Origin of the sequence: Pseudomonas citri (assembly GCF_025336485.1) — a bacterium.
GTDB lineage: Bacteria > Pseudomonadota > Gammaproteobacteria > Pseudomonadales > Pseudomonadaceae > Aquipseudomonas > Aquipseudomonas citri.
The window spans coordinates 1-97614 of sequence record NZ_JAODAB010000023.1 but is presented as its reverse complement, the minus strand read 5'-3'; the positions used below and the strand labels follow the sequence as shown (position 1 = coordinate 97614).

The window sequence follows — 97614 nt, the reverse complement described above, 5'->3', positions numbered from 1 at the left end:
ATGGCCTCCGAAAACAAAACACCCTGCGAAAGCGTAGCCCTCGCAGGGTGTGGGGGTGACCATCTCATTAAACCGGCTTAGGCCGGTTTTTTCATGGGCGCAATTCTGTGTTCAGGCCAGTTTCGCCAGACACGATTCCAGAATGTCCAAGCCTTCCTCCATCACGGCCGGCTCGGTCGTCAACGGCGCCAGCAGCCGAACGATGTGCCGCGATTTACCGCTGGGCATCAGCAGCAGTCCTGCTTCCCGTGCCAGGGCCAGCAGTTGCGTCAGTTGTGCCGAGGCCGGGGTGCCGTCGGCGTGGGCCAGCTCGATGCCGCGCATCGCGCCGACGCCAGTCAGGCGGCCCAGGTAGGGCGTCAGCCCGCGATCGCGCCAGGCTTGGTAGCGGCTGACGATCGCCTCTTCCTGTTGCGTCCCCCAGGCGTGCAGGTTGGCGTCGGTCATTGCGTCCAGGGTCGCCAGCGCGGCGGCGCAGGCGATGGGATTGCCGGAATAGGTGCCGCCGAGCCCACCCTTGGGCAGGTTATCCAGCAATGCCTTGCGTCCCACCACCGCCCCCAGGGGCACGCCGCCCGCAATGCTTTTGCCCAGCAGGATCAGGTCCGGTTCGATGCCCAGTCGCGAGAACGCAAAACGCTGGCCGGTGCGGCCGAAGCCGGACTGGATTTCATCGACGATCAGCACGATGCCCTTGTCGTCGCAGAACCGCCGCAGGGCTTGGGCGAAGGGCGCATCCAACGACAGGAAGCCGGCTTCGCCCTGCACCGGTTCGACGATGAAACAGGCCACATCATTCACGTCGATCTCAACGCTGAACAGCCGCTCCATGGCTTTCAAGGCTTCGTCGCAGGTGATGCCGTTGTCCGGGCTGGGGTAGGGCAGGTGGTAGACCGGGCCGGGCAGCACGCCGATTTTTTGCTTGTACGGCGCGACCTTGCCGTTGAGGTTGAGCGTGGCCAGGGTGCGACCGTGGAAGGCGCCGTCAAATGCAATCACAGCGGTACGGCCCGTGGCGCCACGCACGATCTTCAAGGCATTCTCCGCCGCCTCGGCGCCGCTGTTGGTGAGCATGCCGCTGACCGGGTAATCCACCGGCACGAACGCTGCCAGGCGCTCCATCAATTCGAGGTAGGGTCGATGGGGCGCAGCGTTGAAGGCGTAGTGGGTCAAGCGGGTGGCTTGTTCGCGAATCGCCTCGACGATGCGCGGATGGCAATGGCCGAGGTTCAATACGCCGATGCCCCCGACGAAATCGATGTAGCGTTTGCCGTCGCTGTCCCAGACCTCGGCATTCTTGCCATGGCTGAGGCTGACGGGGTGCACGATGGAGATCGACTGGCTAATGCTTTCGTGGCTCATGAATGACCGCTCGCAAGGAAAGAAGGCGTGCGCTATTCAAGCGGCGAGCGAAGGGGCCCGGCAAACGAAATAAAGTTGCCGGGTCAATCTTAAAAGTCGGGATGTGGCTAATGCCTGTCAGATAGACCTGAACCTGTGGGAGCAAAGCTTGCTCGCGATTGGGCAATGCCAGTCGACGACAATATTGGCGGGTCTGCCATTATCGCGAGCAAGCTTTGCTCCCACAAAAGCGCGGACGATCAGCGCCGTTGCAACGGCTGCGCCTCGAACTTCACACCGGCCAACCCATGGGTCATCAGTGCGCGGATGTTGCCGTGGTCGCTGCCTTCGGGCGTCGCCAGCACCGAACGGTAATGCTCGCCAAAGGCCAGCAGGGTTTCTTCGTTGCTCAAGCCTTCGAGCAGGGCCAGGCCCAAGGTCTTGCACGAACCTTCGTTCTGCCCGGCGGCGTTCTGTACACCGCCATTGTTGAAGGCTTGGGGCTGGTAGTCATAGCCGGCGGCGATGAAGGCCAGGGTGTCGGCAAAGGCGTGCTCGCCGCTCTGGAGGCTGGCGCGCAAGGTATTCAAATCAGGCATCGGGTTTTCCTTTGGCGAACGCCGCCTGTTGTTCGGCGCTGGCTTCTTTCTGGTATTGGGCTTTCCACTCGGCATAGGGCATGCCATAGACCATTTCGCGGGCGTCATCGAGGCTCACCTCGATCTGGCGTTCATCGGCGGCGGCCTTGTACCACTTGGACAGGCAGTTGCGGCAGAAACCGGCCAGGTTCATCAGGTCGATGTTCTGCACATCCTTGCGGCTGTCCAGGTGGGCAACCAGCCGACGGAAAGCGGCGGCTTCGAGTTCGAGGCGTTGTTGGTCGTTCATGGTGATCTCTGCGAGCAGCTATCGGCGCAGGCTTCAAGCTGCAAGTTGGGTTGCGTTGGTCAGGCTTGAAGCTTACAGCGTGAGGCTTGTCGCGGCTACGAAGTCGCCCGGCTTGCCGCTAACGTAATCGACACCGATTCGGCAAATCGCAAGGCATGGGGCTTGTCGACTTCGACCTCGGCGTACAGCACCGACTCGTTGGCCATGATCAAGTCCAGCAATTCCTGGGTCAGGCGTTCGAGCAGGGCGAAGCGATTGCCTTCCACGTGGGCGATGACTGCCTTGGTGATGGTGCGGTAGTTCAGTGCGTGGTCGATATCGTTGTCGCGCACCGCATCCTGGGCGGCGTAGAGGATGGTCAGGTTGATCAACACATCCTGCTTGTTGAGGATTTCATCCTCGTTGATGCCGATGAAGGTGCGCAGGCGCAGGTCCTTGACCTTGATACGCGCCATGGCTGGCTGAAGTTGTGACATTTACTGGCTCCGTCGAATCGATTGCAGGAACGCCTGCGCGTGGTGCTGGAATCCCGAACTGGTCTCTTACCCGTCGGACGATTCTCCGCGGCCCCAGGACCTTGCCCGTAGGAATATAAGCCACCCGGGGGGCTTCGCCCAGGCCGACGAGGATTTCGCGGCAGGGGAGCGCGTCATGGTGCGTCCTTGAAACAAGGCTACTTGACGTGCCGCCCGCCGTTAATGGTCAGGGTCGTGCCGGTGACATAAGGATTGTCCAACAGATAGCGCAGGCTCTGATACATCACCTCGCCGCCCGGTTCGATACCCAGTGCGGACTTGGCCAGGGCCTTGGCGCGATAAGTGGCGTCGTCTTCGTCATTGAACAACAGCAGGGCCGGGGCGATGCCGTTGACCTTGATGGCCGGCGCGTACCTGGCCGCAAACGACAGGGTCAGGCTTTCGAGCCCCGCCTTGGTGGCGCAGTAGGCGATGTGCTTGCTGCTGCCTTTGCGCGTCACGTCATCGCTGATGTGCACGATATCCGCCGGGGTCGAGCGTTGCAGCAACTCGGCGCAATGCAGGTTGATCAGGTAAGGCGCCAGCATGTGCACCGCGAACATGGCGTTGAAGGCGGTGGCAGGGTCGTGTGTCTCTTCGGCCAGCCAGGCCGAGGCGTTGTGCACGATGGCCCGTAGCCGATCGGTGTGCTGCTTGAGGGTCTCGATAAAGGCCAGGATCCCGGCTTCGCTGGAGAAGTCGGCAAACAGCAGGGTGGCCCCCAGGTCCCGCAGCGCTTGTACGCCCGGGCGCTCGGTGCGAAAGGTGGCGATCACCGGTTGCCCGGCTTCGAGCAAGCGTCGGGCGCAATGCTGGCCAACGCGCTGGGCGGCGCCAGTGATCAGGATCGGAGCGATGGCGCTGGGCATGGGAGGGCTCGGTGGACGACAGGAGAGAAAACTATAACAGCGGTGAAAGCGGGCGACGACAGCGTCGATTGTGCATAAAACAACAAAACCGCGCATCGAACGCGTTTGCTCTTGTCATCATATGTCTGGGAGGGAGTACACTGGGATCCAATTTGCCAGCCGGACCTGTCTGCCAAAATGAGCGTGATCTCAGATGACAATTTTGTCTTTCGGACGTCAGGTGTCTTGAATCGGGAAGATCTGTTCCCCATTCGCGAAGTGTCGCGACTGACTGGTGTGAACCCTGTGACGCTGCGCGCATGGGAGCGTCGCTACGGCCTGATCCAACCTACTCGAACCGAAAGCGGCCATCGCCTGTACTCATTGCAGGATATCGACAAGGTCCGCAGCATCCTGGGCTGGATCGAGCGCGGTGTGGCGGTGAGCAAGGTGGGCAGGATCCTGGCCAAGGCCGAGTCGGTGCAGCCGGTCTCCCCCCTGATCTCCTCCGACCTGGTCAAAGCCGATTACGCTCGATGGCAGCAGCAGGTGATGGAGGCAGTGTCAGCCTTCGATGACGTGGAACTGGATCGGATCTATGGGCAGCTTTTCGCCAGCTACGAGGTGCCGATCGTCTTCCAGAACATCCTGTTGCCACTCTGGCGACAACTGCTGCAACGCCAGCAGCAATTCGGGCAAACCAGTGAATGGGTGTTTTTGGATGGCTTCCTGCGTTCGCGCATCATCCAGCGGCTGTTGTTCAAGCGCGAAGGTCAATCCCGGCGTGTCCTGGTCAGCGCCATCAGCGGCCAGTGTCGTGAGCTGGAATTGCTGGTCACGGCGCTGTTCCTGTCCAAGGCGGACGTGGGGGTCAGGGTGCTGACGATCGGCCTGCCGTTCGACGAGCTGACCCTGGTGTGCCAGAAGATCCAGCCGTTGGCCCTGGTATTGGTTTCCAATCATGCGCCTATATCCGAGTTACCGAGGCGCCTGTGCAAATTGGCGATGAGCCTGGATTGTCCGTTGATGTTGGCTGGTGATGCGTCCGACCTGCTCCAGGAGCAGATGGCGGGGTCGTCTATCGGTTGCCTGGGCAATGAAGGCGTCTTGATGCGCCAGCGCTTGCGTCAGTTATTGGCAGGCAACCTGGATACCTGAGTGGGCAGCCTCTAGAGATGCATCGCCGGATGGGTCAGGCGATGTTGCTGGAGGATGTACTGGCGCAGGCGTTCGGTCTCATCTTCGTCATTCTGGCTCAGATGGTAGGCATACAGGCCTTGGGCGGTTTCCCGTTCGAAGGTGCCTCGCAAGGAAATCCTCTCGTAGCCTGACGGGCTGAACCACAGGGCGAACTGTTTCGGTGGCTTGATACGGCTGCGGTTTTCCAGCAAGACGCCTTTGCACGAGACCTCGTGGACCCATAGCGGGCCCGGTTGGCCCTTGGCATTTTCCAGCGCCACCGGCTCTTCGAGTGCCAGGCGCCATGGGCGTATCCTCGGCCCGTCCTCGTAGATGCTCGGCACCCCCAGGCGCAAATGCATCGCATGGAATTCGTCTTCCACCAAATGCAACGGGAAGGTCATCTGTTGGTTTTCGAAATGGGCCTGCAGCGTGACCTGTTCATTGGCGGCCAGGCGCGTCAACAGGTCACGGATCTGCGATCCACCGTTTACAAGCAAGCTCGACGTGACATCCCGCTCGTTCAATTGCGGGTTGTGTTGCATGGTCCGGATGAAATCCAGTTCATCCTGGGTCAGGAGTGCGTCGCGCTGCATGATTGGCTCGAAGTGATAAATGACATCTTTACTGGTGATTGTAGTGACTGACCGCTAATTCGCCGGTTTGTTTGCGCCGTTCGTCGCTTCCAGCCGACGGACTGTTTCGCGCGCTTCAGCCAGGTCCTTTTCCAACTGGGCGATTCGCTGTTGAGCCTTCACCTGGATCGTGACGTCTTTTTGCAGGCCCACGAAATAAGTGTGCCCATCCACCTCGTTTTTTACCGTGGACAGCGAGAGCTCATTCCAGAACAGTGTGCCGTCCTTGCGATAGTTGCGAAGCACCTCACGGCAGACTCCGCCTTGTCTCAATGTCTGGCGAATGCGCTCCAGCGAAGGTTGGTCGCGGTCACCCGACTGAAGGAACCGGCAATCCTGATAAAGGATTTCGTCGCGGTCATAGCCGGTCAGGCGCTCGAAGGCGGGGTTCACGTAGATCAGGATATTGTCTTCGTCGCCTTCTTTTTCGGCGATGACGATCCCGTCGTTCGACGCGTTGATGATCAGTTGCATCAGTTGAGCGTTGATCATGGTTAAAACCCTGAAACGTCCTTGTGAGGCGCCATTCTAAAAGAAACTCCGGGGCTGTCTACTGGCCATTATGGGGCAATTGAGAGCCATTCGCAGCGTTGCCGGTGCAACTGGTACTATCCCGACTCTTTTATTCAGCTTCAGGATCAGATTGATGAAAGTCGCCATCCTTTCCGGCTCGGTCTATGGCACCGCCGAAGAAGTCGCCCGGCATGCGGCCAGACTGCTTTGTGACGCCGGCTTCGAAGCCTGGCACAACCCCCGTGCCAGCCTGGCGGATATCCAGGCGTTTGCGCCACAAGCCCTGCTGGCGGTGACCTCGACGACCGGCATGGGTGAATTGCCGGACAACCTGATGCCGCTGTACTCGACCGTTCGCGATCAGTTGCCTGCATTCTTTCGCGGTTTGCCCGGTGCGGTGATCGGCTTGGGCGACGCCAGCTATGGCGATACCTTCTGCGCGGGCGGCGAGCAGATGCGCGAACTGTTCGCCGAGCTGGGTGTGAACGAGGTGCTGCCGATGCTGCGCCTGGACGCCAGCGAAAGCGTCAACCCGGAAACGGACGCCGAGCCCTGGCTTGCCGAGCTGATTGACGCGTTGCGCGGTTGAAGCGCTCTATCGTGACTCGCTCGGTCAGTAAGCTGGCTGCCAATGCAACTAGCGCCTTTGGATGAGCTGGCTAGACTGATTTTCTTGCGTAGGAAATTTTCGTAACCAGAGCCGAATAATAAGAAACCAGAGGCCTGAACCGTGAGCGTAGCCCCCGTCCAACCGACACTCGGTGTCAAGGAGCAGGTCCGTGCGGCCGATTGGCAGGCCCGGGTGGACCGTGCAGGGTATGAAACCTGATGCCGATCGCCCAGATTCCCCTGCGTATCTGGCGCCAGCGTAGCCAGGTCTTCACGTTCCGAGGGCACGCCATCCGATACTGGGTGGCCGGCCAGGGCGAGCCTTTGCTGCTGATCCACGGTTTTCCCACCGCGAGTTGGGACTGGCATTACCTGTGGCAACCCCTGGCGCAGCGCTACCGGGTCATCGCCTGTGACATGCTCGGTTTCGGTGATTCCGCCAAACCGACGGATCATGTCTACAGCCTGCTGGAGCAAGCGGACCTGCAACAGGCCTTGTTGGCGCACCTGAAGGTGGTGGGGCGGGCGGTGCATGTGCTGGCCCACGATTACGGGGACAGCGTCGCCCAGGAACTGATTGCGCGGCACGGCGAAGCGCGCATTCAAGTCGCCAGTTGCGTCTTTCTCAATGGCGGTCTGTTCCCGGAAACCCACCGTCCGGTGTTGGCCCAGAAGTTACTGCTCAGCCCGCTGGGCTGGCTGTTGGGGCGAGCGTTTTCCCGGCAAAGCCTGGTCAAGAATTTTCGGCAGATTTTCGGCCCCCGTACCGGCCCCACCGAGAGTGTGCTGGATGATTTCTGGAGCCTGGTAAAGGCCAATGACGGGCCGCGGATCATGCACAAACTCATTGCCTACATTCCCGAGCGACGTGTACAACGCGATCGCTGGGTGCAAGCGATGCAGCGCGGCGAAGTGCCGATGCGGGTCATCGACGGGGCGTTCGATCCGATTTCCGGTGAGCACATGGTGGCACGCTACGAGGCCCAGATCCCAAACCCCGACACGGTGCTGTTGCCTGGTATCGGCCACTATCCGCACACCGAGGCGCCGGTGCAGGTGCTCAAGCATTACCTGGCGTTTCGCGACGCGCTGATGACCCCTTGCATGCAAATGGCTTGCTCATGACCGCATCGCGAGCCGGCTCGCGATAGCGCTAACCGAGTCACCGGATCATCCCCGCACCTTATTGGTCACCATTCACTTCCAATCGAGTTGATTGTGAGCGCCCGGCTTGTGTTCGACACTCGAACGCATTGTCCTGTCGGCCTGCTGGAGTTCTGCCATGAGTGAGTCTGTGCGCTTCGAAGATAAAGTCGTGATCGTCACCGGAGCCGGCGGTGGCCTGGGGCGCGCCCATGCGTTGCTGTTCGCCAGGCAAGGCGCGAAGGTGCTGGTCAATGACCTTGGCGGTTCGGCGCAGGGCGAAGGGGCCAATGCCTCGGCGGCAGACCGGGTGGTCGCCGAAATCCGCGAGGCGGGTGGCATCGCCGAGGCCAACCATGACTCGGTCACCGATGGCGACAAGCTTGTGCAACATGCGCTCGACGCGTTCGGTCGCGTCGACGTGGTGGTCAACAACGCCGGCATCCTGCGGGACAAGACGTTCCACAAAATGGACGACACCGACTGGGACCTGGTCTACCGCGTCCACGTCGAGGGGGCCTACAAAGTCACCCGCGCGGCCTGGCCGCATCTGCGCGAACAGAACTACGGGCGGGTGATCTTCACCGCGTCCACGTCCGGCATCTACGGCAACTTCGGCCAATCCAACTACGGTATGGCCAAGCTCGGCCTTTACGGCCTGACCCGCACGCTGGCAATCGAGGGCCGCAAGAACAATATCCTGGTCAACGCCATCGCCCCCACCGGTGGCACCCGCATGACCGAAGGCCTGATCCCGCCGCAGGTCTTCGAACAGCTCAAGCCCGAACTCGTCAGTCCGCTGGTGGTGTACCTGACCAGCGAAGCCTGCCAGGAAACCTCCGGCTTGTTCGAAGTGGGCGGCGGCTGGATGGGCAAGGTACGCTGGGAGCGCAGCCTGGGGGCCGGCTTTGACCCGCGCAAAGGATTTACGCCCGAAGACGTCGCCGCCCATTGGCAGCAGATCTGTGATTTCGAGGGGGCCGCGCACCCCAATGACAACCTGGAAGCGTTGAAGGAAATGATGGCGAATCTGCAACGCTACGCTGTTTGAGTTCGTTGCCTCGACCCGTTGCCGTTACCGTCAGACACGGCAACCGGGGTCAGGGGAAGTATTTCTTCACCAGCGCCGCGAGGTTCGCGGCGGTCTCGATATCCATGACCCCGTCATGGTTCGCCGGACGAAAGTGCAGTTGAAAGGCGCGCACCAGCCGCTGAAAACCTGCACCCGTCGCGGCGGCCGAAGTGTCGTAGCCATATTTCTTGAACAGCCCGAGCAATTGCTCGCGCGTTGGCAATCCATTGCATTGGTACGCCTGCGTGTAGGCCTTTTGCGTAGGCGCATCGAACCAGGCGCCGATGCCCTTGGCGTACAGCGCCTGCCAGGGAAACATCGGGCCCGGATCGCTCTTTCGCCCGGCGGCAATGTCCGAATGTGCGACCACATTGACCGGGCTGATGTCCGGATAACGCTTGAGAATGTCCAACGCCAAGTCTTCGATCGCCTCGATTTGCCGAGCCTCATAAGGCGGGAAAGTAAATTGCCCTTGGTGATCGCTGGCGAGATTGACGATCTCAACGCCAATCGAAGTGTCATTCAGATTACTTCGCCCACCCCAACTGCTCACCCCTGCATGCCAGGCGCGCTGGCTTTCGTCCACCAGGTTGAATATCTGTTGGTCTTTGAAGCCGGCGTTCAGATAACTGGGATCGGTGATGTCCGGAATCAGATAATGGGCACTGACCGAGGCGCCGGTCAGGGCGTTGACAGAGGATGAAAAGTTACCGGCTGTGTAATGGAAAACCAGGAAACGGATTCGGCTGTTGTAGCCTTTTCTGGATCGATAGCGGCTGTTGTCGATGGGCACCATGAAAAACCTCACTGAATTGAAGTCGAAGCTGGGTGCTGCGACTGACTTTCAGCCTATCAGTGGATTTTCAATGGGTTTGTAGTGGGTTTCCTGCTTTGTTGTAGGAGCAAGCGTTTGAACGTTTGAGAATTGACTGTTCGTATAAGTAAGGAAATGGACGCGTTTTTTGGATAACTGAATTTGCCTGGAAACTTGTCCGAAAAACAGTCGCCCATAAAAAAGGCCGCTGCACATGCAGCGGCCCAAGCATGACGTGGCCAGGAGCTAGAAACCAACGCCAGTGAACACGGGGATGATGAGTCCATGCAGCGATTCATCCGAAAGACGGTGCGCCAGGCATGAGGGATGCCGTGGCGACTCAGGCTTGCAGGCCCGTTGTCTTGCAAGCCCGGCCAGCATAGGCGGCGGGCCGCTGGGGAAACAGCCCGGATCCGGACATGCACCGTTGCAGGGCACGCAACAGTCGGGCTGGCGGGGTGATTATGCGTGGCACTGATAATCCATCATCCAGTGCGCTCATGCCCGTCGCAAAGGCCCGTCCGGACTGGGCTGTAATCCTTTCGGGCGACAGTGCGAATACCCCCTTGGTGCGCTTATCGCCCCCGGCGTGCGGCAGTAGGGTGAAGCCTCTGTCACTCACCGGGGAAGACGCATGACAACAATAACAATGCGCGCCATCTTCAAACCGCGGGCGCTGGCCATCGCGGTGGCGTTGGGTTGCTGCGCCCAGGCGCAGGCCGTTTCTTTCAACATTGGCGAGATCGAGGGGCAATTCGACTCCTCGTTGTCCGTGGGCGCGAGCTGGGGCATGAGCGATGCCGACAAGGACCTGATCGGCACCGTCAACGGCGGCAGGGGCCAATCGTCCACCGGTGATGACGGACGGTTGAATTTCAAGAAAGGTGAAACCTACTCCAAGATCTTCAAGGGCCTGCACGACCTCGAGCTCAAGTACGGCGACACCGGTGTGTTTGTGCGCGGCAAGTATTGGTATGACTTCGAGCTCAAGGACGAAAGCCGTCCGTTCAAGGACATCAGCGACAGCAATCGAAAAGAGGGCGCCAAGTCGTCCGGGGCAGAGATCCTCGATGCTTTCGTCTACCACAACTATTCCATCGCCGATCTACCGGGCACGGTGCGTGCCGGCAAACAGGTGGTCAGTTGGGGGGAAAGCACTTTCATCGGCAACTCCATCAACAGCATCAACCCGGTGGACGTCTCCGCGTTCCGCCGTCCGGGCGCCGAGATCAAGGAAGGCCTGATCCCGGTGAACATGTTGTTCGCCTCCCAGGGGCTGACCGACAAGCTCACCATCGAAGGCTTCTACCAACTGGAGTGGGACCAGACGGTCGTCGACAACTGTGGCACGTTCTTCGGCAATGATGTGGTGGCGGACGGTTGCACCACCGGCTACACGGTGGGGAGCCCGGCCGTTGCGCCTTTCGTGCCGTTGACCCAGGCGTTTGGCCAGGGCATCCAGGTCTCCAGCGAAGGGGTGATCATTCCCCGCAGCGGTGATCGTGACGCCCGTGACTCCGGCCAGTGGGGCACGGCGTTGCGCTGGCTTGGTGACGATACCGAGTACGGCCTGTATTTCATGAACTACCACAGCCGAACGCCTACCGTCGGCACCATCACCGCCGGTAGCTCGACGCTGGCGGCGCTGCCGGGGATTATCGCGACGGCCAACGGTATCTTTCCCGGTAGCGGTGCGGGCGTGGCGCAAAGCGTGATGCTGGGACGCGGCCAGTACTACCTTGAGTACCCCGAGGACATCCGTCTGTACGGCGCCAGTTTCTCCACCACGTTGCCCACCGGTACCGCGTGGACCGGGGAAATCAGCTACCGCCCCAACGCGCCGGTGCAGCTCAACACCAACGACCTGACGCTGGCCCTGCTCAATCCGATTGCCGGGGGCGCGGCATCGCCCATTGCCACTTCGGCGGGTGCCGACAACACCGGCTACCGTCGCAAGGAAATCACCCAGGTCCAGAGCACCATGACCCACTTCTTCGACCAGGTACTGGGCGCCGATCGCCTGACCCTGGTAGGCGAGGCGGCAGTGGTGCACGTCGGTGGGCTGGAGTCCAAGGACAAGCTGCGTTACGGCCGCGATTCGGTCTACGGCCAATACGGCTTCAATGGCGACACCGACGGCTTTGTCACCTCGACCTCATGGGGCTATCGCGCCCGGGCGATTCTCGATTACTCCAACGTGATCGCCGGTATCAACTTCAAGCCCAACCTGTCCTGGTCCCATGACGTGGCGGGCTATGGTCCCAACGGCTTGTTCAACGAAGGCGCCAAGGCCATCAGCGTCGGTGTCGATGCCGACTACCGCAACACCTACACCGCCAGCCTGAGCTACACCGACTTTTTCGGCGGCGATTACAACGTTCTCAAAGACCGCGACTTCCTCGCGTTGAGCTTTGGCGTGAACTTCTGATCCGGCTGACAAGGAAAACCCTATGCGCAAGATGATCCTGCAATGCGGTGCCCTGGCCTTGAGCCTGCTGGCCGCGAACGTGATGGCGGCGGTTTCGCCGGATGAAGCGAACAAACTGGGCAGCAGCCTCACGCCATTGGGCGCGGAAAAGGCCGGCAACGCCGATGGCTCGATCCCGGCCTGGACCGGTGGCATTCCCAAGAACGCCGGCGCCGTGGACAGCAAGGGGTTTCTGGCCGATCCGTTCGCCAATGAAAAACCGTTGTTCATCATCACCGCCGCGACCGTGGACAAGTACAAGGACAAACTTTCCGAAGGCCAGGTCGCGATGTTCAAGCGCTACCCCGAGACCTACAGGATTCCGGTCTACCCGACCCACCGCAGCGTTGGCCTGCCGCCGGAGATCTATGAGTCGGCCAAGCGCAGCGCGTTGAATGTCACCGCGATCAACGACGGTAACGGCCTGGCCAACTTCACCGGTAACCGCTACTACGCGTTTCCGATTCCCAAGAACGGTGTGGAAGTCATCTGGAACCACATCACCCGTTATCACGGTGGCAACCTGCGGCGCATCATCACCCAGGCTACACCGCAGACCAACGGCAGCTTCACGCCGATCCGTTTCGAAGAGGAAGCGGCCGTGCCGTTCCTGATCAAGGACGCCGATCCGGAAAAAGCCAGCAACGTGCTGACCTATTTCAAGCAGGAGGTTACCGCCCCTGCACGCCTGGCCGGCAACGTGCTGCTGGTGCATGAGACCCTCGACCAGGTGAAGGAGCCGCGCCTGGCCTGGATCTACAACGCCGGCCAGCGTCGTGTGCGTCGCGCCCCGCAAGTGGCCTATGACGGCCCGGGCACCGCCGCCGACGGGCTGCGTACTTCCGACAACTTCGACCTGTTCTCCGGCGCCCCGGATCGCTACGACTGGAAACTGGTCGGCAAGAAGGAAATGTACATCCCCTACAACAGCTACAAGCTCGATTCGCCAAACCTCAAGTACGACGATGTGATCAAGGCAGGCCACATCAACCAGGACCTGACCCGCTACGAGTTGCACCGGGTCTGGGAAGTGGTCGGTACGGTCAAGCCCAGCGAGCGACATATCTACGCCAAGCGCCACATGTACTTCGATGAAGACAGCTGGCAGGCGGCGCTGGTGGATCACTATGATGGTCGCGGCCAGCTATGGCGCGTGGCCGAAGGTCATGCGCAGTTCTATTACGATCACCAGAACCCCGCCTACACCCTCGAGACGCTCTACGACCTCATCGCCGGCCGCTACATCGCGCTGGGGATGAAGAACGAAGAGAAACACAGCTACGAATACGGGTTCGAAGCCAGGGCGGCCGACTACACGCCGGCGGCGTTGCGTTCGACGGGGGTTCGGTAACGGCCTGACGGTTGGAAGGAAAACGGTGGAATTTATCTGTGGGAGCAAGCCTTGCTCTCACAGATGAAATTCTCTTAGTCAGCGCAAGGTGTGTCTGGCTTGCGCAATCGTGATCGACCGGCAACCCTCCTGCCGGTCGTTTTTTTATGGGCCCCAATCAGCGCGCTGAATACTTCTCCAAAGGTCGGCGACACAGGACTAGGGTGATGGGAGAACAATAAAAAAGGGCCTTCGCACATGACCGCCATGACACCGTGTCCGGACCGTCCTGGATTGCTGCCTCGCCTATCCTCCATCCACGTGCCACGGCGGTCCTTGAGCGAGCCGTTGCTGACTTCCGAGGCGCGGGTAAAGCTGCTTTGCGCACCGGCAGGCAGTGGCAAGAGCGCGTTGTTCGCCGAATGTTTCCTGCAAGCGCCCGCCGATTGTCGGCTGCATTGGCTACCGTTGGGCGGCGTTGCACTGAGCGCCGGGCAACTGTGCGAGCAACTGGGGCAGGCCTTCGGCTTGCCGCCGCTGGATGAGGCGGGGTTGTTGGCGCACCTGGCGCGCTTGCAGGCGCCGACCTGGCTGTTCCTGGATGATTACTGCCGGGTAGCGAATCCCGAATTGGACCAGTTGCTCGACCGTCTGTTGAGCACCAGCAGTCCGGCGCTGCACCTGTGGCTGAACGGACGTCGCCGCCCCCATTGCAACTGGCCGCGGCTGTTGCTCGACGATGAATTGCACGAGTTCGATGCCCGGGCGTTGGCATTCACCGCCGACGATGTCCAGGCGTTGCTCGGTCATCTACCTGTTCCTGAGGCGGCCCGTACTGCCCGCGAAGTGATACAGCGCAGCGCAGGCTGGTGCGCCGGGGTGCGCCTGGCCTTGCTCGAGCGCTGCGAATGGGCGCGCCGCCACGCCTCGCCAGGACGTGCGGGCACCTTGCCCGACTATCTGGAATACGAGCTGTTCGGCTCGTTGACGCCAGATCTGGCGCAGGCCTGGCGGGTGCTGGCGCATCTGCCACGTTTCAACGCCCGGCTGTGCGAACATTTGTTCGGCGACACGGTGGGTGCCGAATGCCTGCCTGAATTATTGGACTTGGGGTGCTTCATCGAACCCTGGGAACAGTCTGCGGACTGGCTGCACATCTTCCCCGCCCTGGCCCGGCTGGTGCGCGAAGAGCCCTGGCCGCAAGGGCGCTCCTGGCATCGCCGGGCCTGCCAATGGTTCGCGGCCGAGCAGGACTGGCAGATGGCGTTCGAACAGGCCATGCACGCGGAGGAGTTCGAGGCCGCCGTCAGTTTTTTGCAGCACCTGAGTTTCGAGCACGTCTTGCAGCGCCAGAATATGGTGCTGTTGCTGAGTTTGCATGACCGCCAGGGCGAAGCGCTGGCACTGGGGACTCCACAATCGGTGGGGCTGGTGACTGCGGCCCTGTTATTCGCCGGACGCTTCGACCAGGCGTCGGTGTGCATCGAACAACTGGCCAGGTTCGCGCCGCAGCCGTCGGCCGCCTTGCAGCGACAGTTGATCGCCCGATGGCAGGTCCTGCGAGGCTGGTTGCTGCACCTCTCGGGGGATGGCGGACAGGCTCGCGAGCACTTCCTCCAGGCCCAGGCCAGCCTGGATCCGCAAGCCTGGGCCCTGCGGCTGCTGTGCCTGATGGGGTTGACGCAGCAAGCGCTGCTCAGCGGCGAACTGGCTTCTGCCCACTGGACCAATCGCCAGGCGTTATGCCTGGCGCGTGCACAAGGCTCGCTGGTGTTCGAGGGCTTGCTGGAGCTCGATCATGCCCAAGTGCTGGAGCAGCGTGGCGCTCCCCATCGGGCGGATCATCTGCTGGAGGCGGTCCAACTGTTGCTCGATAAACCAGGCCAGGATTTTTCTGCGCTGCTGGGGCGTATCGCTCTGCGGCGGGGACGTCTGGCGTTGCGCATGGGGCTTGAAGAGCAGGCCGCCGAGCAATTCCAAGCCGGCTTGGACGCAAGCTTGCACAATCAGGATAAGCAAGCGCTGTACGGTTTTTTGGGCAAGGCCAGCCTGGCTGCTAACCAGGGGGATTATGGCGAGGCGTTCAGGCAACTGCGCGATGCCGAGCGGATCATGCAGCAGCGGCATATTCCTGACACCGTGTACCGCGGCGTGTTATTGCAAACCAGCTGCCAGTTCTGGTTGCAGCAAGGGCGTGCGGAGCTGGCCCATGAAGCCCTGACCCGGGTCCTGCGGCATTTTCGGGGGCCGCAGGCCAGGCACGCGCCTCCCGCGACCCTGGAGCTGATTCCCCGACTCGAATACCTGCTGGTGCTGGCCGAGGTCTATCTGGGGCGGGCATCGGATCCGCAAGCCCGGCTCATGGTCATGATCGAGCAGGCGCAACGCTGTGAAATGCATGCCCTGGAAGCCGAACTGCACCTGGCGCTGGCGGAGGTCGCCTGGCTGTCCGCAGACCCTTGCCTGGCACGCTCACTGTTGCAAGAGGCGCGCGAACGAGTGGTCTGTTGGCGCGCCCAGCAAGCCTTGCGTGAGCTGGGTTTGCGCCAGCCCGGGTTATTGCAGCAGGCCGTGTCGCCAGGGGGCAGCGAGCCAGCGACGACGACCGAAGAGCCCTTGCTCAGTCACCGCGAGTTGCAAGTCCTGGAGTTGATTGCGCAAGGTCATTCCAATCAGCAGATCGCCGAACGGTTGTTCATCTCCTTGCACACGGTAAAAACCCATACCCGTCGAATCCACAGCAAGTTGGGAGTGCAACGGCGTACACAAGCGGTCGCGAAGGCCAAGGTCATGGGGATGATGGGGTAGCTGACGTTACCCTTGCCGCCCGCACCTCAGTGATCCACCTCGACCTGCTGCGCAACCTGCGGCCCAGCCTCATACCCCATTCGCCAACTGACTGCCCGGGTCGCCGCCAGCAGTCGTTGCGCCGCCGGGCCGTTTTCATCGGCGTGGAACAGCGAGGCCGGGCCGACGATGGTCATCACCGCCGCCACCTGGCCGACCGCATTGAATACCGGGGCGGACAAGGCATCGACCCCGGGCATCAGCAAGCCATGCACATGATGCAGGCCGCGACTGCGGATCTGTTCGCACAAGGCAGCGTAAGCGTGGGTGTCGGCCAGCGGCGAATGGCTACTGCTCGCCAGTTCGTGCTCGCGCAACTCGACCGTCTCGCGCTCCGGCAGGTAGGCGCTGAACACCAGTCCGGTGGAGGAGCTGAGCAGCGGCAGCACCGAGCCCAGTTGCGTCACCACGGTCACGGCCCGCACCGCCGGCTCAATGCGCACCACGGTCGCGCCGTGATTGCCCCACACCGCCAGGAAACAGGTTTCGTTCAAGTCATCGCGCAACTCGGCCAAGGGCAGGGCGGCGACTTGCAGCACGTCCATGCTGTTCAAGGCGGCCAGGCCCACGCGCAGGGCTTCGCGGCCCAACCCGTAGTGATTGGTGGCGGCGTTCTGTTCGGCGAAACCGCTGGCGATCAGGGCCTGCAAATAACGATGAACTTTGCTGGCCGGCATTTGCACATGTTCGGCCAGGCGCGACAGCGAAGTAGCGGGGGACAGTTCGGCCAAGGCCTTGAGGATGTCGGTGCCGACTTCGGCCGAGCGGACTTTCTGTTTACCGTTGTTGAGCGGGGTTTCCATGGAGGCGCGAGGTCCAGAGGCGAATGGGCGTCTTTATAGCTTGACGGTCGTCGTCGAGCAAATTACGTTATGCGTAATTGGATTACGATAAAAATAACCCGGTGCGTCTCGCGTTTTCCTGTAAAGCGAGAGGCCGCACCCGTCCTGTATTCAGGAGGCCCCATGCACCTCGACTCCACCGCGTCGGACCTGGCTTACCAGTCGGGCTTCGGCAACGAATTCTCCAGCGAAGCACTGCCCGGCGCTCTGCCTGTCGGGCAGAACTCCCCGCAAAAAGCCCCTTACGGTCTCTACGCCGAATTGTTCTCCGGCACGGCCTTTACCATGGCCCGTGGCGAAGCGCGGCGCACTTGGCTATATCGCATCCGGCCGTCTGCCAATCACTCGGCTTTCGTCAAGCTTGAACGGCAGATCGCCGGTGGCCCTTTGGGCGACGTCACGCCCAATCGGCTGCGCTGGAACCCGTTGCAGATTCCTGCCGAGCCGACCGATCTGCTCGATGGCCTGGTGCGCATGGTGGCCAATGCCAACCCGGACAAACCCGCCGGTATCAGCGTCTATCACTACTGCGCCAACCGTTCCATGCAGCGGGTGTTCTTCAACGCCGACGGTGAGTGGCTGATCGTGCCGCAACTGGGACGGTTGCGCATTGCCACGGAGTTGGGCGTGCTGGAGCTGGCGCCACTGGAGATCGCCGTGTTGCCGCGCGGTCTGAAATTCCGCGTTGAACTGCTCGACCCACAAGCCCGCGGCTATATCGCCGAGAACCATGGTGCGCCATTGCGCCTGCCGGACCTTGGGCCGATCGGCAGCAACGGGCTGGCCAATCCGCGGGACTTTCTTTCGCCGGTCGCCCGTTACGAAAACCTTGCGCAGCCAACCACCCTGGTACAGAAATTCCTCGGTGAGTTGTGGGGATGCGAGCTGGGGCATTCACCCCTGGACGTGGTGGCCTGGCACGGCAACAACGTGCCGTACAAATATGACCTGCGGCGCTTCAATACCCTCGGTACGGTGAGCTTCGATCACCCCGACCCGTCGATTTTCACCGTGCTGACCTCACCCACCAGCGTGCATGGCCTGGCCAATCTCGACTTCGTGATTTTCCCGCCGCGCTGGATGGTGGCGGAGAACACCTTCCGTCCGCCGTGGTTCCACCGCAACCTGATGAACGAATACATGGGCCTGATCCAGGGCGCCTACGATGCCAAGGCCGAAGGTTTCGTGCCTGGTGGCGCGTCCCTGCACAGTTGCATGAGCGCCCATGGTCCGGACGGCGAAACCTGCACCAAGGCCATCAATGCCGAGCTGCAACCGGCAAAGATCGATAACACCATGGCCTTCATGTTCGAAACCAGCCAGGTCTTGCGCCCGAGCCGTTTCGCGCTGGACTGCCCGCAACTGCAAACCGACTACGATGCTTGTTGGGCCTCGCTGCCTGTCACGTTCGACCCGACCCGGAGATAATCCATGACCTCACTTTCCACTGCCCGTAGCTGGGTGGCCTGCGCCAATGGCCATGTCGATTTCCCGCTGCAAAACCTGCCATTGGGCATCTTCAGCCGGGGCGGCGATGCCCCTCGTAGTGGCGTCGCCATTGGCGAGCGGATTTTCGACTTGCAGGCCGCGTTGCAACTGGGATTGTTCGACGGTGCGGCGCGCGAAGCCGTCGAGGCCATGGCGAGCGGTCAGTTGAATGCGTTCTTCGACCTGGGACGCAGTGCTCGAGTCGCCCTGCGTGAGCGGCTGCTGGAGCTACTGCGCGAAGACAGTCCCTTGCGCGATACACTTCAGGCCCAGGCGTCGAGCCTGCTGCCGCTGGCAAGCGACTGCCAGATGCACCTGCCCGCCAGAATCCACGACTACACCGATTTCTACGTCGGTATCGAGCACGCACAGAACGTTGGCAAGCTGTTTCGCCCCGACAATCCCTTGTTGCCCAACTACAAATACGTCCCCATCGGTTACCACGGTCGGGCCTCGACCGTCCGTCCGTCCGGCACGGCGGTACGCCGCCCCCTGGGCCAGACCTTGCCCGCCGGCCAGGCCGAGCCGACCTTCGGCCCGTGCGCACGGCTGGACTACGAGTTGGAATTGGGCATCTGGATCGGCCAGGGCAACGCCCTGGGCGAACCCATCGCCATTGGCGATGCGGCCGAGCACATCGGTGGGTTCTGCCTGCTCAACGACTGGTCGGCGCGGGACATCCAGGCGTGGGAATACCAGCCGTTGGGGCCGTTCCTGTCGAAGAATTTCCTGACCAGTGTTTCGCCCTGGGTGGTGACGGCCGAAGCCCTCGAACCGTTCCGCCGTCCGCAACCGGCGCGCCCGCAGGACGATCCGCAACCGTTGCCGTATCTGCTGGACAAGCGTGATCAGGCGGGCGGCGCCTTCGACATCGAGCTGGAAGTCTTGCTGCTGACCGAGGCAATGCGCGAGCAGGACCTGCCGGCCCAGCGCCTGACCCTGAGCAATACCCAATACATGTACTGGACCGTGGCGCAGATGGTTGCGCACCACAGCGTCAACGGTTGCCAACTGCAGGCCGGCGATCTGTTCGGTTCGGGCACCCTGTCGGGCCCCGAGAGCGGTCAGTTCGGTAGCCTGCTGGAGATCACCGAGGGCGGTAAAAAGCCAATCGAGCTGGCATCGGGTGAAGTGCGCAAGTTCCTGGAGGACGGCGACGAAATCATCCTGCGGGCGCGCTGCCGTCGCGAGGGGTTTGTGTCCATCGGGTTTGGCGAATGCCGCGGCAAGATCTTGCCAGCACGTTGAGGGACAAGGCATGCAACTCTATACCTACTATCGTTCCACTTCGTCCTACCGGGTGCGCATTGCCCTGGCACTCAAGGGCCTGGATTACCAGGCCCTGCCGGTCAACCTGATCGCACCGCCAGGAGGCGAGCACCGCCAGCCGACGTACCTGGCGATCAATCCTCAAGGGCGCGTGCCCGCGCTGCGTACCGACGAGGGCGCACTGCTGGTGCAGTCGCCCGCCATCATCGAATACCTGGAGGAGCGTTATCCACAGGTGCCACTGCTCAACGCGGACCTGGCGGTTCGCGCCCATGAGCGGGGCGTCGCGGCGCTGATCGGTTGCGACATCCATCCGCTGCACAACGTCAGCGTGCTCAACAAGCTGAGGGCGTGGGGGCACGATGAGACCCAGGTGACGGAGTGGATCGCGCATTGGATCGGCCAGGGGCTGGCGGTGGTGGAGCAACTGATTGGCGACGACGGCTATTGCTTCGGTGCGGTGCCGGGGCTGGCGGATGTGTACCTGATCCCGCAGCTCTATGCCGCCGAGCGCTTCAACGTACCCCTGCAAGATTTCCCACGGATCCGTCGCGTGGCGGCGTTGGCGGCAGGGCATCCGGCCTTCCGGCAGGCGCACCCGGCCAATCAGCCGGATACCCCCTGAAGGTTGCGGTCTGAAAGCCGGATGATTGCCACAGGGACTGTCTTCCCTCGTTCAAACAGTGTCCAGCGGCTCAATGCACAATTGAATTCGGCGGCAGTTGCCCCAGCCGTTCCGTCAGGCGGATTCGCTGGATCGGGTCGTCACTGAGCAGCAGGGCATGTTCCAGGTCGAAGCGCTCGGCATTGGGGCAGTCGAGCCGCTGGTACAGGCTGGCGCGGGCCAGGTAATCGGCGGCGTTGGCGTTGCCCAGTTCCAATACCCTTTCGGCATCGATCAGTGCGTCGAGGTATTCGTCGTTGGCCAGGTGCAGTTGCCGCAGGTTGCGCGACAGGCGCTGGAGCATCTGCGTCGGTTCGGCGTGGGCCAGGTACTCGGCCTTGAGCGGCATGTTCGGGCCGTACTGGCGCTGTAGCAGTTCCCGGCAGTCATTGGGGTACAACCGACGTCCACCGCAGGGGTCGAGCAGGTGGTCGGCACCGGGCACCTTGAGCAGGAAATGGCCGGGAAAATTGATACCGACCATCGGTATGTCCAGGCCTCTGGCCAGCTCCAGGGCAATCAGGCTGAGGGCCAGGGGTTGTCCGCGTTTGCTCGCCAGCACTTTGTCGAGTAGCGCCGCCCGTGGTCGCAGGGGCGTGAAGTCGTCCTGGGCGAACCCCAGGTCATTGAGTCGTCGCAACAAGGGCTGGCCCAGTTCGCTGGCGGGCAACAGGGGCAGGCCATGGCTGACTTGCTGTTGCAGCGCCTTGAAGTCCTTCAGCACGGCTGTTACGTCCACGTCACGATCATGTTCGGCAGCCATCCACAACGCCGCTTCGAACAATGCGGGCGGCGTGCGCTGCAAACATTCAAGAAAAGCTTGGCGCGGCTTCATCGAACTCTCCGGGCAATGTCCCCGTTTTAGCTGCGCCGTGGATTTTCGTCCAGTCCGGGCGGTCTCGGTGGCAGGTTTATGCCCAAAAGACTGAGGCCCGGGGCGCTTTATTCCGGCGTGCTCCAGCAAATTTCGGCCATGCGCCTATACTGGCGGAACAAACGAAGGTGATTCGGGAGCCCTTTGATGTTTGCTCTCATGCAAAGCTCCCGCCTTGAATCGCTGCACTTGAGCGTAGACCCGGCCACCGGGTTGAAGGCGGTCATAGCCATTCATTGCAGCCGTCCGGGGCCTGCCCTGGGTGGTTGTCGCTACCTGTCCTACCCCGACGATGAAAGTGCCGTGGTCGACGCCGTGCGCCTGGCCCAGGGCATGAGCTACAAGGCCGCCCTGGCGGGCTTGCCGGTGGGCGGCGGGGTGGCGGTGATCATGCGTCCGGCCCACGTGGACAACCGCGCCGCGTTGTTCGAAGCCTTCGGCCGTTGTATCGAACAACTGGATGGCCGCTACATCACCGCCATCGACAGCGGTACCTCGGTGGCGGACATGGATTGCATCGCCCAGCAGACCCGTCATGTCACCAGCACCACTGCCGCGGGAGACCCCGCACCGCATGCGGCAATGGGGGTGTTTGCCGGCATCCGGGCCACGGCCATGGCTCGCCTGGGCAGCGATAACCTCGAAAGCCTGCGGGTGGCGATCCAGGGCCTGGGCAATGTCGGTTTTGCCCTGGCGCAACAGCTGCATGCAGCGGGCGCCGAACTGCTGGTCAGCGACATCGATCCTGGCAAGGTGCAATTGGCGATGGAACAGTTGGGTGCGCATCCGATTGCCAACGACGCGTTGCTCAGCACCCCGTGCGACATCCTGGCTCCCTGCGGCCTGGGTGGTGTGCTCAACAGCCACAGCGTGGCGCAGCTGCGTTGCTCGGCCGTGGCCGGTTCGGCCCATAACCAACTGAGCAACCTGCAAGTGGCCGATCAGTTGGAACGGCGCGGGATCCTCTATGCCCCGGACTACGTGATCAATTCCGGTGGGCTGATCTACGTCGCCCTCAAGCATCGTGGCGAGGAACTGTCCACCATCACCGCGCACCTGTCGAAGATCGGTGCCCGGCTCACGGAAGTCTTCGCCCACGCCCAGGCGGAAAAACGCTCGCCGGCCCGGGTGGCCGACGAGTTGGCGGAGCGGCTGTTGTACCGCTGATGTACCGCTGAAAAGCGGCTGAGACGCCGGCGATGCCGCCGCCGACCACGATAAAGTCGTAATGGACGGTCATGGTCGGCTGCCCTCGGCGATAACGGCGGCTTTGCTTTCACGGGTGTAGGTCAGCGCGAAATGTGCCACGAGGCCGAAGATCAATCCCCAGAACGCGGCGGCCAGGCCCAGGAAGCTCATGCCCGAGGCTGTCACCAGGAAGGTGATCAGCGCCGCTTCCCGTTGTTTTTCGTCGGCCATGGCACCGGTCAGCCCGGCACTGATCGCGCCGAACAAGGCGAGGCCGGCCAGGGAGGCGATCAGTTCCTTGGGCAATGCGGAAAACACCGAGGCCAGGGTTGCGCCGAAGGTGCCCATCAGAATGTAGAACGCCCCGCAGGCGATCCCGGCGATGTAGCGCTTGTCGCGGTTCTCGTGGGATTCGCGACCGGTGCAGATCGCCGCGGTAATCGCCGCCAGGTTGAGGCCATGGGAGCCGAAGGGGGCCATCAGGACCGAACCGATCGCGGTGACCGAAATGATCGAGCGCGCTGGCGTGTCGTAGCCCGCCGTGCGCATGACGGCCATGCCCGGCACGTACTGACCGGTCAGGGTGACCAATGCCAGTGGCAAGCCGATGTTGATGATCGCGTGCCAGCTCCATTGCGGGGCGATGAACACCGGTTGGGCCACGGCGATGGTGATCGAGCCACTATTGAGTTCACCGAACGAGGCGGCCACGGCACAGCCGATGACCAGTACGGACAAAATGGCGTAGCGGGGCGACAGGCGCTTGAACGCCAGGTAGACCGCGAGCATCGACAGTACCAGCGCCGGTTGCAGCTTGATCGAGGTGAACAGCTCGGCACCGAAGCGGAACAGGATGCCGGCGAGCATCGCTGCGGCGATGGCTTTGGGCAGGCGGTTCATCAGTTTGTCGAACGCCCCGGACAAGCCGATCACGGCGATGATCAGCGATGCCACGACGTAGGCGCCGATAGCCTCGGGCAAGGTGACGGTAGGCAGTATCGACACCAGCAACGCCGCGCCTGGCGTCGACCATGCGGTGATCACCGGAACCCGCAAGCGCCAGCTCAGGAGCAGCCCGGTAATCCCGCTGCCAATGGAAATGGCCCAGATCCATGAAGACACCACATCATCAGGCAGGTGCGCTTCCTTGGCCGCCTGAAACACGATAATCAGCGGTCCGGCATAGGAAATGATCACGGCGATGAAGCCCGCTATGACCGCTGACAGGGATAGATCCTTTCTGAGTGTGTCCATGATGTCTCGACTTGGCGCGACGGAGCGCGCGGTGATCAGGATGATTGAGTCGATTGATTCGATTCGATGTCAGTGTATTTTAATAGATTGAATTGATTCAATAGTCGAGACGCTTGTTGCTAGATATTTTTTCGTTGTGAGTATCGACCTTTTTTGTTTTATGTTTTTATTTGATTGATAAATAAGGATTTTATTTATTCGTATGAATTCATTGTGATCTGATGCGTAGCGAATCAATCATCACTTCAATCGACTCAATTGTCTGATTGAGTCGAATTATTAGTTGCCTAACCTCCATGTGATATGCTCGGATATTGATCATTTCTACGATGGGTAGTGAACATTCATGTGGGTTCCCCAGCTAAGCGAGTTCAGCCAGCCGATGTATTTGTCGATTGCCGATGCGTTGGCACGCGATATCAGCAACGGCGTGCTGAACGAAGGTGATCGCCTGCCAACCCTGCGCGAGCTGGCCACCGCGTTGAATGTCACGCCGGGCACCATCAGCCGGGCCTATGGCGAAGCCCACCGGCGTCGACTGGTGCAGGGGGAGGTGGGGCGTGGCACGTATGTGCTCAACCAGAAGCAGCTGGAGCTGCCGGCGAGCAACAACGTCGCGCCCTTGAACCTGGGGCAGTCGGAGTGGCTCGATCTTTCAATCATCAAGCCCTCCAGCGAAACCCTGGAGTTCTGGTTGCGTGACGCGCTGGTGGGCATGGCCAAGAGCACCGATTTTGCCCGCACTCTGGATTATGCGCCGGACGGTGGGCATCCGGCCCATCGCGAGGCAGGGGCGCAGTGGTTACGCCATTCGTTGCCCGATGCGCAATGGCAGCAAGTGGTGCTCACCGCAGGCGCCCAGCATGGCTTGATGGTTGCGATGAGCGCCCTGACCAATGCCGGTGACCTGGTGCTCTGCGAAGCGCTTTGTTACCCCGGCATCATTTCCCTGGCCCATGGCCTTGAGCGCCGGCTGCGTGGCGTGCCGATGGATGACGAGGGCATTATCCCCGAGGCGTTGCGTGAGTTGTGCCTGCGCGAAAAACCGACGATGCTGGTCTGCGTGGCGACCTGCCAGAATCCGACGGCGGCGATCATGTCGCAAAAGCGTCGGGCCCAGATTGCGGCGCTGGCGGAAGAGTTCGACTTCATCATTCTGGACGATGACATCTACGGCTTCCTGGCCACCGACCCGTCGATCAAGCCATTGTCGGCATTTGCACCGGACCGTTCGGTGTATCTGACCAGCTTGTCGAAGTCGGTTATGCCGGCCCTTCGCATCGGCTATCTCTACAGCCCGCCGAAACTGCTGTCGCGGCTGACCTCAATGGTGCGCAGCAGCGTCTGGATGCCGTCGCCATTGACTGCGCAGTTGGCCAGCAATGTGATTACCGAAGGCCTGGATAAAAAACTGATTCGTATCCAGCGCAACGAAGCCGCTGGGCGGCAGGCGATTGCCCAGGAAATCTTTGCCAATTACGAACTCAAGACCCAGCCTTATTCCTATCACGTCTGGTTGACGTTGCCCGAACCATGGACCAGCGACGAGTTCGCCATGCTGGCCCGGGCCAACGGCGTGTTGGTGCTCAGCGGTACGCAATTCCAGGCTGAGCGCTCCGGAACCACCCGTTGCGTGCGTCTGGTGCTGATGTCGTCTACCAGTCAGGACGAATTGCGTTTTGCCCTGACCAAGCTGGCCAGCCTGATCGATTCCGATCCGCGCCGCTATTACTAAAAAAGATCGCAGCCTTCGCCAGCTCCTACATGGAATACACCGTGCAGGAGCTGGCGAAGGCTGCGATCTTTTTAGGTTATTCGTCCGACGGGTTGAGCAGTTCGGACAAGGCGTCCGGCTGGCTCTTGAATGCCTTGGCGAACACATCACGGTTCTTCGCCATGTAGATCCCGGCTTCCTCGACCTGTTGCTCGCTCAGCGATGGAACGGCTTTTTGCAACACCTCGGCCAGCAATTCTGCGAGCTCCAGCATTTTGTCATGACGGTCAGCTTCGGCTTTATCCATGAACAAGCGCTCCAAATCCCGGCTGCTGCGGTATACCACTTCGACGGCCATTCACCACCTCACATGCCTTCAATGGGTTATCTGTGTGAATACTGTGTTTATATACAGGCAAAAGGATAAGCGAATCCCTTGCCGTTGGGTAGTGGCTTTTTAATGTAGCCTACCCGCTGGCCTTTTTTCTGCATGCAGAAAAACCGTCACGTCCAACCCGCATCATCCGGTCGAGCCGACCTAAGGAAACTACACCGTGAAAATCAATTGGGCCGAGAACCTGCGCCAGAACGTCCACCAATTGGCCGAGTCCCTGGGCAACCTGTTCGTCGAAAGTTTCCACTACCTGGCGCTGTTCGCCATCGGGGCCGTGACCGCTTGGGCCTCGGTGATGGAGTTTTTGCAGATGATCGAGGCAGGGAATATCAAGATCGATGATATTTTGCTGCTGTTCATCTATCTCGAACTGGGTGCGATGGTCGGGATTTATTTCAAGACCAACCACATGCCGGTGCGGTTCCTGATCTACGTCGCCATCACGGCGCTGACACGCCTGCTGATTTCCAATGTTTCCCACCACAACCCGCCGGACATGGGGATCATCTACTTGTGTGGCGGTATTTTGCTGCTGGCTTTCGCGATCCTTGTAGTGCGCTACGCCTCGTCGCAGTTCCCCTCGGTGAAGATCGAGCACCCGCACCGCAAGGCCGGTGCGGGTTCCAGCGAGCCGGTCGAGGTGGAGAAGGGCGAGATCTGAAAACCAGCGGCGTCTAAAGCCCGGCAGTGCTGGAGGCGCAGCCTTGGACTTGGGGAGGTGGCAGCTTGATGTTGCCGCCGTCGGTCATGGCTTCAAGAATGGCCACGGCGCTGTGGCCCTGTTCGATAGCGATGCCGAACTGAATGCTTTGCACCAGGCGTTTGAGCCGCTCCGGGTCGTTGCGCTGCTGGGCGCTGATCATGCGCCTGGCGACAATGCGCCCGGCCTTGGACAGGGTCAGCATGATGCGGCCATCCAGGCCCTGGATGCTCAGATTGATCTGGTACTGCGGCGCAAAAGCGTCGGTAATGACCTGAAAAGGGTTGTCCATGATGCGTCACCGCCTGATTGAACGTGCAGTTGTTGACCGACCGTGGTCGTGATTAGTTCGCAACTCCGGACCATCGGCCATTCCATGATCGAGTTCATCGTAGGGTTCCAGGGCTGGCAGCCCGTGGGGAAGTAGCAAGGGCCATGCCGGAAAAAACCTCGGACAATGAACCCGGTCGAGGGGCGTGGGGGACATGGCAATGCGGGTGTCTGGGCAGCCCTTTTCGGGGCAGGAAGTGTTCGCAGGCGGTGCAACGGAGCGGCGAAGGAGGGGCGAGGCAATTCCCGACATTAACAGGGCTTTTGCTCGTTGTCCGGCATTATTTGCAAAGGAATATTTATCTTTTCAGGGGGCTTGAATTGTTCCTCCGCCAGCCCGACTCTGTACTCAAGGGGCCGTTGCGCTAACGTCGACAGGCCCCTGGCGAGCTAGCCGAAATAAGGGATGAACTATGCAAATCCAAGTCAACAGCGATAACCATATTCAAAGCAGCATCCGACTGGAGGAGTGGGTACGTACTACCATCGAGAGCACGCTCGAACGTTACGAAGAAGACCTGACACGGGTCGAAGTTCATCTACGCGATGAAAACGGCGACAAGCCGGGTCCCCATGACCTGCGTTGCCAGCTTGAAGCACGGCCGAAGGGCCATCAGCCAATCTCCGTCGCGCACAAGGCCGAGTCGTTGGAACTGGCGATCGAAGGCGCCGCCACCAAGCTCGAGAACGCACTGGAACACTTGTTCGGTAAGCTGCGCGGCAAGCGCTCAGCTACCGCGACGCCGTCCGAGTCCGTCGCCCTGGCCGATGCCATGCTGGAAGAGGAATTCCTGGAGAACGAACGGGCTGCGCTCCACGGCTGAAACCGCGTTCATTTCAATTCCCACTGAAAACGGGCCTGCCATCGCAGGCCCGTTTTGTTTATCGCAAGAACGCCTGCCGATACTCCCCGGGCGTTGCCCCCAGGGCCTGGCGAAAACGGTTGGTAAAGTGGCTGGCACTGGCAAATCCACAGGCCAGCGCCACCTCGCCCAGTGCCTGGGAGGTGTTGCGCAATAACTGCTGCGCGCGGGCAAGGCGTCTTGCCAGTACGTATTGATGCGGCGGCAGGCCGAAGCTTTCGCGAAACATCCGGGCAAAGTGGTATTCGGACAAGGTGCACAGCGCTGCGAGCTGCCCAAGGCTGATGGCGTCGTCCAGGTGGGTGTCGATGTAATCCACCAGCATCCGCCGCTGGTGTGGGGCCAGCCCGCCCTTGAGGCGAAGCCCCTGGCGCAGGCCAACCTGGCTGAGGAGCAAATGATCGAGCAACTCGTGGGCCAGGCTGGTGGTCAGCAGGCGTTCGCCGGGCTCGTCCCAGTTCAGTGCGATCAATTGCCGGAAGCGCCGCGCCTGTTGTGGATCATCGAGAAAGGTGGCCTCGCACAATTGCACTTGCCGGGGTTCGCGATCCAGCAGCGTGACGCAACCGAGGGCGAATTGTTCGGGGCTGAAGTACAGGTGCGCGAGGCGAATGTCGCCGTTGATGACCCAGGCCGATTCATGCCCTGCCGGCAGCACGCAGAGTTTGTCGGGCGCGCCGGTGGCGTCGGGTCGTTCGCGACGAAACGTACCGGTGCCGCCGGCGATGTAGCAGGACAACGTGTGATGGGTCGGCGCCTCGTAGTCCCGGGCGTCGTGATGGTTGCTCCACAAAGCGGCCGCCATGCCGTCGCCGAGCTCGGCACTGTGTTCCAGGCGGGCGTTGGGCGAACTGTTCAAGGCTTGGAAGACTTGCAGGGTTTGCAGTGTGGGCATGATCGTTTCTCTATCGACGCCTTGCATCCTACTCTGTCGACCGGCCCATGCCAGCCAGCGCGTCGACAAAACCGCAAGTTTACGCAAGCGCGAAGGGGCTGGGTGGCGTGACACTGATGCTCATTGTCAGGAGTCGCCGTCATGAACCTCTCGCTGTACTTGCTTACCGTGCTCATCTGGGGCACCACCTGGATTGCGTTGAAACTGCAACTGGGGGTGGTCGCCATCCCGGTGTCGATTGTCTATCGCTTCGCTCTCGCGGCCCTGATCCTGTTTGCGCTGCTCTTGCTCAGCCGGCGCTTGCAGGTGATGAATCGCCGTGGTCATTTGATTTGCGTGGCCCAGGGCCTGTGCCTGTTTTGCGTCAACTTCATGTGTTTCCTGACGGCCAGCCAATGGATTCCCAGTGGCTTGATCGCCGTGGTGTTTTCCACCGCCACACTCTGGAACGCCCTCAATGCCCGGTTGTTCTTCGGCCAGCGGATTGCCCGCAACGTGCTGCTGGGAGGCGCCTCGGGGTTGCTGGGGTTGGGGCTGCTGTTCTGGCCGGAACTGGCCGGTCACAGCGCGAGCCCGCAAACCTTGCTCGGGTTGGCGTTGGCGCTGTTGGGGACTTTGTGTTTCTCGGCGGGCAACATGCTCTCGAGCCTGCAACAGAAGGCCGGGCTCAAGCCATTGACCACCAATGCCTGGGGCATGGCCTACGGTGCGGCGATGCTGGCGCTGTGGTGCCTGTTCAACGGCATCCCCTTCGACATGGAATGGAACACGCGTTACATCGGCTCGCTGGCATACCTGGTGATTCCAGGCTCGGTGATTGGCTTTACCGCTTACCTGACGCTGGTGGGACGCATGGGGCCGGAACGGGCGGCGTATTGCACGGTGCTGTTTCCGGTGGTGGCGTTGAATGTCTCGGCGTATGCCGAGGGCTATCAGTGGACGGCACCGGCGCTGGTCGGGCTGGTGTTGGTGATGCTGGGTAACGTGCTGGTCTTTCGCAAACCCCGGCCGGCGGCGGTGAAAGTCGCCTTGGGCGCCCGCTGAGCCACAACGTCCGGTGATAGTCCCGTGGCGAGGGAGCAAGCGCCCTCGCCACGGTGTATTCCTATTTCCAGACCTGCGGGTTGACCAGGTTCTGCGGGCGTTCACCCATCAAGGCACTTCGCAGGTTATCCACAGCCAGATTGGCCATGGCTTCGCGCGTTTCGTGGGTCGCCGAGCCGATGTGGGGCAGGGTGACGGCGTTTTTCAGCTGGAACAGCGGTGATTCGGTCAGCGGCTCTTTCTCGTAGACGTCCAGCCCGGCAGCGCGGATGCGGTTGTTCTGCAAGGCTTCGATCAGGGCCGGTTCATCCACCACCGGGCCACGGGAAATGTTGATCAGGATCGCGCTCGATTTCATCAGGGCCAATTCGCGTTGGCCGATCAGGTGGCGGGTTTTCTCGCTCAATGGCACTACCAGGCAAACGAAATCCGCTTCGGCCAGCAACTGGTCCAGTTCGCGAAATTGCGCGCCCAACTGGTTTTCCAATTCGGGCTTGCGGCTGTTGCCGCTGTAGAGGATGGGCATGTTGAATCCCAACCGGCCGCGCCGGGCAATGGCTGCACCGATGTTGCCCAGGCCGACGATACCCAGGGTCTTGCCATGCACATCGCTGCCGAACAATTGCGGGCCGACCGTGGCCTGCCATTGCCCGGCCTTGGTCCAGGCATCCAGTTCGGCGACGCGGCGGGCGCTGCTCATCAGCAGGGCAAAGGCCAGGTCGGCGGTGCTTTCGGTGAGGACGTCAGGGGTGTTGGTGAGCATGATCCCGCGCTCGTTGAAATAGGCCAGGTCATAGTTGTCGTAGCCCACTGACACGCTGGAGACCACTTGCAGGTTGGCCGCATCCTTGAGCTGCTCGCGCCCGAGCTTGCGCCCGACACCGATCAGGCCGTGGGCATGGGGCAAGGCTTCGCTGAATTGGGCGTTGATGTCACCATTCGACGGGTTGGGCACGATGACGTCGAAGTCCTGTTGCAGGCGCTCGACCATTTGGGGCGTGATACGGCTGAAGGCAAGTACGGTTTTTTTCATCGTGCAGGGCTCGTCTGGGAGTGGATACCAAGCACGCTAACATTCTCGGCGCGGGTTAGGCGAGAGGGGCGTGCGACAGGACGAAGCCGTTTCTGGATGTCTACGCCGCCCGCAGGGAAATAAAGGCGTAGTGGGCAGGCGCTTCAGTCACGACCCGCGCGCCGCTGGCCTGCACCTGGTTGGCCACTTCATCGCAAGAGACGTGGAACTGCCACTCACCGGTCTGCTGTCCCGGCTGCCGAGGCGCCTGCTCGAGGGCGGCGGCGAACGCGGCCATGTCTGGCAGGTAGGCGGTGAACCCGTCTCCCTTCAACGCCGTGGTGCGGATGCCCAGCAAGGCGCAGATGCGCTCCTTGAGCGCGATGTCCTCACGGTCGGCCTGGCGCGAGCGCTCGATCAACCGGGCCAGTTCGCGGTCGACCAGTTCACCGCCGAGGATCAGTTGCGGCCCGGTTTCCCACGATTCAGGCGGGCAATCCTTGCGGGTGATGTCCAACGGGATGTGCGGGTTGATCTCCATGGGATAAATCCGGCACACCAAGGGACGACGCTCGTAGATGCGGCACAGGTTGTCTTCGTCAAGATTCCGGCAACGTCCGGCGTTATAGGCTGCGAAGGTGATCGCCACGAAGGCTTCGGTGGTGCCGCTGTGGACCACCGTCGAGCGACGTTCCGCGTGTTCGCGCTGCGCCGTCGGCAGGCCGAGGCCGTTGGGCAGGAAGGCCTCCACCAGGACGATCACCTGACCACCGTCATCCGACCACATCCGGGCTTCGTCGAGGGTCAGGGGGACGTGGTGATCGGTGCAGCATTTGCCGCACCCTACGCAGGAGAACGTTGTATTCATCGAGTGACCGGTCGCAGAAGGCTGGAAAACGGCGACAGGAAAGCGCCGCCATCCGCCGTGCGTAGCAAGTTATGCGCCAGTCATCGGGCCGGGGTCAGTGGCCTTGCTCGGCCACGGCCTTGGCGGCGGTGATCAGGCATTTGGTCAGTTCCGGCGAGGAAAACTTGGTGAGCACCCCGTTGGCACCAGCCAGCCGGGCCTTTTCACTGTTCATGGCGCTGTCCAGCGAGGTGTGCAGCAACACATAGAGGTGGGCGAAGTCCGGTGTTTCGCGCAGGGTCCGCGTCAGGGCATAGCCGTCCATCTCCGACATTTCGATGTCGGAGACGATCAGGTTGATCTGCTCGGCGGTGCCTTGCAGGTCCAACAGGCATTCGATGGCTTCCTTGGCACTGCGGGCGGTGTGGCACTGCAAGCCGAGGTTGCGCAGGGTGTGTACCGACTGTTGCAACGCCACCTGGCTGTCGTCGACCACCAGGATCCGGGCGTTGCCCAGCACCTCGGCGTCTTCCATGCTCAGTTCGGTCGGCGCGGTTTCGATTTGCGCCGGGGCAATGCCATGGATGACTTTCTCGATGTCCAGCACCTGCACCAGCGTGCCGTCCACCGAGGTCACGCCAGTGATGAACGCGCGCGAACCGCCGGAGCCGTAGGGTGGCGGCTTGATGTCGGTGGTCAGGCAATGCACGATTTTGCTCACCGCCTGCACGTGCAGGCCCTGTTTGGAGCGGCTGACGTCGGTGACGATCAGGCAGCCGCCGTCCGGGTCTTCCAGCGGCCGTTCGCCAATCGCCCGACTCAGGTCGATCACCGACAGCGATGTCCCGCGCAGGGTGGCGATGCCTTTGACGTGCGGATGCGACTCCGGCAGCTTGGTCAGCGGCGGGCAGGGGATGATTTCACTGACCTTGAGCAGGTTGATTGCCATCAGCTTGCCGCTGCGCAAGGTAAATAGCAGAAGCGAAAGTGAATCTGCGCGGGCTTTGTTGGAAGACATAAAAACCTTCTGTGGAAAAAGGTGAGGCGGACGCGACGGTCGCCAGAACAGCTTGTGATACCGGGTTATCGACTTGTTGGGGGCAGGCTTTAGGGTAAAAGCCTCTCAGTCATTACTTGAGCCCCAACCGTTTTGCCATCCGCCCCAGGTTCGCGCGGTCCAGGCCCAGTTCCCGGGCGGCGCTGGCCCAGTTGTGCTGGTGACGCTCCAGGCAAGCACCGATCGCCTGGCGCTGGAATTCATCCACCGCTTCACGCAAGTCGCCCGTTACGCCCGGTGTGGTCGGGGCCGGGCCAAGGGTCGGAGGAGTGGGGTTATTCCCAGGGGCCTGGGGCAAGTCCAGGTCCCGGGCGCTGAGGCTGAGGATTTTCGGTCGCACGGGGCTATTGCCCAAGGCCTTCAAGGCGCTACGGCCGATCAGGTGTTCGAGCTCTCGCACGTTGCCCGGCCAATCATAGGCCAGCAGCGCAGCCTGGGCGTCGCTGGTCAGGCGCAGGCTGCCCAGGCCCATGCGCGAGCGGTTCTGTTCCAGGAAAAAACCGCTGAGCAGCAGCACGTCGCGCCCGCGGTCGCGCAAGGCCGGAACCTTCAACGGATACACACTCAGGCGATGATAGAAGTCGGCCCGGTAACGACCGTTGCGCACTTCTTCGGCGAGGTCGCGATTGGTGGCTGCGATCAGGCGCACGTCGACCCGATGCTCCTTGTCCGAGCCCAAGCGTTGCAACTGGCCGCTTTGCAGCACCCGCAGCAACTTGGCCTGGACGGTGAGGGACAGTTCACCCACCTCATCGAGGAACAAGGTGCCGCCATCGGCCAGTTCGAATTTGCCGCGCCGGTCACTGGTGGCTCCGGTGAACGCGCCACGGACGTGACCGAAGAGCTCACTCTCCACCAAGGTGTCCGGCAGGGCGGCGCAGTTGAGGCTGATGAGCGGTTGTTCGGCGCGTTTCGACGCGGCATGGATGGCCTGGGCGACCAGCTCCTTGCCCACCCCGGTTTCGCCGGTGATCAGTACCGTCAGGTCGCTGCCGCCCACCAGTTTGATCTCTTCCACCAAATGCTTGTGGGCCTTGCTCTGGCCGACCATGTCACGCGGCTGCTGGCCGCTCGCCTGGCGATAGACCTCGGCGCGACGATGCTCGTCTTCGGCCTTCAGGGCCAGGCGTTCGATCCGTTCGGCGGCGCTGACCGTCGCGGCGGCGAGGCTGGCGAATGCTTGCAGCGCGCTCAGGTCGAGCGGTTCGAAGCGTTCCGGGTCCAGCGAGTCGAGGGTCAGCAGGCCCCAGGGGCGCTCGTCTACAAACAGCGGGCAGCCCATGCAGTCGTGGACTTCCAGGTGCTCATCGAGACCTTCGACCAGCCCGTCGTACGGGTCGGGCAGGCCGCTGTCGGCGGCGAAACGGGTGGGCTGCGGGTTGGCCAACAGCACTTCGAAGCGCGGATGTTCGCTGATGCGAAATCGTCGGCCCAGGGTATCGGTGCTTAAGCCATCCACGGCCAGCGGCACCAGGCAGTCGGCCTCCAGGCGCAGCAGTGCCGCCGCATCGCAGGGCAGCAGGGCGCGCAGGGCGCCGAGCAGGCGACGATAACGTTCGCCCTCGGGCAATTCACGGGACAGGTCAGCCACCAGCGGCAGCAGGGAGGTCAGCAAGGCGGTTGCGGTCATAATGACTCCATATAGTCGTTACGACTATAAAGCCGGTGGTGTCGATATGACTACTTTGTTTTTAACCTATTGATATTAAAGGTAAAAATTTATGGCATGGAAACTGATAAGACCTGCGCACTTATCAGTCACACGCCAGGAGTCACCCTAATGCTCAGTCGAGAAGAACGCGCCATCATTCGCTCCACCGTTCCGTTGCTTGAAAGCGGTGGGGAAGCGCTGATCACTCATTTCTATCGCATGATGCTGTCCGAATACCCGCAAGTTCGTCCACTGTTCAACCAGGCGCACCAAGCCAGTGGCGATCAGCCTCGTGCGCTGGCCAACGGCGTATTGATGTACGCACGACACATTGATCAACTCGACCAATTGGGCGACCTGGTGGCGAAGATCGTCAACAAACACGTTGCCTTGCAGATCCTGCCGGAACATTACCCGATCGTGGGGGCGTGCCTGCTGCGGGCGATTGCCGAAGTGCTGGGCGAAGAGATCGCCACGCCGGAAGTGATTGCAGCCTGGGGCGCGGCCTATAACCAGTTGGCCGATATCCTGATCGGCGCCGAAGCCGGCATGTACGACCAGAAAGCGGCCGCCCTGGGCGGCTGGCGTGGGGAGCGGGAGTTCATCCTGACGGCCAAGGTGCGTGAAAGCGCGGAGATCACTTCGTTTTATTTCGAACCGGCAGACAAGGGCCCGATCCTGCAGGCCGAGCCAGGCCAGTACATCGGCATGAAGTTGATGCTCGATGGTGAAGAAGTACGTCGTAACTATTCGCTCTCGGCCCTGGCGGACAATGGTCAGTACCGGATCAGCGTCAAGCGCGAAGCGGGTGGGCGGGTGTCCAACTTCTTGCATCATCATTTCGAAGTCGGCAGCCGCATCCAGTTGTTCCCGCCGTCCGGGGATTTCTACCTGACCGCCAGCGACAAGCCGTTGGTGCTGATCAGTGGCGGTGTTGGCATCACCCCGACCCTGCCTATGCTGCAGGCAGCATTGCAGACCGAACGGCCGGTGCATTTCATTCACTGCGCGCGTAATGGCCGTGTCCATGCCTTCCGTGACTGGATCGATGACTTGGCCGCGCGCCATCCGCAACTCAAGCGCTTCTATTGCTACGACGAGGACGATGGCCTGAGCCCGGCGGCTGACAACATCGGGTTCCTGAGCGAGGAGCAATTGGGGCAATGGTTGCCGGAGCAGCGTGACCTGGATGCCTATTTCCTCGGGCCGAAAGGCTTCATGGGCGCCATCAAGCGCCACCTCAAGGCGTTGGGCGTGCCCGAGCAGCAAAGCCGCTACGAGTTCTTCGGGCCGGCGGCAGCGCTGGAGTAAGATCGCGGTCTGCCTCGAAAAAAGGCCGTCTCCATCGCGATGGAGGCGGCCTATCCAACTGCCCCGGAATTAATCCGTACTTAACCCTCTTCCTGTCTATTCCCTTTCGATGTCGACGTCGTTGCTCGTTCCCTGCCATGGTCAACGTGTAGACTTCGGCTATCCGACTGCGCGCCTTTTTGTCGCCTGGCTGTGCGTCGATCCATGCAGACACCGATCCATGCAAAAAAGGGAAACGCAATGAGTGAGCAAATGACGCTGGGCCGTGAGCGGCGCTATCTGGTGTTGCTGGGGCTGATCTGCCTGGCGCTGATCGGTGGTGCGCTGTACATGCAGGTGGTCCTGGGCGAGGCACCGTGCCCGCTGTGCATCCTGCAACGCTACGCCCTGTTGCTGATCGCGATCTTTGCCTTCGTCGGTGCCGCCATGCGCACCCGCCGCAGCCTGACGATTTTCGAAGGCATTGTGGTGCTCTGCGCCTTGGCCGGGGTTGGGGTGGCGGGGCATCACGTGTACACCCAGTTCTTCCCCCAGGTCAGCTGCGGGGTGGATGTGTTGCAACCGATTGTCGACGACCTGCCGCTGGCGAAAATCTTCCCGTTGGGGTTCCAGGTCGACGGCTTCTGCTCCACCCCGTATCCACCGATCCTGGGCTTGTCCCTGGCGCAATGGGCCTTGGTGGCCTTCGTGCTGACTGCCGTGCTGGTGCCACTGCTGGTGGTGCGCAACCGTAAAACCCTGCGCTGAAACACTCCAACGAAACGCCCCGGTTTTCTCTCTCGCAGAACCGGGGCGTTTTGTGTTTCAGCCTCGTGGGATGACGTCCTTGATCCGAGGCAAGAATAAGGGGCGACAGTGTGCGACATGTTGTCACACATTTTCAGTCCTACCGCGTTTTGCAGCGTAAATAAACACCTTCTGCTGTAACAAAGAATTCCTCGGTCGGACCAAACCGGGCCTGGATTCAACAGGCATTTTTAACAGCGAAGCGGCATCGATCAAGGCCCCGTAAACAGGGGCTTTCCAGCGGATGCGGCGGGCCTGAGCCGTCCAGGGCTGTCTGAATCGGGCCGAGTAGGCTTATGTTTTTTGGGGTTCTTGTTGAGAATTAATTTCGATAACATGCGGGTTCGTTGCAATATCAGCCACAGATTATTGCCGGGACGGATAAAAATTATTTCGAGATAAGACATGGTCTACCGCGACCTAGCTCACTACAATCGCCCGCACCGATTTCCCGACCCGGCTCTGGCTTGAGCTCGAGCGTGGTCGAAGGGCGGCAGCGCCCCATGTGACCCTGGCGTCGGTACCTCCAACTTACCCGCACCAAATGGAATTGGGCTTGAACCAGGCCTTTGACCGACGAATAAGAATTCACTGCTGGCCCAGGATGAGTCGAACAGCGTCTGACCTGACGCTCGACGGGCAGCCCTTATTCAAATCCAGAAAATAGCCAACCCTTGGCAGGGTGAAGTGTTGGCGATCAAAACCCAACTGCATTGCGCAAGCTGCTTTAGAGGTCGTGAGATGAGTAAAAACAGGTACCCCCGATTACTAGGCTTGTTGCCGCTGCTCGGCACGTTGTTGCTGGGAGGCTGCAACATGACCCTGCTCGATCCCAAGGGCCAGGTCGGCCTGGATGAACGAAACCTGATCATCACCGCCACGCTGCTGATGTTGCTGGTCGTTGTGCCGGTCATCGTCATGACCTTCCTGTTCGCCTGGAAGTACCGCGCTTCCAACACCCAGGCCACCTACAAGCCGAAATGGTCCCATTCGACCAAGATCGAAGTGACCGTGTGGACCATCCCGGTACTGATCATCATTGCCCTGGGTTATGTCACCTACAAGTCGACCCACGCCCTGGACCCGTATCGTCCGCTGGATTCCGACGTCAAGCCGATCACCATCGAGGTGGTCTCGATGGACTGGAAGTGGCTGTTCATCTACCCGGAACAGGGCATCGCCACGGTTAACAAAATCGTGTTCCCGGCCCACACACCGGTCAACTTCAAGGTCACTTCCGACACCGTGATGAACTCGTTCTTCATTCCGGGCCTGGGCGGCCAGATCTACGCGATGGCGGGCATGCAGACCAAACTGCACCTGATCGCCAACCAGAACGCCGAACTCGAAGGGATCTCCGCCAACTACAGCGGCGCAGGTTTCACCGGCATGAAGTTCAAAGCAATCGCCACGACCCAGGAAGATTTCGACGCCTGGGTCAACGATGTGAAGAAGGCACCTAAACAGCTTGAAAAAGCTGAATACGAAGCCCTTTCCAAGCCGAGTCAGAACAACCCAGTCGAACTCTACTCGTCGGTTACGCCGAACCTGTTCCAGACCATCATCGACAAGTATGAAGGGATGAACCCAGGCAAGCCGATGCACCACGAGAAGAACGAGAAGGAAGTGGCTCACAACATGGAAGGGATGGACATGAGCTCGCATTCAGCTGCCGGGGCAGAGGAGTAAACGATGTTTGGTAAATTAAGTTGGGAAGCGATCCCGTTCCACGAGCCGATTGTCATGGTGACCCTCGCCATCATCGCACTCGGTGGCCTGGCGCTGTTCGCGGGGATCACCTACTTCAAGAAGTGGACCTACCTGTGGACTGAGTGGCTGACCTCGGTCGACCACAAGAAAATCGGCGTGATGTACATCGTCGTCGCCATGGTCATGCTGCTGCGTGGCTTTGCCGACGCCATCATGATGCGTACCCAGCTGGCCATGGCCACCGAGGGTTCGCCTGGCTACCTGCCGCCTGAACACTATGACCAGATCTTCACCGCCCACGGTGTGATCATGATCATCTTCATGGCGATGCCATTCTTCACCGGCCTGATGAACCTCGCCGTGCCGCTGCAAATCGGCGCTCGCGACGTGGCCTTCCCGTTCCTGAACTCCCTGAGTTTCTGGCTGCTGGTGTCCGGCGTGGTGTTGATCAACGTCTCCCTGGGCGTTGGTGAATTCGCCAAGACCGGTTGGGTCGCCTATCCGCCGCTGTCGGGCCTGCAATACAGTCCGGGCGTGGGTGTGGATTACTACATCTGGGCGCTACAGCTCTCCGGGTTGGGCACGACGCTGACGGGGGTCAACTTCCTGGCCACCGTGCTGAAGATGCGTACCCCTGGCATGAAGCTGATGGACATGCCGATCTTCACCTGGACCTGCACCTGGGCCAACGTCCTGATCGTCGCTTCGTTCCCGATCCTGACCGCCACCCTGGCGCTGCTGACGCTTGACCGCTACCTGGATTTCCACGTTTTCACCAATGAACTGGGTGGAAATCCGATGATGTACGTGAACCTGTTCTGGGCTTGGGGTCACCCCGAGGTGTACATCCTGATCCTGCCGGCGTTCGGTATTTTCTCCGAAGTCATCTCGACCTTCTCCGGCAAGAAACTGTTCGGCCATCACTCGATGATCTACGCTTCGGGCGCGATCTCGGTACTGGGCTTCATGGTTTGGCTGCACCACTTCTTCACCATGGGTTCGGGCGCCAGCGTCAACGCCTTCTTCGGCCTGGCGACGATGCTGATTTCGATCCCGACCGGGGTGAAGCTGTTCAACTGGTTGTTCACCATTTACCAAGGTCGCCTGCGTTTCACCAGTCACGTAATGTGGACCCTGGGCTTCATGGTGACCTTCGCCATCGGCGGCATGACCGGCGTACTGCTGGCCATCCCGGGTGCGGACTTCGTGCTGCACAACAGCCTGTTCGTGATTGCGCACTTCCATAACGTGATCATCGGCGGCGCCGTGTTCGGCTACATCGCCGGCTTCGCCTTCTACTTCCCGAAAGCGTTCGGCTTCAAGCTGCACGAAGGCTGGGGCAAGGGCGCGTTCTGGTTCTGGATCACCGGCTTCTTCGTTGCGTTCATGCCGCTCTATGTCCTGGGCTTCATGGGCATGACCCGTCGTCTGAACACCACCACCAACCCTGAGTGGGTACCGTACCTGTACGTGGCCATGTTCGGTGCGGTGTTGATCGCCGTCGGTATCGCCTGCCAACTGATCCAGCTGTACGTCAGCGTGCGCGACCGCAACAAGCCAGAGAACATGTGCGAACACGGTGACCCGTGGAATGCCCATACCCTGGAATGGTCGACCTCTTCGCCACCGCCGTTCTACAACTTCGCCGTGCTGCCAAAAGCGGACGGGATCGACCCGTTCACCGAAGCCAAGGAAAACGGTACTGCGTACCAGACTCCTGCCAAGTACGCGCCGATCCACATGCCGAACAACACCGCGACCGGTGTGGTCATGGGTGCGCTGCTGACGGTGTTCGGTTTCGCGATGATCTGGCACATCTGGTGGCTGGCCATCGCCAGCCTGGTTGGCACCGTGGTGTATTTCGCCATCCATGCCGCCCGTGACGATCAGGGCTACATGGTGCCGGTGGATGTGATCGAGCGCATCGAAGCCGAGCAGCACAAACGTCTGGTCGCGGCCGGGAAAGTCCCTGCCACCGCCACCCGTGTTGAAACCTCGTTGGAACAGGCTTAAACCATGTCGAACTTAGTGACCAATGTTGGACACGCCCATGGTCATGACCATGGGCACGATGACCATCACCACGACTCGGGCGAGATGACCGTATTCGGTTTCTGGCTCTACCTGATGACCGACTGCATTCTGTTTGCGTCGATCTTCGCGGCCTACGCGGTGCTGGTTAACAACGTCGCCGGTGGCCCGTCGGGCCACGACATCTTCGAACTGCCGTACGTGCTGGGCGAAACCGCTCTGCTGTTGTTCAGCTCGATCACCTACGGCTTCGCCATGCTGGCGTTGTTCAAAGGCAAGAAAAACCAGGTCCTGGGCTGGCTGGCCATGACCTTCCTGTTCGGTGCCGGCTTCATCGGCATGGAGGTCAACGAGTTCCACATGTTGATCTCCGAAGGCTTCGGTCCGAACCGCAGCGGCTTCCTGTCCGGGTTCTTCACCCTGGTCGGCACCCACGGCCTGCACGTGACCAGCGGCCTGATCTGGATGGCGATCATGATGTACCAGGTCCAGAAAAACGGCCTGACCGCCACCAACAAGACGCGCCTGAGCTGCCTGAGCCTGTTCTGGCACTTCCTGGACGTGGTGTGGATCTGCGTATTCACCGTTGTTTATCTGATGGGGACCCTGTAAATGGCTAACGCACATTCCCATGATGGCCACGACGCCGGCCACGGCAGCGTCAAGTCCTACGCCATCGGCTTCATCCTGTCGGTGATCCTGACCGTCATCCCGTTCGGCCTGGTGATGTACCCGTCGCTGCCCAAGAGCCTGACCCTGTGGATCATTCTGATCTTCGCCGTGGTCCAGGTACTGGTGCACCTGGTGTACTTCCTGCACCTGGACCGCTCCGCTGCCCAACGTAACAACGTGGTCGCGTTTGTCTTTGCCGCGATCGTGATTGTCCTGCTGGTCGGCCTGTCGTTGTGGATCATGTTCAGCATCCACACCAACATGATGGCGCACTGAGGAAAGTCCGGATGTCCCTGAAGCACTTTATCCAAATCACCAAGCCGGGGATCATTTTCGGTAACGTGCTTTCTGTGGCAGGCGGGTTTTTCCTGGCCTCGAAAGGGCATGTCGATCTGGCCATCTTCCTGGCGGCGATGATCGGCACTTCCCTGGTGGTGGCGTCCGGTTGCGTGTTCAACAACTGCATCGACCGTGACATCGACATCAAGATGGAGCGCACCAAGAACCGCGCGCTGGTCCAGGGACTGATCCCGGTCCAACTGGCCCTGGCATTCGCCACGGTGCTGGGTGTGGCCGGCGTGGCGTTGTTGTATCGCGTGGCCAACCCGTTGGCCGCGTTGTTCGCAGTGATCGGCTTCGTGATCTACGTCGGGCTCTACAGCCTGTACCTCAAGCGCAAGTCGGTGCACGGCACGCTGGTGGGCAGTCTGTCGGGCGCGATGCCACCGGTGATCGGCTACGTCGCGGTGAGTAACAGCTTCGACATGGCTGCGCTGACGCTGCTGGTAATGTTCAGCCTGTGGCAAATGCCGCATTCCTATGCCATCGCGATCTTCCGCTTCAACGACTACCTGGCGGCTTCGATTCCGGTACTGCCGGTCAAGCGCGGCATCCGGGTGGCGAAGAAGCACATCCTGTTCTACATCCTGGCGTTCCTGCTGGCGACCTTGATGCTGACCTTCAGCGGCTACGCCGGCATGAGCTACCTCGCCGTCGCCGCCGCTATGGGCATGTACTGGCTGTACATGGCCTGGACCGGCTACAAGGCGGTGGATGACACGGTCTGGGCACGCAAGCTGTTCGTGTTCTCGATCTTCACCATCACCGCCCTGAGCGTCATGATGTCCCTGGACTTCAAAGTGCCAAGTGAGCTGCTGCTGACCTACGCACCTTGACCCCAGACGCTACACAAAAAGCCCCGCCTTCGAGAGAAGAGCGGGGCTTTTTTTCGAGGTAAGGAATGGATTGGCTGTCATTCGTCGCAATACATTCTGCTTTGTTGAACTATACGCAATTTGCCTATAGTTTTTGCCATGCGTACCCTATTTTTTGAAACGACTACGTTCACCGCCACGGTTGGCCATTATCTGACTGACGATGAATATCGCCTGCTTCAATCCCATATGCTGCAGCATCCAGAGGTCGGCGACCTCATGCCACGTACCGGCGGTTTTCGTAAGCTGCGTTGGTTCGATGGGCGTCGTGGCAAAGGGAAGCGGGGTGGGCTGCGAGTCATTTACTATTGGCTCATGCAGGATCGTCAGTTCTGGATGTTCGCCATCTATGACAAGGATGAATTGGAAAACCTGACTTCCGATCAAGAGAAGATGCTTAAGCGCGCCATAGAAGCAGAGTTGAAAGCCCGAGGTACCTTATGAAAAAGCGCGATGTATTTGCAGAGCTGATGCAAGGCGTCGAGGAGATGGCCGCTCATAGAGAGGGCAAGATCACTCTTCGCCAGATATCGATCGAAGACAAACCGGCTCCAGAGGTGTCGGCCCAAGAAATCGTAGCGCTGCGCGACAAGCTCCACATGTCCCAAGCCGTTTTCGCCAAGAGCATCAGGACCAGTCCTGGCACGCTTAGAAATTGGGAGCAAGAGAAATCCAAGCCTAACGCCCAGGCGGCTTTGTTGATCAAACTGGTCGAAAAGTTTCCAGACATGGTCGAGCGACTCGGAGCTGTTTGAACCCCATGAAAAAGCCCCGCCTTCGAGAGAAGAGCGGGGCTTTTTCATGAGGGGTTATGTGGGGGTGAACACCGCTCCAGAGGTGGCTGGGGGCGGTTCTTACTGTTGGGCGATGCTGTAGCCGTCGAAGGCCTTCTGCTGTTGCAGGGCCGTGATGATGCTTTTGCGGGTGGCCTGCTGTTCGGTGCCGTCGTTGTCCAGGAAGGTTTCGCTTTCCAGCTCGGCGTCGTCGCCTTCACCCACGAAGTTGAAGCCCAGGAACTCGAAGGCTTCGCGGTCGACGTTCGGCTTGGAGCGGGGCGTGCGCAGGGGCAGGGTGACGCTGATGCCGTCCTTGCTGATGACGAACACTTCGGCGTCCTTCTTGGCCCGCGAGGCCTTGCCCTTGCTGCCGCTCGGGTTGCTGATGGCCTGGTGGGTCTGGTTCAGGACTTTCAGGGCCAGCCCATACACCAGCTCCTGAAACGCCGGGTCGTCCTTGTAGCTGGACAGAATTCGGCTGATGGGGAAGCGGCTGCTCAGGTCTTCCAGTGCGGCGAAGTCGGCGGCTTCGGCGTCTTTGAGCTGCTTGAGCTGGCCCATCAGTTCATAGGCCTTGTCATCGTCGAACGCATCGTGAGCCTGGCGGATGGCGCTGCGCAGTTCGCGGATCTGGTCGCTTTCGCGGTTCGACTGAAAGGCGTCGAGCACCATTTCACTGATGTTTTTGGCTTGGGGCAGATGCTGTGAAAGATTGATGGAGTTTTCGTATTCCGCTTTGGACGACAGGGCGACTACGGATTCAGCGGTATTGGAATCGGACATTGAAATTTCACTACTTCTGTTAGCGGGATGAGGCAAAAAGAGATACAGCTTTTTGGGGCCGCCTAATCTATTGGAGACGGGCGATGTTGTCACGGTTGAACCAGGAGCAGATTTCCCCACCTGATTGCCTCACCACTTTGCGTAATGAAGAAGCCCCACCACCCGGGCGAGAGGAATGCCAATGACACCTGATGCCGGATCGCGACCACCCCGCGCTCATTTGCCTCGAGGCGTTATCGCGCTGGGGTTTGTCAGCCTGTGCATGGATACCTCCTCGGAACTGGTGCACAGCCTGCTGCCAGTGTTTCTGGTCAGCGTGCTGGGCGTGAGCGCGATGTCCGTGGGCATTATCGAGGGCGTTGCCGAGGCGACCGCCGCGATCGTGAAGGTATTCTCGGGCACTCTCAGCGATTGGATAGGCAAGCGCAAGCCGCTGGTGTTGCTCGGTTACGGTCTGGCCGCGCTCACCAAGCCACTGTTCCCGCTGGCCCAGGGGCTGGGCCTGGTATTGACAGCCCGCTTCGTCGACCGCATTGGCAAGGGCATTCGCGGCGCGCCACGCGATGCTCTGGTGGCCGACATCACCCCTGCCGAGTCCCGCGGCGCCGCCTATGGCCTGCGCCAGTCGATGGACACAGTCGGTGCATTCGCCGGACCGGGACTGGCCTTGCTCCTGATGGCCGCCACGCACGACAACTTCCGCCTGGTGTTTTGGGCCGCCGTCCTGCCTGCCATCCTTGCCGTGCTGCTGATCGTGTTCGGCGTGCAGGAACCAGAGGTGCATGCGAATGCGCAACCGCGCCGCCGTTTCCCCATTCATCGGGATGAGCTGCGTCGGCTGCCTGCGGCGTACGGGTTAGTCGTCGCCTTCGCCACTGCGTTGACCCTCGCACGTTTCAGTGAGGCTTTTCTGCTGCTGCGCGCCAGTTCGGTGGGCTTGTCGGCGACGTATGTGCCCGTGGTGCTGATTGTAATGAACGTGGTCTATGCCGCTAGTGCCTGGCCATTTGGGGAGTGGTCTGACCGGGTCGATCGAAGGCGCCTGCTGGCACTGGGCATTGCTTTCCTGATCATCGCCGACGTGCTGCTGGCCGTGGCTTCGTCCACGGTGTGGGTATTGGCGGGCTCCGTGTTCTGGGGCCTGCACATGGGCGCGACGCAGGGACTGCTGACCACGCTGGTGGCCGACGCTGCGCCCGTCGATCTGCGTGGCACCGCGTTCGGATTGTTCAACCTGCTCACGGGGTTGGCCCTGCTGATCGCCAGCGTGCTGGCCGGGGCGCTTTGGACTGCGGTCGGACCGGCGATGACCTTCGTCGCCGGCGCCGGCTTCTCGCTCCTGGCGCTGATAGGGCTGCTGATCGTGACCCGTCGTCACGGAACGACTTGAGGCAGCGGATTGAGCGGTCTTAAACGCTATCAGCGATGAATCGGCGGCCTCTAAAGGCTATTTCGCGTCTTATCAGGTGATTTCGCCCATTTCTCCAACGCAAACTCGACAAAACTGCGCAGCTTTGGCAATCGGTAGCGATCTTGCGCATACAACAGGCTCATCGGTCGATGCGGCAGTTGATAGTCCTGCAGCAGCGCCACCAGGTTCCCATCCCTCAGGTCCTGGGCCACCAACGCATCGGGCAGCATGACCACGCCCATGCCCGCCAGGGCGGCGCGATGCAGGCCGGAGGAGCTGTTGATCAGCATCGGTCCGTTGACCGGCACCTTGATCTCGCCGTCCGGGCCGTTGATGGGCCAGTGATCCTGGGCGAAACGCCACTCGTCGCCTGCCGAATAGGCAAAGGAGAGGCAGTCGTGTCGCTGCAGGTCGACGGGGCGTTCCGGCGTGCCCCGGCGTTCGAGGTAAGCCTTGGACGCGCAAATGGTCAGGGTGTAGTCCACCAGCGGGCGGGCGATGAGTTTCGGGTCGGGGGGGCCGAGGCGAATGGCGACATCGAAACCGTGGTCGAGCAGGTCCAGGCGTTGGTTGGTCAACACCACGTCAAGCTTGATTTGCGTGAAGCGCTGGCTGAACTCGGCCAACGCGGGCGCGAGGCGTTCGGTGCCGAAGGTCAGCGGCGCGGTGATGCGCAGGGTGCCGGTGGGCTCGCCCTGGGTCTGCTCGGCGAGGCGCTCGGAATCGGCCACCAGCCCCAGGACTTCGAGGCAGCGTTGATAATAGGTCGAGCCGAATTCGGTCAGGCGCTGGCGCCGGGTCGTACGGTTGATCAGGCGTACGCCGAGACGTTGCTCCAGTGCGCGAAGATGATTGCCCACCATGGTCGTGGACATTTCACACGCCTGGGCCGCGGCCGTCAGGCTACCGGTTTCCACCACTTTCACGTAGACGCTCATTGCCTGGAACAGGTCCATTATCAAGCTCGGCTTTTAAATGATTGAAGTAAAGCGGCGTTTATCCAGCCTTGGTGGCTAACCATACTGGAAAAAACCACCCGATGGAGCTTGATGTCATGACCGCCGCCTGCCTGATGAGCACTTACCAACCGTTGGCACTGAACTTCACCCATGGCTTGGGGACGCGCCTGTGGGACCAGGACGGTCGTGAATACCTGGACGCCGTGGCGGGTGTGGCGGTGACCAATATCGGCCACTCGCACCCCAGGCTGGTGGCCGCCATCAGCGAGCAGGCCGGCCTGCTGTTGCATACCTCCAACCTGTACAGCATCGACTGGCAGCAGCGCCTGGCCGCCAAGCTCACGCAGCTCTCAGGACTGGAGCGGGTGTTCTTCAACAACTCGGGGGCCGAGGCCAACGAAACCGCATTGAAACTGGCGCGCCTCTACGGCTGGCACAAAGGCATCGAGCAGCCGTTGGTGGTGGTCATGGAGAATGCCTTCCATGGGCGCACCTTGGGCACTATGTCGGCCAGCGACGGCCCGTCGGTGCGGCTGGGCTACAGCCGGTTACCGGGGGATTTCATCAAAGTGCCGTTCGGTGATCTCGCTGCGCTGGAGCAGATCCAACAGGCCCATGCAGAACGTATCGTCGCGGTCCTGATGGAGCCGATCCAGGGCGAAAGTGGCGTGCAACTCGCGCCACCGGGTTACCTCAAGGCCCTGCGGCAGTTGTGCAGTCGGCGCGCCTGGCTGCTGATGCTCGACGAGATCCAGACCGGCATCGGCCGCACCGGCCAGTGGTTTGCGTTCCAGCACGAGGGCATCGTGCCGGATGTCATGACCCTCGCCAAAGGCCTGGGCAACGGCGTACCCATCGGTGCCTGCCTGGCGCGGGGCAAGGCGGCCGAACTGTTCACCCCAGGCAGCCACGGCAGCACCTTTGGCGGTAATCCTCTGGCCTGTCGGGTCGGTTGTACGGTGCTGGAGATCATCGAGGAACAAGCGCTGGTGGCCAACGCCCGGCAGCAGGGCGAACAGTTGCTGAGTCGGCTGCGGACCGAACTGGCGGACAACCCGAACGTTTTGGCGATTCGCGGCCAGGGCTTGATGATCGGCATCGAGCTCAAGCAACCGGTCCGCGACCTGACGCTCTGCGCGGCCCGGGACCACGGCCTGCTGATCAACGTCACCCGGGGTCAGACCATCCGCCTGCTGCCGCCGCTGACAATCGATGGGCGGGAGGTGGAGATGATTGTCAGGGGGGTGAGCCGCTGCCTGGCCCAGTGAAATCGATTCGAGCGAGGCGCAGCGTAACGGAATTTTTGGCGATTGCCGCGTTCCAACGCGAGCCAGAGAAGCTAGCCTATGCCCTGGCATAACACTGAAAAACCAGGAGCATCTCCATGTTCACCTCGCGTCGCTTGATCGTTGTCGCCACCGCTGTCGCCCTGTTGTCCGGTTGCGCCTCGCCCAACCCTTATGACAACCAGGGCCAGGCCTCCACGGACTCCTCCGGCATGAGCAAGACCGCCAAGTACGGTGGCCTCGGTGCCCTGGCCGGCGCCTTGGTCGGTGCCGCCATCAGCCACGATAACCGTGGCAAGGGTGCGTTGATCGGCGCTGCGGTGGTGGGGGCTTCCGCGGCCGGTTATGGCTACTACGCCGACCAGCAGGAAAAGAAACTGCGCGCGAGCATGGCCAATACCGGCGTCGAAGTGCAACGCCAGGGTGACCAGATCAAACTGATCATGCCGGGCAACATCACCTTCGCCACCGATTCGGCGAACATCGCCTCCAGCTTCTACCAGCCGCTGAACAACCTGGCCAACTCCTTGAAGGAGTTCAACCAGAACCAGATCGAGATCGTCGGTTACACCGACAGCACCGGCAGCCGCCAGCACAACATGGACCTGTCCCAGCGTCGCGCCCAGAGCGTGGCGACTTACCTGACGTCCCAGGGCGTGAGCGGCGCCAACCTGTCGGCCCGTGGCGCCGGCCCGGACAACCCGGTGGCGAGCAACGCCGACGTCAATGGCCGTGCGCAAAACCGTCGTGTCGAAGTCAACCTCAAGGCCATCCCGGGCCAGCAATACCAGGCGCCGGCGCAGCAGGGGCAGACTTACCAGCAATACCCATAACGTCCGGCAGGCAAATGAAATGGGGGCCATGGAAACATGGCCCCCATTTTTTTGGGAGCCAGCCACTTGGCACAACGGTGTTTGCCTTGGATGGAGATGCTGGATGTGCCGCCGTCATCGCGAGCAAGCTCAGCTCCCACAGGATCCGAGGGTGTTCACTGATTTTGCATGCACCCCAACCCTTTGTGAGAGCGAGCCTGCTCGCGATAGCGATCTCTCTGAGTCGGTGCTCTGCCGCAAGATTCTCGAACCCATGAAAAAGCCCGCCCGATCAGGTGATCGGGCGGGCTTTTGTGTCGCTGGAATTTACTTCTTCAGACCGTAGTGCTCATCGAGCATGCCGGGAGAATTCGGGGCCTTGGGGGCGTAGTCCCGAGGTGGTTCCTGATCCCTTGGCGGGGTCAGGCGTTCCCGGGTTGCCTGCGCCGAGTCGGCGTGCAGTGCAGCCAGCAGGCGTTGGCGAGTCTGTTCGTCCAGGGCCAGGCGGTTGGCGCCCTCGGACAAATGTTCCTGAACGTCCTGGTAGCTCTGGGTGAGTTTCTTCACCAGGGCTGCGGTGCTGTTGAAGTGGGTGACCACTTCATTCTGATAGCTGTCGAAACGTTCCTGAATGTCGTCCAGCTGACGTTGCGTGCTGTTAGGCACCGCGTTAGGCAGCAGTCGGGCAATCAGAAAACCAATGGCGACACCGGCAACCAGGGCAAGGGTCGGCAACAACCAAACTAAGAGCGAGTGTTCCACGAGTCCTTCCTCTATAAACGGCTTTGCTTTACGTTAACGGCTCGGACCTGCGCTGTATACCGCGAGAACATCGCAATCATGCCAGGCACAGACTTTTAGCTAGACGAGTCGACCCTATTCGGGGTCACGGAGTTCTTTCCCTTGCTTATGCGCGAAACCCCTGTAGTCATCGACGGCCCGGTGGGCCAATTGCAAGCCTTGTACCTGGACAGCGAGGCCCCCCGTGGCCTGGCACTGATCTGCCATCCCAACCCGGTGCAAGGCGGGACCATGCTCAACAAAGTGGTCTCGACCCTTCAGCGCACCGCCCGCGATGCCGGGCTGGTTACGTTGCGTTTCAATTATCGTGGTGTCGGCACCAGTGCCGGCAGCCATGACATGGGCACTGGCGAAGTGGACGATGCCCAGGCTGCGGCCGCATGGCTGCGCGAAAAATACCCGCACTTGCCCCTGACCCTCTTCGGTTTTTCCTTCGGCGGATTCGTGGCAGCGACCCTGGGTGGTCGGCTGGAGGCCCAGGGCCAGTCGCTCAAGCACCTGTTCATGGTGGCCCCAGCGGTGATGCGCCTGGACGCACAAGCGCCCTTGCCGATGCACGGCGAATTGACCGTGATCCAGCCGGAAACCGACGAAGTGATCGATCCGCAGTTGGTTTACCAATGGTCCGACACGCTCCAGCGCCCCCATGAGCTGCTGAAAGTGGCAGAATGCGGACACTTTTTCCATGGCAAGCTGACCGATCTCAAGGATCTGATCCTGCCGCGCCTCTCGAATTGACAGCAGTCTGACAAGCGATAACCCATGACGACTCGTACCCGCATCCTGACCGGCATCACCACCACCGGCACTCCGCACTTGGGCAACTATGCCGGCGCCATCCGTCCGGCGATCCTCGCCAGCCGCGACAGCAACGCCGACTCGTTCTATTTCCTCGCCGACTACCACGCCCTGATCAAGTGCGATGACCCGCTGCGCATCCAGCGTTCGCGCCTGGAAATTGCCGCGACCTGGCTGGCCGGTGGCCTGGATGTGGATCGAGTGACTTTTTATCGCCAGTCCGATATCCCCGAGATCCCGGAACTGACCTGGCTGTTGACCTGCGTCGCCGCCAAGGGTTTGCTCAACCGTGCCCACGCCTACAAGGCGTCAGTGGACAAGAATGTCGAAAATGGCGAAGACCCGGATGCCGGCATCACCATGGGCCTGTACAGCTACCCGGTGCTGATGGCTGCCGACATCCTGATGTTCAACGCCCACAAGGTGCCGGTCGGTCGCGACCAGATCCAGCACGTGGAAATGGCCCGCGACATCGGCCAGCGTTTCAACCACCTGTTCGGCCAGGGCAAGGAGTTCTTCACCATGCCCGAGGCGCTGATCGAGGAAAGCGTCGCCACGCTGCCGGGCCTCGATGGCCGCAAAATGTCCAAGAGCTACGACAACACCATCCCGTTGTTCAGTAGCGCCAAGGACATGAAGGACGCCATCTCGCGGATCGTCACCGACTCCCGCGCGCCAGGCGAAGCCAAGGACCCGGACAACTCGCACCTGTTTACCCTGTTCCAGGCCTTCGCCACTGCCGAACAGTCCGCTGAGTTCCGCAGTGAATTGCTGCAAGGCCTGGGTTGGGGCGAAGCCAAGAGCCGCCTGTTCCAACTGCTCGACAGCCAGCTGGGCGAATCCCGCGAGCGTTACCACCAGTTGATCGAGCGCCCGGCGGACCTGGAAGACATCCTGCAACACGGCGCGAAAAAGGCCCGTGCGGTGGCGACGCCGTTCCTCAACGAGCTGCGTGAAGCAGTGGGCTTGCGCTCTTTCGTGGCCCAGGCGCCAGTGACCGCGACCACCAAGAAGAAAGCTGCGAAAACCGCGCGTTTTGTCAGCTTCCGCGAAGACGATGGCAGTTTCCGCTTCCGGCTGTTGTCGGCCGACGGTGAACAACTGTTGCTGTCTCGCCACTTTGCCGATGGCAAGGCGGCAGGCCAGGTCACCAAGCAACTGCAATCCGGCCAGCCATTGGATGTGCGCAGCAGCGAGTCGGGTTTCAGCGTCTGGCTGGGCGAAGAGTGTGTAGCGGACAGCCCGGCGTTCGCCAACAGCGATGCCAGGGAGGCTGCCATCGACGCATTGCGTGTGGTCCTCACGCCTGCCCAGGACTGATCCAACCCTGTATTTCCGATCATCGGCCCGAATAAAGGCCGATTGCCATTCCCCAGGGCCGTCGCTAAAGTGACGGCCCGTTTTTGTTGCCTTGCTAACGAATATGACGCCCCTAGAACGATATCAAGCTGATCTGAAACGCCCGGAGTTCTTCCACGACGCCGCCCAGGAAACGGCGGTGCGCCATTTGCAGCGCCTGTACGACGACCTGGTCGCCGCGTCGAACAACAAGCCGGGCCTGTTGGGCAAACTGTTCGGTAAAAAAGACCAGGGGCCGGTCAAAGGTTTGTATTTCTGGGGCGGCGTAGGCCGTGGCAAGACCTACCTGGTGGACACGTTCTTCGAAGCGTTGCCGTTCAAGGAAAAGACCCGGACGCACTTCCACCGCTTCATGAAGCGTGTGCACGAAGAAATGAAGACCCTGGGTGGCGAGAAGAACCCGCTGACCATCATTGCCAAGCGTTTTGCCAGCGAAACGCGGGTGATCTGCTTCGATGAGTTCTTTGTCTCCGACATCACCGACGCCATGATCCTCGGCACCTTGATGGAAGAGTTGTTCAAGAACGGCGTGACCCTGGTCGCCACCTCGAACATCGTGCCGGACGGCCTGTACAAGGACGGCTTGCAACGGGCGCGTTTCCTGCCGGCCATTGCGCTGATCAAGGAGCACACCGAGATCGTCAACGTCGACAGTGGCGTCGACTACCGCCTGCGCCACCTCGAACAAGCGGAGCTGTTCCACTTTCCCCTGGATGCCGCCGCCGAAGAGAGCCTGCGCAAGAGCTTCCGCGCCCTGAGCCCGGAATGCGCCCTGGCTGTCGAAAGCGATGTGCTGATCATCGAAAACCGCGAGATTCGTGCCATCCGTACCTGTGACGACGTCGCCTGGTTCGACTTCCGCGACCTGTGCGACGGCCCGCGCAGCCAGAACGACTACATCGAACTGGGCAAGATTTTCCACGCCGTGTTGCTCAGCAACGTGGAACAGATGAGCGTTACCACCGACGACATCGCCCGCCGCTTCATCAACATGGTCGACGAGTTCTACGACCGCAACGTGAAGCTGATCATCTCGGCCGAAGTCGAACTCAAGGACCTCTACACCGGCGGTCGCCTGACGTTCGAATTCCAGCGGACCTTGAGTCGCTTGCTGGAAATGCAATCCCACGAATTCCTGGCACGGGCGCACAAGCCGTAGGGGATTCGGAGCAAAGGCCTGCGATTGCAGGCCTTTTTTACTGGGCTCAGTGAAGCCAGGCGTCTTCTTTAAGATAGCGAGCCAAATCTCCCTCGCGGTGGCAGCCAATCAGCAGCCACAAGAGCATCCGGGCTTTGCGTGGGCAGGTGAAGCCAGCCATCGACGCGCCTCGCCGTATCAGATCCATCTCTCCACCGATAAAGCCATAGGTTGAACTGGCCGTGGAGCCGGACCCGCAACGCGTTGCAATAATGACCGGGATCTTTTGAGCAATGGCATCGATCGCCTCAGCCCAGGTGGCACAAAGGTGTCCTGCGCCGAAGGCTTCGATGACCAGCCCGTCGTAGCCCAGCGCAAGAATGTTTTTCAGCAGCAGCGTGTCGGCCGACAGTGACGCTTGTAGCAGGGCCACGGCCTGTGTCGTTTGTTGCGGTACGGGCAGTACGGTGCGTTGTTGTGGGGGGCGCAGATAGTGAACGGTACCTTCCACCAGCAAACCGACCGGGCCCACGATTGGCGACGTAAACGCCTGCAACGCCATCGAATCGGTCTTGCGAACAGCGCGCGCCGGATGAATCTGGCCGTTCATCACCACTTGAGCGCCGCGTCCACGGCTGTTCCTGGCCAAGCCGACCCGGCAAGCGTCCAACAGGTTCGCCGGCCCGTCGGCCCCGGCCTCGGTTGCCGAACGCATGGCGCCGGTCAGCACCAACGGTTCGTCGTGGTTCCACAGAAGGTCAAGAAACGTGGCGGTTTCTTCCAGTGTGTCGGTGCCTTGGGTGATGACCACACCGACGGCACCTTGCTCGACTTGGCGATTCGCCCACCACAGAACGCTCAACAGAAACTCGAAGGTCAGTGAGGCGCTGGGCAGCATCCCGAGGGTGTCAGCGGCGACGTGGGCCAGCGTCTTCAATTCCGGTACCGAAGCCAGCAGGCCGTCGCTCCTGACGGTCGGGACGATGCCTTCGCCGTTGGCCTGGGACTGCATGCTCACGGTACCGCCGAGGGACGCGATGGCCAGTTTGGGCAAGTACATGGGATACCTCGTTATAGGAATGCGATAGCTGTACCGACCTCAAGGGTGCGGTACAGCCATCGGGTGGCAGGATCACTCGGCGATCAGAAGACCAATGGACGGAATGATGAGCAAGGTGCTGATGGCCATGGACAGGACGTTCGCGATGAAACCGTGCATGTCGGCCGGTAAGCGCTTGGCGATTGCGCAGGCCAGCGGTGGCGCTATCAATGCGCCCAGCAGGGCGCTTGAAGCAATCACCTGCCAACTGCCACCGTAGGTCAAGACCGCCGCCGGGACCACGGACACCAACGGAATGTAGGTGGGATACCATCCACGTAACATCCACTGGCGGCGCCAGATCACCACGCCCAGCGCCGAGGTCAACGCTTGTGCGCCGATCAGCTGGAGCAGCAGGCCCGAGCCGTACGCCGGGCTCAGCGGACTCAAGGCATAAGCCAGCAACGCACCCGCGATCAGGCCGAGGCTGGCCCATTCATTGCCGAAGAACGGCGCTTCTGAAAAGTCCGCCAGGACCCGGCGCAGGCTCCAGACGACGCCATAGTCAGGAGTCTTGGTGGCGGCGGGGGCCGGTGGCGGCTCGGAGGGTTTCGCGTCAGCCTGCGACTTTACGAGGAACGGCAGATAGCGGCAGAGCAGAAATGCAATGACGCTGGCCACCGCCATTCCCGAGACGTTGCCGATCACGACCGGCAATCCGAGTGGATTGCAGACGTAGTTGACGAACAACAAACACGCCGGGGTAACGAGCAGGGCGCCCATGATCGCGCCATTGATCGTGACCTTCCAGCCGCCACCGAACATCAGCACCATCGCCGCCGGCAATGAAACGAAGGCGGCAAAGGTGGGCTGCCAGGACGTGGCGGTCACGGTCCACCCCCAGATCAGGTTGCTCAGCAAGAGCCCAAGCAATGAGCTGGTGACGAGCCACGGCCATAAACCGCTGCCGTAGCAGATGGAAAAGCCTTGCCAGGCTTTTCCCGTCCGATTGGCCCGGTAAGCCAGATAAGCGCCGGCGAGCAGTCCAAGGGAGGCGAATTCATGTTTATAGAATGCAACCTCACTGATGTCGCCCAGTACCCAGCGTAACCAGGCACTGGGCCCGGGCAGGTTCGACACCATGTGGCTGTAGTCCGGCCAGTGGGCAGGCCAGGAAGAACGGTTGGTGAATGAAAGCCAGATCACCAGCAATATCGCGCCGAGCATCAGCACGATGATGGCGATATCCAGTGGCGATCGGGCGGCATGCAGGCGTTGTTGGGGCTTTTCGCTTGTGGTTTCCATTGAATAGCCCCCTTATCAGCGCGGCAGGCAAGGGTGCTGGGTGTAACCGAGCATCTGGTCGTAAAGATCGGCTCGGCGATCGCGGTGCAGGTCATTCAGGTTGTTCCAGATGGCCGCGCTACGGGAACTGGTCAGGTCTATATCGGCGAAAAGAATTTCCTGTTGGTCGGCGGAGGCCACGGGACCGATCGGCCAGCCGTTGGTACCGGCGATCAGCGAGCAGCCCAGGTAGCGGGCGTCACGCTCTTCTCCAATCCGGCTTGCCGCAGCGATGAATACGTTGTTTACATGCGCTGCTGTCATTGTCAGGTAGGAGGCCATGCATTTGCCGGCGTCATCGAACAGCGGTGCGGGCGTCCAGACCCAGTTGTTCAGGCTGCAGATAATGTCTGCGCCTTGTTGGCTGAGAATCCGTGGCACCTCCGGAAACCAGATGTCCCAGCAGATCAACAGACCTATGCGGCCTATCGGGGTGTCGAACACCGGAAAGCCCAGGTCCCCCGGTGTGAACCAGAGTTTTTCCAGGTTCCACAAATGCGCTTTTCGATACTTGCCGATAAAGCCGTCGGGCCCCACCAGCACGCCCGTGTTGAAGAGCCGCGCGCCGTCACGCTCGGTCAAGCCGGCCACCAGGTAAACCTTGTGCTGGCGGGCGAAATCCATCCAGGCCTGCACGCTCTGCCCGTCAGGGATTGATTCCGAGTGCTCGAACGCATCCTGGCGGTTGGTGAAGAAGTAACCGGTATTGGATAGCTCGGGCAAAACGATGAGGTTCGCCCCACCGCTCACCGCCTCAAAGGCCAGCGCGAGGCTGTGCTGCAAATTTTCCTCACGATTTTTTGTACCGACCTGAGGGTCGAATTGCACCACTGCGACACGAACAGGGCTGACTGGCTCGCTCATTTTTGAAACCTCTTTTTTATTGTTATTCACGCTGTTTAATGGCGTGTTCATAAGAGGCGAAGCGAGGGCGAGGCGTAAGTCAGCTGATTCCGTTAGAGTTGTAGGCCGTTTCCCAAGATGAATGAGCGGAACCCTTTGCAGGGAGGCATGAAGGTGGAGCCAATGCCCGTTGTGCAAGGCTCCAAGGGCAGAGCGGCGTCAGGTCCTGGTTTTGTAATGCGGATAGTCGTTCATGGAAAAACCACCATTGAATGTCGCAGCGGTCTTGTTGCAGATATGAATGACTGCATCGACGGCGCCTCGGAAGCAAGGTTCTGTCCAGCCAGCATCGACCGAAAATGATTCACCAGAAAAGTACAGGCCTGAATAATGTCCAAAATCCCTGTTGTACTTCATCAGGCTTACCGCATCGTGGTAGGTGCCAGGCCGGTACAGCTTTGCGCAACCTAACGCATTTTTATCGGTCATCCACCGTTGGACCATGGCTTGATCGAGCCCAATATAGGGAGAGATTCTCTCTCGGACATTCGTGCATTTCATGAGTATTCGATCCAGCTCTTTAGCACACCTGTTCACCAGCTCCTTGTCGGTGAATGAGGCGAGTTTGGTTGCATCGTCTTCCCATGTGTAGCTCAGGAGAATGCAGTCATAACTGTAGTTGTCGTTGTAGCGGTAGGTGTACACGTCGTGGATGAAGCTGTCCGTGACGATGGCCTGCGGGATTTTGCTGTTTTTTGAAAGGAACGATTTTTTCAATGGCGCAAAGACCTTGCAGCTGGTCTCCCAATGAGCTGTTTTGTAAGCATTGATTGTTTCGAAAGGCAGCATTTGCGGGGTGAAGTTTTCAAGCTCCATACGAGTTTCGATCAGCCAGGAGGGCAGCGTCATGATGACTGAGTCGAAATCTTCGAAGCGGTGTTCCGTTCGTTCAGGCTGGCTGTATTTCCAATCGAAGTGGACGCGTATCTTTTGATTGGCCAATTTAGTCAGTTTTGTTACGGAGGAGTCCGTGAGCAAGCCATCGTTTCTTTCACGACAGTGTTCGTAGAAAGATTTTTGGGTTTCATCGGTTTCCATAAACAGCAGACATTCGTCCAGTGCGGCGAGCCCGATGTAGCGGGGGCTATCGAAAACCAGTCCCGTGGAGTCAAAAACCGCCTCGCTACGCAGGTGCGGTGAGGCAAGTGGTTCTCCGTTGGGTTTAATCCGACCATGAATCAGTTGCAGGTGGCTACTGAAACCAAAGATGGCAGTACGCAAAGGGTAGAGGGAGCATACGTCGTAAAAGGCCCCCCAGCTGCCGTCGCCTATACCAATGGCATAGAAGATTGCAGACTCTTCCTGGGACATTCCCATTCCACCAAAATCTCCGGGCGAGCGTTCATTCCAGGTGGGGAGTACGGGCATACTCACCAGGTCGCGGAATGAAACGTTCTCGTATTTTGCAACGATGGCGGCCCACAGGGTTTCCCAGCCCTCAGTGGCGTACACCGCAGCGACGTGCCGAGTCATGTGGTCAGCAAAGGCTTTCCACTTGGAGTAGACCTTTTGCAGTTCTTTGCCAGGCGGCGGCGTATGACCGTCTTCATTTTTCCAGATCAGCATCTGCGGAGTCGGTCCACCCCCGATGCTCCCTTCGCGTAGATAGATACCTGTCGAGCGCACCCACTGGCTACCTGGGTTGGCAAAGTCCGAAGTCGATAGGTCAAAGGCCTTGGCGTAATAAGCCATCAGTGATCGTCCCGCTGTGGGCGGCTCATCCGCACGGTTGAAGAAGGGCATACGCATTGCGCCCATCTCAAAGGGCGTGTGGTTTGCGGTGGAGTGCTTGCTTCCGGGCACGGTCAAGTGCCTGCCACCGATGCGCTTGGACTGTTCGATTAAAGTGATATGGGTGAATCCGCAACGGTAAAGTTCTCTGGCGGCCGTTAGTCCAGTGATACCGGCGCCGACGATGCAAATTCTGTGTTTTGGATCTGTGGCCTTGGCGATGCCATTTTTTTGCTCGACCAATGTCCTGTAGTCAAAGCACAAGTCGGGTGGGTTTGGAAAGCGAGCAGCCCATTTGCTGCCAGTCGAGCGCTTGCTTCGACTGACTTCCTTGGCTGCGGAGGCGGGGTAGTTGTAACTTGATCCAATGGTCATTGTTGCTCTTCCCTGATGGTGTTTTTCAGGGAGTGATGTTGCGGTGTTCAGGTGTTGCTGTATGTGAGCGAAATCCAGCGCTAGGGCGCTCTTTATTCCGCGTTTTGCGTAGGAAGGTGCAAAGAACTGGCTTCCTCTGCCGCAAGTTCCCATGTGGGAGGGGGCTTGCTCCCACAGTGGATCGTTGCCAAGTCCTGGGTTACGCCGCCTGCTGAAACTGCTGCCGATACTGGTTCGGCGACAGTTCGGTGTGTTGTCGGAACAAACGGGCGAAAAAGCTCGCGTCGTCGTAGCCGACTTCGTAGCTGATGGTCTTGATGCTCTTGCGGCTGCCGGACAACAGTCCCTTGGCGGTTTCTATCCGCAGGCGTTGCAGGTAATGCAGCGGTTTGTCGCCGGTGGCGGTCTGGAAGCGGCGCATGAAATTGCGGATGCTCATGCCGTGTTCGCGGGCGACGTCTTCGAAGCGGAATTTGTCGGCGAAGTGTTCTTCGAGCCAGTGCTGGATCTGCAGGATGATCACATCCTGATGCAGCTTCTGCCCGCCAAAACCGATTCTGCCCGGCGAATAGTTGCGCTGGACTTCATACAGGATGTCCCGCGCCACGCCCTGGGCCACGTTGGCGCCGCAGAAGCGTTCGATCACATAGATGTAGAGGTCGCAGACCGAGGTGGTACCGCCGGCGCAGAACAGGTTGTCGGCGTCGGTCAGGTGTTTGTCCTGGTTCAGGTGCACCTGGGGGAAACGCTCCTTGAAGGCATTGAAGAAACGCCAGTAGGTGGTGGCCTCCTTGCCGTCGAGCAGGCCGGCCTCGGCGAGCCAGAACACGCCGGTGGCTTCGCCGCAGAGCACCGCACCGCGGGCATGTTGCGCCCGCAGCCAGGGCAGGATCTGGGGATAACGCTGGCAGAGCGTGGCGAAATCATCCCAGAACGCCGGCAGGATGATCACATCGGTGTCTTCCAGGCCGCCGTCCACCGGCATGATCACATCGCTAAAGCTGTTCACCGGTTTGCCATCGGGGCTGACGAGCCGGGTTTCAAATGCCGGGGTCAGGCCGTGGCCCAGTTGCTTGCCATAGCGCAGGCTGGCCAGGTGGAAGAAGTCCTTGGCTTGCATGAGGGTAAAAGCGAACACCTGGTCGATGGCCAGGATGCTGACGCGCCGCAAAGGCGTGGAAAGGTGTTTGGGCATAATTGATCTTTATTGTTATAGGGGAAAGTGGTCACCAGACGGCTGGATCGTCTTATTTTTTGTCGGATGTGTCCAGTGTCCTGTCGTTCCTCACCGGCTTAGGCTCTGTCGGTAACCACGCCCAACCCTGACGAAAGGTGCGCCATGATCCCAAGAACCCTGTTCAGTCCGGAGCACGAATTGTTCCGTGACAGCGTACGAACCTTCCTCGAAAAAGAAGCCGTGCCGTACCACAGCCAGTGGGAAAAACAGGGGCACGTCGATCGCCAGCTCTGGCGTAAAGCGGGGGAGGCGGGGATGTTGTGCTCGCACCTGCCCGAGGCGTATGGCGGACTTTCGGCGGATTTCCTCTACAGCACGGTGGTGATCGAAGAGATCGGTCGCCTGGGTTTGACGGGGATTGGCTTCTCGCTGCACTCGGACATCGTCGCGCCGTACATCCTGCATTACGGCAGTGAAGCGCTGAAGCAAAAATACCTGCCCAAACTGGTGTCCGGCGAAATGGTCACCGCCATCGCGATGACCGAGCCGGGTGCCGGTTCCGACCTGCAAGGGGTGAAGACCACGGCGGTGCCGGACGGCGACGACTATGTCATCAATGGGTCGAAGACCTTTATCACCAATGGCTTTCTCGCCGACCTGGTGATCGTGGTCGCCAAGACCGATCCGAAGGCCGGCGCCAAGGGCACCAGCCTGTTCCTGGTCGAGGCGGGCACGCCTGGCTTCGAAAAAGGCAAGCGCCTGGAAAAGGTCGGCATGAAGGCCCAGGACACGTCTGAACTTTTCTTTCAGGATGTCCGTGTGCCGAAGGAAAACCTGCTCGGGCAAGCCGGGATGGGGTTTGCCTATTTGATGCAGGAATTGCCCCAGGAGCGCCTGACCGTCGCTATCGGCGGCTTGGCCTCGGCCGAGGCGGCGCTGCAATGGACCCTGGACTACACCCGCGATCGCAAGGCGTTCGGCAAGTCCATCGCGGACTTCCAGAACACCCGATTCAAGCTGGCCGAAATGGCCACCGAGATCCAGATCGGCCGTGTCTTCGTCGACCGTTGTCTGGAACTGCATCTGCAAGGCAAGCTCGATGTGCCGACAGCGGCGATGGCCAAGTACTGGGGCACCGACCTGCAATGCAAGGTGCTCGATGAATGCGTGCAGTTGCACGGCGGCTACGGCTTCATGTGGGAATACCCGATCGCCCGGGCGTGGGCCGATGCGCGGGTGCAGCGTATCTATGCCGGAACCAACGAGATCATGAAGGAGATCATTGCGCGATCGCTTTGAAGGCGTGGTGATCTGGTAGCCCCCATCGCGAGTCGGCTCGCGATGGGGGCTGACGGGGCGATCAAGGCGCCGGGTTGGGCTGGTCCTTGTGAATCGCCTCGATCCCCGCCAGTACCTCATCCGACAACTTGAGGTCGAGGCTGGCGATGTTGCTGTCCAGTTGCTCCAGGGTGGTGGCACCGATGATGTTACTGGTCACGAACGGCTGCTGGGTGACGAATGCCAGGGCCATTTGCGCCGGGTCCAGGCCATGCTCGCGGGCCAGCGCGACATAACGGCTGCACGCGGCTTCCGATTGCGGGTTGAAGTAGCGCATGAAGCGGCTGTACAGCGTCAGGCGGCCCTTGGCGGGTCGCGCGCCGCCTTCGTACTTGCCCGACAGGAAGCCGAACGCCAGCGGGGAGTAGGCCAGCAGGCCGCATTGCTCGCGGATGGCGATTTCCGACAGGCCGATTTCAAAACTGCGGTTGAGCAGGTTGTAGGGGTTCTGGATCGACACCGCCCGCGGCCAGCCACGGGCTTCGGCCAGGGCCAGGAATTTCATGGTGCCCCACGGTGTTTCGTTGGAGAGGCCGATGTGGCGGATCTTGCCGGCCCGGACCTGTTCATCCAGGGCTTCGAGGGTGTCCTCCAGCGGGGTGAAGTCCTCGTCGGCCTTGTGCTGGTAGCCCAACTGGCCGAAGAAGTTGGTGCTGCGTTCCGGCCAGTGCAACTGGTAGAGGTCGATCCAGTCGGTCTGCAGGCGCTGGAGGCTGGCCTCCACGGCTTCGACGATGTGCCGGCGGTTGTGCTTGAGGTTCTGGTCGCGAATGTAGTCGATGGTGTTGCCGGGGCCGGCGATCTTGCTCGCCAGGATCCAGTCGGCACGATCGCCGCGGCTCTTGAAGTAGTTGCCGATGTAGCGCTCGGTGGTGGCGTAGGTCTGGGCTTTCGGCGGTACCGGGTACATTTCGGCGGTGTCGAGGAAATTGATGCCAGCACCCTTGGCGCGCTCGATCTGGGCGAAGGCCTCGGCCTCGCTGTTCTGCTCACCCCAGGTCATGGTCCCAAGACACAGGGCGCTCACGTTGAGATCGGTACGGCCTAGCTGGCGATAGTCCATCGGGGCTCCTTGGGCAAAACATTCATAGAAGCAGGTTGAAATATTTTTCGCAATCTGCATAATTGCGCACCTCTTTCTGCAGTGGAAGTGATGCCCCGCCGCCGAAGAATCTTGCCGTTGAACGGACGCGCCGACCCGAGCCCCCGAAAGCGTCTGTATCCGGCTGCCTTTGACTTGTCAAAGTACGCACTATTCAGTAAGATCCGCCGTCTAATTTACAGGGCGGCCCCTGAGGCTATAAAGAATGAAAACTTTTACTGCTAAACCGGAAACAGTAAAGCGCGACTGGTTCGTCGTCGACGCTGCTGGTCAGACCCTGGGTCGTCTGGCCACCGAAATCGCGAGCCGTCTGCGTGGCAAGCACAAGCCTGAGTACACGCCTCACGTTGACACCGGTGACTACATCGTCGTGATCAATGCCGAGCAAGTACGTGTTACCGGTGCTAAAAGCGCTGACAAAATGTACTACTCCCACTCCGGGTTTCCTGGTGGCATCAAGTCGATCAACTTTGAAAAGCTGATCGCCAAAGCCCCTGAGCGCGTGATCGAGACCGCGGTTAAAGGCATGCTGCCTAAGAACCCGCTGGGTCGCGACATGTATCGTAAGCTGAAGGTTTATGCGGGCGCTGCTCACCCTCATACTGCTCAGCAGCCCCAAGAACTGAAGTTTTAACGGAATAGTTCATTATGTCGGCGACTCAAAATTACGGCACTGGCCGTCGCAAGACTGCAACCGCACGCGTTTTCCTGCGTCCGGGCACTGGTAACATCTCCATCAACAACCGTTCCCTGGATCGTTTCTTCGGTCGCGAAACTGCCCGCATGGTAGTTCGTCAGCCGCTGGAACTGACCGAGACCGTTGAAAAGTTCGACATCTACGTCACTGTTATCGGTGGTGGTGTAAGTGGTCAGGCTGGCGCAATCCGCCACGGCATCACTCGTGCCCTGATGGACTACGACGAAACCCTGCGTAGCGCCCTGCGTAAAGCTGGCTACGTGACTCGCGATGCTCGCGAAGTTGAACGTAAGAAAGTTGGTTTGCGTAAAGCGCGTAAGCGTCCGCAGTACTCGAAGCGTTAATTCGTTTCCGCTTTCAAGAAAACGCCCAGTTCCTCACGGAGCTGGGCGTTTTTTTTATGGGTGAAATAAATGCTCTGTGACAACTTGCCACATCCGTAGAGGCCCTATACTACAAGGCTTGGCGGTTGGGCCGCTTGGTAATTACCTTGTCAGAATTGGGGCTTTTCATTACCATTCGGCAAAATTTTTATAAGTTCAGATTTTTACTTAGTAGACGCCTGATCTAACAGGCCACAAAGCTGATGGGAGAGGACTGAATGAGCAATGACGGCGTGAATGCAGGCCGGCGTCGCTTCCTGGTAGCAGCCACATCCGTGGTGGGTGCTGCAGGAGCGGTGGGGGCTGCGGTCCCGTTCGTGGGGTCATGGTTTCCCAGTGCCAAGGCGAAAGCTGCAGGTGCTCCGGTGAAAGTGAATGTCAGCAAGATCGAGCCAGGCCAGCAGATGATTGCTGAATGGCGCGGCCAGCCGGTGTTCATCGTCCGCCGTACTGAGGAAATCCTGGGGAATCTGAAGAAGATCGAGGGTCAGCTGTCCGACCCTTCCTCCAAGAACTCGGTCCAACCGGAATACGTCAATCCTGAAACGCGTTCGATCAAGCCGGAAGTCCTGCTACTGATCGGGATCTGCACGCACCTGGGTTGCTCGCCAACATTCCGTCCCGAAGTGGCGCCTGCCGATCTCGGCAAGGATTGGGTCGGTGGTTATTTCTGCCCTTGCCACGGCTCCCACTACGACCTGGCTGGTCGCGTCTACAAGTCGCAGCCTGCGCCTCTGAACCTGCCAGTTCCCCCGCATTCCTATGAGTCGGACGACATCATTGTCATCGGCGTCGACACGGAGAAAGCGTGATGAGCAAATTCATGGATTGGGTCGATGCGCGCTTTCCCGCGACCAAGATGTGGGAAGACCATCTCAGCAAGTACTACGCTCCGAAAAACTTCAACTTCTTCTACTTCTTTGGTTCCCTCGCCCTGCTCGTTCTGGTCAACCAGATCGTCACCGGTGTCTGGCTGACCATGAGCTACACCCCGTCGGCGGAAGAAGCATTCGCTTCCGTCGAATACATCATGCGCGACGTCGAGTACGGCTCGATCCTGCGCCTGCTGCACTCCACCGGCGCTTCGGCGTTCTTCATCGTGGTCTATCTGCACATGTTCCGTGGCTTGCTCTACGGTTCGTATCAGAAGCCGCGTGAGCTGGTATGGGTCTTCGGCATGCTGATCTACCTGGCGCTGATGGCTGAGGCCTTCATGGGCTACCTGCTGCCTTGGGGTCAGATGTCCTACTGGGGCGCCCAGGTGATCATCTCGCTGTTCGGTGCGATCCCGGTCATCGGTAACGACCTGACCCAGTGGATCCGTGGTGACTACCTGATCTCGGGCATTACCCTGAACCGCTTCTTCGCCCTGCACGTGGTGGCCCTGCCGATCGTCATTCTCGGCCTGGTGGTGCTACACATCCTGGCGCTGCACGAAGTTGGCTCGAACAACCCGGACGGCGTGGACATCAAGAAACACAAGGACGAGAACGGCGTACCGCTGGATGGCATCGCCTTCCACCCGTACTACACCGTGAAAGATATCGTCGGCGTAGTGGTCTTCCTGTTTATCTTCTGCTCGATCGTGTTCTTCTTCCCGGAAATGGGTGGCTACTTCCTCGAGAAGCCGAACTTCGAACAGGCGAACGCCTTCAAGACACCTGAGCACATTGCCCCGGTCTGGTACTTCACGCCGTTCTACGCGATTCTGCGGGCGATTCCAGACAAGCTGATGGGCGTCATCGCCATGGGCGCGGCCATCGCCGTGCTGTTCGTACTGCCGTGGCTGGACCGCAGTCCGGTCAAGTCGATGCGCTACAAAGGCTGGCTGAGCAAGATCTGGCTCGTGGTGTTCTGCGTCGCGTTCATGATCCTGGGTGTGCTAGGTGTACTGGCGCCGACCCCGGAACGTACGCTGCTGTCGCAAGTGTGCACCTTCCTGTATTTCGCCTACTTCATTCTGATGCCTTTCTACACCAGGCTCGAGAAGACCAAACCGGTTCCGGAAAGGGTGACTGGCTGATGAAAAAGTTATTTGCTGTACTGATTCTTGCTGCTATGCCTGTGCTGTCCTTTGCGGCTGAACACGGTGGTCCGGAGCTGGAAAAAGTCGACATCGACGTTTCCGACAAGGCTGCCATGCAGGACGGCGCGCGGACGTTCGCCAACTACTGCATGGGTTGCCACAGTGCCAAGTTCCAGCGCTATGAGCGTGTGGCCGATGACCTGGGCATCCCCCATGAGCTGATGCTTGAGAAGCTGGTGTTCACTGGCGCCAAGCTGGGCGACCACATGAACTCTGGCATGCAGCCCGCAGACGCCAAGACCTGGTTCGGCGCTGCGCCACCCGACCTGACCCTGGTGGCGCGTGTGCGCGGTACCGATTGGCTCTACGGTTACCTGCGTTCGTTCTATGAAGACCCGGCGCGTCCATGGGGCGTGAACAACAAGGTCTTCCCGAACGTCGGCATGCCAAACGTCCTGGTCGGCCTGCAGGGTCGCCAAGTGGTAGGTTGCAAACAGGTTCAAGTCGTCGAACACGGCAAGAAGCAATACGACCCGCTGACCGGCACCGCCTTGACCCATGAGGCTTGCGATCAGTTGACCGTGGTGCCGAACTCCGGCAGCCTGACGCCTGAGCAGTTCGACGAGAAGGTCAAGAACCTGGTGACCTTCCTGGCCTACTCGGCCAACCCGGTGAAGCTGGAGCATCAGCGCATCGGTACCTATGTATTGCTGTACCTGGCGTTCTTCTTCGTATTCGCCTATCTGCTCAAGCGTGAATACTGGAAAGACGTGCATTGATAAAGCTGTAAGCCGTTGCTGTTAATCGCGCGCGCCCAAGGGCGTCTCTGAAAGTGTAACGAGCCTGGTCGACCAGGTGTTACGGGAGACGCCCTCTGGGCGCGCGCGCTTTTCCGTTTTTCGATAATTTCAACAAGCGAGGAGGATCGCCATGGGCGTGACCAATCGGTTGGCCTGTTACTCCGACCCCGCCGACCACTATTCCCACCGGGTACGCATCGTACTGGCAGAGAAGGGTGTCAGCGCCGAGATCATTTATGTCGATGCGGGTCGTCAGCCGCCGAAGCTGATCGAGGTGAACCCTTACGGCAGCCTGCCCACGCTGGTCGATCGTGACCTGGCATTGTGGGAGTCGACCGTGGTGATGGAATACCTGGATGAGCGTTATCCGCATCCGCCTTTGCTGCCGGTGTATCCTGTCGCGCGCGCCAACAGTCGTCTGTTGATCCATCGTATCCAGCGTGACTGGTGCGGGTTGGTGGACCTGATCCTGGACCCAAAGACCAAGGAGCCGGCACGGGTTGTGGCGCGTAAAGAGTTGCGTGAGAGCCTGACGGGCGTATCGCCGCTGTTCATCGACAAGCCGTTTTTTCTCAGTGAGGAACAAAGTCTGGTGGATTGCTGCCTATTGCCCATACTCTGGCGTTTGCCGATTCTGGGTATCGAACTGCCACGGCCCGCCAAGCCGTTGCTTGATTATATGGAGCGCCAATTTGCGCGTGAGGCTTTCCAGGCGAGTCTGTCTGGTGTCGAACGCGACATGCGCTAAGGCTTAGGGAGCCGCTATGAACTCCAGTCGACCTTATCTGGTCCGCGCGCTCTACGAGTGGATTGTGGACAACGATTGCACCCCGCACATGCTGGTCAATGCCGAGTACCCGTCGGTACAGGTGCCGCAAGGGTTTGCCAATGACGGACAGATTGTCCTGAACGTATCGCCGGTTGCCGTGCGTCATTTGCACATGGACAACGATGCGGTCAGTTTCGAGGGGCGCTTTGGTGGCGTACCGCATACGTTGTATGTGCCTATTGCGGCGATCCTGGGGATTTATGCCCGGGAGAACGGGCAGGGCATGGTGTTTGAGCTTGAGGCGCCGCTGGATGGCGAGGATGAGTACGAGGCGGATGATGATCTGCCGCCACCGGATGATGAGCCGCCGCGGCCTAGTGGGCGGCCTAGTCTTAAGGTGGTGAAGTAGGGGGAGCGGGTGTTTGCGGTGGGATTTGTGTGTATAGCCGTTTCTTCGGTAACGGCTGCTTAGGGTTCCGCCCTGACGGCGGCTCACTTTTTTTCAAACGCCAAAAAAAGTAAGCAAAAAAGGCTTCGCCCCACCACTGGGCACCTCGCCTCGGCGAGGTGTTCCCTCACTCCGGCATTGCTCCGTGGGCCCGCCGCGAAGGGCCCTCCATGGCCCAGCGCGGCTATCCCGGCATCCATGCCGGGATGCCCACTGCGCAACGCCTGCGTTCGGCCCTTGTGGTTAATGGGGCGCCTAAGATCAAGATCAAGATCAAGATCAAGAGCCAAAGCGAGGCGGTCTAACGGCCGGCCTGACTTTTCCGGCAGTACCTGAATCCACCTGTGGGAGCAAAGCTTGCTCGCGAGGCGGCCTAGCGCCGATCAATCTCCTGCGGTTGTACCCCGATCTCATTGTAGGAGCGAGCCTGCTCGCGATGGCGGCCTGGTAGCCAAGCTATCTCTCAAGGAATCATCCCTGATGAAGCGAATGTCGTGGCCGAACAGCCCTGGATTGCGACACCCATTCCTGTGCTTTCAGATAAATGTTCAACCTGACCATTTTGCCCGCGCAACCCCACACATCCTTGCGCCTTTGCCTACAACTACGCCAGAATCCGCCCGCTTGTGCGCCTTGTCCCTGGGTTCTATTGTCTTGCCTGCCACTGCTCATCAGTGGTCGGGTTTAGTAGCCCGGTAATTGCAACGGTTGCATGAGTCTCATCAGTCAGGCCTTCGCCTGCACTTGATGGTGGCTGTGCGCATGGCGCCTTCGGGTGCGCCGGGTTTTCCGTTGCCTTACCGGTCTACTAACTTGCGCACAGCTGCCTCCTTTCGTTTAGTAGCGAGACGGTAGCTGCCTACTAAACTTAAGGGAACGTAAAAATGTACAAAATAACTCCGAATCCCCCAGAAACAGATTCCCCCTCGCAGTCCGCAAAATCCAAAGCCAAGAAGCAAGACGAAACTACCCAACGCGTGCTTGATCACTACTTACTGCCGAAGCCGGATAAATCCCAAGACACGCCAAAACCGGGCCAGGTATTCACCGTCGTGAAAGGCCTCGATAACGAATGCCTGCTCGCCAACCTCAGCGAAACCCTGGCCTCGGCGGACGCCATGGCCAACGAACTCGCATTCGACCTGGACGGCTCACGGCGTCATTTGGCGCTTGGCATTCAGCAGTTGATCGAGCTGAGTTCGCTACTGGCCAACCAAGTGCTGGATAACGTCGACCCGCGATAGCGTCAGGTCAGTAGCATTGATGTTGACTGGGGCACCGTCATCGCGAGCAAGCTTTGCTCCCACAGTGAAATTCTGGCACAGCCGGGAGAGACAGCCCGGCCGCCAGGCCGCCTCGCTTTTGCTTTGCTTTGCTTTGCTTTGCTTTGCTTTGGCTTTTGATCTTGAGCGCCCCATTAACCACAAGGGCCGAACGCAGGCATTGCGTAGTGGGCATCCCGGCATGGATGCCGGGATAGCCGCGCTGGGCCATGGATGGCCCTTCGCGGCGGGCCCACGGAGCAATGCCGGAGTGAGGGAACACCGAGCCTTGGCGAGGTGCCCAGTGGTGGGGCAAGAGCGCTTTGGTTACTTTCGCGCTTTTCGAAAGTGACCCGCCGTAAGGGCGGAACCCCAAGCAGCCGTTACCGCAGAAACGGATATACACACCAACCAATCAAAAAAAACGGCGCTCCCCCCATACGAAGAAGCACCGTTTTTCCAGCCAAGCCAAGCGCAGCAGCATCAAGAACCGCAACTACCCTCAGTCAATATACTCAAACAACTTCACGATCTTCTGCACCCCGGACACCCCCTGCACCAGACTGGTTGCCTGGGCAGCCTCCTGCTTGGTCAGCAACCCCAGCAGATAAACGATGCCATTCTCAGTTACAACCTTGATACGCGAACCAGGAATGCTGGCGTCGGTGAGCATCTGGGTCTTGATCTTGGTGGTCAGCCAGGTGTCGTTCTGGCGCGCCAGCAGCGAGGAGGGCTGCAACACCTGCAGTTCGTTATGCACGGTCTTGACCCGTTGCACGGCGCTGGCGGCCTGCTCGGCCTTGGCCTTGAGGTCGGCACGCGGGGTCTGGCCGGCCAGCAGCACCACACCGTTGAAGCTGGTGACGACGATGTGCGAGTTGTTGTCCAGATCCGGGTCGGCCTTGGCGATGTTCACGCCGGCCTTGGTTTCGATCAGCGAGTCGTCGATCTTGCTACCGAAGGTGCGGGTGCCGCGGTCATCTTCGATCGGTGCTTCCCGGCTGGCGTTAACCACCGAGGTACAGCCGCTGATGCCAAGGCACAGGGTCAGGGCCAGAAGGCCGAGGCGATTAGGGGTCATTCTTCACTCCCGAACAATTGGCTGTCGATCAAGTCGCAAAGGCAGTGGATCGCCAGCAGGTGGACTTCCTGGATACGTGCGGTGACATTGGCCGGTACGCGAATCTCGACGTCTTCAGGCAATAGCAGCGATGCCATGCCGCCGCCGTCTCGACCGGTCAATGCTACGACAATCATTTCGCGATCATGTGCGGCCTGGATCGCTTGAATAATATTGGCTGAATTGCCGCTGGTGGAGATCGCCAGCAGCACGTCGCCGGGCTGGCCCAGGGCGCGGATCTGTTTGGAAAAGACTTCGTTGTAGCTGTAGTCATTGGCGATCGAGGTGATCGTCGAGCTGTCGGTGGTCAGGGCGATGGCCGGCAGGCTCGGGCGCTCGCGCTCGAAGCGATTGAGCAGCTCCGATGAGAAGTGCTGGGCGTCGCCGGCTGAACCGCCATTACCGCAGGAGAGCATCTTGCCCTCGTTGAGCAGTGCGTTGACCATCACTTGGCTGGCTTGCTCGATGTGCGGTGCAAGTACGTCCATCGCCTGCTGCTTGGTGTCGATGCTGGCCTGAAAAAGCTGGCGGATTCGCGATTGCATGTCCATCTGTGTGACCTTAAGTGGCGCGGCTTATCGACACAAACCTGTGCGGCGCGCAAAGCAAAGAGCAAAAATTGGGTGAAGGTGTCCGGCGTGGCTCGTCATGGGCGCTGGGCCTTCAGCTGTCGAAGGCGTTTTGCAGCCAGTTCAACTGCTCGGCGCTGCTGTCGATGGCCACCACGTCGAAGCGGCAAGGGTGATCGGCCCAGCGAGACTCGCGTTGCAGGAAATACTGTGCGGCGAAAACCAGCTTGCGGCGCTTGCGCTCGTCGATGCTATCGAGGGCGCCACCCCATTGGGTATTTTTTCTGTAGCGGACTTCGACGAATACTACTGTATCGCCGTCAAGCATGACCAGATCAAGCTCGCCGCGTTTGCACAACCAGTTTTGCGCCAGCAGCCGCAGGCCTTGTTGCTCGAGATGCGCGAGGGCCAGGCCCTCGGCATCTCGTCCGCTTTGCTGGCGTGACCGCTCAGGCATCAGCGCTGGGTGTCCGGCAGACGCTGCACCTGGCCGTTGGCGAACTCCGCCCATGGCAGCTGCCGCTGCACGCGCTGGGATTGGGATACCGCCAGGCTGCCCGACAGGCCTTCGATGCGACTGTCCGGCAGTGTCTTGAGCTGGCCCAGGCGTGGAGCGAGGCGATAGGCGTCTACGCCCAGCGCGTACAGTCGGCCCAGGGGGCCGCCCGCCTGGGGCCATTGGGCGGTGACTTGCTTGCGCAGCGGGTCGTTGGCATCCAGCAGCCAAGGGGTTTCACAGAAACGGATGCCGTTCATGTCGCTGTACTGGTTCTGGTCGCCGCTGGCGCTGTACACCAGGGACGTTGCGTAGACCGGCACGTCGCCCGCGTACTGGAAGTTAAGCGTTGGCTTGATCTGCTGGGCTTGCTGCGGAGTCGACGCGAGGAAAATGAACTCGATGTCCTGGCGGCGGGACGGTTGCGCCGCGACGGTGGTGCCGACGGTGTTTTGCAGGCTCTTGGCGCGACCTTCGCTCTGGCGCAGTTGGAACATGTCGGCGATCTGCTGGGCCAGTTGCACCGGCTGGTCGACCCGTTCAATGGCGACGACGGTGCCGCCGTTGGCCTGCCAGTCCTGGCTGAAGGCCTTCAGGATGCGATCGCCCAGTTCGCCTTTCGGTACCATGGCGGCGGCGCGATGCAGGCCGTCGGCGCGGGCGCGACGGGACACTTCACGGGCTTCATCCTCGGGCGCGAGGCCAAACTGGAATAGCTGCGGTGGGTTCTGCGGGCTTTCGCTGTAGTTGAGCGCGAGGGTTGTGATCGGCAGTTGCGCACGGGCGCTGATCTGTTTGACCAGTGGTTTTTCCAGTGGGCCGACGACCAGTTGTACGCCGTCGGCCTGGGCCTTGCGATAGAACTCATCCATGGAAGTCAGGCTGGAGCTGTCATAGAGCTGGATGCTCGGCGGCTTCTGCCCGGCCTGTTGAGCCTGATAGTGCGAGGCCATGAAACCTTCGCGCAGGGCCTTGGCGACCGATGCCAGGGGGCCGTTCTGTGGCAGCAACAGGGCGATCTTGCTCAGGGGTTGGCTCGCCAGTTCCTTGAGCTTGACCAGTGGGGTAGGCAGTTGCTGGGCGGCGGGGTGCTTCGGATTCTGTTCGCGCCAGTGGTCGATGGCGGCTTGCTGCTGTTCCAGGGTGCCGGCGGTCTTCACGGCACGGGCCAGGGTCAGCCAGCCGCCGAGATCGTCGTCGGATGTCGGTTGCAACTGGTCAGTGGGGAGCGAGGCGATCAGCGACCAGATCGCTTCGTGGTTCTTCGCCGCGGCGTCATCCTTGAGCAGCGGGGCGATGAAGATTCGCTCCTTCGCCGCCGCCAGGGTCTGGCCATCGGCCTCGAGGGCGCGGGCGTGGACGGTGCCGGTGCGAACCTGTTGCTCCGCTGGCATTTCGCTCAGGTGCTGCTGGCTGGGATGACTCAGGGCGGTCAAGGCGGCCTTGGGCTGGTTGCGTGTCATCGCCAGTTCAGCCGAGAGCGTGCTGGCAAAAATCTGCTGGCCGGGTTTGAGCTGTTCCATCGACACTTGCTGCAGGATCTGCGCAGACTGGCCGGCATTGCCCTGGCGGTAGGCCTGGTCGGCGGCACTCAGGCGCAGCAGGGCGGCTTTTTCCGGGTCCTTGCTTTGGGCGGCTTGTTCGAGCAACTGCTCGATACTGGCGTCCGGGGTCCGTGGAAGTTCGCCAAGGCTGGACGAGGGCGAGCTGGCGCAGGCTGCCAGGAGGGCAGCGAGACAAAGGGCGGAGAGCAGCCGCAGGCAAGCGATCATGTAAATGTCCTGATACGAGATCAAATTAGCGTCGAATTGTACCCAAGCGCTGGCCGGGGCGCGATGTCGGTGGTGTGAATCGGTCGATTTAGGTATTTCAAACAGTGCGGCACAGCACAAAAGGCAGGTATTGCCCTGTGGCGAGGGAGCAAGCTCCCTCGCCACAATGGTTGATGTGAACAGCCGAGGCGGCCTGCACACGCTACAATGGCGCTTTTACCGAACATGAGGTGTGCGTTTTGACTGCTCCAGGTGCTTTGAATTCCGCTGCCGGCTCGCTGTACGTGGTGGCGACGCCCATCGGCAACCTGGACGACATCAGCGCCCGGGCGCTGAAGATCCTGCGCGAGGTGGCCTTGATCGCCGCTGAAGACACCCGCCACTCCCAGCGCCTGTTGCAGCATTTCGGCATTGCTACGCCGTTGGCCGCCTGCCACGAACACAACGAGCGGGATGAAGGCAGTCGGTTCATCACTCGACTGTTGGCGGGGGATAACGTCGCGTTGATTTCCGATGCCGGCACGCCGCTGATTTCCGATCCTGGCTATCACCTGGTGCGCCAGGCTCGTGCAGCGGGCATCAATGTGGTGCCGGTGCCGGGCGCGTGCGCCTTGATCGCGGCACTTTCGGCGGCAGGCCTGCCGTCGGACCGTTTCATTTTCGAAGGCTTCCTGCCTGCGAAGGCAGTTGGACGGCGAACGCGCCTGGAGTCCATAAAGGAAGAGCCGCGCACGCTGATCTTTTACGAAGCGCCGCACCGTATTCTTGAATGCCTGCAAGACATGGAGCAGGTGTTTGGTCCCGAGCGCCCTGCGTTGTTGGCCCGAGAGCTGACCAAGACCTTCGAAACCCTCAAGGGCTTGCCGTTGGCGGAGCTGCGGGCGTTTGTCGAAAATGACGGCAACCAGCAGCGCGGCGAGTGTGTGGTGTTGGTGGCGGGCTGGACGGCGCCGGACAGTGAGGAGGCTGTCAGCAGCGAGGCGATGCGCATCCTGAACCTGCTACTCGAGGAAATGCCGCTCAAGCGTGCGGCCGCCCTCGCTGCGCAAATCACCGGTGAGCGCAAGAACGTGCTGTATCAGGTCGCGCTGGACCAGCAAAAGGCCCGGTAAAACCGGACAGGTAGCGTGGCAAAAGGCTTTTAGCGCTTGTTCTTCGGGCGCTCTGCCGTTAACCTTCGCGGCGGAGAGTCGATCGGACAGTCGCTGCCCTCTATGAAAATTAGGGGGGGGAGGAAAGTCCGGGCTCCATAGGGCGAAGTGCCAGGTAATGCCTGGGAGGCGCGAGCCTACGGAAAGTGCCACAGAAAATAACCGCCTAAGCGTTTCGGCGCCGGTAAGGGTGAAAAGGTGCGGTAAGAGCGCACCGCACGGCTGGCAACAGTTCGTGGCTAGGTAAACCCCACTTGGAGCAAGACCAAATAGGGTCCCAAGGCGTGGCCCGCGCTGGGACCGGGTAGGTTGCTAAAGATGTCCAGTGATGGCCATCGTAGACGAATGACTGTTCAAGACAGAACCCGGCTTACAGATCGACTCTCCACCTTTCCCCACCCTGCCAGAATCAAAGGCAGAGGCAGTTCCTAATACCAAAAAAATCTTACTCTTAATAAATCACTTTAACTTGTGCGCGCAGCCTCCTGTGCTCTCTCGGGTTGTGGTGAAAATTCCTACGTCAGATTCTTGTTGGCCCTCCTGAAACGCTCCTAAATCTCCGATCTATAAGGCTTTTCCTTCAATGCGCGCCTTGACGGTGCGGTGGGCGCATTCCTATAGTGTGCGCAAGTGGCGGAAAGTGGCATGAAGTGGGTTTTTTTGAAGGTAAACCGCCCAAAAGTGGAGAAACGCAGACGTGTTTCGCGGAGCTAACGCTATCAGTCTCGATGCCAAAGGCCGGCTCGCCATGCCAAGCCGGTATCGTGACGAGCTCGTTTCGCGAAGTTCGGGGCAATTAATCGTCACGATCGACGCTGTTGATCCATGTTTATGCGTTTACCCCCTTGATGAGTGGGAAATCATCGAAACCAAACTGCGCGCACTGCCTTCGCTGCGGGAAGAAAACCGCCGTCTGCAACGCTTGCTGATTGGCAACGCCGTCGATCTCGAACTCGATGGCAGTGGTCGTTTCCTGGTTCCGCCGCGTTTGCGCGAATACGCCAAGCTGGACAAGCGCGCGATGCTGGTAGGCCAACTGAACAAGTTCCAGCTGTGGGACGAAGATGCCTGGAATGCGGTTTCTGCCGCTGACCTCGCTGCTATTCAACAACCGGGCGCCATGCCTGATGAACTGCGTGATTTGATCCTGTGACTATTGATAGCGGCTTTAACCACATCACCGTACTGCTTGACGAAGCCGTCGAGGCTCTCGCCGTACGTCCTGATGGCTGCTATCTGGATGGCACGTTCGGGCGGGGTGGGCACAGCCGGCTGATCCTCAGTAAGCTCGGTCCGGACGGACGGTTACTGGGATTCGACAAAGATCCTCAAGCGATTGCCACCGGGCAAGCGCTAGCGGCCGAAGACGGCCGCTTTGTCGTTGTGCAGCGCAGCTTTGCCGAGTTGGGTGCGGAAGTTGCCGAGCGTGGCCTGCACGGCAAGGTCAGTGGCGTGCTGCTCGACCTGGGTGTGTCGTCTCCGCAGTTGGACGACCCTGAGCGCGGCTTCAGCTTCCTCAATGACGGTCCGCTGGACATGCGCATGGATCCGTCTCGCGGCATCAGTGCCGCCGAATTCGTCAACACCGCTCCGGTGGAAGAAATCGCCCGTGTCTTCAAGGAGTACGGTGAAGAGCGTTTCTCTGGCCGCATGGCCCGTGCCGTGGTCGAACGACGTGACATCAAGCCCTTCGAGCGCACCGGCGACCTGGCCGAGGTGTTGAAGGTGGCCAATCCGGCCTGGGAGAAGGGCAAGAACCCGGCGACCCGGGCTTTCCAAGGGTTGCGCATCCACGTCAACAATGAACTGGGCGATCTCGAAGTCGGCCTCGAAGCGGCGCTCGACGCGCTGGAGGTGGGTGGGCGCCTGGTGGTGATCAGCTTCCACTCCCTGGAAGACCGCATCGTCAAGCTGTTCATGCGCAAGCTCACCAAGGGCGAAGCCGATAACCTGCCGCGCAACCTGCCGGTGCGTTTCGAAGCCTTCGTGCCGAAAATCAAGATCCATGGCAAAGCGCAGTTCGCCTCCGAGGCCGAACTCAAGGCCAATCCTCGCGCCCGTAGCGCGGTCATGCGTGTCGCGGAGAAGTTGCGGTGAGCAAGCTCTTCGCCAAGCCCCTGCCCGGCGGCAGCTTTTTCATGTTGCTGTTGTTTATCGGCGTGCTCGTATCGGCCATCGCCGTGTCTTATAGCGCGCACTGGAACCGGCAGTTGCTCAATACCCTCTACAACGAATTGAGCGTGCGCGACAAGGCGCAGGCCGAATGGGGGCGGTTGATCCTGGAGCAAAGCACCTGGACGGCCCACAGCCGCATTGAAGTGCTGGCCACCGAACAATTGAAGATGCACATTCCCGGCGCGGCCGAAGTACAGATGGTGGCGCCATGATGAAGCTCGAAGGGGCCTTGTTCCCGTGGCGGTTCCGTCTGGTCCTGGGGTTGCTCGGGATCATGGTGGCGGCCATTTCCTGGCGCATCATCGACCTGCAAGTGGTCGACCGTGACTTCCTCAAGGGGCAGGGTGATGCGCGCAGCGTGCGGCATATTCCGATTCCGGCCCACCGTGGCCTGATCACCGACCGCAATGGCGAACCCCTGGCCGTGAGCACGCCGGTGACCACCCTGTGGGCCAATGCCAAGGAAATGCAACTGGCCAAGGAGAAGTGGCCGGCGCTGGCCGCTGCCCTCGGCCAGGATCCCAAGGCGCTGGCCGAACGCCTCGAAGCCCAGGCCAACAAGGAATTCATTTACCTGGTGCGCGGCTTGACCCCCGAGCAGGGCCAGAGCGTGCTCGACCTGAAAGTGCCTGGTGTCTACGGCATCGAAGAGTTCCGGCGTTTCTACCCGGCCGGTGAAGTCACCGCCCATATGGTCGGCTTTACCGACATCGATGATCGAGGGCGGGAAGGGGTCGAACTGGCCTATGACGAATGGCTCGCCGGGGTCGCCGGCAAGCGCCAGGTCATCAAGGACCGGCGCGGCAGGCTGATCAAGGATGTCCAAGTCACCAAAAACGCCAAGGCCGGCAAGCCCTTGGCGTTGTCCATTGACCTGCGCCTGCAATACCTGGCCAACCGCGAGCTACGCAATGCCATCGTCGAGAACGGTGCCAAGGCCGGCAGCCTGGTGATCATGGACGTGAAGACCGGCGAGATCCTGGCGATGGTCAACCAGCCGACCTACAACCCGAACAACCGTCGCAACCTGCAACCGGCGATGATGCGTAACCGCGCGATGATCGACGTGTTCGAACCCGGTTCTACCATGAAAGCCGTGTCCATGGCCGCTGCCCTGGAAACCGGGCGCTGGAAGCCGAGCGATACCGTCGAGGTGTATCCGGGCACCCTGCAGATCGGCAAGTACACCATTCGTGACGTGTCCAAGACCGAAGGCCCGGTGCTCGACCTGACCGGCATTCTGATCAATTCCAGTAACGTGGGCATGAGCAAGATCGCCTTCGACATCGGCGGTGAAACGATCTATCGCCTGGCTCAGAAAATCGGCCTGGGCCAGGACACCGGCCTGGGCTTCCCGGGCGAACGGGTCGGCAACCTGCCGAACTATCGTGACTGGCGCAAGGCGGAAACGGCGACGTTGTCCTACGGCTACGGTGTTTCCGTGACCGCGATCCAGCTGGTCCACGCGTTTTCCGCGCTGGCGAACAACGGGCGTATCGCACCGCTGACCCTGATCAAGACCGACAAGCCGCCGCAGACCACCCAGGTGATTCCGGAAAACGTTGCCAAGACCATGCAAGGGATGCTGCAACAGGTGATCGAGGCGCCGCGTGGAGTTTATCGCGCCCAGGTGCCGGCCTATCACGTGGCCGGCAAGTCGGGTACGGCCCGCAAGACTTCCGTGGGCACCAAGGGCTACGCCGAGAATTCCTATCGTTCGCTGTTCGCCGGTTTCGGCCCGATGAGCGACCCGCGCTACGCCATCGTCGTGGTCATCGACGAACCAAGCAAGGCCGGCTATTTCGGTGGCCTGGTCTCGGCGCCGGTGTTCAGTAAAGTCATGTCCGGCACCCTGCGCCTGATGAACATCACCCCGGATAACCTGCCGCCGACCCAGCAGGCGAGCACTGCTCCGGTCGTCCCCTTGAAAGCCGATGGAGGGCGTGGCTGATGTCCCTGAGCCTGAACAAGATCTTTGCCCACGCCGGTCACGACCTGCTGATTCGCGAATTGGCCCTGGACAGTCGCAATGTCCGCGCCGGCGACCTGTTCCTGGCCGTGCCGGGTGCGCGCTTCGATGGTCGCGCCCACATCGCCGATGCTTTGCAGCGCGGCGCGGCTGCCGTGGCTTATGAAGTGGAAGGCGCGACCGTGCTGCCGATCACCGACGTCCCGTTGATTCCGGTCAAGGGGCTCGCCGCGCAACTGTCGGACATCGCCGGGCGTTTCTATGCCGAACCGAGCCGTCACCTGAACCTTATTGGCGTAACGGGCACCAACGGCAAGACCAGCGTCAGCCAGCTGGTGGCCCAGGCCCTGGATTTGCTCGGCCAGCGTTGCGGCATCGTCGGGACCTTGGGCAACGGCTTCCATGACGCACTGGAAAGTGGCCTGCACACCACGCCGAACGCGGTTGCCGTGCAGGCGACCCTGGCTGACCTGAAGAAGGCCGGTGCCAAGGCCGTCGCCATGGAAGTTTCTTCCCATGGACTCGATCAGGGGCGCGTGAGCGCGCTGGCGTTCGACGTCGCGGTACTGACCAACCTGTCTCGCGATCACCTGGATTACCACGGCACCATGCAGGCCTACGGCGAAGCCAAGGCCAGGCTGTTTGCCTGGAATGACCTGAAGTGCCGAGTCATCAACCTTGACGATGAGTTCGGTCGGCAACTGGCCGCCGACAAGCGTGAATCCCGGCTGATCACCTACAGCCTGGAAGACGCCAGCGCCTACCTTTATGTACGCCAGGCGCAGTTCAATGACGAAGGCGTGCGCGCCACGCTGGTTACGCCCCAGGGCGAACATCATCTGCGCAGCACCTTGCTCGGCCGTTTCAACCTGAGCAACGTCTTGGCCGCCGTCGGTGCCTTGCTCGGCCTGGACTACCCGCTGGACGAAATCCTCAAGGTCCTGCCCAAGCTCGAAGGCCCGGCTGGGCGCATGCAGCGCCTGGGTGGCGGTGCTCAACCGCTGGTGGTGGTCGATTACGCCCACACCCCCGATGCCTTGGAAAAAGTCCTGACGGCCCTGCGGCCTCACGCCAAGGGCAAGCTGCTGTGCCTGTTCGGTTGCGGTGGCGATCGTGATCGTGGCAAGCGCCCGCTGATGGCCGAAGTGGTACAACGGCTGGCCGACGGAGTGCTCGTCACCGACGACAACCCGCGCACCGAAGACCCTTCGCAGATTTTCGACGACATCCGCGTTGGCTTCTCGGCGTTGGATAACGTCACGTTCGTGGCCGGTCGCGGCCAGGCGATCGCGCAACTGATCGCCAGCGCCTCGGCGGACGATGTCATCGTCCTGGCCGGCAAGGGCCACGAGGACTATCAGGAAATCAACGGCGAGCGTCACGCGTTCTCCGATCTGGTAGAAGCCGATCACGCCTTGACCGCGTGGGAGGTGGCCCATGCTTAAGGCCCTGAAACTCAGCGAACTGACCGACGCCTTGAATGCCCGCCTCATCGCTGCGGACGCTGCCTTCGACGGCGTGAGCATCGACAGTCGGGCGATTGCACCGGGGCAACTGTTCGTCGCCCTGGCCGGACCGCGTTTTGACGGCCACGACTACCTGGACGAAGTCGCCGCCAAGGGTGCGGTCGCGGCATTGGTCGAGCGGGAAGTGACCAACAGCACATTGCCGCAGTTGCTGGTCAGCGACACCCGCCAGGCCCTGGGCCAGCTCGGTGCGCTGAACCGCGCCGCGTTCGGCAACCCGGTCGCGGCCATCACCGGCTCCAGCGGCAAGACCACGGTCAAGGAAATGCTTGCCAGCATCCTGCGTACGCGGGGTCCGGTCCTGGCGACCCGTGGCAATCTGAACAACGATCTCGGTGTGCCGCTGACCTTGCTGGAACTGGCGCCGGAACACAGTGCCGCCGTCATCGAGCTGGGCGCTTCGCGGCTCGGCGAGATCGCCTACACCGTGGGCATGACCAAACCCCATGTGGCGGTGCTCAACAACGCCGGGACCGCCCATGTCGGTGAGTTCGGCGGCCCGGAAAAAATCGTCGAGGCCAAGGGTGAGATCATCGAAGGACTGGCGGCCGATGGCGTCGCCGTGCTGAATCTCGATGACAAGGCGTTCGACATCTGGAAGACCCGGGCGGCGGGGCGCAAGGTGCTGACCTTCGCCCTGGACAACCGCGCGGCGGACTTCCACGCCAGCGACCTGGACCGCGATGCCCGCGGTTGCCCGGCGTTCAACCTGCACAGCCCGGATGGCGCGGCGCGGGTCCAGCTGAACCTGCTCGGCACCCATAACGTCGCCAATGCCCTGGCGGCTGCCGCTGCGGCCCACGCATTGGGCGTGTCGCTGTCCGGCATCGTCGCCGGGCTGGACGCCGTGCAGCCGGTCAAGGGGCGCTCCGTCGCGCAACTGGCCAGCAACGGCATGCGCGTCATCGACGACACCTACAACGCCAACCCATCGTCCATGTGCGCGGCGGTGGATATCCTCGCCGGTTTCTCCGGCCGTACCGTGCTGGTGCTGGGGGATATCGGCGAGCTGGGCGAATGGGCGCGGCAGGGCCATCACGATGTCGGTGCCTACGCGCGTGGCAAGGTCGATGCGTTGTATGCCGTTGGCCCGATGATGGCCCACGCGGTCGCCGCGTTCGGCGAGCACGCCCAGCATTTCACGACCCAGGCCGAACTGATCCAGGCCTTGGGTGCCGAGCAAGACCCGAACACCACTTTATTGATCAAGGGCTCACGCAGCGCAGCGATGGAAAACATCGTCGCGGCGCTGTGCGGCACCCGTACGGAGAAACATTGATGCTGCTGCTGCTAGCGGAGTACCTGCAACAGTTCTACAAAGGCTTCGCGGTCTTCCAGTACCTGACCCTGCGCGGGATCCTGGGTGTGCTGACCGCGTTGTCGTTGTCGCTGTTCCTGGGCCCGTGGATGATCCGCACCCTGCAGAACCTGCAGATCGGCCAGTCGGTCCGCAACGACGGCCCGCAATCGCACCTCTCCAAATCCGGCACCCCGACCATGGGTGGCGCGCTGATCCTGTCGTCCATTGGCGTGAGCACCTTGCTCTGGGCCGACCTGGCGAACCGTTATGTCTGGGTCGTGCTGCTGGTGACCTTGTTCTTTGGCGCCATCGGCTGGGTCGACGATTACCGCAAGGTCATCGAGAAGAACTCCCGTGGCTTGCCGAGCCGCTGGAAATATTTCTGGCAGTCGGTATTCGGCCTCGGCGCGGCGATCTTCCTTTATATGACCGCCGCCTCGCCGGTGGAGACCACGCTGATCCTGCCGATGCTCAAGGACTACAGCATCCCGCTGGGCGCCGGCTTCATCGTGCTGACGTACCTGGTGATCGTCGGTTCCAGCAACGCGGTCAACCTCACCGACGGCCTCGATGGCCTGGCGATCATGCCGACGGTCATGGTGGGCGGTGCGCTGGGGATCTTCTGCTACCTGTCGGGTAACGTGAAGTTCGCCGAATACCTGTTGATCCCGTATGTCCCGGGGGCAGGCGAGCTGATCGTGTTCTGCGGTGCGCTGATCGGCGCCGGCCTGGGCTTCCTGTGGTTCAACACCTATCCGGCCCAGGTCTTCATGGGCGACGTCGGCGCACTGGCGCTGGGCGCGGCGCTGGGCACCATCGCCGTCATCGTTCGCCAGGAAATCGTCCTGTTCATCATGGGCGGCGTGTTCGTGATGGAGACCCTGTCAGTCGTCATTCAGGTTGCCTCCTTTAAATTGACCGGCCGCCGCGTATTCCGCATGGCGCCGATCCACCACCACTTTGAACTCAAGGGCTGGCCCGAGCCACGTGTGATCGTCCGTTTCTGGATCATCACCGTGATCCTGGTGCTGATCGGCCTTGCCACCCTGAAGCTGAGGTAGAACGAGTGTCCCTGATCGCTTCTGACCACTTCCGCATCGTTGTCGGCCTCGGCAAGAGCGGTATGTCCCTGGTTCGCTTCCTGGCGAGCCGGGGCGTGTCGTTTGCCGTCGCCGATACGCGGGAAAATCCACCTGAGCTGGCCACGCTGCGGCGTGACTATCCACAGGTGGATGTGCGTTGTGGCGAGCTGGACGTCGAGTTCCTGTGCCGCGCCGATGAGCTCTACGTGAGTCCCGGCCTGGCCCTGGCGACCCCGGCCCTGCAGGCTGCCGCGGCCCGTGGCGTGAAATTGTCCGGTGATATCGAGCTGTTCGCGCGTAACGCCAAGGCGCCGATCATTGCCATCAGCGGTTCCAATGCCAAGAGCACCGTCACCACCCTGGTGGGCGAGATGGCGGCGGCGGCTGGCAAGCGCGTCGCCGTGGGCGGCAACCTCGGCACCCCGGCGCTGGATTTGCTCAGCGATGACGTCGAGTTGTACGTGATGGAGCTGTCTAGCTTCCAGCTCGAGACCACCCATGACCTGGGTGCCGAAGTGGCGACCGTGCTCAACATCAGCGAAGACCACATGGACCGCTACAGCGGCCTGCCGGCGTACCACCTGGCCAAGCACCGGATCTTCCGTGGGGCCCGGCAGGTGGTGTTCAACCGCCAGGACGCGCTGACCCGTCCGCTGCTGGCCGAGAACCAGCCGTGCTGGTCCTTCGGCCTGAGTGTTCCGGACTTCAAGGGCTTCGGCTTGCGCGATGAGAACGGCGAGAAGTACCTGGCCTTCGAATTCCAGAACCTGATGCCGGTGCGCGAACTGAAGATCCGTGGCGCCCACAACCAGGCCAACGCCCTGGCGGCCCTGGCCCTGGGGCACGCGGTCGGTCTGCCATTTGACGCCATGCTGTCGGCCCTGCGCATCTTCGCCGGCCTCGAGCATCGCTGCCAGTGGGTACGCGACCTTGATGGCGTGGCCTGGTACAACGATTCCAAGGCCACCAACGTCGGTGCTGCGCTGGCGGCCATCGAAGGCTTGGGCGCGGACATCGACGGCAAACTCGTGCTGATCGCCGGTGGCGACGGCAAGGGCGCCGACTTCAAGGACCTGCGCGACCCGGTGGCGGCCAACTGCCGTGCCGTGGTGCTGATGGGCCGCGACCGTGAATTGATCGCCCAGGCCCTGGGCGATGCCGTGCCGCTGGTGCGCGTCGGCTCGCTGGACGAAGCGGTGCAGCAGTGCCGCGCCCTCGCGCAACCGGGCGACGCGGTGCTGTTGTCGCCGGCTTGCGCCAGCCTGGACATGTTCAAGAACTACGAAGAGCGTGGGCAGTTGTTCGCCCGGGCAGCGGAGGACTTGGCATGAGCTTGAGAAACATCATCAAGCCGTATCCGTCGCCGTTGATCACCGGACGCGGCATCGACCTGGATTTCCCGATGCTCGCCGGTTGCCTGGCCCTGCTCGGACTGGGTCTGGTGATGATCACCTCCGCCTCGTCGGAAGTGGCCGCCGTGCAGTCGGGCAACACGCTTTACCACATGATCCGCCACCTGATTTACCTGGTGCTCGGCCTGGGCGCGTGCGTGGTCACCATGATGGTGCCGATCGCCACATGGCAGCGCATGGGCTGGATGATGCTGCTCGGTGCCTTCGGCCTGTTGGTGATGGTGCTGGTGCCGGGTATTGGCCGCGAGGTCAACGGTTCGATGCGTTGGATCGGCTTCAGTTTCTTCAACGTACAGCCTTCGGAAATCGCCAAGGTGTTCGTGGTGCTCTTCCTCGCCGGTTACCTGGTGCGGCGCCAGAAAGAAGTGCGCGAAAGCTGGATGGGTTTCTTCAAGCCGTTCATCGTGCTGCTGCCGATGGCGGGCCTGTTGCTGATGGAGCCGGACTTCGGCGCCACGGTCGTGATGATGGGCGCGGCGGCGGCCATGTTGTTCCTCGGCGGCGTCGGGCTGTTCCGCTTCATCCTGATGGTGGCGCTGGCGGTGGCGGCGGTCACGGTACTGGTCCAGGCCCAACCCTATCGGATGGCGCGCCTGATCACCTTTACCGACCCGTGGGCCGACCAGTTCGGCTCCGGCTATCAACTGACCCAGGCGCTGATCGCTTTCGGTCGCGGCGAATGGCTGGGCGTGGGGCTGGGCAACAGCGTGCAGAAACAGTTCTACCTGCCCGAAGCCCACACCGACTTCGTGTTCTCGGTCCTGGCCGAGGAGCTGGGCGTGGTCGGCTCGTTGTGCACCGTGGCCCTGTTCGTATTCGTCTGCGTGCGTGGCATGTACATCGGCTTGTGGGCCGAGAAGGCCAAGCAGTTTTTCGCGGCCTATGTGGCCTATGGCCTGTCGTTCCTGTGGATCGGCCAGTTCCTGATCAACATCGGCGTGAACGTCGGCCTGTTGCCGACCAAGGGCCTGACCTTGCCGTTCCTCAGCTATGGCGGCAGCTCCCTGGTGATCTGCTGTGCCTGCCTGGGGTTGTTGTTGCGCATCGAATGGGAGAGTCGAACCCACCTGGGCAGCGAAGAAATGGAATTCCACGAGAGCGACTTCGCCGAGGAGCCGACTCATGGGCGCTAACGTGCTGATCATGGCCGGCGGGACCGGCGGGCATGTATTCCCGGCGTTGGCCTGCGCCCGCGAGTTCCAGGCGCGCGGCTATACCGTGCACTGGCTGGGCACGCCACGGGGTATCGAGAATGAATTGGTGCCGGGTGCCGGGCTGGAACTGCATCGGATCAACGCCAGTGGTCTGCGGGGCAAAGGCAAGCTGTCGCTGCTCAAGGCACCGTTGATGCTGCTCAAGTCGGTCTGGCAGGCGCGGGCGATCATCCGCCGGTTGCGGCCGGTCTGCGTGGTGGGGTTTGGCGGTTATGTGACCGGTCCTGGCGGGGTTGCGGCAAAACTGGCCGGCGTGCCGGTGATCGTGCACGAGCAGAACGCCGTGGCCGGTACCGCCAATCGGTTACTGGTGCCGTTGGCCGCCCGGGTCTGTGAAGCCTTCCCCGACACCTTTACCCTGTCGGGCAGCCGGCGTACCACCGGTAATCCGGTGCGCTCCGAGCTGTTCCTCGAGACACCGCGCCCGGCCCTGGCCGGACGCAAGGCGCGTTTGCTGATCCTGGGTGGAAGCCTGGGGGCAGAACCGTTGAACAAATTGCTGCCCGAAGCCCTGTCGCAGGTCGCCCCCGAACTGCGTCCGGACGTGTTTCACCAGGCCGGCAAGCACCACGATGAAGTGACCGCCGAGCGCTACCGCGCCGCAGGCGTCGAGGCGCAAGTGCAGCCTTTCATCAAAGACATGGCCCAGGCGTATGGCTGGGCCGACCTGGTGGTGTGCCGCGCAGGCGCATTGACCATCAGCGAACTGGCTGCCGCCGGTCTGCCCTCGATGCTGGTGCCATTGCCCCACGCCATCGACGATCACCAGACCCGCAACGCCGATTATTTGGCCCGCGAAGGCGCTGCCTTCCTGATGCCGCAAAGAACGACTGGCGCCGCGGATCTTGCCGCCCGCCTGACAGAGGTTTTGATGCAGCCGCAACGACTTGAAGACATGGCCCGCGCCGCGCGCCGCCTGGCCAAACCCGATGCCACGGCCCAAGTGGTCGATACCTGCCTGGAGGTGGCCCATGGTTGAGAATCGCAAAGCCATGCCACAACCGGAAATGCGCCGTATCCGCCGCATCCACTTCGTCGGCATCGGCGGCGTGGGTATGTGCGGGATCGCCGAGGTGTTGCTGAACCTGGGCTACCAGGTTTCCGGCTCCGACCTGAAGGCTTCGCCGGTCACCGAGCGCCTGGAGTCCTTCGGCGCGCAGATCTTTATCGGTCACCGTGCCGAGAACGCCGCTAATGCCGACGTGCTGGTGGTTTCCAGTGCCGTGAACACCTCCAACCCGGAAGTCGCCACCGCCCTGGAACGCCGCATTCCGGTGGTGCCGCGGGCCGAGATGCTGGCCGAACTGATGCGTTATCGCCATGGCATCGCCGTCGCCGGCACCCACGGCAAGACCACCACCACCAGCCTGATCGCCTCGGTGTTCGCTTCCGGTGGCCTGGACCCGACCTTCGTGATCGGTGGTCGCCTGAATGCCGCGGGTACCAATGCCCAACTGGGCACCAGTCGCTACCTGATCGCCGAAGCCGACGAAAGCGATGCCAGTTTCCTGCACCTGCAACCGCTGGTGGCCGTGGTCACGAACATCGACGCCGACCACATGGCGACCTACGACGGCGACTTCAACAAATTGAAGAAAACCTTCGTCGAGTTCCTGCACAACCTGCCGTTCTACGGGTTGGCGGTGGTGTGCCTGGACGATCCGGTGGTGCGCGAGATCCTGCCGCTGGTCAAGCGCCCGACCGTGACCTACGGCTTTGGCGAAGAGGCCGACGTGCGCGCCATCAACGTGCGCCAGCAAGGCATGCAGACCTTCTTCACCGTACTGCGTCCGGATCGCGAGCCGTTGGAGGTGTCGGTGAACATGCCGGGCAACCACAACGTGCTCAATGCACTGGCCACCATCTGCATCGCCACCGATGAAGGCGTCAGCGATGAAGCCATCGTCCAGGGCTTGTCCGGGTTCCAGGGCGTGGGCCGGCGCTTCCAGGTCTACGGCGAACTGCCGGTGGACGGCGGTAGCGTGATGTTGGTGGACGACTACGGCCACCACCCGACCGAAGTCGCGGCGGTGATCAAGGCCGTGCGCGGTGGCTGGCCGGAGCGCCGCCTGGTGATGGTCTACCAGCCGCATCGCTACAGCCGCACCCGCGACCTGTACGACGATTTCGTCCAGGTGCTGACCGACGCCAACGTGCTGCTGTTGATGGAAGTCTATCCGGCCGGCGAAGAGCCGATCCCGGGCGCCGACAGCCGTCAGCTGTGCCACAGCATCCGCCAGCGCGGTCAACTGGACCCGATCTACATCGAGCGCGGTGTGGACCTCGCGCCGCTGGTCAAGCCGCTGCTGCGCGCCGGTGACATCCTGCTCTGCCAGGGCGCCGGTGACATCGGTGGCCTGGCCCCGAAACTGTTGAATAGTCCGTTATTCGCCGGAGCTGTCGCAGCTCCGAGCGCGGGGAAACTGAAATGACTGCTGCCTACGCCAACCTGGCCTCGACCCTCGACCCGAAAGCCTTCGGCCGCGTCGCCGTGCTGTTCGGTGGCAAGAGCGCCGAGCGCGAGGTGTCCCTCAAGTCCGGCAACGCTGTGCTGCAAGCCTTGCAAAGCGCCGGTGTCGACGCCTTCGGCATCGACGTGGGCGACGATCTGCTGCAACGCCTGCTCAACGAAAAGATCGACCGTGCGTTCATCATTCTCCATGGCCGTGGCGGTGAAGACGGCAGTATGCAAGGCCTGCTCGAATGCCTAGGCATTCCCTACACCGGCAGTGGCATCCTGGCCTCGGCCCTGGCGATGGACAAGCTGCGCACCAAGCAGGTCTGGCACAGCCTCGGTATTCCGACGCCGCGTCACGCCGTGCTGGCATCCGAGGCCGATTGTATTTCGGCGGCCACGGAACTGGGCTTCCCTTTGATCGTCAAACCGGCCCATGAAGGTTCAAGTATCGGCATGGCGAAAGTGAATTCGCTGCCTGAGTTGACCGCGGCATGGAAAGACGCCAGTTCCTACGATTCGCAAGTGTTGGTCGAACAGTGGATCAGTGGTCCCGAGTTCACCATAGCCATCCTGCGTGACCAGGTCTTGCCCCCGATTGCGCTGGGCACCCCCCACACGTTCTACGACTACGACGCCAAGTACCTGGCCAACGATACCCAGTACCGCATTCCCTGCGGGCTGGACGCCGCCAAGGAAAAACAACTGATGGACCTCACGGCCAAGGCCTGTGAGGCGTTGGGTATTGCCGGTTGGGGCCGTGCGGACGTGATGCAGGACGCCGACGGGCAGTTCTGGTTCCTGGAAGTCAACACCGCTCCCGGCATGACCGATCACAGCCTGGTACCGATGGCAGCCCGTGCCGCCGGCCTGGATTTCCAGCAACTGGTGCTGTCGATCCTGGCGGCCAGTGTCGGCCAGCAAGAGCCAAGAGGTTAAGCCATGCAAGGCGCATCGCTTCGTCATCAGCCATCCGCACCCGGTCGCAAGCCGGTGCCGCGGGGTGCCAGCCGAATGGTGGCCAAGGAGCCGATGTCGGCGCGCTTGCCGAAAGCCAATTTTGGTTTTCTCAAAAGCCTGTTCTGGCCGGTGCTGCTGGTGGCGTTGGGATTCGGCACCTATGAAGGTGCCCAGCGGTTGCTGCCGTATGCCGACCGGCCGATCGCCCGGATCAACGTCCAGGGCGACTTGAGCTACATCAGCCAGCAGGCGGTGCAACAGCGGATCGCCCCTTATGTGGCGTCGAGCTTTTTCACCATCGACCTGGCCGGCATGCGCACGGAGCTGGAACAGATGCCCTGGATCGCCCACGCCGAAGTCCGCCGGGTATGGCCGGACCAGGTGTCGATCCGCCTGGAAGAACAACTGCCGGTGGCCCGTTGGGGCGACGAGTCGCTGTTGAACAACCAGGGCCAGGCATTCACGCCAAGGGAACTGGCCAACTATGAACATCTGCCACAGTTGTTCGGCCCTCAGCGGGCCCAGCAGCAAGTGATGCAGCAATACCAGGTGTTGAGCCAGATGCTGCGGCCGTTGGGTTTCTCCATCGCGCGCCTGGAGCTGCGTGAGCGCGGCAGCTGGTTCCTGACCACGGGCGCTGGCAGCTCGGGGCCGGGCGTCGAGCTGCTGCTCGGGCGCGGCAACCTGGTGGAAAAGATGCGCCGCTTCATTGCCATCTACGACAAGACGCTCAAAGAACAGTTTACGAACATTGCGCGCATCGATCTGCGCTACGCCAACGGCCTGGCTGTTGGCTGGCGCGAACCTGTTGCGCCGTCGACGGCCGCACCCGCCGTCGCGAAGAATTAAGAAGAGGCAGGACCCATGGCAAACGTGCAAAGCGGAAAAATGATCGTCGGTCTGGATATCGGCACTTCCAAGGTGGTTGCGCTGGTAGGCGAGGTCGCGGACGACGGCACGCTGGTCATCGTCGGGATCGGTACGCACCCGTCCCGTGGCTTGAAAAAAGGCGTGGTGGTGAACATCGAGTCCACCGTGCAATCGATCCAGCGCGCCATCGAAGAAGCGCAGCTGATGGCCGGCTGCCGGATTCACTCGGCGTTCGTCGGCGTGGCGGGCAATCACATCCGCAGCCTGAACTCCCACGGCATCGTGGCGATCCGCGATCGCGAAGTCAGCTCCGCCGACCTCGAGCGCGTGCTCGACGCGGCCCAGGCTGTGGCGATCCCGGCCGACCAGCGGGTGCTGCACACCCTGCCGCAGGACTACGTGATCGATAACCAGGAAGGCGTGCGTGAGCCCCTGGGCATGTCCGGCGTGCGTCTGGAGGCCAAGGTCCACGTGGTCACCTGCGCGGTGAACGCCGCCCAGAACATCGAGAAATGCGTGCGCCGCTGCGGCCTGGAAATCGACGACATCATCCTTGAGCAACTGGCTTCGGCCTACTCGGTGCTGACCGACGACGAGAAAGAGCTGGGCGTGTGCCTGGTGGACATCGGCGGCGGTACGACCGACATCGCGATCTTCACCGAGGGCGCCATCCGCCACACGGCGGTGATCCCGATTGCGGGCGACCAGGTGACCAACGACATCGCCATGGCGTTGCGCACCCCGACCCAGTACGCCGAGGAAATCAAGATCCGCTACGCCTGCGCCCTGGCGAAACTGGCCGGTGCCGGCGAAACCATCAAGGTGCCGAGCGTGGGCGACCGTCCACCGCGCGAACTGTCGCGCCAGGCCCTGGCCGAAGTGGTCGAGCCACGTTACGACGAGCTGTTCACGCTGATCCAGGCCGAGCTGCGTCGCAGCGGCTACGAAGACCTGATCCCGGCCGGCATCGTGCTGACCGGCGGTACCTCGAAGATGGAAGGCGCGGTCGAGCTGGCCGAGGAGATCTTCCACATGCCGGTGCGCCTGGGCGTGCCCCATGGCGTCAAGGGCCTGGACGACGTGGTCCGCAACCCGATCTATTCCACAGGTGTGGGCCTGTTGATGTACGGCTTGCAGAAACAGTCCGACGGGATCTCGTTCTCCGGAATCGGCAGTCGCGACAGCTACAGCAGTGACGAGCCCAAGGCTCCGTTGTTCGAGCGGCTCCAGGCCTGGGTGAAAGGCAATTTCTAAAAGGTTTCAAGCTTCAGGCGGCAGGTTTCAGGCCTGCGCTGGAAGACGGCAACAAACGCAGTAGGCGAAAAAACTAGAGAATGAAAGGAGAGGGAAAATGTTCGAACTCGTAGACAACATCCCCGCCAGCCCGGTTATCAAGGTAATCGGTGTCGGCGGTGGCGGCGGCAACGCTGTCAACCACATGGTCAAGAGCAACATCGAAGGCGTCGAGTTCATCTGCGCCAACACCGATGCTCAAGCGCTGAAGAACATCGGCGCGCGGACCATCCTGCAACTGGGTACCGGCGTGACCAAGGGCCTGGGTGCCGGCGCGAATCCCGAGGTCGGCCGCCAGGCTGCCCTGGAAGATCGCGAGCGCATCGCTGAAGTCCTGGCCGGCACCAACATGGTGTTCATCACCACGGGCATGGGCGGCGGTACCGGTACCGGTGCGGCGCCGATCATTGCCGAAGTGGCCAAGGAAATGGGCATCCTCACCGTTGCAGTGGTGACCCGTCCGTTCCCGTTCGAAGGCCGCAAGCGCATGCAGATCGCCGACGAAGGCATCCGCGCGCTGAGCGACAGCGTCGACTCGTTGATCACCATTCCCAACGAGAAACTGCTGACCATCCTCGGTAAAGACGCAAGCCTGCTGTCGGCGTTCGCCAAGGCTGACGATGTACTGGCCGGTGCCGTTCGCGGTATCTCCGACATCATCAAGCGTCCGGGCATGATCAACGTCGACTTCGCCGACGTACGCACCGTGATGTCCGAAATGGGCATGGCGATGATGGGCACCGGCTGCGCCAGCGGTCCGAACCGTGCGCGCGAGGCCACTGAAGCGGCCATTCGCAACCCGCTGCTCGAAGACGTCAACCTGCAAGGCGCTCGGGGCATCCTGGTGAACATCACCGCCGGTCCCGACCTGTCCCTGGGCGAGTACTCCGACGTGGGTAGCATCATCGAGGCGTTCGCTTCCGATCACGCGATGGTCAAGGTCGGCACTGTGATCGATCCGGACATGCGCGACGAGTTGCACGTGACCGTGGTTGCCACCGGCCTGGGCGCGAAAATCGAGAAACCGATGAAGGTGATCGACAACACCGTCCAAACCGCCATGGCTTCACAGCCACAGCAACAAGCTCCCGTTCGTCAGGAACAGCCTGCGGTGAACTACCGTGACCTGGACCGTCCGACCGTCATGCGCAACCAGGCCCAGGCCGGTGCTGCGACTGCCGCGAAGATGAATCCGCAAGACGATCTGGATTACCTGGATATCCCGGCTTTCCTGCGTCGTCAGGCCGATTGATGAAATGCATCAGGGGGATACGGGTGATTGGTGTTCAGCAAAGGTCTGGTCTGCTATCATCGCCAGCCTTTGTTGATACCAGTTCGCAATTTGCGCTGAAGCGGCCCATGCCATGATTAAACAACGCACCCTGAAGAATATTATCCGTGCCACAGGTGTCGGCCTGCACTCCGGCGAGAAGGTCTACCTGACCCTCAAGCCCGCACCTGTCGATACCGGCATCGTGTTTTGTCGTGCCGACCTCGACCCTGTGGTGCAGATCCCTGCTCGCGCGGAAAACGTTGGTGAAACCACTATGTCGACCACACTGGTCAACGGTGACACCAAAGTGGACACGGTGGAGCATTTGCTCTCGGCCATGGCTGGCCTGGGCATCGATAACGCCTACGTCGAGCTCTCCGCGTCCGAAGTCCCGATCATGGATGGCAGTGCCGGACCCTTCGTATTCCTGATTCAATCGGCTGGCCTGGAAGAGCAGGACGCGGCCAAGAAATTCATCCGCATCCTGCGGGAAGTGACCGTGGAAGATGGCGACAAGCGCGCCACTTTCGTCCCTTTCGAAGGTTTCAAGGTGAGTTTCGAGATCGATTTCGATCACCCGGTTTTCCGGGACCGCACCCAAAGTGCAAGCGTGGACTTTTCCAGCACTTCGTTCGTAAAAGAAGTCAGCCGCGCCCGTACCTTTGGTTTCATGAGTGACATCGAGTACCTGCGCAAGCACAACCTCGCACTCGGCGGCAGCGTTGAAAACGCGATCGTGGTCGATTCCGATGGCGTGTTGAACGAAGACGGCCTTCGTTATGAAGACGAATTCGTCAAGCACAAGATCCTCGATGCAATTGGTGACCTCTACCTGCTGGGCAACAGCCTGATTGGTGAGTTCAAGGGCTTCAAGTCCGGCCATGCACTGAACAACCAGCTGCTGCGCAAGTTGATTGAGCAGAAAGATGCTTGGGAAGTCGTGACGTTCGAAGATGCCAGCACCGCACCAATCTCCTACATGCGCCCTGTAGCGGCCGTGTAGGCAAAAACCTCTCTAGTTTTTAAGGGCTGCCTTCGGGTGGCCCTTTTTTATGGGGCTGATTATGGTGGTGGGTTTGCCGGCTTTTTGCTTTTGCTTTTGCTTTTGATCTCAACGCCCCATCAACCACGCTGGCCGAACGCAGGCATTGCGCAGTGGGCATCCCGGCATGGATGCCGGGATAGCCGCGCTGGGCCATGGATGGCTCTTCGCGGCGGGCCCACGGAGCAATGCCGGAGTGAGGGAACACCGAGCCTCGGCGAGGTGCCGAGTGGTGGGGCAAAGCGTTTTGGTTACTTTTGCGCTTTATCAAAAGTGACCCGCCGTCAGGGCGGAACCCTAAGTGGCCGTTATCGCAGCAACGGATATACACTCCCACCCCCCAAAAAAAACCACATCACATCGCACAAACCACCCGATTCCGCCCACTGGCCTTGGCCTGATACAACGCCTTGTCCGCCGCAAACAACAATTGCTTGAGCTCCTCATAAGGCCCGTTAACCCAGGTGGCAATGCCAATGCTGACGGTCATGGGCGCCTCCCCGGGGTGGACGGGAGGCAATTGTTCCACCGCTTCGCGAATCGCCTGGGCCATGCTGAACGCCCCCGCAGTAGTGGTCTCCGGCAGTACAACGGAGAACTCCTCGCCACCGTAACGTGCCGCCAGGTCGGCCGGCCGACGCACGTGTTCGCTGATCAGCTGGGCCAGGTTACGCAAGGCCTCGTCACCGACCTGATGACCATGACGATCGTTGAACGCCTTGAAGTGGTCCGCATCGATCATCAGGATCGACAGCGGCTGGCCGGAACGTTGGGCGCGCAGCCATTCCTGTTGCAGGGTTTCATCCAGGGTTCGCCGGTTGGCCAGCCCCGTCAACGCGTCGATGGACGCCAGTTTGGCCAGTTCCTGTTCGGCAATGTGGCGGCGCCTCAGTTCGCGGCGCAGCAGCCAGGTCAGCCACAGCAGGCCGATGCACAATGCGCCCGTTGCGCCACTGACCAGCAGGGCGGTGCGTTGCCAGGAGGCAAACACTTCCTGGGCAGAAAGCGCCACCACGACGATCAATGGCAAGTCGCCGACTTGGGAGAAGGTATACAGACGCAGTTGCTGATCACGGCTCGACAGGGCGGTGAAACTGCCGTTGCCTTCGCGCAGGATGCGTACGAAATTCGGTCGGTTGCTGAAGTCCTTGCCGATCAGGTCCGCCGCCACGGGCGGCTCCTGTGCCAATAGGATGCCGTCGCGACTGATCAGGTTGACCGAGCCGCCATGGCCCACGTTGAGGCTTTTGAACAACTGGCTGAAGTAACTCAGGCGCATCGCGGACTCGGCCACACCCTTGAATTCACCCTGTTCATCGCTCCAGCGGCGGCTGAAGCTGATGCGCCAGTCGTGTTCGCCGCTCCTGGCGCGAAACGGTGGGCTGATTTTCATGTCCGGGCTTGGATCGAGGACATGGGACTGGAAATACTCCCGATCAGCGTAGTTGCCCTTGCGGGGTACCTCGGAGGCAGAGTCCGCCACCACATCACCATTTTTGTCGAGCAGCAGGATGTCGCCTTTATAGGGGGCGGCGGTGGCGCGGTCGAAGTAGGCCAGGTGACGGATGGCTGGAGAAACATCCTTGAGGTCGTCGCGTTTTGCCGCGGCGAGCAAACCTTGCACCGACAGGTCGTAGAGTTCGACATTGCGCAGTACGTCGGCGTCAATCAGTTGCACGATATTGCTGGCCGCACGCGTTGCGGCCTGTTGGGCGGCGGCCTGTTCGCGAATCAGCAGGAAGGTCACGATGCTCAGGATGGCGATGACAACCAATGAGCTGGCCAGCACGAGGACTCGTTCCGAAGGTGCCGGAAGCGGGGTGATGCCGGGTGTCGCACTGCTCGCGCTCATGGTACTGATGTCTGCGTATGTCATTTGGCTGGGATCGCTCCCAAGGGCTGCACAACCGGCACTGAACCAGATGCTGGCCTTTTGCTGGAATTGTGCTTGGATCGGTGAGAGCGGGCAATCAGTGTTTGCGCGATAACCCGGTAGGCGCCGCCGAGGGCTGCGGTTTGTGGATGATGATCCATTTGGCTTTCGCCTGGCATTCAACCGGGGAATAGGGCCAACCTTTTACGCATGTGACCCCGGCTCAGTCTGTGGTCGCCGGCGCAGCTTCGGGATGGTGGCCGGGTCGATGGAACAGTCGCTCCAGCCACAAGTAGATGATTGGGGTGGTGAACAGCGTCAGTGCCTGGCTCACCAGTAGGCCGCCCACCACCGCAATGCCCAGGGGCTGGCGCAACTCCGCGCCAGCCCCATAGCCGAGCATCAGCGGCAGGGCGCCGAGCAGGGCGGCGAGGGTGGTCATCATGATCGGTCGGAACCTGGTCAGGCACGCCTGGAAAATCGCTTCCTGGGGCGTCATCCCCTTGTCGCGCTGGGCGTCGAGGGCGAAGTCGATCATCAGGATGCCGTTCTTCTTGACGATGCCGATCAGCAGCACCAACCCGATCAGTGCCATGATCGAAAAGTCCTGGCCCAGCAGCCAGAGCATGATCAAGGCGCCGAGGCCGGCCGAGGGCAGCGTCGAAATGATCGTCAGCGGATGCACGAAACTCTCGTAGAGCACCCCCAGGATGATGTACACCGCCACCAGCGCGGCCAGGATCAACCACGGCTGGCTGGCCAGGGAACTCTGGAATGCCTGGGCCGCGCCCTGGAAGTTACCGCTGATGGCGGCCGGCATGCCGATCTCGTTCTTCGCCTGGTCGAGGATGCGCACCGCGTCCCCGAGTGCCACGCCGGGCGCCAGGTTGAACGACAGGTTGGCGGCCGGGAACATACCGTCGTGGGCAATGGACAGCGGGCCGTTGCTCGGTGGGTCGAAGCGAGCGAGGGCCGAGAGCGGCACCATCTCCCCGCTCAGCGGCGAGCGCAGGTAGAAGTACGCCAGGCTCTCGGCCTTGCCGCGCTGGCGGGTGTCGAGTTCCAGGATCACGTTGTACTGGTTGGTCTCGGTCTGGAATTCATTGATCTGCCGCTGGCCGAAGGCATCGTACAGGGCCTGGTCGACATCGCTGGCGGTGAGGCCGAAGCGCGCCGCCGCGCTGCGGTCGATGTTGATGTGGGTGATGCTGCCGCCCAGTTGCAGGTCGTTGGAGATGTCACGCAGCGCCGGGTTGCCGCGCAGCTTGTCGGTGAGTTTTTGCGTCCAGGCATTGAGGCTCGGCCCGTCGTTGCTCTTGAGCACATATTGGTACTGGGCGCGGCTGGGGCCGGAGCTGAGGTTGATGTCTTGCCCGGCGCGAAGGTACAGCACCACGCCCGGGATCTTCAGCAGCTTGGGGCGGATCCGGTCGATGAAGCCGCTGGCCGATACGTCACGCTCGCTGCGGGGCTTTAGGGCGATCCAGAAGCGGCCGTTGGCGATGGTCTGGTTGTTGCCCGAGACACCGACGGAGTGGGAGAACGTCTGCACCGCCGGGTCGGCGGCGACGATTTCAGCCAGGGCCTTGTGCTTGGCTACCATGTCCGGGAACGAGACGTCGGCGGCGGCTTCGCTGGTGCCCAGCACCAGGCCGGTGTCCTGTACCGGGAAGAAGCCCTTGGGGATGAACACGTAGCCCACCACCGCCAGCGCCAGGGTCAGGCCGAATACCCCGATCATTATTTTCTGGTGGGCCAGGGCCTGGCGCAGGCCACGTTCATAGCCGCCCAGCAGGCGGTCGCCGAACCCCGGCTTGGCGTGGGCAGGGTGCACCGGGGCACGCATGAACAACGCCGCCAGGGTCGGCGCCAGGGTCAGCGATACCACGACGGAGACCAGGATGGTCGAGGTGGCGGTCAGGGCAAACTCCTTGAACAGCCGCCCGACCACGCCGCCCATGAACAGCAGCGGAATGAACGCGGCCACCAGGGAAAAACTGATGGAGACCACGGTAAAGCCAATCTCGCCGGCGCCCTTGATCGCCGCCTCGCGCATGCCGTCGCCGGCCTCCAGGTGACGATGGATGTTCTCCACTACCACGATGGCGTCGTCCACCACGAACCCCACCGAAATGACGATTGCCACCAGGGTCAGGTTGTTCAGGCTGAAACCCATCAGGTACATCAGCGCACAACTGGCGGTCAGCGATACTCCCAGCACCGCCGAGACGATCAGGGTTGCCGAGAGCTGGCGCAGGAACAGCGCCATCACCGCGACCACCAGCAGCACCGCGATCAACAGGGTGATTTCCACCTCGTGCAGGGAGGCGCGGATGGTCTGGGTACGGTCGATCAGCACCTTGACCTGCACGGCCGCGGGCAGCATCGCTTGCAGGGTGGGCAAGGCCGCCTGGACGCGGTCGACGGTCTCGACGATGTTGGCGCCGGGCTGTCGGAAGATGACCAGGTTGACCCCGGGTTCATCGTCGGACCAGGCCTGGACGTAGGCGTTTTCCGAACCGTTGACGACCGTTGCAATGTCCTTGAGGTGGACCGGTGCGCCGTTCTTGTAGGCCACGATCAGCTCGCCGTACTCCTCGGGTTGGAACAGTTGATCGTTGGTGGACAGCGTGGAAACGCTCGAGTCCCCGTACAAGGCGCCCTTGGCCAGGTTGAGGCTGGCCTGTTGCAGCGCGATGCGGATGTCCGCCAGGGTCAGGCCCATGGCCGCGAGGCGGTCGGCCGAGGCCTGGACCCGGATCGCCGGACGTTGCTGGCCGGTGATGTAGATTTGCCCTACGCCGTCGATCTGGCTGATCTGACGGGCGAGCAGTGTTTCGACGTAGTCACTCAGTTCGGTGCCGGGCATCAGGCTGGAGCTGATACTGAGGATCAGCACGGGGCTGTCGGCGGGGTTGACCTTGCGCCAGGTCGGCAGGTTCGGCATGTCCTTGGGCAGCTTGCCGGCGGCGGTGTTGATGGCTGCCTGGACTTCCTGGGCGGCGGTGTCGATGCTTTTGTCGAGGCTGAATTGCAGGATCAGGTTGGTCGAGCCCAGGGCACTGCTGGAAGTCATCTGGGTGATGCCGGGAATGGCGCTGAATTGCACTTCCAGCGGCGTCGCCACCGACGAGGCCATGGTCTCGGGACTGGCACCAGGCAACTGGGCATTGACCTGGATGGTGGGGAATTCCGCCTCCGGCAACGGCGCGACGGGGAGGCGGGGAAACGCGATCAACCCCAACAAGACCAGGGCGAACGTCAGCAGCACCGTGGCGATGGGGTGGTCGATGCACCACGCCGAAACCGAACCCCGGCCCTTCACGGTTGCGACTCCGAGGTCTTGGTCAGGGCGGGTGGATCACTGAGCACCTGGACATGGCTGCCCGGCTTGAGCCGCGACTGACCATCGCTCACCAATTGGTCGCCAGCGTTCACTCCCTTGATGATGTGCAGGTCGCTGTCCTGGTAAACCATCGTCACCGGCACGCTCTCCACCGTGTCACCCTTGACCCGGTACACGAAGTGCTGCTCCAGCCCGCGCTGGACCACGGTCGGTGGAACCACCAGGGCGTTTTTGTCGAGGGCGGTCTGGATCTTCAGCGTCACCAGTTGCCCAGGCCACAGCCGTTGCGCGGCGTTGTCGAATTCAGCCTTGGCCCGCAGGGTCCCTGTGTTGGGGTTGATCTGGTTGTCGATCAGGCTCAGGTGGCCCTCGCCGAGCAATTCCCCGGTGTTGCCGTCGGCACCGATGTAGGCCTTGACCAAGGCTCGGTCGGGGGCGGCGATCAGGCGCTGCAAGGTGGGCAGCATCTGCTGGGGCAAGGAGAACTCCACGGCGATCGGATCGATCTGGGTCACGGTGAACAGGCCTTCGCTGTCGCCAGTGCGCAGGAAGTTGCCTTCGTCTACGTTGCGAATGCCGACGCGACCGGCCACGGGGGAGCGGATCTGGGTGTAGGACAGTTGCACCTGCGCGGCGTCGATGGCGGCCTGGTTGCCCTGGGCCGTGGCCTTGAGCTGGTTGACCAGTGCCTGTTGCTGGTCGTAGGTCTGCTTCGAGACGCCGTCATCGACACTGAGCAATTTGTAGCGTTTGAGGTTGACCTGGGCCACCGCCAACTGTGCCTGGCTCTCGCCGAGCTGGGCCGTGGCCTGGTCGAGGCTGGCACGGATCGAGCGGTCATCGATGGTTGCCAGCAGGTCTCCCTTCTTGACCCATTGTCCTTCCTTGACCAGCAGTCGCGTGAGGATGCCGTCGATCTGTGGACGGATCACCACGCTGTGCATCGACAGTACCGTGCCGATGCTGCTGGCAAAGCGGGGGACGTCCTTTTGCTCCACGCTGGCGACGCGTACCGGAATGGCGCTGGCGGTGCCGGGCCGTGCTGGGGCAGGTTTCAGGACAAGCCAGAGGACCAGGGCCACCAGGGCAAGCGACAGCGCAACGAACAGGACGGTTTAATGAGATGGTCACCCCCACACCCTGCGAGGGCTACGCTTTCGCAGGGTGTTTTGTTTTCGGAGGCCATCA

The 97614-nt window shown here is 61.1% G+C and carries 92 protein-coding genes and 1 other RNA gene; 58 read left to right on the top strand and 35 right to left on the bottom strand.

Annotated elements, in window-relative coordinates; translation table 11 throughout:
• Positions 1 to 111 precede the first annotated feature (111 nt).
• The 5 genes from N4Q37_RS21705 to folM all read right to left on the bottom strand — a co-directional run bounded on the left by N4Q37_RS21705 (position 112) and on the right by folM (position 3613).
• Positions 112 to 1362: a 2-aminoadipate transaminase gene (locus tag N4Q37_RS21705; protein WP_260961662.1), complete on the bottom strand. Its 1251-nt coding sequence runs from the start codon at positions 1360 to 1362 to the stop codon at positions 112 to 114.
• A gap of 239 nt (positions 1363 to 1601) precedes the next feature.
• Positions 1602 to 1940 carry a HopJ type III effector protein gene (locus tag N4Q37_RS21700; RefSeq protein ID WP_260961661.1) on the bottom strand — a complete coding sequence of 113 codons (339 nt, stop codon included), beginning with the start codon at positions 1938 to 1940 and terminating at the stop codon, positions 1602 to 1604.
• A complete protein-coding gene (locus tag N4Q37_RS21695) occupies positions 1933 to 2229 on the bottom strand; it encodes a DUF1244 domain-containing protein (RefSeq protein ID WP_260961660.1) in 297 nt (98 codons plus the stop codon). Before N4Q37_RS21695 ends, N4Q37_RS21700 begins: the two co-directional genes overlap by 8 nt.
• A 95-nt stretch (positions 2230 to 2324) precedes the next feature.
• Positions 2325 to 2705 (bottom strand): dihydroneopterin triphosphate 2'-epimerase, encoded by a 381-nt coding sequence (gene folX, locus N4Q37_RS21690; protein WP_260961659.1) that lies wholly within the window; start codon positions 2703 to 2705, stop codon positions 2325 to 2327.
• A gap of 197 nt (positions 2706 to 2902) precedes the next feature.
• Complete coding sequence (folM, locus tag N4Q37_RS21685; protein WP_260961658.1) at positions 2903 to 3613, bottom strand: dihydromonapterin reductase; 711 nt, start codon at positions 3611 to 3613, stop codon at positions 2903 to 2905.
• A 177-nt stretch (positions 3614 to 3790) separates the two neighbouring features.
• On the opposite strand from folM, the gene N4Q37_RS21680 reads away from it, so the two are divergent.
• Positions 3791 to 4750: a MerR family transcriptional regulator gene (locus N4Q37_RS21680; RefSeq protein ID WP_260961657.1), complete on the top strand. Its 960-nt coding sequence runs from the start codon at positions 3791 to 3793 to the stop codon at positions 4748 to 4750.
• Positions 4751 to 4761: 11 nt separating this feature from the next.
• Here the strand turns inward: N4Q37_RS21680 and N4Q37_RS21675 are convergent, their stop codons facing one another.
• Complete coding sequence (locus N4Q37_RS21675) at positions 4762 to 5367, bottom strand: hypothetical protein (RefSeq protein WP_260961656.1); 606 nt, start codon at positions 5365 to 5367, stop codon at positions 4762 to 4764.
• 54 nt (positions 5368 to 5421) lie between these two features.
• Positions 5422 to 5898, bottom strand: coding sequence for a PAS domain-containing protein (locus N4Q37_RS21670; protein WP_260961654.1), 477 nt, complete (start codon positions 5896 to 5898; stop codon positions 5422 to 5424).
• Between the two features lie 154 nt (positions 5899 to 6052).
• On the opposite strand from N4Q37_RS21670, the gene N4Q37_RS21665 reads away from it, so the two are divergent.
• From N4Q37_RS21665 to N4Q37_RS21655, 3 genes are all read left to right on the top strand, one after another.
• Positions 6053 to 6508, top strand: coding sequence for a flavodoxin (locus tag N4Q37_RS21665; protein ID WP_260961653.1), 456 nt, complete (start codon positions 6053 to 6055; stop codon positions 6506 to 6508).
• 239 nt (positions 6509 to 6747) lie between these two features.
• On the top strand, positions 6748 to 7653 hold the full coding sequence (locus tag N4Q37_RS21660) for an alpha/beta fold hydrolase (protein WP_260961652.1): 906 nt from the start codon (positions 6748 to 6750) through the stop codon (positions 7651 to 7653).
• A gap of 157 nt (positions 7654 to 7810) precedes the next feature.
• On the top strand, positions 7811 to 8722 hold the full coding sequence (locus tag N4Q37_RS21655) for an SDR family oxidoreductase (RefSeq protein WP_260961651.1): 912 nt from the start codon (positions 7811 to 7813) through the stop codon (positions 8720 to 8722).
• A 49-nt stretch (positions 8723 to 8771) separates the two neighbouring features.
• On the opposite strand, the gene N4Q37_RS21650 is transcribed toward N4Q37_RS21655, so the two are convergent.
• Positions 8772 to 9539: an N-acetylmuramoyl-L-alanine amidase gene (locus tag N4Q37_RS21650; RefSeq protein ID WP_260961650.1), complete on the bottom strand. Its 768-nt coding sequence runs from the start codon at positions 9537 to 9539 to the stop codon at positions 8772 to 8774.
• Between the two features lie 652 nt (positions 9540 to 10191).
• Between N4Q37_RS21650 and N4Q37_RS21645 the strand changes: the two genes are divergently transcribed.
• The 3 genes from N4Q37_RS21645 to N4Q37_RS21635 all read left to right on the top strand — a co-directional run bounded on the left by N4Q37_RS21645 (position 10192) and on the right by N4Q37_RS21635 (position 16162).
• On the top strand, positions 10192 to 11985 hold the full coding sequence (locus N4Q37_RS21645) for a DUF1302 domain-containing protein (protein WP_260961649.1): 1794 nt from the start codon (positions 10192 to 10194) through the stop codon (positions 11983 to 11985).
• Positions 11986 to 12007: 22 nt separating this feature from the next.
• The gene (locus tag N4Q37_RS21640) at positions 12008 to 13375 is read left to right on the top strand and encodes a DUF1329 domain-containing protein (RefSeq protein WP_260961648.1); all 1368 of its coding nucleotides are present in this window, start codon (positions 12008 to 12010) and stop codon (positions 13373 to 13375) included.
• 237 nt (positions 13376 to 13612) lie between these two features.
• Positions 13613 to 16162, top strand: a complete 2550-nt coding sequence (locus N4Q37_RS21635; RefSeq protein ID WP_260961647.1) for a helix-turn-helix transcriptional regulator — start codon at positions 13613 to 13615, stop codon at positions 16160 to 16162.
• Positions 16163 to 16188: 26 nt separating this feature from the next.
• Here N4Q37_RS21635 and N4Q37_RS21630 read toward each other — a convergent pair whose 3' ends face one another.
• The gene (locus N4Q37_RS21630; protein ID WP_260961646.1) at positions 16189 to 17004 is read right to left on the bottom strand and encodes an IclR family transcriptional regulator; all 816 of its coding nucleotides are present in this window, start codon (positions 17002 to 17004) and stop codon (positions 16189 to 16191) included.
• A 162-nt stretch (positions 17005 to 17166) separates the two neighbouring features.
• On the opposite strand from N4Q37_RS21630, the gene hmgA reads away from it, so the two are divergent.
• The 3 genes from hmgA to maiA are packed head-to-tail and all read left to right on the top strand — an operon-like array spanning position 17167 to position 20425.
• On the top strand, positions 17167 to 18471 hold the full coding sequence (gene hmgA / locus N4Q37_RS21625) for a homogentisate 1,2-dioxygenase (RefSeq protein WP_260961645.1): 1305 nt from the start codon (positions 17167 to 17169) through the stop codon (positions 18469 to 18471).
• Positions 18472 to 18474: 3 nt separating this feature from the next.
• A complete protein-coding gene (gene fahA / locus N4Q37_RS21620; protein WP_260961644.1) occupies positions 18475 to 19779 on the top strand; it encodes a fumarylacetoacetase in 1305 nt (434 codons plus the stop codon).
• 10 nt (positions 19780 to 19789) lie between these two features.
• Positions 19790 to 20425, top strand: a complete 636-nt coding sequence (gene maiA, locus N4Q37_RS21615) for a maleylacetoacetate isomerase (RefSeq protein ID WP_260961642.1) — start codon at positions 19790 to 19792, stop codon at positions 20423 to 20425.
• Positions 20426 to 20495: 70 nt separating this feature from the next.
• Here the strand turns inward: maiA and N4Q37_RS21610 are convergent, their stop codons facing one another.
• Complete coding sequence (locus N4Q37_RS21610) at positions 20496 to 21299, bottom strand: SirB1 family protein (protein WP_260961641.1); 804 nt, start codon at positions 21297 to 21299, stop codon at positions 20496 to 20498.
• Positions 21300 to 21485: 186 nt separating this feature from the next.
• On the opposite strand from N4Q37_RS21610, the gene N4Q37_RS21605 reads away from it, so the two are divergent.
• A complete protein-coding gene (locus N4Q37_RS21605; protein ID WP_260961640.1) occupies positions 21486 to 22505 on the top strand; it encodes a Glu/Leu/Phe/Val dehydrogenase family protein in 1020 nt (339 codons plus the stop codon).
• Positions 22506 to 22574: 69 nt separating this feature from the next.
• Here the strand turns inward: N4Q37_RS21605 and N4Q37_RS21600 are convergent, their stop codons facing one another.
• Positions 22575 to 23780 carry a benzoate/H(+) symporter BenE family transporter gene (locus N4Q37_RS21600; protein WP_260961639.1) on the bottom strand — a complete coding sequence of 402 codons (1206 nt, stop codon included), beginning with the start codon at positions 23778 to 23780 and terminating at the stop codon, positions 22575 to 22577.
• Positions 23781 to 24126: 346 nt separating this feature from the next.
• Between N4Q37_RS21600 and N4Q37_RS21595 the strand changes: the two genes are divergently transcribed.
• A complete protein-coding gene (locus N4Q37_RS21595) occupies positions 24127 to 25515 on the top strand; it encodes an aminotransferase-like domain-containing protein (RefSeq protein ID WP_260961638.1) in 1389 nt (462 codons plus the stop codon).
• 76 nt (positions 25516 to 25591) lie between these two features.
• On the opposite strand, the gene N4Q37_RS21590 is transcribed toward N4Q37_RS21595, so the two are convergent.
• Entirely contained in the window at positions 25592 to 25852 is a 261-nt protein-coding gene (locus N4Q37_RS21590) for a YebG family protein (protein WP_003205410.1), read from the bottom strand.
• 196 nt (positions 25853 to 26048) lie between these two features.
• Here N4Q37_RS21590 and N4Q37_RS21585 point away from each other — a divergent pair, with 196 nt between their 5' ends.
• Entirely contained in the window at positions 26049 to 26549 is a 501-nt protein-coding gene (locus tag N4Q37_RS21585; RefSeq protein ID WP_260961636.1) for a phosphate-starvation-inducible protein PsiE, read from the top strand.
• 13 nt (positions 26550 to 26562) lie between these two features.
• Here the strand turns inward: N4Q37_RS21585 and N4Q37_RS21580 are convergent, their stop codons facing one another.
• The gene (locus tag N4Q37_RS21580; protein ID WP_260961635.1) at positions 26563 to 26880 is read right to left on the bottom strand and encodes a DUF3509 domain-containing protein; all 318 of its coding nucleotides are present in this window, start codon (positions 26878 to 26880) and stop codon (positions 26563 to 26565) included.
• Between the two features lie 451 nt (positions 26881 to 27331).
• Here N4Q37_RS21580 and N4Q37_RS21575 point away from each other — a divergent pair, with 451 nt between their 5' ends.
• Positions 27332 to 27742, top strand: coding sequence for an HPF/RaiA family ribosome-associated protein (locus N4Q37_RS21575; RefSeq protein ID WP_260961634.1), 411 nt, complete (start codon positions 27332 to 27334; stop codon positions 27740 to 27742).
• Between the two features lie 58 nt (positions 27743 to 27800).
• On the opposite strand, the gene N4Q37_RS21570 is transcribed toward N4Q37_RS21575, so the two are convergent.
• Positions 27801 to 28676 carry a helix-turn-helix domain-containing protein gene (locus N4Q37_RS21570; protein WP_260961633.1) on the bottom strand — a complete coding sequence of 292 codons (876 nt, stop codon included), beginning with the start codon at positions 28674 to 28676 and terminating at the stop codon, positions 27801 to 27803.
• 141 nt (positions 28677 to 28817) lie between these two features.
• Here N4Q37_RS21570 and N4Q37_RS21565 point away from each other — a divergent pair, with 141 nt between their 5' ends.
• Positions 28818 to 29720, top strand: a complete 903-nt coding sequence (locus tag N4Q37_RS21565; RefSeq protein WP_260961632.1) for a DMT family transporter — start codon at positions 28818 to 28820, stop codon at positions 29718 to 29720.
• A 61-nt stretch (positions 29721 to 29781) separates the two neighbouring features.
• Here the strand turns inward: N4Q37_RS21565 and N4Q37_RS21560 are convergent, their stop codons facing one another.
• From N4Q37_RS21560 to norR, 4 genes are all read right to left on the bottom strand, one after another.
• On the bottom strand, positions 29782 to 30753 hold the full coding sequence (locus N4Q37_RS21560; protein ID WP_260961631.1) for a 2-hydroxyacid dehydrogenase: 972 nt from the start codon (positions 30751 to 30753) through the stop codon (positions 29782 to 29784).
• 100 nt (positions 30754 to 30853) lie between these two features.
• Positions 30854 to 31600 carry a YkgJ family cysteine cluster protein gene (locus N4Q37_RS21555; protein ID WP_260961630.1) on the bottom strand — a complete coding sequence of 249 codons (747 nt, stop codon included), beginning with the start codon at positions 31598 to 31600 and terminating at the stop codon, positions 30854 to 30856.
• Between the two features lie 94 nt (positions 31601 to 31694).
• Positions 31695 to 32597 (bottom strand): chemotaxis protein CheV, encoded by a 903-nt coding sequence (locus tag N4Q37_RS21550; RefSeq protein ID WP_260961629.1) that lies wholly within the window; start codon positions 32595 to 32597, stop codon positions 31695 to 31697.
• A 112-nt stretch (positions 32598 to 32709) separates the two neighbouring features.
• Positions 32710 to 34266, bottom strand: a complete 1557-nt coding sequence (gene norR, locus N4Q37_RS21545) for a nitric oxide reductase transcriptional regulator NorR (RefSeq protein WP_260961628.1) — start codon at positions 34264 to 34266, stop codon at positions 32710 to 32712.
• A 150-nt stretch (positions 34267 to 34416) separates the two neighbouring features.
• Here norR and hmpA point away from each other — a divergent pair, with 150 nt between their 5' ends.
• The 9 genes from hmpA to N4Q37_RS21500 all read left to right on the top strand — a co-directional run bounded on the left by hmpA (position 34417) and on the right by N4Q37_RS21500 (position 42766).
• Positions 34417 to 35598, top strand: coding sequence for an NO-inducible flavohemoprotein (hmpA, locus tag N4Q37_RS21540; protein WP_260961627.1), 1182 nt, complete (start codon positions 34417 to 34419; stop codon positions 35596 to 35598).
• Positions 35599 to 35838: 240 nt separating this feature from the next.
• Positions 35839 to 36345 (top strand): disulfide bond formation protein B, encoded by a 507-nt coding sequence (locus N4Q37_RS21535; protein WP_260961626.1) that lies wholly within the window; start codon positions 35839 to 35841, stop codon positions 36343 to 36345.
• A 780-nt stretch (positions 36346 to 37125) separates the two neighbouring features.
• A complete protein-coding gene (gene cyoA / locus N4Q37_RS21530) occupies positions 37126 to 38073 on the top strand; it encodes a ubiquinol oxidase subunit II (RefSeq protein WP_260961625.1) in 948 nt (315 codons plus the stop codon).
• Between the two features lie 3 nt (positions 38074 to 38076).
• Positions 38077 to 40107, top strand: a complete 2031-nt coding sequence (gene cyoB, locus N4Q37_RS21525) for a cytochrome o ubiquinol oxidase subunit I (RefSeq protein ID WP_260961624.1) — start codon at positions 38077 to 38079, stop codon at positions 40105 to 40107.
• A gap of 3 nt (positions 40108 to 40110) precedes the next feature.
• Complete coding sequence (locus tag N4Q37_RS21520; protein ID WP_260961623.1) at positions 40111 to 40737, top strand: cytochrome o ubiquinol oxidase subunit III; 627 nt, start codon at positions 40111 to 40113, stop codon at positions 40735 to 40737.
• Complete coding sequence (gene cyoD, locus N4Q37_RS21515) at positions 40738 to 41073, top strand: cytochrome o ubiquinol oxidase subunit IV (protein ID WP_014340102.1); 336 nt, start codon at positions 40738 to 40740, stop codon at positions 41071 to 41073.
• 11 nt (positions 41074 to 41084) lie between these two features.
• Positions 41085 to 41972, top strand: a complete 888-nt coding sequence (gene cyoE / locus N4Q37_RS21510) for a heme o synthase (protein WP_260961621.1) — start codon at positions 41085 to 41087, stop codon at positions 41970 to 41972.
• 138 nt (positions 41973 to 42110) lie between these two features.
• The gene (locus tag N4Q37_RS21505) at positions 42111 to 42455 is read left to right on the top strand and encodes a toxin (RefSeq protein ID WP_260961620.1); all 345 of its coding nucleotides are present in this window, start codon (positions 42111 to 42113) and stop codon (positions 42453 to 42455) included.
• Positions 42452 to 42766 carry a helix-turn-helix domain-containing protein gene (locus N4Q37_RS21500; RefSeq protein WP_245142097.1) on the top strand — a complete coding sequence of 105 codons (315 nt, stop codon included), beginning with the start codon at positions 42452 to 42454 and terminating at the stop codon, positions 42764 to 42766. Before N4Q37_RS21505 ends, N4Q37_RS21500 begins: the two co-directional genes overlap by 4 nt.
• Before the next feature lie 99 nt (positions 42767 to 42865).
• Here the strand turns inward: N4Q37_RS21500 and N4Q37_RS21495 are convergent, their stop codons facing one another.
• Positions 42866 to 43570 carry a hypothetical protein gene (locus tag N4Q37_RS21495; protein WP_260961619.1) on the bottom strand — a complete coding sequence of 235 codons (705 nt, stop codon included), beginning with the start codon at positions 43568 to 43570 and terminating at the stop codon, positions 42866 to 42868.
• A gap of 175 nt (positions 43571 to 43745) precedes the next feature.
• Between N4Q37_RS21495 and N4Q37_RS21490 the strand changes: the two genes are divergently transcribed.
• The gene (locus tag N4Q37_RS21490) at positions 43746 to 44960 is read left to right on the top strand and encodes an MFS transporter (RefSeq protein WP_260961618.1); all 1215 of its coding nucleotides are present in this window, start codon (positions 43746 to 43748) and stop codon (positions 44958 to 44960) included.
• A gap of 50 nt (positions 44961 to 45010) precedes the next feature.
• Here N4Q37_RS21490 and N4Q37_RS21485 read toward each other — a convergent pair whose 3' ends face one another.
• The gene (locus N4Q37_RS21485; protein ID WP_260961617.1) at positions 45011 to 45937 is read right to left on the bottom strand and encodes a LysR family transcriptional regulator; all 927 of its coding nucleotides are present in this window, start codon (positions 45935 to 45937) and stop codon (positions 45011 to 45013) included.
• A gap of 98 nt (positions 45938 to 46035) precedes the next feature.
• On the opposite strand from N4Q37_RS21485, the gene N4Q37_RS21480 reads away from it, so the two are divergent.
• Together N4Q37_RS21480 and N4Q37_RS21475 are read left to right on the top strand one after the other, a co-directional pair.
• Positions 46036 to 47208, top strand: a complete 1173-nt coding sequence (locus tag N4Q37_RS21480; protein ID WP_260961616.1) for an aspartate aminotransferase family protein — start codon at positions 46036 to 46038, stop codon at positions 47206 to 47208.
• 116 nt (positions 47209 to 47324) lie between these two features.
• The gene (locus N4Q37_RS21475; RefSeq protein ID WP_260961614.1) at positions 47325 to 48059 is read left to right on the top strand and encodes an OmpA family protein; all 735 of its coding nucleotides are present in this window, start codon (positions 47325 to 47327) and stop codon (positions 48057 to 48059) included.
• A gap of 306 nt (positions 48060 to 48365) precedes the next feature.
• Here N4Q37_RS21475 and N4Q37_RS21470 read toward each other — a convergent pair whose 3' ends face one another.
• On the bottom strand, positions 48366 to 48800 hold the full coding sequence (locus N4Q37_RS21470) for a YhcB family protein (RefSeq protein WP_260961612.1): 435 nt from the start codon (positions 48798 to 48800) through the stop codon (positions 48366 to 48368).
• A gap of 147 nt (positions 48801 to 48947) precedes the next feature.
• Here N4Q37_RS21470 and N4Q37_RS21465 point away from each other — a divergent pair, with 147 nt between their 5' ends.
• The 3 genes from N4Q37_RS21465 to zapE all read left to right on the top strand — a co-directional run bounded on the left by N4Q37_RS21465 (position 48948) and on the right by zapE (position 52155).
• Positions 48948 to 49577, top strand: a complete 630-nt coding sequence (locus N4Q37_RS21465) for an alpha/beta hydrolase (protein WP_260961670.1) — start codon at positions 48948 to 48950, stop codon at positions 49575 to 49577.
• A 24-nt stretch (positions 49578 to 49601) separates the two neighbouring features.
• Positions 49602 to 50957, top strand: coding sequence for a tryptophan--tRNA ligase (locus tag N4Q37_RS21460; RefSeq protein ID WP_260961611.1), 1356 nt, complete (start codon positions 49602 to 49604; stop codon positions 50955 to 50957).
• A gap of 103 nt (positions 50958 to 51060) precedes the next feature.
• A complete protein-coding gene (gene zapE, locus N4Q37_RS21455; protein ID WP_260961610.1) occupies positions 51061 to 52155 on the top strand; it encodes a cell division protein ZapE in 1095 nt (364 codons plus the stop codon).
• 46 nt (positions 52156 to 52201) lie between these two features.
• Here zapE and N4Q37_RS21450 read toward each other — a convergent pair whose 3' ends face one another.
• The 5 genes from N4Q37_RS21450 to N4Q37_RS21430 all read right to left on the bottom strand — a co-directional run bounded on the left by N4Q37_RS21450 (position 52202) and on the right by N4Q37_RS21430 (position 58622).
• Complete coding sequence (locus N4Q37_RS21450) at positions 52202 to 53194, bottom strand: asparaginase (protein WP_260961609.1); 993 nt, start codon at positions 53192 to 53194, stop codon at positions 52202 to 52204.
• Between the two features lie 72 nt (positions 53195 to 53266).
• Positions 53267 to 54478 carry a hypothetical protein gene (locus N4Q37_RS21445; protein WP_260961608.1) on the bottom strand — a complete coding sequence of 404 codons (1212 nt, stop codon included), beginning with the start codon at positions 54476 to 54478 and terminating at the stop codon, positions 53267 to 53269.
• Positions 54479 to 54493: 15 nt separating this feature from the next.
• Positions 54494 to 55381: a nitrilase family protein gene (locus N4Q37_RS21440; RefSeq protein ID WP_260961607.1), complete on the bottom strand. Its 888-nt coding sequence runs from the start codon at positions 55379 to 55381 to the stop codon at positions 54494 to 54496.
• A gap of 198 nt (positions 55382 to 55579) precedes the next feature.
• A complete protein-coding gene (locus tag N4Q37_RS21435; protein WP_260961606.1) occupies positions 55580 to 57526 on the bottom strand; it encodes a flavin monoamine oxidase family protein in 1947 nt (648 codons plus the stop codon).
• A 199-nt stretch (positions 57527 to 57725) separates the two neighbouring features.
• Positions 57726 to 58622, bottom strand: coding sequence for a GlxA family transcriptional regulator (locus N4Q37_RS21430; protein WP_260961669.1), 897 nt, complete (start codon positions 58620 to 58622; stop codon positions 57726 to 57728).
• Positions 58623 to 58865: 243 nt separating this feature from the next.
• Between N4Q37_RS21430 and N4Q37_RS21425 the strand changes: the two genes are divergently transcribed.
• Positions 58866 to 60002, top strand: a complete 1137-nt coding sequence (locus N4Q37_RS21425) for an acyl-CoA dehydrogenase family protein (RefSeq protein ID WP_260961605.1) — start codon at positions 58866 to 58868, stop codon at positions 60000 to 60002.
• A 61-nt stretch (positions 60003 to 60063) separates the two neighbouring features.
• On the opposite strand, the gene N4Q37_RS21420 is transcribed toward N4Q37_RS21425, so the two are convergent.
• Positions 60064 to 61104: an NADP(H)-dependent aldo-keto reductase gene (locus tag N4Q37_RS21420; protein WP_260961604.1), complete on the bottom strand. Its 1041-nt coding sequence runs from the start codon at positions 61102 to 61104 to the stop codon at positions 60064 to 60066.
• Positions 61105 to 61348: 244 nt separating this feature from the next.
• Between N4Q37_RS21420 and rplM the strand changes: the two genes are divergently transcribed.
• The 9 genes from rplM (at position 61349) to N4Q37_RS21375 (ending at position 67510) form a co-directional block, all read left to right on the top strand.
• Positions 61349 to 61777 (top strand): 50S ribosomal protein L13, encoded by a 429-nt coding sequence (gene rplM, locus N4Q37_RS21415; RefSeq protein ID WP_260961602.1) that lies wholly within the window; start codon positions 61349 to 61351, stop codon positions 61775 to 61777.
• Between the two features lie 14 nt (positions 61778 to 61791).
• The gene (gene rpsI / locus N4Q37_RS21410) at positions 61792 to 62184 is read left to right on the top strand and encodes a 30S ribosomal protein S9 (RefSeq protein WP_260961601.1); all 393 of its coding nucleotides are present in this window, start codon (positions 61792 to 61794) and stop codon (positions 62182 to 62184) included.
• Between the two features lie 257 nt (positions 62185 to 62441).
• On the top strand, positions 62442 to 63035 hold the full coding sequence (gene petA, locus N4Q37_RS21405) for a ubiquinol-cytochrome c reductase iron-sulfur subunit (RefSeq protein ID WP_260961600.1): 594 nt from the start codon (positions 62442 to 62444) through the stop codon (positions 63033 to 63035).
• Positions 63035 to 64246: a cytochrome b gene (locus tag N4Q37_RS21400; protein WP_260961599.1), complete on the top strand. Its 1212-nt coding sequence runs from the start codon at positions 63035 to 63037 to the stop codon at positions 64244 to 64246. The genes petA and N4Q37_RS21400 overlap by 1 nt, the downstream gene beginning before the upstream one ends.
• Positions 64246 to 65028, top strand: a complete 783-nt coding sequence (locus N4Q37_RS21395) for a cytochrome c1 (protein WP_260961598.1) — start codon at positions 64246 to 64248, stop codon at positions 65026 to 65028. Before N4Q37_RS21400 ends, N4Q37_RS21395 begins: the two co-directional genes overlap by 1 nt.
• Before the next feature lie 151 nt (positions 65029 to 65179).
• Positions 65180 to 65797: a glutathione S-transferase N-terminal domain-containing protein gene (locus N4Q37_RS21390; protein ID WP_260961597.1), complete on the top strand. Its 618-nt coding sequence runs from the start codon at positions 65180 to 65182 to the stop codon at positions 65795 to 65797.
• 16 nt (positions 65798 to 65813) lie between these two features.
• Positions 65814 to 66227 carry a ClpXP protease specificity-enhancing factor gene (locus N4Q37_RS21385; RefSeq protein ID WP_260961596.1) on the top strand — a complete coding sequence of 138 codons (414 nt, stop codon included), beginning with the start codon at positions 65814 to 65816 and terminating at the stop codon, positions 66225 to 66227.
• A gap of 209 nt (positions 66228 to 66436) precedes the next feature.
• Positions 66437 to 66571, top strand: a complete 135-nt coding sequence (locus N4Q37_RS21380) for a hypothetical protein (protein WP_260961595.1) — start codon at positions 66437 to 66439, stop codon at positions 66569 to 66571.
• A gap of 579 nt (positions 66572 to 67150) precedes the next feature.
• Entirely contained in the window at positions 67151 to 67510 is a 360-nt protein-coding gene (locus N4Q37_RS21375; protein WP_260961594.1) for a DUF6124 family protein, read from the top strand.
• A 520-nt stretch (positions 67511 to 68030) separates the two neighbouring features.
• Here N4Q37_RS21375 and N4Q37_RS21370 read toward each other — a convergent pair.
• From N4Q37_RS21370 to N4Q37_RS21355, 4 genes are all read right to left on the bottom strand, one after another.
• Positions 68031 to 68609: a BON domain-containing protein gene (locus N4Q37_RS21370; protein ID WP_260961593.1), complete on the bottom strand. Its 579-nt coding sequence runs from the start codon at positions 68607 to 68609 to the stop codon at positions 68031 to 68033.
• Positions 68606 to 69199 carry a phosphoheptose isomerase gene (locus tag N4Q37_RS21365; protein ID WP_007928463.1) on the bottom strand — a complete coding sequence of 198 codons (594 nt, stop codon included), beginning with the start codon at positions 69197 to 69199 and terminating at the stop codon, positions 68606 to 68608. Before N4Q37_RS21365 ends, N4Q37_RS21370 begins: the two co-directional genes overlap by 4 nt.
• A gap of 112 nt (positions 69200 to 69311) precedes the next feature.
• Positions 69312 to 69674, bottom strand: coding sequence for a YraN family protein (locus tag N4Q37_RS21360; RefSeq protein ID WP_260961591.1), 363 nt, complete (start codon positions 69672 to 69674; stop codon positions 69312 to 69314).
• Entirely contained in the window at positions 69674 to 71485 is a 1812-nt protein-coding gene (locus N4Q37_RS21355; RefSeq protein WP_260961590.1) for a penicillin-binding protein activator, read from the bottom strand. Before N4Q37_RS21355 ends, N4Q37_RS21360 begins: the two co-directional genes overlap by 1 nt.
• Before the next feature lie 239 nt (positions 71486 to 71724).
• On the opposite strand from N4Q37_RS21355, the gene rsmI reads away from it, so the two are divergent.
• From rsmI to lpxC, 18 genes are all read left to right on the top strand, one after another.
• Complete coding sequence (gene rsmI, locus N4Q37_RS21350; RefSeq protein WP_260961589.1) at positions 71725 to 72597, top strand: 16S rRNA (cytidine(1402)-2'-O)-methyltransferase; 873 nt, start codon at positions 71725 to 71727, stop codon at positions 72595 to 72597.
• A 74-nt stretch (positions 72598 to 72671) separates the two neighbouring features.
• An RNA gene (gene rnpB / locus N4Q37_RS21345) (RNase P RNA component class A) lies at positions 72672 to 73025 on the top strand.
• A 308-nt stretch (positions 73026 to 73333) separates the two neighbouring features.
• Positions 73334 to 73789, top strand: coding sequence for a division/cell wall cluster transcriptional repressor MraZ (mraZ, locus tag N4Q37_RS21340; RefSeq protein WP_003205355.1), 456 nt, complete (start codon positions 73334 to 73336; stop codon positions 73787 to 73789).
• On the top strand, positions 73786 to 74733 hold the full coding sequence (gene rsmH, locus N4Q37_RS21335; protein ID WP_390897953.1) for a 16S rRNA (cytosine(1402)-N(4))-methyltransferase RsmH: 948 nt from the start codon (positions 73786 to 73788) through the stop codon (positions 74731 to 74733). Before mraZ ends, rsmH begins: the two co-directional genes overlap by 4 nt.
• The gene (gene ftsL, locus N4Q37_RS21330; protein WP_260961586.1) at positions 74730 to 75023 is read left to right on the top strand and encodes a cell division protein FtsL; all 294 of its coding nucleotides are present in this window, start codon (positions 74730 to 74732) and stop codon (positions 75021 to 75023) included. The genes rsmH and ftsL overlap by 4 nt, the downstream gene beginning before the upstream one ends.
• Positions 75023 to 76762 (top strand): peptidoglycan D,D-transpeptidase FtsI family protein, encoded by a 1740-nt coding sequence (locus N4Q37_RS21325; RefSeq protein WP_260961666.1) that lies wholly within the window; start codon positions 75023 to 75025, stop codon positions 76760 to 76762. The genes ftsL and N4Q37_RS21325 overlap by 1 nt, the downstream gene beginning before the upstream one ends.
• Positions 76762 to 78225 (top strand): UDP-N-acetylmuramoyl-L-alanyl-D-glutamate--2,6-diaminopimelate ligase, encoded by a 1464-nt coding sequence (locus N4Q37_RS21320; RefSeq protein ID WP_260961585.1) that lies wholly within the window; start codon positions 76762 to 76764, stop codon positions 78223 to 78225. The genes N4Q37_RS21325 and N4Q37_RS21320 overlap by 1 nt, the downstream gene beginning before the upstream one ends.
• The gene (locus tag N4Q37_RS21315) at positions 78218 to 79585 is read left to right on the top strand and encodes a UDP-N-acetylmuramoyl-tripeptide--D-alanyl-D-alanine ligase (protein WP_260961584.1); all 1368 of its coding nucleotides are present in this window, start codon (positions 78218 to 78220) and stop codon (positions 79583 to 79585) included. Before N4Q37_RS21320 ends, N4Q37_RS21315 begins: the two co-directional genes overlap by 8 nt.
• A complete protein-coding gene (gene mraY, locus N4Q37_RS21310; RefSeq protein WP_260961583.1) occupies positions 79585 to 80667 on the top strand; it encodes a phospho-N-acetylmuramoyl-pentapeptide-transferase in 1083 nt (360 codons plus the stop codon). The genes N4Q37_RS21315 and mraY overlap by 1 nt, the downstream gene beginning before the upstream one ends.
• A 5-nt stretch (positions 80668 to 80672) precedes the next feature.
• The gene (murD, locus tag N4Q37_RS21305; protein WP_260961581.1) at positions 80673 to 82019 is read left to right on the top strand and encodes a UDP-N-acetylmuramoyl-L-alanine--D-glutamate ligase; all 1347 of its coding nucleotides are present in this window, start codon (positions 80673 to 80675) and stop codon (positions 82017 to 82019) included.
• Complete coding sequence (gene ftsW / locus N4Q37_RS21300) at positions 82016 to 83233, top strand: putative lipid II flippase FtsW (protein WP_390897952.1); 1218 nt, start codon at positions 82016 to 82018, stop codon at positions 83231 to 83233. Before murD ends, ftsW begins: the two co-directional genes overlap by 4 nt.
• A complete protein-coding gene (gene murG, locus N4Q37_RS21295) occupies positions 83223 to 84293 on the top strand; it encodes an undecaprenyldiphospho-muramoylpentapeptide beta-N-acetylglucosaminyltransferase (protein WP_260961580.1) in 1071 nt (356 codons plus the stop codon). The genes ftsW and murG overlap by 11 nt, the downstream gene beginning before the upstream one ends.
• Complete coding sequence (gene murC, locus N4Q37_RS21290; protein ID WP_260961579.1) at positions 84286 to 85746, top strand: UDP-N-acetylmuramate--L-alanine ligase; 1461 nt, start codon at positions 84286 to 84288, stop codon at positions 85744 to 85746. The genes murG and murC overlap by 8 nt, the downstream gene beginning before the upstream one ends.
• Positions 85743 to 86708 (top strand): D-alanine--D-alanine ligase, encoded by a 966-nt coding sequence (locus N4Q37_RS21285; protein WP_260961578.1) that lies wholly within the window; start codon positions 85743 to 85745, stop codon positions 86706 to 86708. Before murC ends, N4Q37_RS21285 begins: the two co-directional genes overlap by 4 nt.
• Before the next feature lie 3 nt (positions 86709 to 86711).
• Positions 86712 to 87578: a cell division protein FtsQ/DivIB gene (locus N4Q37_RS21280; RefSeq protein ID WP_260961577.1), complete on the top strand. Its 867-nt coding sequence runs from the start codon at positions 86712 to 86714 to the stop codon at positions 87576 to 87578.
• Positions 87579 to 87593: 15 nt separating this feature from the next.
• Positions 87594 to 88853 (top strand): cell division protein FtsA, encoded by a 1260-nt coding sequence (gene ftsA / locus N4Q37_RS21275; RefSeq protein ID WP_003205342.1) that lies wholly within the window; start codon positions 87594 to 87596, stop codon positions 88851 to 88853.
• A gap of 97 nt (positions 88854 to 88950) precedes the next feature.
• Entirely contained in the window at positions 88951 to 90144 is a 1194-nt protein-coding gene (gene ftsZ / locus N4Q37_RS21270) for a cell division protein FtsZ (RefSeq protein ID WP_053149736.1), read from the top strand.
• A 112-nt stretch (positions 90145 to 90256) separates the two neighbouring features.
• On the top strand, positions 90257 to 91168 hold the full coding sequence (gene lpxC / locus N4Q37_RS21265) for a UDP-3-O-acyl-N-acetylglucosamine deacetylase (RefSeq protein WP_030139673.1): 912 nt from the start codon (positions 90257 to 90259) through the stop codon (positions 91166 to 91168).
• 19 nt (positions 91169 to 91187) lie between these two features.
• Here lpxC and N4Q37_RS21260 read toward each other — a convergent pair whose 3' ends face one another.
• The 4 genes from N4Q37_RS21260 to N4Q37_RS21245 form a co-directional block, all read right to left on the bottom strand.
• A complete protein-coding gene (locus N4Q37_RS21260; protein WP_260961671.1) occupies positions 91188 to 91364 on the bottom strand; it encodes a hypothetical protein in 177 nt (58 codons plus the stop codon).
• 198 nt (positions 91365 to 91562) lie between these two features.
• The gene (locus N4Q37_RS21255) at positions 91563 to 93059 is read right to left on the bottom strand and encodes a sensor domain-containing diguanylate cyclase (RefSeq protein ID WP_260961574.1); all 1497 of its coding nucleotides are present in this window, start codon (positions 93057 to 93059) and stop codon (positions 91563 to 91565) included.
• 244 nt (positions 93060 to 93303) lie between these two features.
• Entirely contained in the window at positions 93304 to 96405 is a 3102-nt protein-coding gene (locus N4Q37_RS21250; protein WP_260961573.1) for a multidrug efflux RND transporter permease subunit, read from the bottom strand.
• Positions 96402 to 97511, bottom strand: a complete 1110-nt coding sequence (locus tag N4Q37_RS21245) for an efflux RND transporter periplasmic adaptor subunit (RefSeq protein WP_260961663.1) — start codon at positions 97509 to 97511, stop codon at positions 96402 to 96404. The genes N4Q37_RS21250 and N4Q37_RS21245 overlap by 4 nt, the downstream gene beginning before the upstream one ends.
• Positions 97512 to 97614 lie beyond the last annotated feature (103 nt).

Bases quoted from the DNA above. Each gene is read 5' to 3' on its own strand.
- N4Q37_RS21695 (WP_260961660.1), bottom strand. From the start codon at position 2,229: ATGAACGACCAACAACGCCTCGAACTCGAAGCCGCCGCTTTCCGTCGG.
- N4Q37_RS21280 (WP_260961577.1), top strand. From the start codon at position 86,712: ATGCAAGGCGCATCGCTTCGTCATCAGCCATCCGCACCCGGTCGCAAG.
- N4Q37_RS21420 (WP_260961604.1), bottom strand. From the start codon at position 61,104: ATGGACTATCGCCAGCTAGGCCGTACCGATCTCAACGTGAGCGCCCTG.
- norR (WP_260961628.1), bottom strand. From the start codon at position 34,266: ATGACCGCAACCGCCTTGCTGACCTCCCTGCTGCCGCTGGTGGCTGAC.
- petA (WP_260961600.1), top strand. From the start codon at position 62,442: ATGAGCAATGACGGCGTGAATGCAGGCCGGCGTCGCTTCCTGGTAGCA.
- N4Q37_RS21665 (WP_260961653.1), top strand. From the start codon at position 6,053: ATGAAAGTCGCCATCCTTTCCGGCTCGGTCTATGGCACCGCCGAAGAA.
- N4Q37_RS21355 (WP_260961590.1), bottom strand. From the start codon at position 71,485: ATGATCGCTTGCCTGCGGCTGCTCTCCGCCCTTTGTCTCGCTGCCCTC.
- N4Q37_RS21635 (WP_260961647.1), top strand. From the start codon at position 13,613: ATGACCGCCATGACACCGTGTCCGGACCGTCCTGGATTGCTGCCTCGC.
- cyoB (WP_260961624.1), top strand. From the start codon at position 38,077: ATGTTTGGTAAATTAAGTTGGGAAGCGATCCCGTTCCACGAGCCGATT.
- N4Q37_RS21495 (WP_260961619.1), bottom strand. From the start codon at position 43,570: ATGTCCGATTCCAATACCGCTGAATCCGTAGTCGCCCTGTCGTCCAAA.
- hmgA (WP_260961645.1), top strand. From the start codon at position 17,167: ATGCACCTCGACTCCACCGCGTCGGACCTGGCTTACCAGTCGGGCTTC.
- N4Q37_RS21360 (WP_260961591.1), bottom strand. From the start codon at position 69,674: ATGCCTGAGCGGTCACGCCAGCAAAGCGGACGAGATGCCGAGGGCCTG.
- N4Q37_RS21440 (WP_260961607.1), bottom strand. From the start codon at position 55,381: ATGAGCGAGCCAGTCAGCCCTGTTCGTGTCGCAGTGGTGCAATTCGAC.
- cyoA (WP_260961625.1), top strand. From the start codon at position 37,126: ATGAGTAAAAACAGGTACCCCCGATTACTAGGCTTGTTGCCGCTGCTC.
- N4Q37_RS21320 (WP_260961585.1), top strand. From the start codon at position 76,762: ATGTCCCTGAGCCTGAACAAGATCTTTGCCCACGCCGGTCACGACCTG.
- N4Q37_RS21325 (WP_260961666.1), top strand. From the start codon at position 75,023: ATGAAGCTCGAAGGGGCCTTGTTCCCGTGGCGGTTCCGTCTGGTCCTG.
- N4Q37_RS21645 (WP_260961649.1), top strand. From the start codon at position 10,192: ATGACAACAATAACAATGCGCGCCATCTTCAAACCGCGGGCGCTGGCC.
- N4Q37_RS21630 (WP_260961646.1), bottom strand. From the start codon at position 17,004: ATGGAAACCCCGCTCAACAACGGTAAACAGAAAGTCCGCTCGGCCGAA.
- N4Q37_RS21490 (WP_260961618.1), top strand. From the start codon at position 43,746: ATGCCAATGACACCTGATGCCGGATCGCGACCACCCCGCGCTCATTTG.
- N4Q37_RS21315 (WP_260961584.1), top strand. From the start codon at position 78,218: ATGCTTAAGGCCCTGAAACTCAGCGAACTGACCGACGCCTTGAATGCC.
- N4Q37_RS21460 (WP_260961611.1), top strand. From the start codon at position 49,602: ATGACGACTCGTACCCGCATCCTGACCGGCATCACCACCACCGGCACT.
- N4Q37_RS21385 (WP_260961596.1), top strand. From the start codon at position 65,814: ATGAACTCCAGTCGACCTTATCTGGTCCGCGCGCTCTACGAGTGGATT.
- murG (WP_260961580.1), top strand. From the start codon at position 83,223: ATGGGCGCTAACGTGCTGATCATGGCCGGCGGGACCGGCGGGCATGTA.
- N4Q37_RS21650 (WP_260961650.1), bottom strand. From the start codon at position 9,539: ATGGTGCCCATCGACAACAGCCGCTATCGATCCAGAAAAGGCTACAAC.
- ftsZ (WP_053149736.1), top strand. From the start codon at position 88,951: ATGTTCGAACTCGTAGACAACATCCCCGCCAGCCCGGTTATCAAGGTA.
- N4Q37_RS21505 (WP_260961620.1), top strand. From the start codon at position 42,111: ATGCGTACCCTATTTTTTGAAACGACTACGTTCACCGCCACGGTTGGC.
- N4Q37_RS21400 (WP_260961599.1), top strand. From the start codon at position 63,035: ATGAGCAAATTCATGGATTGGGTCGATGCGCGCTTTCCCGCGACCAAG.
- N4Q37_RS21445 (WP_260961608.1), bottom strand. From the start codon at position 54,478: ATGGAAACCACAAGCGAAAAGCCCCAACAACGCCTGCATGCCGCCCGA.
- N4Q37_RS21425 (WP_260961605.1), top strand. From the start codon at position 58,866: ATGATCCCAAGAACCCTGTTCAGTCCGGAGCACGAATTGTTCCGTGAC.
- N4Q37_RS21390 (WP_260961597.1), top strand. From the start codon at position 65,180: ATGGGCGTGACCAATCGGTTGGCCTGTTACTCCGACCCCGCCGACCAC.
- lpxC (WP_030139673.1), top strand. From the start codon at position 90,257: ATGATTAAACAACGCACCCTGAAGAATATTATCCGTGCCACAGGTGTC.
- mraY (WP_260961583.1), top strand. From the start codon at position 79,585: ATGCTGCTGCTGCTAGCGGAGTACCTGCAACAGTTCTACAAAGGCTTC.
- zapE (WP_260961610.1), top strand. From the start codon at position 51,061: ATGACGCCCCTAGAACGATATCAAGCTGATCTGAAACGCCCGGAGTTC.
- N4Q37_RS21550 (WP_260961629.1), bottom strand. From the start codon at position 32,597: ATGTCTTCCAACAAAGCCCGCGCAGATTCACTTTCGCTTCTGCTATTT.
- N4Q37_RS21485 (WP_260961617.1), bottom strand. From the start codon at position 45,937: ATGGACCTGTTCCAGGCAATGAGCGTCTACGTGAAAGTGGTGGAAACC.
- N4Q37_RS21555 (WP_260961630.1), bottom strand. From the start codon at position 31,600: ATGAATACAACGTTCTCCTGCGTAGGGTGCGGCAAATGCTGCACCGAT.
- N4Q37_RS21575 (WP_260961634.1), top strand. From the start codon at position 27,332: ATGCAAATCCAAGTCAACAGCGATAACCATATTCAAAGCAGCATCCGA.
- rplM (WP_260961602.1), top strand. From the start codon at position 61,349: ATGAAAACTTTTACTGCTAAACCGGAAACAGTAAAGCGCGACTGGTTC.
- N4Q37_RS21560 (WP_260961631.1), bottom strand. From the start codon at position 30,753: ATGAAAAAAACCGTACTTGCCTTCAGCCGTATCACGCCCCAAATGGTC.
- N4Q37_RS21595 (WP_260961638.1), top strand. From the start codon at position 24,127: ATGTGGGTTCCCCAGCTAAGCGAGTTCAGCCAGCCGATGTATTTGTCG.
- N4Q37_RS21285 (WP_260961578.1), top strand. From the start codon at position 85,743: ATGACTGCTGCCTACGCCAACCTGGCCTCGACCCTCGACCCGAAAGCC.
- N4Q37_RS21680 (WP_260961657.1), top strand. From the start codon at position 3,791: ATGAGCGTGATCTCAGATGACAATTTTGTCTTTCGGACGTCAGGTGTC.
- N4Q37_RS21260 (WP_260961671.1), bottom strand. From the start codon at position 91,364: ATGGCCCAGCGCGGCTATCCCGGCATCCATGCCGGGATGCCCACTGCG.
- N4Q37_RS21500 (WP_245142097.1), top strand. From the start codon at position 42,452: ATGAAAAAGCGCGATGTATTTGCAGAGCTGATGCAAGGCGTCGAGGAG.
- N4Q37_RS21380 (WP_260961595.1), top strand. From the start codon at position 66,437: ATGGCCCAGCGCGGCTATCCCGGCATCCATGCCGGGATGCCCACTGCG.
- N4Q37_RS21565 (WP_260961632.1), top strand. From the start codon at position 28,818: ATGAACCTCTCGCTGTACTTGCTTACCGTGCTCATCTGGGGCACCACC.
- rpsI (WP_260961601.1), top strand. From the start codon at position 61,792: ATGTCGGCGACTCAAAATTACGGCACTGGCCGTCGCAAGACTGCAACC.
- N4Q37_RS21370 (WP_260961593.1), bottom strand. From the start codon at position 68,609: ATGACCCCTAATCGCCTCGGCCTTCTGGCCCTGACCCTGTGCCTTGGC.
- folX (WP_260961659.1), bottom strand. From the start codon at position 2,705: ATGTCACAACTTCAGCCAGCCATGGCGCGTATCAAGGTCAAGGACCTG.
- N4Q37_RS21395 (WP_260961598.1), top strand. From the start codon at position 64,246: ATGAAAAAGTTATTTGCTGTACTGATTCTTGCTGCTATGCCTGTGCTG.
- cyoE (WP_260961621.1), top strand. From the start codon at position 41,085: ATGTCCCTGAAGCACTTTATCCAAATCACCAAGCCGGGGATCATTTTC.
- N4Q37_RS21535 (WP_260961626.1), top strand. From the start codon at position 35,839: ATGAGTGAGCAAATGACGCTGGGCCGTGAGCGGCGCTATCTGGTGTTG.
- N4Q37_RS21640 (WP_260961648.1), top strand. From the start codon at position 12,008: ATGCGCAAGATGATCCTGCAATGCGGTGCCCTGGCCTTGAGCCTGCTG.
- N4Q37_RS21590 (WP_003205410.1), bottom strand. From the start codon at position 25,852: ATGGCCGTCGAAGTGGTATACCGCAGCAGCCGGGATTTGGAGCGCTTG.
- N4Q37_RS21480 (WP_260961616.1), top strand. From the start codon at position 46,036: ATGACCGCCGCCTGCCTGATGAGCACTTACCAACCGTTGGCACTGAAC.
- N4Q37_RS21520 (WP_260961623.1), top strand. From the start codon at position 40,111: ATGTCGAACTTAGTGACCAATGTTGGACACGCCCATGGTCATGACCAT.
- N4Q37_RS21580 (WP_260961635.1), bottom strand. From the start codon at position 26,880: ATGGACAACCCTTTTCAGGTCATTACCGACGCTTTTGCGCCGCAGTAC.
- N4Q37_RS21670 (WP_260961654.1), bottom strand. From the start codon at position 5,898: ATGATCAACGCTCAACTGATGCAACTGATCATCAACGCGTCGAACGAC.
- ftsA (WP_003205342.1), top strand. From the start codon at position 87,594: ATGGCAAACGTGCAAAGCGGAAAAATGATCGTCGGTCTGGATATCGGC.
- N4Q37_RS21705 (WP_260961662.1), bottom strand. From the start codon at position 1,362: ATGAGCCACGAAAGCATTAGCCAGTCGATCTCCATCGTGCACCCCGTC.
- N4Q37_RS21435 (WP_260961606.1), bottom strand. From the start codon at position 57,526: ATGACCATTGGATCAAGTTACAACTACCCCGCCTCCGCAGCCAAGGAA.
- N4Q37_RS21450 (WP_260961609.1), bottom strand. From the start codon at position 53,194: ATGTACTTGCCCAAACTGGCCATCGCGTCCCTCGGCGGTACCGTGAGC.
- N4Q37_RS21605 (WP_260961640.1), top strand. From the start codon at position 21,486: ATGTTTGCTCTCATGCAAAGCTCCCGCCTTGAATCGCTGCACTTGAGC.
- maiA (WP_260961642.1), top strand. From the start codon at position 19,790: ATGCAACTCTATACCTACTATCGTTCCACTTCGTCCTACCGGGTGCGC.
- N4Q37_RS21655 (WP_260961651.1), top strand. From the start codon at position 7,811: ATGAGTGAGTCTGTGCGCTTCGAAGATAAAGTCGTGATCGTCACCGGA.
- N4Q37_RS21570 (WP_260961633.1), bottom strand. From the start codon at position 28,676: ATGCCCACACTGCAAACCCTGCAAGTCTTCCAAGCCTTGAACAGTTCG.
- N4Q37_RS21475 (WP_260961614.1), top strand. From the start codon at position 47,325: ATGTTCACCTCGCGTCGCTTGATCGTTGTCGCCACCGCTGTCGCCCTG.
- N4Q37_RS21465 (WP_260961670.1), top strand. From the start codon at position 48,948: ATGCGCGAAACCCCTGTAGTCATCGACGGCCCGGTGGGCCAATTGCAA.
- fahA (WP_260961644.1), top strand. From the start codon at position 18,475: ATGACCTCACTTTCCACTGCCCGTAGCTGGGTGGCCTGCGCCAATGGC.
- hmpA (WP_260961627.1), top strand. From the start codon at position 34,417: ATGCTCAGTCGAGAAGAACGCGCCATCATTCGCTCCACCGTTCCGTTG.
- N4Q37_RS21375 (WP_260961594.1), top strand. From the start codon at position 67,151: ATGTACAAAATAACTCCGAATCCCCCAGAAACAGATTCCCCCTCGCAG.
- N4Q37_RS21600 (WP_260961639.1), bottom strand. From the start codon at position 23,780: ATGGACACACTCAGAAAGGATCTATCCCTGTCAGCGGTCATAGCGGGC.
- N4Q37_RS21700 (WP_260961661.1), bottom strand. From the start codon at position 1,940: ATGCCTGATTTGAATACCTTGCGCGCCAGCCTCCAGAGCGGCGAGCAC.
- N4Q37_RS21675 (WP_260961656.1), bottom strand. From the start codon at position 5,367: ATGCAGCGCGACGCACTCCTGACCCAGGATGAACTGGATTTCATCCGG.
- N4Q37_RS21255 (WP_260961574.1), bottom strand. From the start codon at position 93,059: ATGAGCGCGAGCAGTGCGACACCCGGCATCACCCCGCTTCCGGCACCT.
- cyoD (WP_014340102.1), top strand. From the start codon at position 40,738: ATGGCTAACGCACATTCCCATGATGGCCACGACGCCGGCCACGGCAGC.
- N4Q37_RS21610 (WP_260961641.1), bottom strand. From the start codon at position 21,299: ATGAAGCCGCGCCAAGCTTTTCTTGAATGTTTGCAGCGCACGCCGCCC.
- folM (WP_260961658.1), bottom strand. From the start codon at position 3,613: ATGCCCAGCGCCATCGCTCCGATCCTGATCACTGGCGCCGCCCAGCGC.
- N4Q37_RS21660 (WP_260961652.1), top strand. From the start codon at position 6,748: ATGCCGATCGCCCAGATTCCCCTGCGTATCTGGCGCCAGCGTAGCCAG.
- ftsW (WP_390897952.1), top strand. From the start codon at position 82,016: ATGAGCTTGAGAAACATCATCAAGCCGTATCCGTCGCCGTTGATCACC.
- N4Q37_RS21365 (WP_007928463.1), bottom strand. From the start codon at position 69,199: ATGGACATGCAATCGCGAATCCGCCAGCTTTTTCAGGCCAGCATCGAC.
- murC (WP_260961579.1), top strand. From the start codon at position 84,286: ATGGTTGAGAATCGCAAAGCCATGCCACAACCGGAAATGCGCCGTATC.